The 115343-nt window shown below is 44.2% G+C and carries 104 protein-coding genes, 13 tRNA genes and 4 pseudogenes (1 of these 121 running past the window's edge); 78 read left to right on the top strand and 43 right to left on the bottom strand.

Annotated features, from left to right (window positions below):
- From KO531_RS15980 to KO531_RS15965, 4 genes are all read left to right on the top strand, one after another.
- Positions 1 to 204, top strand: partial view of a pyridoxal-phosphate dependent enzyme gene (locus KO531_RS15980; RefSeq protein ID WP_219251657.1) — the 3' end only. It extends 825 nt beyond the left edge of the window; the window shows 204 of its 1029 coding nt (coding positions 826-1029); the start codon falls outside the window, past its left edge; the stop codon is at positions 202 to 204.
- An 81-nt stretch (positions 205 to 285) separates the two neighbouring features.
- A complete protein-coding gene (locus tag KO531_RS15975; protein WP_131525016.1) occupies positions 286 to 999 on the top strand; it encodes an NUDIX domain-containing protein in 714 nt (237 codons plus the stop codon).
- Between the two features lie 357 nt (positions 1000 to 1356).
- Positions 1357 to 2244 (top strand): ribose-phosphate diphosphokinase, encoded by an 888-nt coding sequence (gene prs, locus KO531_RS15970; RefSeq protein ID WP_219251656.1) that lies wholly within the window; start codon positions 1357 to 1359, stop codon positions 2242 to 2244.
- Between the two features lie 10 nt (positions 2245 to 2254).
- The gene (locus KO531_RS15965) at positions 2255 to 3727 is read left to right on the top strand and encodes a nicotinate phosphoribosyltransferase (protein ID WP_219251655.1); all 1473 of its coding nucleotides are present in this window, start codon (positions 2255 to 2257) and stop codon (positions 3725 to 3727) included.
- A 157-nt stretch (positions 3728 to 3884) separates the two neighbouring features.
- Here KO531_RS15965 and KO531_RS15960 read toward each other — a convergent pair whose 3' ends face one another.
- From KO531_RS15960 to KO531_RS15940, 5 genes are all read right to left on the bottom strand, one after another.
- Positions 3885 to 4145 (bottom strand): hypothetical protein, encoded by a 261-nt coding sequence (locus KO531_RS15960; RefSeq protein WP_219251654.1) that lies wholly within the window; start codon positions 4143 to 4145, stop codon positions 3885 to 3887.
- Positions 4146 to 4445: 300 nt separating this feature from the next.
- Positions 4446 to 4619, bottom strand: a complete 174-nt coding sequence (locus tag KO531_RS15955; RefSeq protein ID WP_006082106.1) for a hypothetical protein — start codon at positions 4617 to 4619, stop codon at positions 4446 to 4448.
- Positions 4620 to 5346: 727 nt separating this feature from the next.
- Positions 5347 to 6069, bottom strand: a complete 723-nt coding sequence (locus KO531_RS15950; protein ID WP_219251653.1) for a ChrR family anti-sigma-E factor — start codon at positions 6067 to 6069, stop codon at positions 5347 to 5349.
- On the bottom strand, positions 6062 to 6724 hold the full coding sequence (locus KO531_RS15945) for a sigma-70 family RNA polymerase sigma factor (protein ID WP_219251652.1): 663 nt from the start codon (positions 6722 to 6724) through the stop codon (positions 6062 to 6064). Before KO531_RS15945 ends, KO531_RS15950 begins: the two co-directional genes overlap by 8 nt.
- Before the next feature lie 145 nt (positions 6725 to 6869).
- The gene (locus tag KO531_RS15940; protein WP_028759610.1) at positions 6870 to 7421 is read right to left on the bottom strand and encodes an LON peptidase substrate-binding domain-containing protein; all 552 of its coding nucleotides are present in this window, start codon (positions 7419 to 7421) and stop codon (positions 6870 to 6872) included.
- A gap of 101 nt (positions 7422 to 7522) precedes the next feature.
- On the opposite strand from KO531_RS15940, the gene KO531_RS15935 reads away from it, so the two are divergent.
- Positions 7523 to 8137, top strand: a complete 615-nt coding sequence (locus KO531_RS15935) for a class I SAM-dependent methyltransferase (RefSeq protein ID WP_131525012.1) — start codon at positions 7523 to 7525, stop codon at positions 8135 to 8137.
- Between the two features lie 289 nt (positions 8138 to 8426).
- Positions 8427 to 9371 carry a chemotaxis protein CheV gene (locus KO531_RS15930; RefSeq protein ID WP_105252200.1) on the top strand — a complete coding sequence of 315 codons (945 nt, stop codon included), beginning with the start codon at positions 8427 to 8429 and terminating at the stop codon, positions 9369 to 9371.
- A gap of 184 nt (positions 9372 to 9555) precedes the next feature.
- On the opposite strand, the gene KO531_RS15925 is transcribed toward KO531_RS15930, so the two are convergent.
- Both KO531_RS15925 and KO531_RS15920 read right to left on the bottom strand, forming a co-directional pair.
- Positions 9556 to 10197: a hypothetical protein gene (locus KO531_RS15925; RefSeq protein ID WP_131525011.1), complete on the bottom strand. Its 642-nt coding sequence runs from the start codon at positions 10195 to 10197 to the stop codon at positions 9556 to 9558.
- A 51-nt stretch (positions 10198 to 10248) separates the two neighbouring features.
- Positions 10249 to 10608, bottom strand: coding sequence for a DUF2750 domain-containing protein (locus KO531_RS15920; protein ID WP_028759614.1), 360 nt, complete (start codon positions 10606 to 10608; stop codon positions 10249 to 10251).
- Between the two features lie 430 nt (positions 10609 to 11038).
- Between KO531_RS15920 and KO531_RS15915 the strand changes: the two genes are divergently transcribed.
- Together KO531_RS15915 and KO531_RS15910 are read left to right on the top strand one after the other, a co-directional pair.
- A complete protein-coding gene (locus KO531_RS15915; RefSeq protein ID WP_168827435.1) occupies positions 11039 to 12337 on the top strand; it encodes a lytic murein transglycosylase in 1299 nt (432 codons plus the stop codon).
- 135 nt (positions 12338 to 12472) lie between these two features.
- Positions 12473 to 12961, top strand: coding sequence for a peptidylprolyl isomerase (locus KO531_RS15910; RefSeq protein ID WP_105252202.1), 489 nt, complete (start codon positions 12473 to 12475; stop codon positions 12959 to 12961).
- Positions 12962 to 13155: 194 nt separating this feature from the next.
- On the opposite strand, the gene KO531_RS15905 is transcribed toward KO531_RS15910, so the two are convergent.
- The gene (locus tag KO531_RS15905; RefSeq protein WP_219251651.1) at positions 13156 to 15099 is read right to left on the bottom strand and encodes a M1 family metallopeptidase; all 1944 of its coding nucleotides are present in this window, start codon (positions 15097 to 15099) and stop codon (positions 13156 to 13158) included.
- Between the two features lie 253 nt (positions 15100 to 15352).
- On the opposite strand from KO531_RS15905, the gene KO531_RS15900 reads away from it, so the two are divergent.
- The 4 genes from KO531_RS15900 to KO531_RS15885 all read left to right on the top strand — a co-directional run bounded on the left by KO531_RS15900 (position 15353) and on the right by KO531_RS15885 (position 21508).
- On the top strand, positions 15353 to 15580 hold the full coding sequence (locus KO531_RS15900) for a DUF3389 family protein (RefSeq protein WP_106651841.1): 228 nt from the start codon (positions 15353 to 15355) through the stop codon (positions 15578 to 15580).
- 92 nt (positions 15581 to 15672) lie between these two features.
- The gene (locus KO531_RS15895) at positions 15673 to 16344 is read left to right on the top strand and encodes a carboxylesterase (RefSeq protein WP_131525009.1); all 672 of its coding nucleotides are present in this window, start codon (positions 15673 to 15675) and stop codon (positions 16342 to 16344) included.
- Between the two features lie 363 nt (positions 16345 to 16707).
- Positions 16708 to 18426, top strand: coding sequence for a bifunctional UDP-sugar hydrolase/5'-nucleotidase UshA (gene ushA, locus KO531_RS15890; protein ID WP_131525008.1), 1719 nt, complete (start codon positions 16708 to 16710; stop codon positions 18424 to 18426).
- Between the two features lie 421 nt (positions 18427 to 18847).
- Positions 18848 to 21508, top strand: a complete 2661-nt coding sequence (locus tag KO531_RS15885) for a TonB-dependent receptor (protein WP_131525007.1) — start codon at positions 18848 to 18850, stop codon at positions 21506 to 21508.
- Positions 21509 to 21597: 89 nt separating this feature from the next.
- On the opposite strand, the gene KO531_RS15880 is transcribed toward KO531_RS15885, so the two are convergent.
- Together KO531_RS15880 and KO531_RS15875 are read right to left on the bottom strand one after the other, a co-directional pair.
- A complete protein-coding gene (locus KO531_RS15880) occupies positions 21598 to 21957 on the bottom strand; it encodes a TraR/DksA C4-type zinc finger protein (protein ID WP_105252207.1) in 360 nt (119 codons plus the stop codon).
- Between the two features lie 187 nt (positions 21958 to 22144).
- Positions 22145 to 23095: a tRNA-dihydrouridine synthase gene (locus tag KO531_RS15875; protein WP_219251650.1), complete on the bottom strand. Its 951-nt coding sequence runs from the start codon at positions 23093 to 23095 to the stop codon at positions 22145 to 22147.
- Between the two features lie 267 nt (positions 23096 to 23362).
- On the opposite strand from KO531_RS15875, the gene KO531_RS15870 reads away from it, so the two are divergent.
- From KO531_RS15870 to KO531_RS15825, 11 genes and pseudogenes are all read left to right on the top strand, one after another.
- A complete protein-coding gene (locus tag KO531_RS15870) occupies positions 23363 to 23791 on the top strand; it encodes a hypothetical protein (RefSeq protein WP_028759624.1) in 429 nt (142 codons plus the stop codon).
- A 116-nt stretch (positions 23792 to 23907) separates the two neighbouring features.
- Positions 23908 to 24777, top strand: a complete 870-nt coding sequence (locus KO531_RS15865; RefSeq protein ID WP_219251649.1) for a DUF692 domain-containing protein — start codon at positions 23908 to 23910, stop codon at positions 24775 to 24777.
- Positions 24777 to 25523: a putative DNA-binding domain-containing protein gene (locus KO531_RS15860; RefSeq protein WP_131525003.1), complete on the top strand. Its 747-nt coding sequence runs from the start codon at positions 24777 to 24779 to the stop codon at positions 25521 to 25523. Before KO531_RS15865 ends, KO531_RS15860 begins: the two co-directional genes overlap by 1 nt.
- 150 nt (positions 25524 to 25673) lie before the next feature.
- Complete coding sequence (locus tag KO531_RS22570; protein ID WP_006082086.1) at positions 25674 to 25796, top strand: hypothetical protein; 123 nt, start codon at positions 25674 to 25676, stop codon at positions 25794 to 25796.
- Positions 25797 to 25877: 81 nt separating this feature from the next.
- Entirely contained in the window at positions 25878 to 26246 is a 369-nt protein-coding gene (locus tag KO531_RS15855) for a YbaN family protein (RefSeq protein ID WP_131525002.1), read from the top strand.
- Between the two features lie 268 nt (positions 26247 to 26514).
- Positions 26515 to 27066, top strand: a complete 552-nt coding sequence (gene apt, locus KO531_RS15850; protein WP_105252212.1) for an adenine phosphoribosyltransferase — start codon at positions 26515 to 26517, stop codon at positions 27064 to 27066.
- A gap of 37 nt (positions 27067 to 27103) precedes the next feature.
- A complete protein-coding gene (gene dnaX / locus KO531_RS15845; protein ID WP_219251648.1) occupies positions 27104 to 30397 on the top strand; it encodes a DNA polymerase III subunit gamma/tau in 3294 nt (1097 codons plus the stop codon).
- Positions 30398 to 30620: 223 nt separating this feature from the next.
- Positions 30621 to 30950 (top strand): YbaB/EbfC family nucleoid-associated protein, encoded by a 330-nt coding sequence (locus KO531_RS15840; RefSeq protein ID WP_028759630.1) that lies wholly within the window; start codon positions 30621 to 30623, stop codon positions 30948 to 30950.
- Positions 30951 to 30962: 12 nt separating this feature from the next.
- The gene (recR, locus tag KO531_RS15835; RefSeq protein WP_131525000.1) at positions 30963 to 31562 is read left to right on the top strand and encodes a recombination mediator RecR; all 600 of its coding nucleotides are present in this window, start codon (positions 30963 to 30965) and stop codon (positions 31560 to 31562) included.
- A 439-nt stretch (positions 31563 to 32001) separates the two neighbouring features.
- Positions 32002 to 32427 (top strand): annotated as a pseudogene (locus KO531_RS15830) (GNAT family N-acetyltransferase); the annotation flags it as partial.
- 272 nt (positions 32428 to 32699) lie between these two features.
- Positions 32700 to 33113, top strand: coding sequence for a hypothetical protein (locus KO531_RS15825; RefSeq protein WP_131523277.1), 414 nt, complete (start codon positions 32700 to 32702; stop codon positions 33111 to 33113).
- Positions 33114 to 33317: 204 nt separating this feature from the next.
- On the opposite strand, the gene KO531_RS15820 is transcribed toward KO531_RS15825, so the two are convergent.
- The 5 genes from KO531_RS15820 to KO531_RS15800 all read right to left on the bottom strand — a co-directional run bounded on the left by KO531_RS15820 (position 33318) and on the right by KO531_RS15800 (position 34080).
- A tRNA-Met gene (locus tag KO531_RS15820) sits at positions 33318 to 33394 on the bottom strand.
- Between the two features lie 47 nt (positions 33395 to 33441).
- Positions 33442 to 33518, bottom strand: a tRNA-Met gene (locus KO531_RS15815).
- 145 nt (positions 33519 to 33663) lie between these two features.
- Positions 33664 to 33740: transfer RNA gene (locus KO531_RS15810), tRNA-Met, on the bottom strand.
- 145 nt (positions 33741 to 33885) lie between these two features.
- Positions 33886 to 33962, bottom strand: a tRNA-Met gene (locus tag KO531_RS15805).
- A gap of 41 nt (positions 33963 to 34003) precedes the next feature.
- Positions 34004 to 34080, bottom strand: a tRNA-Met gene (locus KO531_RS15800).
- A gap of 257 nt (positions 34081 to 34337) precedes the next feature.
- Between KO531_RS15800 and rlmKL the strand changes: the two genes are divergently transcribed.
- The 5 genes from rlmKL to rmf all read left to right on the top strand — a co-directional run bounded on the left by rlmKL (position 34338) and on the right by rmf (position 40872).
- The gene (gene rlmKL, locus KO531_RS15795; protein ID WP_219251647.1) at positions 34338 to 36467 is read left to right on the top strand and encodes a bifunctional 23S rRNA (guanine(2069)-N(7))-methyltransferase RlmK/23S rRNA (guanine(2445)-N(2))-methyltransferase RlmL; all 2130 of its coding nucleotides are present in this window, start codon (positions 34338 to 34340) and stop codon (positions 36465 to 36467) included.
- Positions 36460 to 36714, top strand: coding sequence for a glutaredoxin family protein (locus KO531_RS15790; protein WP_131523279.1), 255 nt, complete (start codon positions 36460 to 36462; stop codon positions 36712 to 36714). The genes rlmKL and KO531_RS15790 overlap by 8 nt, the downstream gene beginning before the upstream one ends.
- A 1-nt stretch (position 36715) precedes the next feature.
- Positions 36716 to 38641: an ABC transporter ATP-binding protein gene (locus KO531_RS15785; RefSeq protein ID WP_219251646.1), complete on the top strand. Its 1926-nt coding sequence runs from the start codon at positions 36716 to 36718 to the stop codon at positions 38639 to 38641.
- A gap of 28 nt (positions 38642 to 38669) precedes the next feature.
- Complete coding sequence (locus tag KO531_RS15780; RefSeq protein WP_219251645.1) at positions 38670 to 40508, top strand: DUF3466 family protein; 1839 nt, start codon at positions 38670 to 38672, stop codon at positions 40506 to 40508.
- Positions 40509 to 40695: 187 nt separating this feature from the next.
- On the top strand, positions 40696 to 40872 hold the full coding sequence (gene rmf, locus KO531_RS15775; RefSeq protein WP_006082074.1) for a ribosome modulation factor: 177 nt from the start codon (positions 40696 to 40698) through the stop codon (positions 40870 to 40872).
- A gap of 122 nt (positions 40873 to 40994) precedes the next feature.
- Here rmf and fabA read toward each other — a convergent pair whose 3' ends face one another.
- Together fabA and KO531_RS15765 are read right to left on the bottom strand one after the other, a co-directional pair.
- Positions 40995 to 41510 carry a bifunctional 3-hydroxydecanoyl-ACP dehydratase/trans-2-decenoyl-ACP isomerase gene (gene fabA / locus KO531_RS15770; RefSeq protein ID WP_028759638.1) on the bottom strand — a complete coding sequence of 172 codons (516 nt, stop codon included), beginning with the start codon at positions 41508 to 41510 and terminating at the stop codon, positions 40995 to 40997.
- 74 nt (positions 41511 to 41584) lie between these two features.
- The gene (locus tag KO531_RS15765; protein ID WP_219251644.1) at positions 41585 to 43318 is read right to left on the bottom strand and encodes an AAA family ATPase; all 1734 of its coding nucleotides are present in this window, start codon (positions 43316 to 43318) and stop codon (positions 41585 to 41587) included.
- A 220-nt stretch (positions 43319 to 43538) separates the two neighbouring features.
- On the opposite strand from KO531_RS15765, the gene KO531_RS15760 reads away from it, so the two are divergent.
- The 11 genes from KO531_RS15760 (at position 43539) to KO531_RS15710 (ending at position 51142) form a co-directional block, all read left to right on the top strand.
- Positions 43539 to 43629, top strand: a tRNA-Ser gene (locus KO531_RS15760).
- Positions 43630 to 43988: 359 nt separating this feature from the next.
- Positions 43989 to 45986 (top strand): methyl-accepting chemotaxis protein, encoded by a 1998-nt coding sequence (locus tag KO531_RS15755; RefSeq protein WP_219251643.1) that lies wholly within the window; start codon positions 43989 to 43991, stop codon positions 45984 to 45986.
- A gap of 178 nt (positions 45987 to 46164) precedes the next feature.
- Positions 46165 to 46255: transfer RNA gene (locus tag KO531_RS15750), tRNA-Ser, on the top strand.
- A gap of 376 nt (positions 46256 to 46631) precedes the next feature.
- Positions 46632 to 46722 (top strand) — tRNA-Ser (locus tag KO531_RS15745).
- A 478-nt stretch (positions 46723 to 47200) separates the two neighbouring features.
- Entirely contained in the window at positions 47201 to 47845 is a 645-nt protein-coding gene (gene uvrY / locus KO531_RS15740; protein ID WP_006082070.1) for a UvrY/SirA/GacA family response regulator transcription factor, read from the top strand.
- 103 nt (positions 47846 to 47948) lie between these two features.
- On the top strand, positions 47949 to 49778 hold the full coding sequence (gene uvrC, locus KO531_RS15735; RefSeq protein WP_219251642.1) for an excinuclease ABC subunit UvrC: 1830 nt from the start codon (positions 47949 to 47951) through the stop codon (positions 49776 to 49778).
- A 47-nt stretch (positions 49779 to 49825) separates the two neighbouring features.
- On the top strand, positions 49826 to 50374 hold the full coding sequence (pgsA, locus tag KO531_RS15730) for a CDP-diacylglycerol--glycerol-3-phosphate 3-phosphatidyltransferase (RefSeq protein ID WP_028759642.1): 549 nt from the start codon (positions 49826 to 49828) through the stop codon (positions 50372 to 50374).
- A gap of 214 nt (positions 50375 to 50588) precedes the next feature.
- Positions 50589 to 50664 (top strand) — tRNA-Gly (locus tag KO531_RS15725).
- 44 nt (positions 50665 to 50708) lie between these two features.
- Positions 50709 to 50782: transfer RNA gene (locus KO531_RS15720), tRNA-Cys, on the top strand.
- Between the two features lie 49 nt (positions 50783 to 50831).
- Positions 50832 to 50918 (top strand) — tRNA-Leu (locus KO531_RS15715).
- Positions 50919 to 51055: 137 nt separating this feature from the next.
- Positions 51056 to 51142: transfer RNA gene (locus KO531_RS15710), tRNA-Leu, on the top strand.
- Positions 51143 to 51607: 465 nt separating this feature from the next.
- Here KO531_RS15710 and KO531_RS15705 read toward each other — a convergent pair.
- Both KO531_RS15705 and pepE read right to left on the bottom strand, forming a co-directional pair.
- The gene (locus KO531_RS15705; protein ID WP_242068355.1) at positions 51608 to 53191 is read right to left on the bottom strand and encodes a glucan biosynthesis protein G; all 1584 of its coding nucleotides are present in this window, start codon (positions 53189 to 53191) and stop codon (positions 51608 to 51610) included.
- A 452-nt stretch (positions 53192 to 53643) separates the two neighbouring features.
- Positions 53644 to 54357 (bottom strand): dipeptidase PepE, encoded by a 714-nt coding sequence (gene pepE / locus KO531_RS15700; protein ID WP_219251641.1) that lies wholly within the window; start codon positions 54355 to 54357, stop codon positions 53644 to 53646.
- A 434-nt stretch (positions 54358 to 54791) separates the two neighbouring features.
- Between pepE and htpX the strand changes: the two genes are divergently transcribed.
- Positions 54792 to 55655, top strand: coding sequence for a protease HtpX (gene htpX / locus KO531_RS15695; RefSeq protein ID WP_006082065.1), 864 nt, complete (start codon positions 54792 to 54794; stop codon positions 55653 to 55655).
- Between the two features lie 109 nt (positions 55656 to 55764).
- Here htpX and KO531_RS15690 read toward each other — a convergent pair whose 3' ends face one another.
- Positions 55765 to 56700 (bottom strand): LysR family transcriptional regulator ArgP, encoded by a 936-nt coding sequence (locus tag KO531_RS15690; RefSeq protein WP_219251640.1) that lies wholly within the window; start codon positions 56698 to 56700, stop codon positions 55765 to 55767.
- Positions 56701 to 56825: 125 nt separating this feature from the next.
- Between KO531_RS15690 and KO531_RS15685 the strand changes: the two genes are divergently transcribed.
- On the top strand, positions 56826 to 57443 hold the full coding sequence (locus KO531_RS15685; protein WP_028759646.1) for a LysE/ArgO family amino acid transporter: 618 nt from the start codon (positions 56826 to 56828) through the stop codon (positions 57441 to 57443).
- Between the two features lie 244 nt (positions 57444 to 57687).
- On the opposite strand, the gene bcp is transcribed toward KO531_RS15685, so the two are convergent.
- Both bcp and KO531_RS15675 read right to left on the bottom strand, forming a co-directional pair.
- Positions 57688 to 58155 (bottom strand): thioredoxin-dependent thiol peroxidase, encoded by a 468-nt coding sequence (gene bcp / locus KO531_RS15680; RefSeq protein ID WP_113940881.1) that lies wholly within the window; start codon positions 58153 to 58155, stop codon positions 57688 to 57690.
- 3 nt (positions 58156 to 58158) lie between these two features.
- Complete coding sequence (locus KO531_RS15675) at positions 58159 to 58710, bottom strand: ACT domain-containing protein (RefSeq protein ID WP_028759648.1); 552 nt, start codon at positions 58708 to 58710, stop codon at positions 58159 to 58161.
- A 172-nt stretch (positions 58711 to 58882) separates the two neighbouring features.
- Between KO531_RS15675 and dapA the strand changes: the two genes are divergently transcribed.
- The 12 genes from dapA (at position 58883) to nadE (ending at position 73937) form a co-directional block, all read left to right on the top strand.
- Positions 58883 to 59767: a 4-hydroxy-tetrahydrodipicolinate synthase gene (dapA, locus tag KO531_RS15670; RefSeq protein ID WP_028759649.1), complete on the top strand. Its 885-nt coding sequence runs from the start codon at positions 58883 to 58885 to the stop codon at positions 59765 to 59767.
- 3 nt (positions 59768 to 59770) lie between these two features.
- The gene (gene bamC / locus KO531_RS15665; protein ID WP_198572357.1) at positions 59771 to 60868 is read left to right on the top strand and encodes an outer membrane protein assembly factor BamC; all 1098 of its coding nucleotides are present in this window, start codon (positions 59771 to 59773) and stop codon (positions 60866 to 60868) included.
- 368 nt (positions 60869 to 61236) lie between these two features.
- A complete protein-coding gene (locus KO531_RS15660; RefSeq protein ID WP_198572356.1) occupies positions 61237 to 62319 on the top strand; it encodes an efflux RND transporter periplasmic adaptor subunit in 1083 nt (360 codons plus the stop codon).
- Positions 62316 to 65411: an efflux RND transporter permease subunit gene (locus KO531_RS15655; protein WP_131523289.1), complete on the top strand. Its 3096-nt coding sequence runs from the start codon at positions 62316 to 62318 to the stop codon at positions 65409 to 65411. Before KO531_RS15660 ends, KO531_RS15655 begins: the two co-directional genes overlap by 4 nt.
- Positions 65412 to 65501: 90 nt before the next feature.
- On the top strand, positions 65502 to 65828 hold the full coding sequence (locus tag KO531_RS15650) for a DUF2834 domain-containing protein (protein WP_219251639.1): 327 nt from the start codon (positions 65502 to 65504) through the stop codon (positions 65826 to 65828).
- 70 nt (positions 65829 to 65898) lie between these two features.
- On the top strand, positions 65899 to 66351 hold the full coding sequence (locus tag KO531_RS15645; protein WP_219251638.1) for a hypothetical protein: 453 nt from the start codon (positions 65899 to 65901) through the stop codon (positions 66349 to 66351).
- Between the two features lie 221 nt (positions 66352 to 66572).
- Positions 66573 to 68486, top strand: coding sequence for a molecular chaperone HtpG (htpG, locus tag KO531_RS15640; protein ID WP_028759653.1), 1914 nt, complete (start codon positions 66573 to 66575; stop codon positions 68484 to 68486).
- Positions 68487 to 68670: 184 nt separating this feature from the next.
- Positions 68671 to 69534: a tetratricopeptide repeat protein gene (locus KO531_RS15635; protein WP_173497740.1), complete on the top strand. Its 864-nt coding sequence runs from the start codon at positions 68671 to 68673 to the stop codon at positions 69532 to 69534.
- Between the two features lie 140 nt (positions 69535 to 69674).
- Positions 69675 to 70319, top strand: a complete 645-nt coding sequence (adk, locus tag KO531_RS15630; RefSeq protein ID WP_028759655.1) for an adenylate kinase — start codon at positions 69675 to 69677, stop codon at positions 70317 to 70319.
- 112 nt (positions 70320 to 70431) lie between these two features.
- A complete protein-coding gene (hemH, locus tag KO531_RS15625) occupies positions 70432 to 71436 on the top strand; it encodes a ferrochelatase (protein ID WP_219251637.1) in 1005 nt (334 codons plus the stop codon).
- 164 nt (positions 71437 to 71600) lie between these two features.
- Complete coding sequence (locus KO531_RS15620; protein ID WP_028759658.1) at positions 71601 to 72905, top strand: inosine/guanosine kinase; 1305 nt, start codon at positions 71601 to 71603, stop codon at positions 72903 to 72905.
- A gap of 201 nt (positions 72906 to 73106) precedes the next feature.
- Complete coding sequence (gene nadE / locus KO531_RS15615; protein WP_219251636.1) at positions 73107 to 73937, top strand: ammonia-dependent NAD(+) synthetase; 831 nt, start codon at positions 73107 to 73109, stop codon at positions 73935 to 73937.
- A 117-nt stretch (positions 73938 to 74054) separates the two neighbouring features.
- Here the strand turns inward: nadE and KO531_RS15610 are convergent, their stop codons facing one another.
- Positions 74055 to 74555, bottom strand: coding sequence for a hypothetical protein (locus tag KO531_RS15610; protein WP_219251635.1), 501 nt, complete (start codon positions 74553 to 74555; stop codon positions 74055 to 74057).
- Positions 74556 to 74790: 235 nt separating this feature from the next.
- Here KO531_RS15610 and KO531_RS15605 point away from each other — a divergent pair, with 235 nt between their 5' ends.
- Complete coding sequence (locus tag KO531_RS15605) at positions 74791 to 76320, top strand: alpha/beta fold hydrolase (protein ID WP_219251634.1); 1530 nt, start codon at positions 74791 to 74793, stop codon at positions 76318 to 76320.
- Between the two features lie 310 nt (positions 76321 to 76630).
- Positions 76631 to 76707, top strand: a tRNA-Pro gene (locus KO531_RS15600).
- 160 nt (positions 76708 to 76867) lie between these two features.
- On the opposite strand, the gene KO531_RS15595 is transcribed toward KO531_RS15600, so the two are convergent.
- From KO531_RS15595 to KO531_RS15565, 7 genes and pseudogenes are all read right to left on the bottom strand, one after another.
- The gene (locus tag KO531_RS15595; protein ID WP_219251633.1) at positions 76868 to 78052 is read right to left on the bottom strand and encodes a recombinase; all 1185 of its coding nucleotides are present in this window, start codon (positions 78050 to 78052) and stop codon (positions 76868 to 76870) included.
- Between the two features lie 5 nt (positions 78053 to 78057).
- Positions 78058 to 78285 (bottom strand): hypothetical protein, encoded by a 228-nt coding sequence (locus tag KO531_RS15590; protein ID WP_219251632.1) that lies wholly within the window; start codon positions 78283 to 78285, stop codon positions 78058 to 78060.
- Between the two features lie 98 nt (positions 78286 to 78383).
- Positions 78384 to 78691: pseudogene (locus tag KO531_RS15585) on the bottom strand (hypothetical protein).
- Positions 78688 to 79296 (bottom strand): hypothetical protein, encoded by a 609-nt coding sequence (locus KO531_RS15580; RefSeq protein WP_219251631.1) that lies wholly within the window; start codon positions 79294 to 79296, stop codon positions 78688 to 78690. The pseudogene KO531_RS15585 and the gene KO531_RS15580 overlap by 4 nt, the downstream one beginning before the upstream one ends.
- Complete coding sequence (locus KO531_RS15575; RefSeq protein WP_219251630.1) at positions 79293 to 79523, bottom strand: hypothetical protein; 231 nt, start codon at positions 79521 to 79523, stop codon at positions 79293 to 79295. Before KO531_RS15575 ends, KO531_RS15580 begins: the two co-directional genes overlap by 4 nt.
- On the bottom strand, positions 79520 to 79798 hold the full coding sequence (locus KO531_RS15570) for a hypothetical protein (RefSeq protein ID WP_219251629.1): 279 nt from the start codon (positions 79796 to 79798) through the stop codon (positions 79520 to 79522). Before KO531_RS15570 ends, KO531_RS15575 begins: the two co-directional genes overlap by 4 nt.
- Complete coding sequence (locus tag KO531_RS15565) at positions 79799 to 80059, bottom strand: hypothetical protein (protein ID WP_346345251.1); 261 nt, start codon at positions 80057 to 80059, stop codon at positions 79799 to 79801.
- A 62-nt stretch (positions 80060 to 80121) separates the two neighbouring features.
- Between KO531_RS15565 and KO531_RS15560 the strand changes: the two genes are divergently transcribed.
- Both KO531_RS15560 and KO531_RS15555 read left to right on the top strand, forming a co-directional pair.
- A complete protein-coding gene (locus KO531_RS15560; RefSeq protein ID WP_012197023.1) occupies positions 80122 to 80337 on the top strand; it encodes a helix-turn-helix transcriptional regulator in 216 nt (71 codons plus the stop codon).
- Positions 80327 to 80686: a hypothetical protein gene (locus KO531_RS15555; protein WP_219251628.1), complete on the top strand. Its 360-nt coding sequence runs from the start codon at positions 80327 to 80329 to the stop codon at positions 80684 to 80686. Before KO531_RS15560 ends, KO531_RS15555 begins: the two co-directional genes overlap by 11 nt.
- Before the next feature lie 368 nt (positions 80687 to 81054).
- Here KO531_RS15555 and KO531_RS22565 read toward each other — a convergent pair.
- Positions 81055 to 82015, bottom strand: a pseudogene (locus tag KO531_RS22565) (integron integrase).
- A gap of 277 nt (positions 82016 to 82292) precedes the next feature.
- On the opposite strand from KO531_RS22565, the gene KO531_RS15545 reads away from it, so the two are divergent.
- From KO531_RS15545 to KO531_RS15470, 16 genes are all read left to right on the top strand, one after another.
- Positions 82293 to 82868, top strand: coding sequence for a hypothetical protein (locus tag KO531_RS15545; protein ID WP_219251627.1), 576 nt, complete (start codon positions 82293 to 82295; stop codon positions 82866 to 82868).
- Between the two features lie 110 nt (positions 82869 to 82978).
- On the top strand, positions 82979 to 83824 hold the full coding sequence (locus tag KO531_RS15540; protein ID WP_219251626.1) for a DUF5677 domain-containing protein: 846 nt from the start codon (positions 82979 to 82981) through the stop codon (positions 83822 to 83824).
- A 146-nt stretch (positions 83825 to 83970) separates the two neighbouring features.
- Positions 83971 to 84639, top strand: a complete 669-nt coding sequence (locus KO531_RS15535; RefSeq protein ID WP_219251625.1) for a Shedu anti-phage system protein SduA domain-containing protein — start codon at positions 83971 to 83973, stop codon at positions 84637 to 84639.
- A 147-nt stretch (positions 84640 to 84786) separates the two neighbouring features.
- Positions 84787 to 85050 (top strand): hypothetical protein, encoded by a 264-nt coding sequence (locus KO531_RS15530; RefSeq protein ID WP_219251624.1) that lies wholly within the window; start codon positions 84787 to 84789, stop codon positions 85048 to 85050.
- A gap of 128 nt (positions 85051 to 85178) precedes the next feature.
- Positions 85179 to 85640 (top strand): hypothetical protein, encoded by a 462-nt coding sequence (locus KO531_RS15525; RefSeq protein WP_219251623.1) that lies wholly within the window; start codon positions 85179 to 85181, stop codon positions 85638 to 85640.
- 96 nt (positions 85641 to 85736) lie between these two features.
- Positions 85737 to 86342, top strand: coding sequence for a hypothetical protein (locus KO531_RS15520; RefSeq protein ID WP_219251622.1), 606 nt, complete (start codon positions 85737 to 85739; stop codon positions 86340 to 86342).
- A 119-nt stretch (positions 86343 to 86461) separates the two neighbouring features.
- Positions 86462 to 86779 (top strand): hypothetical protein, encoded by a 318-nt coding sequence (locus KO531_RS15515; RefSeq protein ID WP_219251684.1) that lies wholly within the window; start codon positions 86462 to 86464, stop codon positions 86777 to 86779.
- Positions 86766 to 87056 carry a DUF3144 domain-containing protein gene (locus KO531_RS15510; protein ID WP_131526211.1) on the top strand — a complete coding sequence of 97 codons (291 nt, stop codon included), beginning with the start codon at positions 86766 to 86768 and terminating at the stop codon, positions 87054 to 87056. Before KO531_RS15515 ends, KO531_RS15510 begins: the two co-directional genes overlap by 14 nt.
- Before the next feature lie 94 nt (positions 87057 to 87150).
- On the top strand, positions 87151 to 87540 hold the full coding sequence (locus KO531_RS15505; RefSeq protein ID WP_173243083.1) for a hypothetical protein: 390 nt from the start codon (positions 87151 to 87153) through the stop codon (positions 87538 to 87540).
- A gap of 70 nt (positions 87541 to 87610) precedes the next feature.
- Positions 87611 to 88336: a hypothetical protein gene (locus KO531_RS15500; RefSeq protein WP_028761879.1), complete on the top strand. Its 726-nt coding sequence runs from the start codon at positions 87611 to 87613 to the stop codon at positions 88334 to 88336.
- A gap of 22 nt (positions 88337 to 88358) precedes the next feature.
- The gene (locus tag KO531_RS15495) at positions 88359 to 88745 is read left to right on the top strand and encodes a hypothetical protein (protein WP_219251621.1); all 387 of its coding nucleotides are present in this window, start codon (positions 88359 to 88361) and stop codon (positions 88743 to 88745) included.
- 87 nt (positions 88746 to 88832) lie between these two features.
- Positions 88833 to 89312 (top strand): hypothetical protein, encoded by a 480-nt coding sequence (locus KO531_RS15490; RefSeq protein ID WP_219251620.1) that lies wholly within the window; start codon positions 88833 to 88835, stop codon positions 89310 to 89312.
- A 99-nt stretch (positions 89313 to 89411) separates the two neighbouring features.
- Positions 89412 to 90758: a serine hydrolase domain-containing protein gene (locus KO531_RS15485; RefSeq protein WP_219251619.1), complete on the top strand. Its 1347-nt coding sequence runs from the start codon at positions 89412 to 89414 to the stop codon at positions 90756 to 90758.
- Between the two features lie 70 nt (positions 90759 to 90828).
- The gene (locus KO531_RS15480) at positions 90829 to 91272 is read left to right on the top strand and encodes a GNAT family N-acetyltransferase (protein WP_219251618.1); all 444 of its coding nucleotides are present in this window, start codon (positions 90829 to 90831) and stop codon (positions 91270 to 91272) included.
- A 65-nt stretch (positions 91273 to 91337) separates the two neighbouring features.
- Positions 91338 to 91673 carry a hypothetical protein gene (locus tag KO531_RS15475; RefSeq protein WP_219251617.1) on the top strand — a complete coding sequence of 112 codons (336 nt, stop codon included), beginning with the start codon at positions 91338 to 91340 and terminating at the stop codon, positions 91671 to 91673.
- A gap of 120 nt (positions 91674 to 91793) precedes the next feature.
- Positions 91794 to 92228 (top strand): hypothetical protein, encoded by a 435-nt coding sequence (locus tag KO531_RS15470; protein ID WP_219251616.1) that lies wholly within the window; start codon positions 91794 to 91796, stop codon positions 92226 to 92228.
- Positions 92229 to 94581: 2353 nt separating this feature from the next.
- Here the strand turns inward: KO531_RS15470 and KO531_RS15465 are convergent.
- From KO531_RS15465 to KO531_RS15445, 6 genes are all read right to left on the bottom strand, one after another.
- Positions 94582 to 95325: a cupin gene (locus KO531_RS15465; RefSeq protein WP_028759672.1), complete on the bottom strand. Its 744-nt coding sequence runs from the start codon at positions 95323 to 95325 to the stop codon at positions 94582 to 94584.
- A 174-nt stretch (positions 95326 to 95499) separates the two neighbouring features.
- A complete protein-coding gene (locus KO531_RS15460; protein WP_251068980.1) occupies positions 95500 to 96405 on the bottom strand; it encodes a hypothetical protein in 906 nt (301 codons plus the stop codon).
- Positions 96406 to 96420: 15 nt separating this feature from the next.
- Positions 96421 to 96615: a hypothetical protein gene (locus tag KO531_RS22445; RefSeq protein WP_251068979.1), complete on the bottom strand. Its 195-nt coding sequence runs from the start codon at positions 96613 to 96615 to the stop codon at positions 96421 to 96423.
- Between the two features lie 127 nt (positions 96616 to 96742).
- Complete coding sequence (locus KO531_RS15455; RefSeq protein ID WP_012089431.1) at positions 96743 to 97879, bottom strand: hypothetical protein; 1137 nt, start codon at positions 97877 to 97879, stop codon at positions 96743 to 96745.
- A 40-nt stretch (positions 97880 to 97919) separates the two neighbouring features.
- A complete protein-coding gene (locus KO531_RS15450; RefSeq protein ID WP_012089430.1) occupies positions 97920 to 98288 on the bottom strand; it encodes a cytochrome c3 family protein in 369 nt (122 codons plus the stop codon).
- A 5-nt stretch (positions 98289 to 98293) separates the two neighbouring features.
- Positions 98294 to 99814, bottom strand: coding sequence for a flavocytochrome c (locus KO531_RS15445; protein WP_219251615.1), 1521 nt, complete (start codon positions 99812 to 99814; stop codon positions 98294 to 98296).
- A gap of 346 nt (positions 99815 to 100160) precedes the next feature.
- On the opposite strand from KO531_RS15445, the gene KO531_RS15440 reads away from it, so the two are divergent.
- Positions 100161 to 100919, top strand: a complete 759-nt coding sequence (locus KO531_RS15440) for a TetR/AcrR family transcriptional regulator (RefSeq protein ID WP_219251614.1) — start codon at positions 100161 to 100163, stop codon at positions 100917 to 100919.
- Positions 100920 to 101771: 852 nt separating this feature from the next.
- Here KO531_RS15440 and KO531_RS15435 read toward each other — a convergent pair.
- The 3 genes from KO531_RS15435 to KO531_RS15425 form a co-directional block, all read right to left on the bottom strand.
- Positions 101772 to 102998 (bottom strand): DUF819 family protein, encoded by a 1227-nt coding sequence (locus KO531_RS15435; protein WP_219251613.1) that lies wholly within the window; start codon positions 102996 to 102998, stop codon positions 101772 to 101774.
- Positions 102999 to 103041: 43 nt separating this feature from the next.
- On the bottom strand, positions 103042 to 103923 hold the full coding sequence (locus KO531_RS15430) for a LysR family transcriptional regulator (RefSeq protein WP_105252710.1): 882 nt from the start codon (positions 103921 to 103923) through the stop codon (positions 103042 to 103044).
- A 123-nt stretch (positions 103924 to 104046) separates the two neighbouring features.
- Positions 104047 to 105075: a porin gene (locus KO531_RS15425; RefSeq protein WP_219251612.1), complete on the bottom strand. Its 1029-nt coding sequence runs from the start codon at positions 105073 to 105075 to the stop codon at positions 104047 to 104049.
- Positions 105076 to 105301: 226 nt separating this feature from the next.
- Between KO531_RS15425 and KO531_RS15420 the strand changes: the two genes are divergently transcribed.
- Positions 105302 to 107071, top strand: coding sequence for a flavocytochrome c (locus KO531_RS15420; protein ID WP_173496814.1), 1770 nt, complete (start codon positions 105302 to 105304; stop codon positions 107069 to 107071).
- Positions 107072 to 107540: 469 nt separating this feature from the next.
- Here KO531_RS15420 and KO531_RS15415 read toward each other — a convergent pair whose 3' ends face one another.
- Together KO531_RS15415 and KO531_RS15410 are read right to left on the bottom strand one after the other, a co-directional pair.
- Positions 107541 to 110660 carry a multidrug efflux RND transporter permease subunit gene (locus KO531_RS15415; RefSeq protein WP_219251611.1) on the bottom strand — a complete coding sequence of 1040 codons (3120 nt, stop codon included), beginning with the start codon at positions 110658 to 110660 and terminating at the stop codon, positions 107541 to 107543.
- 16 nt (positions 110661 to 110676) lie between these two features.
- Positions 110677 to 111834: an efflux RND transporter periplasmic adaptor subunit gene (locus KO531_RS15410; RefSeq protein ID WP_219251610.1), complete on the bottom strand. Its 1158-nt coding sequence runs from the start codon at positions 111832 to 111834 to the stop codon at positions 110677 to 110679.
- A gap of 165 nt (positions 111835 to 111999) precedes the next feature.
- Here KO531_RS15410 and KO531_RS15405 point away from each other — a divergent pair, with 165 nt between their 5' ends.
- The 3 genes from KO531_RS15405 (at position 112000) to trmY (ending at position 115052) form a co-directional block, all read left to right on the top strand.
- Positions 112000 to 112728 carry a response regulator gene (locus tag KO531_RS15405; RefSeq protein WP_219251609.1) on the top strand — a complete coding sequence of 243 codons (729 nt, stop codon included), beginning with the start codon at positions 112000 to 112002 and terminating at the stop codon, positions 112726 to 112728.
- A complete protein-coding gene (locus KO531_RS15400; protein ID WP_219251608.1) occupies positions 112725 to 113792 on the top strand; it encodes an ATP-binding protein in 1068 nt (355 codons plus the stop codon). Before KO531_RS15405 ends, KO531_RS15400 begins: the two co-directional genes overlap by 4 nt.
- A 663-nt stretch (positions 113793 to 114455) precedes the next feature.
- Positions 114456 to 115052, top strand: a complete 597-nt coding sequence (gene trmY, locus KO531_RS15395; protein WP_028759682.1) for a tRNA (pseudouridine(54)-N(1))-methyltransferase TrmY — start codon at positions 114456 to 114458, stop codon at positions 115050 to 115052.
- Positions 115053 to 115139: 87 nt separating this feature from the next.
- On the opposite strand, the pseudogene KO531_RS15390 reads toward trmY, so the two are convergent.
- A pseudogene (locus KO531_RS15390) lies at positions 115140 to 115343 on the bottom strand (IS4 family transposase); the annotation flags it as partial.

Below are 115343 nucleotides of genomic sequence, written 5' to 3'. Positions count from 1 at the left end.
CAGCGGGTCTGCGCCTCAGGCGTGCAGTTTGAATTACTCTACGATCCCTTAGGTTTTATTGTGCTTGAGGAATATTTACAAGGCGGAGGCTCTCGTCCAGTGATGTATATTCACCAAGGTGGCTTACTCGGGAACGAGACCATGTTGCCACGTTATCAGCGTAAATTTGGGCGAAGTGGCTCATCCTGCGCCTCTGATCATTGACTTAGTGACGCTAAGACATAATATGTTTGAAGCTGTGTAATGCTAAGTTAAGCTGATGATTTGGAACGATGGGGAATATCAATGACTGAAGCGGAATATCTCGCCAATTACGATCCTAAGGTTTTTAAGGCTCAGCTACTGACAGTGGATGCCGTATTGTTTACCTATCACGATCAGCAACTTAAAGTACTCTTAGTACAACGCTCAAATCATCCATTTTTAGGTTTATGGGGATTACCTGGAGGGTTTATCGATGAAAATTGCGACCAATCCCTTGAGCAAACTGTATTACGTAAACTGCATGAGAAAACCGCGGTAGTGCCACCTTATATTGAGCAGCTATGCACTGTGGGTAATCGTGGTCGCGATGTAAGAGGCTGGTCTGTGACTGTGTGTTATACCGCCTTGATGAGTTATCAAGCTTGCCAAATTCAGATTGATTCAGTGAGTGATGTTAAGTGGTGGCCATTAGCAGATGTGTTGCAGATGCCCTTGGCGTTTGATCATCTGCAGTTAATTGAGCAAGCGCGGGAACGCTTAACACAAAAAGCCTTATATTCTTTAGTGCCAGGATTTGCACTGTCTGAACCTTTTACCTTGCCAGAATTGCAGCATGTACATGAGGTTTTACTGGGCAAGCCTATCCAAGGTAAATCTTTTCGTCGGCGGGTTGAACAGGCTGATTTATTGATCGATACGGGATTAAAGCGCACCGAACGTGGTCGTCCTGCTAATTTATACCGCTTGAAACCCAATACCGCATCGTATCGCTTCTTAAGAAATTTAGAATGTTGATCACAGTGAATATGGATTTAAGCAAGATATTCGCCTTGCTCAATATGAGTAACGGCGACTGCTTATGCCTTATTCATGGTGACTTTGAATCAGTAAAGGCTGTTTAATTACTGATTTTGCCTTAATGTCTCCGGTTCTTGTATTACTCGATACCCATATTGTAGCTTCTTAGTTGTCTTCCCTACCAATAGTGTCTAAAAGACACTATGTGCCATTTAAGCATAACATTTTAGGTTGCGGCGTCTGAAATAGTCTAAAAATCAACTTTACATAATAATGTCTTTAAGACACTATTGTTCATGTAGACAACAAGGGCGTCGTCAATTTCGGCAATCTTGCCACAGACAGGAGGTTACTATGTCCCAACGTATTCAAACGTCTCAAGATGCTTCTCACGCTCAATGTTCGCAAGCCGATTTTTATCGGTTACCCGCAGCTAGCGATGAGACTCACTACCGTTTATTTCAATTTGGTGCGGGGGAAAACCATGTTCAACTACTGGTTCCTCCAGCGAAACGCGTCACAGTTTTCTTCGGTTATCGTGGCGATCATTCCATCATGCAGCTCTTGTTGTTAACTGATGCATTGCGTCGCAGTGGTGCAGAGCAAATTGATCTGTTACTGCCTTATATGCCGGGCGCTCGCCAAGATAGGGTGTGTAATGCCGGTGAGGCTTTGTCGGTAAAAGTCTATGCTAGCCTAATTAATCAGCAGCAATATGCTTCGGTCACTGTATTTGACCCTCACAGCGATGTCACCGCCGCATTGTTAGACCGAGTTCAGGTTATAGACAATCACAGCTTTGTCGCCGCTATCACTGCCCAATTATCGGGTGAGCTAGTGTTAGTCTCGCCCGATGCGGGGGCGAATAAAAAAGTATTCGGCTTAGCTAAAGCGTTACAGGGAATGCCGGTGATCAGGGCCGATAAACATCGTGATGTGGTCAATGGGCATATTATCGCTACCGAAGTGTTCTGTGATGACTTATCGGGTAAAACCTGCTTAATCGTTGACGACATTTGCGCGGGTGGCAGAACCTTTATTGAACTTGCCATCAAATTAAAGCAAAAGGGGGCCCAAAGCGTTATTTTGATCGTGTCACATTATGAAGATAAGGCCAGCGAGTTGGTACTGCGAGAGTCGGGCATAGACAGATTATTTTGTACCGATAGTTTAGGTGTCCCCACACATATTTCGAGCGAGTTCTGTCATTGCCATGCTGTTTTGAGTTATATGAATCATTAAGGAAAATATTATGTACTTGAATCCTGTTACCGCCATTGATGGCTACAAAGTCGACCACCGTCGTCAATATCCCGATAATACTCAGGTGATTTTTAGTAACCTGACTGCCCGTAAATCCCGTCGTGGTTACACTGACCAAATGGTGTTTTTTGGCTTGCAATATTTTATCAAGCATTTCTTGATTGACAGTTGGAACCGTGATTTCTTTCAACAACCCAAAGATCAGGTCATTCGTCAATTCTCCCGCCGTATCAATAACTATCTCGGGCCGAATAATGTTGGCACTCAGCATATTGAGGAGTTGCATGATTTAGGCTATTTACCAATTAAAATTATGGCATTACCTGAAGGCTCAGTGTATCCATTAAAAGTGCCTTGCTTGATTTTGTACAATACCGATGAGCGGTTCTTTTGGTTGACCAATTATCTCGAAACCATCCTTTCCGCTAATGTGTGGGGTATGTGTACCAGTGCCACTACCGTGCTGCAATACCGCAAAATATTTGAGGCTTATGCGTTAGAAACCGATGGTGACATCGCTTTTGTTGATTGGCAGGGTCACGATTTTAGTTTCCGTGGCATGTATGGTGCAGAGGCCGCTGTAATGAGCGGCGCCGCACATTTACTCAGTTTTACTGGGACTGATACCATACCCGCCATCGATTTTCTTGAGCAATATTACCTTGCCGATAGTGATAAAGAACTTGTCGGTGGCAGTGTGCCCGCAACGGAGCACAGCGTGATGTGCGCGGGTGGCATGGAGAATGAATTAGAGACGTTCCGCCGTTTGATTGAAGATATTTACCCAACGGGCATTGTCAGCATTGTTTCAGATTCTTGGGATTTTTGGCAAGTGATGACAGAATTCACCTTAGCGTTAAAAGACCGCATTCTTGCCCGCGATGGCAAAGTGGTGTTTAGGCCTGATACGGGTTGTCCGGTGAAAATCATTTGTGGCGATCCACAAGCACCAATCGGAAGTCCCGAATATAAAGGCGCTATTGAGTGTCTGTGGGACGTCTTTGGGGGCAGCACAACTGCCAAAGGTTACAAAGCGCTGAATAGCCATGTTGGACTGATTTATGGCGATTCAATCACCATTGAACGGGCTGAAGCCATTTGTGCTGGCTTAAAGGCTAAAGGTTTTGCGTCAACCAATATTGTGTTTGGGATTGGCAGTTTTACCTATCAACACGTGACACGAGATACTGACGGTTATGCCGTGAAAGCGACCTTTGCGAAAGTTGATGGTAAAGACAGAGAAATATTTAAAGATCCTAAAACAGATGATGGCACTAAAAAATCCGCTAAGGGTTTAGTGGCGGTATTTAAAGATGAGCAGGGTCAATTTTATCTTAAAGATCAAGCCAGCTGGCAAGATGTCAACAATTGCGAGTTTGTTCCCGTATTTGCCGATGGTGAACTATTAACGGAATATTCTTTGGCAGATATTCGTGCAAGGTTGGCAGGGTCTAGAAGTTGAGCTTATCGATTTGTGATTTTTAACGGCTATCGACAATAGCGAAGATAAAACTGGCAATGTGATTTCTATTAGGGTCATATTGTCAGTTAAGTTTTGAATTTATTTTACGTCGTGTAAGTAAAGCGCCCCATAAATAGTAAAATGCAAATACAAGCGATTAAGACAGTAACTGGTTCCGTTTAAGAATTTTATAGGTACGACGGCCAATGTTTTCGAGGTTTTTTAAATCTTTTAGGCTAGGCGTCACCTCACTAAATTGCCAATAACTGATTTCGGCATCTAACATTTCCAGCTTTTTCTTCGAACAACCTAAACATTGTCCCTGGCACAGTTGTGCTTCTTCTAAATTGAGTGGAATAGTCTCTTTGATCTGGTTTATCAAGGTTTGCATGGCAATTTGAGTATTGGGTTTTGGCATAGATGATGTGCTGAACAGTATTCATGTATATGAATATTAGCGGATGCTGCAATGGAAAGAGGTGATCTAACGCTGGATTTGACTCATTTGGTTCGGCAGGTATCTGTGTGAGAGAGATACAGCCTGAACCAAATGTGCTCGTCATAATGACGTAAAAAAGGATAGCGTGTTCGTGACATTCGGCTATCAGTCTACTTAAGTGCTCGGTACTGCGAAGATAATGGAAACCGATTAAATACACTTGAGTAAACGGGTACTGCGGTATTAATTTTTAACTTATCGTTTTACTTACTTTTTGACTTATTTGTTCGCGGACAATAACCATTTCATAAAGCTGATGGCTTCTGTACGTTTAGAAAAAGTCTGTCTGTTTTTACCTTGACGATCGGTAAAAGCAATTGAGGTTTTATTTACTGAGATTGAATCTACAGGGAAGTTCACTGTAATTTCATGTCCATTAATTTTGTATGACATATGCCACACTCCTTTTTGTTAATTCACCCATAGGTGAGATAGTTGTAACTATAAAATATCCTTAGCAATTGTGCGAAAGATTCGTTCTATTGAGTATCGAGGTTACCCCATCTTTGATTCATTAATCAAGAGATGCTTAATCGATAAATATTTCATGTTGTCGATTACGTCAATGGAATAACTCGATTCAACCAGTTGACCATAGCTTAATGACAATACTATGACAACAAGGAGAACGGTAAGTTCACAGACATAACCACATTATTTTAGTGATATCGAATGATTGAGCTTATGGGGTTTTGCTTGTAGTAGGCTTTCTTTATGAGGACCGAACTCTGATTGCTAAATATCAGGCAGGGTTAAAAAGGTAAACAACAAGGTGTATCTCAAAACGACGTGCAGTATATCAATAAAAATGGCTTATGCAAGTTTAATTTTTATTCGATGTCATTATTTATTTGCTAATGTTGAATTAAAGTATATTTTTCGTGGCTATTCACTTGATTTAAATAGGTATAGTTAGGTTTGTTTATGGGTTGGTTTTTATTTTTGTGGTAATTGACTAAGGTTAATATTGCCATTTTATAGGTAAATGTTATAAAAAATCCCACTAAAATAGGTCATTTTAATGGGATTAATCGTAGTCAGTTATGTAATGGAATTAGTAAACTGAATTTATAAATGAATCTATGCGTTTGCTCTTGTTTAAAAAGCTCAGTCAAAAGGTTTAATAAATCAGTTCACCTATGGGATTGAGTAGCTTACTCAGACCTTTGGTAAAATGCAGCGGTGCATCTAATACTGTGTAGCATAAGCAACCGTTAATGGTTTTCGGTGAGTGATGATGTTGGCTGTCGAGCACGATAAAATCACCTGGCACATAGTCACCATTTAGATCGGAAAACTCTCCGGCTAGTAATAGTGTTAGCTCATAACCTTTATGGGTATGTTGGGGGATTTCACCTTGGGCATCTATATGCAATAGGCTAGCGCGGGTGTTCGTTTCGTCGACATCAAAACGCATGCGACTGACTTTGCCTAATATTTGCCATGGACGGGCCAAATGCTGACGAAACACCGATGGCACAGTGTAATGCTGTTGCTTTATGTCGACATCGATAGGGGCGTTATTAGGCACATTTGTCGCTGCCGGTTGAGCCATGATTTGCGCCATCATAGCGTCAATGTCCAATGCCGATTCTTGATTGTCGCCTGAGTGTTGCACCTCAACATACTCTCTGTGCATCAACTCTTCGCCCGTATCATTTGCAGCATGACCGCCATCAGGATTTAATGCTAAATTTGCAGCTTGTTCTGTGAATAGAGCAAGCTGCTCACGACAAGCCTCACATAGGGCGCAGTGTGCGGATATTGCTATCGCCATTGATAAAGGTAAGTTCCCATTGGCATGGCTGACGAGTAATTCTTGTTGGGGATGATGCTTAATCATGGTGTGTCTCCAAGAAGCTTTTCAACTTTTCTAGCCCTAATCTTAAACGGGACTTTATGGTCCCTATCGGTACCTTTAGGGCATCGGCTAGCTCTTGTTGAGTGAGTTCTTGCATGTAAATGCCTTGCACAACTTGTCTTTGTGCTATGGGAAGGGCATCAAGATGTTGGAGTAATTTAGCCGTCAACTTGTGATCAGTGAGTGTGTCTTGAGCCATGGTCGCATCACACAGCGGCCAAATATCATCACCGAAAGTATCTTCTCTATTGTGTTGTACCCGTCTAAGCATATCGAAACATTGATTACGCATGATGGTAAACACCCAAGTTGTCACTGACCCTTTTTCTGCATTATATAGATGAGCCTTAGTCCAAACGCTGGTCATGGTTTCTTGTACTAAATCCATCGCCAATCCTTGTTGATTCAGTCTTTGTAAACCAAAGGCTCGGATCTTGGGCATGAAATGCTGAAATAAGTGACCAAAGGCGGCTCTGTCTCGGTTGTCTGCTACTTGTAGCATAAACGTGATTAAAGCATCCGCTTGAGGCTCGCAGGTTTGGGAAGCTGGAATTTCGTTATCCATAGCCGAATTAGTCAGAGACGTGATTGGGACATGATACCGAGTTTGCCTGCTTTGTGATTGAATATTTTCCATTATTTTCGCTCTTATCCCAGTCGTGAGTGCTGAGTGTGATATCAGTAACGACAAAATTGAGAAGTGTGTTGTACTTCTGAGCCCAGTTTTGCTGTCAAACTTTCAATCAATACGAAGTGGCTTAAATAAAGGATCATTCACAGTATTATTTAATGACGGCCCGCAATAGATCTCGGGTCATAATATGATCTAAGGCATTAATGCAGGTGTACTTTTCGGATGCTTGTACGGGTAATATTTCTAGCCAGCGCTGGCAGACCCAAGCGATATCATCGAACTGTTCTGTTTGGTAGTGCTTGAGATGTTGCGGATATTCCTTAAGAATGTTTTGTAACATTTGACTCAAGTAACGTTCATCGGTCGCAATACGTACAGCAGGCCAATTGTCGATTAAACTGACGTCTCCGCGCTTTAAACCATCAGCTTCGACACTGATTTTATCAAGTTTAAAGCGTTTTGAACCTTGAATACTGATCCCTAATAGTCCGTCTGGTAAGGTTTCAAAATCAATAATATGCACTAAGGTGCCTATGGGCTGAATGGTTTTACCATCCTCTTCAAGCATACATAAGCCAAAGCCTTGGCCTGACTTTAATGATTCGGCGACCAAGCGCTTATATCTAGGTTCAAATACCCGCAGTTGCGTGTAACCTTCGGGCAATAAACAAATAGGTAATGGAAAAAGAGGTAATTTCATCGTGGCCTCTGGTGAACTTATGTTCTTATCATTACGTACCATAATGGCAGTTCGATCAGTAAAATTATTCAACAGTAGTTTACCCATAGTGAGAGGATGGCATGAAATTAAATCCATTTGAGAAAAAGATCGTTCAGCATCCATTACGTTTTTGGCTACAAAATCATCTCGAAGCGCCTTTACTAACGTCTATGATGCCAAAACCTATGGCTTTGTGCGAACGCGCATTAGAAATAGGTTGTGGGTTTGGTAACGGCATTCAGTTGATCCGCGAACATTTTGGCGCGGGACATATCACGGCCGTGGATATCGATCCTGAAATGGTTGCCTCCGCACAATCCCGTTGGCAATCTCGGCCGCAAGGGTTAAAAGGGTTGAGTTTCTCGGTTGCTGATGCAACATGTTTACCCTTTGGCGATGGCGAGTTTGATATGGTGTTTGATTTTGCCGTATTCCACCATATTCCAGAGTGGCAAGCGGCCATTAAGGAAGTTGCAAGGGTGCTGAAACCGAACGGATACTTTGTGATAGAGGATTTATATCGTGCCGCAATTTGTAATCCATTGAGCCGGCGCTTATTTGAGCATCCACAGCAGAATCGCTTTAATCATAGTGAGTTGTTAACGGTATTGCGCCAGCTGGGATTTGAGATTGTCCGCGATAGAAATGCCTTTAATCTTGCGGGTATGGTGCTCGCCCAGAAAATATTGCGTTAGGCGTTAGAGTTGATGATTAACCTAAATTGAATCGTTAGGATTAAATGATCGCGTTAACACTAAGACCAAATATTAGCAATGCCGCGTATTATCTGAAGATATCAGCTTAGGGATATAGATATCTGCGATGCGCTAAACGAAGTTTATGGCCGAACTTTGCGAGAGTGGTTGTAATTTTTAGATAAAATAGACTCTCGGCATGGTTCTTCATGGGAGTTTACCGCTATAATTTGAGCTAATCCGTCGCATGTGGGGAAAGGATTTTCCTCAAGAGTAGAGAAGCAGCATTATGGCAAACGTACTTGCAACCGTAGATCAGCGTACCAAACTCGTTGGTGAGAACCGACTTGAGTTGTTGCTCTTTAGCATTAATTCCACGCAGTTATTTGCCATTAACGTCTTTAAAGTCAAAGAAGTCGTCAAGCTTCCTCCCTTGAATGCGATGCCGGGTAGTCATCCGCATATTTCTGGTGTTGCTAATATTCGTGGGATTTCTATCCCCGTGATTGATTTACGTTCGGCCATAGGGTTTAAGCCCGTGCCGCCTAACGAAGATGCCAATATGATCATCACAGAATATAACCGCAGTGTGCAGGGTTTCTTAGTCGGTAAGGTTGAACACATTATCAACATGACTTGGAGCGATATTATGCCGCCGCCGAAAACGGCTGGGCGTAATAATTATCTAACGGCAATTACTCGCATAGAGCATCAAGGTCAGTCGCAGTTAGTGTCTATTATCGACGTAGAAAAAGTCTTGGCGGAGATCATTCACTACGATATCCGTTTATCTGAAGGTGTACTCGACGAAACCTTAGTCCATGAAATGCCAGGTAGAAAAATCCTGATAGTGGATGATTCATCGACCGCCAGACGTCAAGTGCGTGAAACGTTAGGCCAACTGGGTATCGAAATTATTGAGGCATCTGATGGCCTACAAGCGCTGACGTTATTGCAGAAATGGCGTGATGAAGGTAAACAAGTTGCCAAAGAATTATTGATGATGATTACCGATGCCGAAATGCCCGAAATGGACGGTTACAAGCTCACTTCTGAAGTGCGTAGCGATAAAGCTATGTCGGATTTATTCATCACCTTAAATACTTCGTTGAGTGGCAGTTTTAACCATGCCATGGTTGAAAAAGTGGGCTGTGATAAGTTTATTTCTAAGTTCCAACCGGATTTGCTGGTGGAAGTGGTGCAAGAAAGATTAAGACAAGTGATCAATCACTGATCGCATTTTGAGATTCGAACTATCGGTGATTGACCTTGAGTCGATCATCGGTAGGTTTAGTGTTTTTAAGGAACGCTTTAATAACAGTTTTTAATACGGTCTTTGAATCACATTCTTTTAACTGCTACCTTTTCAACTGCTTTTCTGCAAACATCTGCCAACCCACTACCTATAACTCGCTCGATTATAACGCTAATTCGGCTGCTACATCGTCTAATACTTGGCGCTTCATTTCTTTGGCGGCGGCGATATGGATACGGGCGAGCCTTAAGGCATAGTTGAATCTTGCTCGACCGACGAGGCGCACAAGTTCGGCAAAAAACTGTGGATCTAAAGTGAATTGCGTCGAATAGTATTGGATAGCGGCATTGACTGAATTAAAAGTCACGCCATCGAATTCAAAACCTGCGCTATAACCTTGGTCGTCAATTTCTTCGCCCTCTAATACCAGTGGCCAACCGGGTGCATTGATACGGTCGCGGGCAATTTGGTACATCATCCAAGCACTTTTTTTAAAACCTTCAAACACTTTGCAGGAGAATTCGGACTCAGCAAGCTCTTCTTCGGTCCAATTAATCCCAATGGCGAGGTGTTTCGCATAAATACGCATCAGTGCATCTTTGACGGCCATACGACAATCCCAAATGGAGCTAAGAGTATGTTGTTTGGCTAATCGCAAACATTCGCTGCAGGCGGGCACAGCTAATGAAGAATGTGGTGTATGTGTGTGTGCAATATATTCGAAGTGTTGATGGCTCGGTTCGCCACAAAACCAGCAGGTATGGCGTTTGTCGAAGGGAATATCGATAAGCGGAATAGCAGACATCAAGGAATGAGCACCTCAGTCCTTGATATCATCAATGGCATACTGAAGCGATTAAACTTCTTCAACATCAACCAAATCTTTTGCTAAAACAATTGGATCAAGTTCAAGACAATCTTCATCGGTTTGCCAATCAACACCGATCAATACACCATCGTCGTTTAGATCTGAGACCCAATATTCTAGAAATTCTTCTAATGAAATAGAAACGGGTTGATAGTCGTGCCATTCGTCGCTGCAATGGGATTTTGCAGTAGCTTCATTTGACCATAATGGCATCACATCTGTGTCTTCAAATTCTGAAGAATCACAAACGACCCAGCCTTCGCCAGTTTCATCCATTAGACCCCAAAGCGTCTGATGTTGTTTTACATTTTTGATAAAGCCAGCCAAAGCCGCATTGATTTCAGTCATGATAGGTCTCTTTGATGTGTGCTGTTAACTTATCCATTATACGGTAACGTGCTGCGATACCAAGGGATTCTTTGTTAAGAATTTTTTTGTGTTGGATAACTGAGCAATAAGCCTATGCCGCAAGGTATTTATGGCGATAAGGATTGTGTTACGTGTCACTATGGGTCAGGATTATCGATAATGAGTCGCCTTGGTACAGGCTGTTTTACTGACTAAATGTGGCTTAGATAGGGGCTTTACGTAGCGGAGAAACGTGTCTTCTATGCTTTTGGCCGTTAAAGGTGTTTTGGATTCTAACCTTTAACTCGTTATGCCAAGGCGAATATCTCTCTAGGGCAATTCCCTCTTGAAGACGGAATATTGTCGTGTTTAGCCACAGCAGTGTGATTACTGTGTCATTGTTGTGAGATCAAATATTGGAGTTGTTGATTTGATTAAAATTAAAGGGTTAACTTATCTGTTTGCGAGTATTGCCGCCTGTGTCAGTCTGAGTGCCTGTTCAAGTGCGCCAACGGCGAGTGCTAATGCAACCAGCTCTAAAGCAAGTGGCATAGCTGCTGAAGTCAATCAAATGCCCGATATCAGTGTTAGTGTACAATCTAATGCTGAGGCGTTTCCAATGTGCTTGACTGGACTGCAAGCGCGGGCACGTGCAGAAGGCCTGTCAGAGGCGACGATAAACTCTACCATTGCGAACTTGAAATTTGTCCCTCGAGTGATTGAGCTGGACCAACAGCAACCCGAATTCAGCCAGACATTTGATAATTATTTCAGTAAGCGCGCGACCGAATGGCGGGTCAATGAAGGCCGCCGCTTATTGCAAAAGCACAGTGTTCTACTCAATCAATTAGCGCAAAAATACGGCGTTCCGCCGCAATATATCTTGTCTTTTTGGGGGCTGGAAACGAACTACGGTTCCTATAAAGGCAAAATGTCGGTATTGAATTCGCTGGCGACTTTGGCCTGTGAGCCACGCCGTAGCAATTATTTCACCATAGAGCTGATGCAAGCCTTAAAACTGAAAGAAAAGTATCAGTTCGATGATGACACTATGGTGGGATCATGGGCAGGTGCTATGGGACATACGCAATTTATGCCTTCTGCGTATGCCAAATATGCGGTCGATGGCGATGGCGATGGTAAGGCCGATTTATGGAATAGCACTACAGATGCGCTCACTTCTGCCGCGAATTTTTTGCAGCACTTAGGTTGGCAGCGTAATCAGCGTTGGGGGCGTGAAGTCTTGTTGCCAAAGGATTTTAGTTACAGTCATTTAGGTGCGAAACAGCCCTTGTCGTTATCTGAATGGGCTGCGCTCAATGTAACGCAGTCGAATGGGCAACCTTTGCCTGCCGTCGATATTCAAGCTGCGCTGTATTTGCCTGCGGGACACACAGGCCCAGCCTTTTTAGGTTATGAGAATTTTAATGTGATCATGCGTTGGAATCGCTCCGAATTTTATGCCATTACGGTAGGGCACTTGGCCGATCGTATTAATGGTGGACAACCCTTGACAGTCAGTCCGCCTGAGCAACCACGCCTAAGCCGCGAGCAAGTAAAGCAACTGCAAACAAAACTGAACGAGGCTGGATTTGATGTTGGTAAGCCTGATGGCGTGTTGGGACGTAACTCTATGGCAGGGTTGCAAGCCTTTCAACGTAGCAAACAGATGATTGCCGATGGCTTCCCAAGCCCAGAGGTGTTTACCGCTTTAGGACTATCACTGTAGTTACTGTCACTGTAGCCAAAGAGCGCTCGCTACGGGTTTTGAGTGCTTTGAGGCCGGATAAAAAAGTGGAGTGAAAAGCGCAGTTTTGTTAAGCTCGGCCCACAATTGAAATCGAAGAAAATCAAAGGATATTCGATGAGCATTAAAGACGATATGGTTGTGCAGTTTAACTACACACTGCGCGACGAGAAAGGTGAAGTGATCGAGACGAACGAAGGTCGCGATCCTATTGCCTATTTACACGGTCATGACAACATGATGCCTGGTGTAGAAAACGCGATAAACGGTAAAGCCATAGGTGAAAAGTTCACTGTAACCTTGCCTGCCGCTGAAACCTACGGTGAGCGTGTAGCTGATGCTGACGCACACCAACGTGTGTCAGTTAAGCATTTACTGGGTGCGACTGTGTGGAAACCAGGCATGACAGCTGTGGTTAATACCGACCAAGGTCAGCGCCAAGTGACTATCGTTAAAATGGGTAAGTTTATGGCGACTGTGGATGTAAACCATCCATTAGCCGGCCGCGAACTGACATTTGATATTGAAGTCGTAGGTGCCCGTGATGCGAGTGATGAAGAAATCGCCCACGGTCATGCCCATGGTGCAGGTGGTCATCACCACTAATCTTTAGGCTTCGGGCTCGGCTTCGAACTTGGCTTTTATCTGACTCAATGTGAGTGGAGTATAAGTTCAGTATGAGTTGAATGAATCGAGGCTAAAGATTAAATAGCAAAAGCCCAAACCTAGGTTTGGGCTTTTTGTTTTTATGGTGCTAATGGCTTAATGATTGTCGCAACCGCTAATGGCTCTTTATCTCGCTAATGGCTATGTTCATGCTCGAGTGGTTTGTCGGCAAACATCATATCTAGGCTTGCTTGGGTTTGGGGATGATAACCAGATCGAGCGTTGAGATAGATACTCTTGGCCCAGTCGTATTTATCTGAGCTTGCTAGCTTTTGATATAAAGGTACGATTAAGCGCATGCGGCCAATATGGGTTAAATGTTGTTTTAATGCGGGTAGTACTGCGTAATAGCCATTGTCTAGGGCCAGTGAATACCATGCGAAAGCGATTTCACTGTTGCCAGTGCCCGTAAAATGAAACGCCTTATCTAGCTCAGCAAGTTTGGCTTGGTCAAGATTGACTCTTGGCATTTCATTGATGAATCTTAACCACTGGTGGACTGTCCAAGTGCTGGTTTTCAACTCGCTTGCACTGAGTTTACCCTTGAGCCAAGTTTGTCTTTGAGCATCAATATCATCGAAGGCATGGGAATTGGGCGGCACAAGAAATGACGGTAAACCTTGACCTTCAATCCAAGTATCCACTTCGCCTTCACTGACAAGATGGGGATATTTGTTTAATAGATTCAAAGATAAATATTCACGGAATTGCGCCGTAGTAATACTCTGAAATGCAAAATGATTGAAGTAGCTTTTCACAAAAGTGTCGAAGCGTTCACGGCCAAATTTTTGCTCTAAAAATATTAAGAACAACTGGCCTTTTACATAAGGGACACCGCTGAAGGCTTCGTCGGGCGAACGTTTACCGAGATCGAGATGTAGCACTGAATCGGCAGGAGTAAGTTCTGCAAGCTCGGCAAGCAATTCAGAGTAGCCGATGGTTTGCTCCATCAGCGCTCGGTCACGACCATAGAGATCTTCCATGATGCGATTCTCAACATAGGTCGTAAAACCTTCATTAAGCCAGAGATCGCGCCAAGTGGCATTCGTCACTAAATTACCCGACCACGAGTGCGCAAGTTCGTGGGCGATGAGGCTCACTAAGCTTTTATCACCCGCGATCACCGTGGGTGTAATAAAAGACAAACGCGGGTTTTCCATGCCGCCAAAGGGGAAACTTGGTGGCAAGATAAGTAAGTCATAACGTCCCCAAGGGTAATCGCCATAACGTTTAGCCGCGATTTTGATCATTTCTGGCGTGTCGGCAAATTCTTTGCTCGCTTTGTCGAGGATCTCTGGCTCAGCCCAAATGCCCGAGATGTTATCTAAGGGAGCAAACTTTAAATGTCCTGCCGCAATAGCAATCAAATAAGCTGGAATAGCCTGCGGCATAGTGAATTGGGTTTGAGTGCTCGACAGGGTTTTACGATCGGCACTCATGACCACAGTTATGGCTTTATCGGCCGTAATCGTTGCGCTATAGGTTTGGCGAACGGCTGGCGTATCTTGCAGTGGGATCCAACTGCGGGCGTGAATAGCCTGACTTTGACTGAACATAAAAGGCAACTGTTTACCTTGGGTTTGCTCAGGAGTTAACCATTGAATACCAGACGGATTATTCGATGTGTGATAATTGATTTTGACCTTTTGACTATTTTCATCAGCAAGTTTGATGGTTAGCGCGGCGCCTTTTACAGCGTCCACTTTGGCTAACGTGAATGGCACGCTTTGCCATTCCCCAGCTGTATTTAAAGCTCTTACGCTGTTAATCGTCAGACCTCGGGTATCTAAGATGAGTTCTGTCCCCGCCTTATGCCAAGCTAAATCGAGGGTGGCTTCACCGGATAAGCGGTTTTGCTTAAAATCGACGGTAAGAGTTAGTTCCAAATGACTCACGCTGACTTCAGTGTAATTGGCGTAGGTCAGTGCATCTTGGTTCTGCTGCGTATCAGCTTGTACAACAGTTGCAGTAGGCTCAGTGGTTAAGGTATTTGGAGTGCTATTGGCATAAGCGCAGGGAAGTAGTTGCAGGGCAAAGACTAGGGTGCTGCAAAGGACTGTTCGGCGAAGTGAAAGCATTATTTATAGTAGCCTAATGATGAAGTATGTTAGTTCGAGTTTGGGGAGATAAGACCATCAATTCAGCTTGGTTTTCTGTTAACCCACTCTATTAGCGCAAAAGTTTACCTGATAATTCACTGGATTTGTTATCTCACTGTTAGCTCAAATGTAATCAAACTTTAATGGCTTGGATGCTGGTCAGGAAATGCCATCGGTAAAAGAGCACAAGTTTGCTATGATGACGGCGTTTTCACATAGGGCGGTTATCAAAATGGTGTTAGATTTTTCGCAGGGTAAGTTAATCGTTACTGAGTTCGAGGTTCAAGTGCGCCTCAACGTTGCCAGTATCGTACTGCAAGCGAGTGCTGAGGATATCGGCTTGAGACGTCAGCCTCCTATGCTGATCGCCGATGGTGGCGGTGTACGTTGGAGCTTAGTATTGGACTCAAATACTCAGTTACGTGCGATTCAAGATGTGCTGGGCATGGATGCTGAATAACCTGTGCCCGAGTGGTGATGAGTGTTTAACGTATAGATTTATCATCATTTTTTAGTTGATGAGTGTTTAATATCGAATTGGGAATTTTTAGTATGTCAGTTTCTCTTGAGCGTATTGTTGTCGAACCTAAGACTCCTGCTACGGCTGTGGTTATTTGGTTACATGGATTAGGGGATTCGGGGGCAGGATTTGCTCCCGTAGTGCCTGCATTAGGCTTACCTGTAGATCATGCTATTCGATTTATTTTTCCCCATGCACCAGAGCAAGCCGTGACCATTAATGGTGGCTACGTTATGCGCGCTTGGTACGATATTAAAAGCATGGATTTGCATGACAGAGCCGATATGCAAGGCGTGCTTGAGTCGGAGAAAATGGTTGCCGCATTAATTAATGAACAAATCGCGGCGGGTATTGCGAGCCAACGTATCGTATTAGCGGGATTCAGTCAGGGTGGAGTAATGAGTTTATTCTCTGGACTGCGTTTCCCTGAGCCACTTGCAGGGATTATGGCGTTGTCTTGCTATTTGCCGACGGGCGATGTGTTACCCGCTGAATTAAGTGCGGCGAATCGCAATACACCCATATTACAGCAACACGGTCTACAGGATGATGTTGTACCATTATCCGCTGGAATGTTAGCAAAAGAAGCCTTAACGGCGGGCGGCTATCATGTTACGTGGCAGACTTATCCAATGCCTCATTCTGTCATTCCTGAACAATTGAAAGCGATTTCTAATTGGTTATTACAGCGATTTGAAATGTAGATAAGTCTAATTGCTTATAAAAACAGCATGCGGTAAGTTGAAATTTACTCATGCTTGTTTTTTTAAAGGAACAATCGCGATGTTTTTTCATATTTCCTAAGTTATTTATAACAAACGATTAAAATCCATTTATTCCATTTTTATTTTGTATTCTCTAAATATATAAAAATCAGTCATTCAGCTTATTTTTTATATGAAACAAATCCTTCTTAAAATGCCCGCCAAATTTCATATAAATGTCAAGTTTTTAATAAAAATGACACAATTTATCTTTATTATTTGCTATTATCCGTGACGCTGAACTTGATGGAGTTCACGGCAATCTTTCTATGATAAAATAATTAAAATCAAGGGGTTGATGTAATGAGACATATGCTTATTAAAGGATTAGTTGCAACTGCTGTTCTCGCTGCACTTGCGGGTTGTAATAATAGTGATGACGATAAAGTTCCAACAACGTGTGCTGAAGCGGGAAGTGCTTGTAAAACCTTTACCGTTTTACATACCAATGACAACCATGGCCGTTTCTGGGAAAACAGTGATGGTGAATATGGTTTAGCCGCTCAGAAAACTCTGGTTGATCAAATTCGTGCAGAAGTGAGTAAGAATGGCAGTCAAACCTTATTATTATCTGGTGGTGATATTAATACGGGTGTACCAGAATCTGATCTTCAAGATGCCATACCAGACTTTACGGGCATGAATAAAATCGGTTATGACGCCATGGCTGTTGGTAACCATGAGTTTGACAATCCGTTATCAGTACTTGATATGCAGCGTCGCCTTGCTGAATTCCCTATGTTAGCGGCGAACATTTACCGTAAAAATGCCGAAGGCAAACCTGGCGAACGTTATTTTGATGCCTATAAAGTATTTGACATTAATGGTCTTAAAGTTGCTGTTATTGGTTTAACGACAGAAGACACTGCTAAGATTGGTAATCCAGAATACATTAGCGATCTAACATTCACCGATCCCAAGGTGGAAGTTGCTAAAGTGATTAAAGAAATTAAAGATGCCAAAGCAGCAGATATCATTTTCGCTACCACGCACATGGGTCATTACGCAGATGGTAAAAATGGTAGTAATGCCCCTGGCGATGTGGCTATGGCTCGCGCATTGAAAGAAGGGGATTTACAAGTTGTTATCGGTGGTCATTCACAGAATCCAGTGTGTATGGAACCGGGAACTGACAACAAAGCTTATGCAGCCTTTAAGCCTGGTGATGCATGTGCACCTGATAAACAAAATGGCACTTGGATCATGCAAGCCCATGAATGGGGTAAATATGTTGGCCGTGCAGATTTTGAATACTTTAACGGTGAACTCCATCTAGCGAGCTACAAGCTTGTCCCTGTGAATATGCGCAAACTGGATGATGCTGGTAAGAAAACTGCTGACTTAGCTGGCACTAAAATTGAACCGGATTCAGAGTTAAAAGAGCTGCTTTCTTACTATCAAGAGAAAGGTCAAGCTAAGTTAGACGAAGTCATTGCGACAACGGATGCCCTGTTAGATGGTGAGCGTGCAAACGTGCGTAATAAGCAAACTAACTTAGGCCGTATGTTAGCGATGGCACAAAGTGCTAAAGTGACTGCTGATTTTGGTGTAATGAACTCAGGCGGTGTACGTGCATCTATCCAACCAGGCAACATTAGTTACCGTGACGTGCTGACTGTTCAGCCATTTGGTAATATGGTTACCCTTAACGAAATGACGGGTACTGAAGTTGCGGCTTATTTAGGCGCAGTCGGCAGTCTTCAAGTTGGTTCTGGTGGTTATGCACAAATCACTGGTGTTAAAATGACCATTGACTGTGTGGCTAAAACAGCCAACATCAGCGACATCGGTGGCAAGGATTTTAGCCCAACAGCCACTTATAAGTTCACTGTACCTAGCTTTAATGCTGCGGGTGGTGACGGTTATCCTAAACTAACCAGCCCAATTCAAACGGGTTTTGTTGATGCTGATTTACTCTATTCTTTCTTGAAAGAGAAACAAGTGATTAAAGCTGCTGACTACAATCCTGTAGGCGATATTGTTTATGAGAACTCAAAAAGTGTTGAAGGTTGCCAACTTTAAGTAATCAATCATTACTCAGTGTTTCAATATTAATGCCACTCAAATGAGTGGCATTTTTTATGGTTAATTAATATTGAACTAAGTGTAAATTAATATTCAGCGTTTTATTTTAGATACACTTTGATTCATTTGTGGTGTGAGTTTCTCGGTATTCTTTTAGTTAACAATTAAGATTTATTGTATCAAATTAAATATTTAATATATTCAACAGGTCTGTATTGCTTAACCCCATGATGTATATCCGGATATCTTATATTCAAGTTGATTTATTTTGTGTCAATTTGTTTTAATTTGAGATTAATTGTTTTTAATGGTTGACTTAGATGTTGCGCATTAACATTATCCCTACAGCGAAATAGAGTTCGCTTGCCAAATATAAAAATAACAAACATAGGGTTTTATTTACCTCAAGGAGAGATTAATGCGCTATTTAAGTTTAACGGCCAAAGCCGTTCGTACTAGTTTAATTACAGTGGCGACAAGCAGTGTGGTTTTTTCTGGAATAGGCTTTTCTGCGGCGGTAAATGCAGCAGAAGAAAATGCGAAAGTTGAACGCATTGAAGTGACGGGTTCTCGTATTAAACAAGTTGATATGGAAACTGTTTCACCCGTGACTGTCATTAATGCTGCGGATATTGCCATGACGGGTGAAAAAACCGTTGCTGACGTATTGAATAACTCCGCGATAAACAGCTTTGGTTCTTGGCGTGGTATTTCTGGCTATGGATCAGGAGCAAGCTCAACCAGTGATGTCAATTTACGCGGTTTAGGATCGTCTGCGACATTAGTGTTATTAGATGGACGCCGTATGCCTGGCACGAGTTCAAGCTCTGGCTCTGTGGCCGATACATCTTCTATCCCTATGGCTATCGTGGAGCGTATTGAAATCCTGCGTGATGGCGCCTCGGCAGTATATGGTTCCGATGCGGTTGCGGGTGTGATAAACATTATCACTAAGAAAGAGTTTGAAGGGTTTCAGCTTGATTACAGTACTGAGCAACCAAGCGTAGAAGGAGGCGATGCCAACCGTTTATCACTTGCAACGGGCTTTAATACTGATAAAGGCAATATCACGCTAACCTATGAATATTATGATACTAAAGCTGTAATGGATCGTGATATTTGGCGAATGGACGATTCAAGTTATAACGCATATAGTGGATATAGCTCAGTACCAAACGGTAAATATGGACCTGGCAACGGTAGCTGGTATAGTAATTCAGATATATGTGAAAAAACGGAAAATACCATAGACTCAGGTGATGGTCGTTGTTTATATAATCATGGTAATGTCACTAAGTTATTTGGCGATCAAACTCGTAATTCGCTGTTATCTAATTTCTCCTATGAGATTTCTGAGAATATAAAATTCCGAGGTCGTGCTTCTGCTTCATTAGCAGAAACTGAAACCCGTTATGCGGGTACGCCAGTATCAACGAATACCCCTGTGATGAGTGCCGATAATAAGTTTAATCCAGTTGGCGAAGAATTAGTGATTTCTATGCGAGGCGCGCAACTTGGCGAGCGAGATACATTAACTGAAACCAACAACTTTGATATTCTAGGTGGCTTTGTTGGTACAATAGATTCAGGGAATGGTATCGACTGGGAATTAAATGCCCAGCACGCAACATCGACGACAAATAGTTTTAATTATAATTTACTGAACGACGATATTATTCAGCAAGAAATTGATTCAGAGCAATATGATATTTTCAATACCTCTGGCATGAGTTATGAGCAGTGGGATCAACAGATGACAGATCTGTATCGTAAAGCTGCGCATACTGGGGTTTATCAGGGCAAATTTGAAAGTACTCAATTGGATGGTCTTGCTTCGACCTTACTGCTCGATGACGGTGATCTTTCGGTCGCTATGGTCGGCGGTCTTGAATATGAAATGATCAAGTTTAAGCAAACCAGTGATCCAGAATCGGCCGCGGGTATTATCTCCGGCGGTTCGGGTGGTGATGATGTGGATGCCACGCGTGACCGTAGTGCCGCTTATTTGGAACTCCAAGTTGGCTTACCTGCCAATGTTGAGTTTTCTGCCGCAGTACGTTATGAGCGCTATGAGCAGGAAGGAACTCTCACAGGGCCTCAGGGGGAAGTTGTTAATTCATCGACCTTCGATGCCGTGGTGCCTAAGTTTGGTTTAAGCTGGCGTCCTATAGACACGTTATTACTGCGTGCTAGCTATGGTGACTCATTCCGTGCGCCGAATATGAGCGAAATGTTCTCGTCTCAATCCTTGAGTTTTGAGAAGGGTGTTGATTCTTTATGGTGTAATGAACCTGGTAACGTGGATGCCATATATTGCGCGACTAATAATCAACATAAAACCTGGTATGGAGGGAATCCTGATCTAGAGGCTGAAGAGGGTAACTCGTTAACCTTTGGCGGCGTTTGGAATGTCACTGACGCATGGAACTTGGAGTTATCTTATTACTCAATCACCTATGACAACAAAATTGAGTCAATTGATGTGGATGATATCCTGCGTGATGAAATCAAGAATGGTTCTTCTCCCTATGTGACGCGCGGTCCTGATGGCAAGATTGAATATATTGAAGCCGGAGTTCGTAACTTAGCTACAGTTGAGACCTCAGGTATCGATTTTGTTACGGCTTATAACTTAGAAACAGGCTTTGGGGATTTCAATTTCAAACTGGATTTAACTCATGTGCTTGATTTTAAAAAGCAGGATAACGCTGAAGCAGACATGATCGACTACGCAGGGTCGACTGACTCGCCCGATTGGCGCGGTAACTTTGCGACCAGTTGGAAATACGATGATTTCTCTGCCGCATGGACAGTTGTTTATATTGGTAATCAATCAGCAAGTTATTTCAACGAGTTAGAAGAAACCGACCGTTATGTTGATTACGATAATTACTTTAAACATAACATTCAGTTTGGTTATACCCATGCTTATAACGGCTCTATCACAGTAGGGGTGAATAATGTGTTTGATGCTGAAACACCAAACTATTACACCTATGCCGATTATCGCGATGTGAATGTGGGTTTATATGATGTGTTAGGTAGAACGTATTACCTGAGAATAAACCAGAAGTTTTAGGTTGTCCGCCCTCCCTGGATAACTCAAACCTCCGCTTGCGGAGGTTTTTTTGCTTATAAGGCAGTTTACTGGATGTCGAATGAGCGCTATCAATGCGTGAGGCGCAGTTCGTGGCGGTGTTCATGCTGATAATGCTCGGCGCAGGAGGTGCAGCGTTGTTCGGTGGGATCTTGGCTTAAGCGTTCGGTTTCAATTTCTGCCTCACAATCCGAGCAAAGACCGTAGAGACCTAAGTCGAGCTGGCAAAAGGCGGCATCAAGTTTATTTAATCGGCAAAATAGTGGGTGTTCAGCCAGTGGTGTCTGAGCCAATTTATCAATTAATTCTGCCAGACTCAGGCTAGCGTAATGCTCCCCTATGGCTTCGAGGAACAGAGGGAGCGCGCCTATTTCTTTCCTTAGATTAGCTTCAAGCTCTGACAATTCATGTCTGATATGGGTGGTGCTCACGTAAAATCGCCTATTTCATTTGACTCTAGGCGTCCAGTCTAATAGTTCCACTATCAACGACTATGATAAAGATCAAGTATCTGCCACATTTTCGGTTTTTTAGCCGTTAAAAATCGAAAAAGTACTTCATTCTTATCGCATTATATGTGCTACGGCAAAAGCCCTTTTATCATAAATATCGTCGCGATTATTCGTCGCATAAGTTCCGTTGCGCCGTTTCTAATACGCGGACAATTTCTTCCGTTGTTTTAAAGACTCTCAGTTCCCTAAACAAGGTATCGGCTTCGGGATATTGACGGCTGAGATAGGTGAACCACTGTTTGATCCGGGCTGGATAATAGTCACTCTTACGGCCATTGAGTTCCCTTTGGGTATAACTGAGCATGAGCCCTAAGGTTTGCGCCCAAGTATAAGGAGTAGCTCCTGTCTTGATAGTATCTGCCAAGTTCGGCAATGAAATTGCCCCGCGGCCGATCATGATACTGTCGCAGCCCGTGACCTCGATACAACGCTTAGCATCGTCACTGTTCCAAATTTCACCGTTGGCGATCACTGGGATCGGCAAACGTTTGCGCACTTCGGTGATGTATTCCCAGTAGGCTGGCGGTCTGTAACCGTCGACTTTGCTGCGCGCATGGATGGCAAGTTCAGTTGCACCGGCTTCATACACAGCAATGGCGTTTTCCATAAACAGTGACTTATCTTCATAGCCCAAACGTATTTTGGCCGTTACGGCATGCTCTTTTGGTACTGCTTGACGCATGGCTTTGACAATATCGTGCACACTCTCAGGATATTGCAATAATACGGCGCCACCTTTACTGCGGTTAACAATTTTTGCTGGACAGCCAAAGTTTGCATCAACACCGTGTGAGCCTAGCTCAATGGCACGCAGGGCATTTTCGCCCATACATTGGGGTTCTTGACCAAGCAATTGTACTCGTACTGGCGTACCTGAAGGGGTGTTGCCGTTGTTGAGCAGTTCAGGACACAGTTTGAGAAAGACCTTTTCAGGCAGCAGTTGGTCTACCACTCGCACAAATTCGGTGACGAGCAAATCGTAGGGATTGATGGTCGATAGGATGTCACGCATCAAAGCGTCTACTACACCTTCCATTGGAGCCAAAATCACACGCACTGCAGTAAACCCATATCTGTTGCAAAGGGCGAGCATTCTACCTTATCAGCCCTAAGTTACAAAGTGGCCTAGTGAAGGAGGATGAATAGGTACGCCAATAAATAAAATCCAAGCTAAACTGATTGTCCTAGCAGGATATTTTGACCATTTCTGTGACTTAGTGATATTTTTTGCAATAGAATCGAAATAAGGCAGGTCTTTTGTTATAAGCCAGCTACTTAAACTGTTGTTGGTCATTATTACTCAATAAACAAGAAGGGATTATTTATGAATTCAGTTAAAAAAACAGCAGTTGCAGTAGCGTTAGGTTCAGTTGTGATGAGTTCAGCTTTTGCTGTCAATGCACAAACTAACCCATTTGGTTTTGAAGCTATGGATGCGGGCTATCAAATTGTCGGTTCAGAAGGCAAATGTGGTGAAGCCAAATGCGGCGCAGACATGAAGAAAGCCGCCGCTGAAAAAGCCAAAGAAGGCAAGTGTGGTGAGGCTAAATGCGGTGCTGAGATGAAAAAAGCGGCTGCAGATAAAGCTCATGAGGGGAAATGTGGCGAAGCGAAATGCGGTGCTGACATGAAGAAAGCCGCTGATAAGGCCCATGAAGGTAAGTGTGGTGAAGCGAAATGTGGCGCTGATATGAAGAAAACCGCCGAAAAAGTGGATGCTAAAGTCGAAGCCGTTAAAAAAGAAGTGAAGTAAAGTGGGTTAGTTTTATCCCTGCAGTTATTGGGATAATTGAGCCTAAAGAGGCCAGCCAGCGCTGGTCTCTTGTGTTTTATTCTTAAGCGATTACAGGTTAGCGTTCGTGAGGTTCTATGAATGATCAAAAAAATACGGCACAGGTAGGGCTGGGATTAAGACGAGAAATGCTCAGTGAATTTTGTTTACAGGTGCCTGATGCTATTAATTTTTTTGAAGTGGCGCCTGAGAATTGGATGACCTTAGGTGGTAAATTTGGCCGCCAATTTCGTGAGTTGACTGAGCAACATACTTTCTACTGCCACGGTTTGAGTTTATCTATTGGTAGCCCTGAACCTTTAGATCTCGCGTTTGTAAAAAATATCAAAACCTTTATGGATTTACATCAAATCCAAGTCTATTCCGAACATTTAAGTTATTGCTCAGGGCAAGGTCACTTATATGATTTAATGCCTATCCCTTTTACCTACGCTGCGGTGAAGCATGTGGCGGCGCGGGTCAAGCAAGTAGAAGATATTCTAGAGCGGCCGCTTATTTTAGAAAATGTGTCTTTTTATGCCGCTCCAGGTGCGCAAATGACAGAACTTGAATTCGTTAATGCCGTGCTGCAAGAAGCCGATTGTAAACTGCTACTGGATGTGAACAACATCTATGTGAACTCGATAAACCATCAATACGATGCCGATGCCTTTTTACATGCCATGCCGACGCAGCGCATCGCTTATCTGCATATTGCTGGGCACTACAAACAAGCTGAAGATCTGCTCATTGATACCCATGGCGCAGCCATTAACGATCCCGTCTGGACATTATTGCAGCGCTGTTATGCCTTGCATGGGGTAAAGCCGACTTTGCTGGAGCGTGACTTTAATGTGCCGACAACTGCTGAATTGTTGCTCGAGCTAAATCAAATCCACGCTTATCAAGCGGCGGCGCCCAGCTCTCACATCCAAAATAGCGCTCATGCCGTAAAGAGTAGCGCCTAATGGATTTTAAGCAACTGCAGCAATCCTTTATCGATTATATCCGCGATCCCTCTTCGCCATTGCCCGTGGATACTGATTTCCGGCGTATGCAGGTTTACCGCGAGTTATTTTTTAATAATGTGCTGGGATTTGTGTCGAACGGCTTCCCCGTGCTGAAAAGTTTGTATTCTGAGGAGGATTGGCTGACTTTGGTGCAGCGTTTTTTCAGTCAACATGATTGTCAATCGCCCATCTTTATCGATATCGCGGGTGAGTTTTTAGATTTTTTACAGCAGGAATATCAGCCCACGGCAAATGATCCTGTTTTTATGCTCGAATTAGCGCACTATGAATGGCTAGAGTTGGCCGTTGCGGTCGCACAGGCGAGTGAGGATGAATCTCAACTTAGCCCAGCGCAAATGTCGACGCAGGCTTTATGTTTGTCGCAGACGGCGAGGGTAGCGCAGTATCACTTTGAAGTGCAGCACATTCGTCAGGATTATCGTCCGCAGCAACGACTCGATACGCCAGTGTTTTTTTGTCTCTATCAAGATGCCGATTGTGAAGTGTGCTTCTTACAGTTAAATCCCTTAAGCGCACAGGTGCTGGCATTTCTTCAAGCCCAAGGCCAAGCGGGTTTTAAAGAGATAGTTGATTGGTTAACAATTACATATCCTCAAATGGCGCCAGAGATTATTGAGCAAGGTTGTATGCAGTTACTCGAGCAATTAGCGGCCAAAGGGATAGTGCGCGGACGTCAGTCTTAAGGTTGGGATTATTGCCGAAATAAATGCAATAACCCTACATTTAGAGGGTTTTTATTAATTTGACAAACCGCTACAATGTCGGCCGTTTTGTGATCTCAATCACTGTACGATTCCTGCGCACTTATACTTGCACATACTAGAGGAGCTGTAATGAGTAGTCAGCCGTTCAAAGACCCATTTAATTTTTTGTATTTTATTGGTTTTATTTTAGTTTTACTGTTGCCGACTCTGCCAGCAAGTCTGTCTTGGTTAAAGCATTTAGGTTTAATTTAAGCGAGCGTTAATCTCTAGCGCGTAGCCTATTGGCCACTCTTCGAGTGGCTTTTGTTTTTCCGATAAAGGGCATTTAAACCTATGGTATTAAAGCGCGGATTATTTTTACTGTTAGGCTTAACCGCTTTAGTCTTAGGTTTAGTCGGTATCGTGCTACCGATATTGCCGACCGTGCCTTTTATCTTGCTTGCTGCCTTCTGCTTTGCCCGCTCGAGTGAACGTTTACACCATTGGTTGATGACACATCCCTGGTTTGCCGACGCCTTAACCCAGTGGCAAGAGCAGCGAGCAATGCGTAAGGGATTGAAACGCAAAGCCATGATAGTTAGCGCACTCAGTTTTAGTGTCAGCATTATTGTGGTCCCTATCCTTTGGGTAAAAGGTCTGCTGTTTGTCATGGCGTTGGTCTTACTTGGGTATCTTAAAGGTATACCTGAAATAGAGGGATGATTGAGTGATTGAATGGGCTCAGGCGCTGTGACTGAAAGTTTAGTCGTGTTCTTGTTGAGGATATTTAACACAGTGCCGACAGGGTTTGATCTAAGGCACAAATTGATAACCTTTCCATCACTTGTGCATTGTGATTGTTGCAACTAAAACTAAAGCGGCATAAGCTTTGTCCGACTTTCGACAATGCGTCCACCCAGTGTGGACGTTTTGTTTTATACCGCCACCGCTAGGTTGGTGAATTGATTAAGTAACTTATTAAGCAAATATGATGGCTATGAATACAGAAACCTTATCCTTGATAAAGCAAAGCATTAAAACGATTCCTAATTATCCTAAGGAAGGGATTTTATTTCGAGATGTCACCAGTTTGCTTGAGAATGCAGCAGCCTATAAAGCGACCATCGACTTGTTAGTTGAACATTATCGTGGTCAAGGCTTTACCAAAATTGTGGGTACTGAAGCCCGTGGTTTCTTATTTGGTGCACCGTTGGCTTTAGAATTGGGTATCGGTTTTGTACCTGTGCGTAAACCCGGCAAATTGCCGCGTGCAACCATCAGCCAAAGCTATGAACTGGAATACGGTCACGATAGCCTAGAAATTCATACTGATGCGATTAGCGCAAATGACAAAGTGCTCGTTGTTGACGATTTACTCGCCACTGGCGGTACTATCGAAGCAACCGTTAAACTCATTCGCCAACTCGGCGGTGAAGTTAAACATGCGGCCTTTGTGATCTCATTACCTGATTTAGGCGGTGAAGCCCGTTTAACCGCATTAGGGCTTGAGTTGGTTAAACTTTGTGAGTTTGAAGGCGAATAAATCTGCAGCTAAAGGCGCCTTGGGATAGTTTGATGGCATGTCAAATCATGGCATGTTATCTTTCAAAGTTCTCGGGGCGCATGCTCCCGCTTTTGTATCACATACTCTGGGGAGTTCCATGTCATATCAGGTGTTAGCCAGAAAATGGCGCCCTGCCACATTTGATCAAATGGTTGGCCAAAGCCATGTTTTGCATGCCTTGACCAATGCGTTAAGCCAGCAGCGCTTACACCATGCTTACCTGTTTACGGGAACGCGCGGTGTCGGTAAAACCAGCTTGGCGCGACTCTTTGCCAAAGGCTTAAATTGCGAACAAGGCGTGACAGCCACTCCCTGTGGTGTTTGCGGCAGTTGTGTGGAAATCGCCCAAGGCCGTTTTGTCGATTTGATTGAAGTCGATGCCGCATCTCGCACTAAGGTCGATGATACCCGTGAGCTGTTAGACAATGTGCAGTATCGTCCAACCCGTGGCCGCTTTAAGGTTTATCTCATCGACGAAGTGCATATGCTGTCGCGCAGCAGTTTTAACGCACTGCTAAAAACCTTAGAAGAACCCCCCGAGCACGTTAAATTTCTTCTGGCGACCACCGATCCGCAGAAACTGCCAGTGACTGTGTTATCTCGTTGTTTGCAGTTCAATTTAAAAAGCCTGACCCAAGCTGAAATTGGCACTCAGCTCAATCATATCTTGACCCAAGAGCAGTTTCCCTTTGATGTAGAAGCCCTAAAATTGCTGGCTAAAGCTGCCAATGGCAGTATGCGTGATGCCTTGAGTTTGACAGATCAAGCCATCGCCTTTGGTGGCGGTAATGTGATGCTTGGCCAAGTGCAAACCATGCTTGGCAGTATTGATGAGCAGCATGTAGTTGCCTTGCTTAATGCCTTAACCGATGCCGATATTGGTGTGTTAATGCATACCTGTGCCCAAGTGCTTGCGTACGGCGCAGATGCCCAAGAAGTGCTACGCAGTTTACTTGAGTTGTTACATCAAATTACCTTGACCCAATTTGCCCCCGCGTGCGCGCAGCAATCCTTGTATAGCGCACAGATTCGCGCCTTTGCCGAACAGCTTAAGCCGGAACAGGTGCAGCTTTATTATCAGATTTTATTAACAGGCCGCAAAGACTTACCCCATGCACCGGATCCTAAATCGGGTCTTGAGATGGCGCTATTACGCGCTGTGGCGTTTGTGCCGGAAAAGCCAGTAAAGCGCTGGCAGCCTGATGCGGTCGCTGAGATCAGTTTATCCGAAGGGCAAACGCCAGTTGCGACAGCGCAAGCTCATGATGTAAAAGAACAACAGTTTGCTGAGCCACATACTGCGGAACAACTGCCTGCTGAAAAAAAAACAGCATTAATTGAGCCTGCCGATACCGCAGAGCAGGCACTTGATGCTGAGCTCCAAGCGGATGCGGCATTAATTGCCGAACAGGCGGTGATTCTAAGTCAGGCGCAGAGTCAGGGATTTAACGCTGGCAGCTTAAACGTTGAGATAGTGAATGCTGAGGTCGAGCCACAAACTCAAACAGTATCAACCGTTCAAGCGTCTCTTATACACACTTCAGAATCCGTTACTGGTATCGAGGCATCGGTTGTTAGTATTGATACTCATAATATTCAAGGAATTGAATTAGTCACAACAGCTTCCGAGCTGAGTCTAGTGAATACGGCAGAGCCTGAAACTGCTGTCAATTCAACAGCTGTTGAGTGTGGTGACAGTGTAGATAAAGCTCTTTCTGATAAAGACCCTGCTGCAGAGAACATCTTCGATAACAACACTTTTGAGCTAGGGCATGATGCCAATAGTCTTGATGGAAATGAAGCTGAGCATTCATATCCAGCGATAGGGGATTATGCCCTAGAGTCAGCTCCGCTTGATTCCTATCAAGACGTTTATGCTGATTTCTCCTCTGGCGCTTATAATGATGATAACTTTAACCATGGCTTTGATTCGCAAGAGGCTATAAATTCTGTTGATGTTCAAAGTTCTGTAGGTGTTTCAAACGCTGCAGGCATGCAAGCTTCTGCTGATCGTCAGTTAGCACCTGTGGCTCAAGTCTTCACTCAATCACAGACCTCAGTATCAGATTCAATACAAGAGCAAGCGCTACAACAAGCCGCTTCTGTATCCTTAGCCGATGATGATATTCTCTCGGCGGTGTTGGCGGCTCGGGATTCACTGCTATCGGATCTTGACGCCTTAAGTGCTAAGGACGGTGATGAAAAAAAGTCGTCATTGGACTCAAAACTTAAGACGCCAAACACTAAATCACATGGTGTAACCTTACCTAAATCGGTTACTAAAATTGAAGCGAGTCAGCCAAGTGTGGCATTTTCTGTTGATCCAGCATCTGATTTAGACCCTGATTTAGCGATAGATTTTGATGATGACTTCGACTTAGATCTTGAGCCTATCGATCTGCACCAAGCAGTATCTTCAGTCGTCATTTCAACTGGAATTGTCTCTGAGAAGCCTGTCAAACCGTCAACTGCAGATGATCGTCCGCCTTGGGAGGCAGCGCCTGAAGCTGAATCTATCGAAGTGACGCAAGTCGATAGCAATAAGACTGACAGTGTTCAGCCTGTGAGCGCGCAAGCTACTGATATAAATAATGTTCAAACCAGTCATGCTCAAGAGCTTTTAGGCGAGAGTTACACACCTAATCATGCACAAGATGACACTCTATCCCTGAGTGACGGGCAGGTCGCAGCATCAAGTTTGAAGTCGGAAATACTTCAAAATCAGGCTGTACGTCAAGAAGAAATACCCGCCTCAGAGTTTGCTTTGGCTAGCACAACAGCACTGACAAATGCGTCAAATACAGTGGAACACACGCAGGAGACACAAGTCGCGCTCAGTTCGACTCAACCTATTAGCGGTCATCCATTAGATTTACATTGGTACAAGTTGATGGCGAGCTTAGAGATCGGCGGGCGAGTGCGGCAACTGGCGGTTAATTCTGTCTGCCAAACCTTGAGCGATCCTTTGCCGTTGCTGCTTAAACCAAACCAGAAGCATTTAGCGGCCGATGTTGCCATAGTGCAGCTTGAGCAAGCCTTAACTACCGCGCTCGGGAACCCAAGACGGGTACAAGTGGTCATAGGAATCGATGAACAGCGGGAAACGCCCTTAGAGTTACGTAAGCGTTTCCACCAAGAGTTGCTGCAACAAGCGCATCAATCATTGATTCATGATGACAATGTGCAATGGTTGATCCAACGTATGGGCGCCGAACTCGATGCCGATAGTCTAGTATATCCGCCAGAGTTGTTGAATTTACGCAGTCAGCAAATACAAGCGTTACCTGAGTTAACTGAGGCTGCGAGTTAGCCATTATTGGCGAGTCTTTGGGTAAAATTTTCATCGTTAATTTGTAACGCTGTGGTTTAAATTTAGGCTTCGAGTGCATATCTATAGTGATGCTGCTGAGAAACTCTGCATCGAGATCATAAGTTTATTAACAAGATAACGGCATTGATTGCCAATCCCATTTATTTAAGTAAGATTAGCCGCGTTAATGCTTGCGACTAACCCTAATAGAAGAGAAATGACTATGTTTGGAAAAGGCGGTATGGGCAATTTGATGAAACAGGCCCAGATGATGCAAGAAAAAATGGCCAAAATGCAGGAAGAAATCGCCCGTATGGAAATGGTGGGTGAATCTGGTGCAGGTTTGGTGAAAGTCACCATGACTGGCGCGCACACAGTGCGTAAAGTCGAAATCGACCCAAGCCTGATGGAAGACGACAAAGAAATGCTGGAAGATTTGATTGCTGCGGCTTGTAATGACGCAGCCCGTCGAATCGAAGAAAACCAAAAAACTAAAATGGCTGAAGTTACTGGTGGCATGCAATTACCACCAGGCATGAAAATGCCATTTTAATTGAGATAGCCGATGAAATTTAGTCCATTGTTAGATGAGTTAATTCAGTCCCTGCGTTGTTTACCTGGGGTTGGGCCTAAATCGGCGCAACGTATGGCGTTTCAGTTACTTGAACGCGACCGAAAAGCAGGGCTTAAGTTAGCCAGTGCGCTGTCCAGTGCGATGAGTGACGTCGGTCATTGTCAGTCTTGCCGAACCTACACTGAAGAAACCCTCTGTCCGATCTGTGCTAGCCATAAACGCGGAACCTCCTCCACCATTTGTGTGGTGGAAACGCCGGCTGATGTGTTAGCCATTGAAGCGGGTGGACATTTCACTGGCCGTTACTTTGTACTTTTAGGCCATTTATCGCCCCTCGATGGTGTGGGGCCAGAAGAGTTAGGCTTAGCGTTACTCGAGCGCCATTTGGCATCGGGTGATGTCAACGAACTGATTTTAGCGACAAATCCAACAGTAGAAGGTGAGGCTACAGCACATTTTATTGCCGATATGGCCAGACGTCACAAAGTGATGATAAGTCGCATTGCCCATGGCGTACCCGTAGGTGGCGAGTTGGAATACGTGGATAGCACTACGTTAGCGCTGTCCTTTAATGGTCGTTTACCACTCTAATTAAACAGTTTCTATTGGTCCATGCTATTGATTGTATTGGATTAATTTAAGATTGAAGTATTCAACTCAATTATCACTTTAGTGCCTGAATCTTATAAACCCGCCAAGATCCTATCTTGAGCGGGTTTTTATTTACCCAGAGTTTCAACCTAGGTGTTGAGGCTGGGTTATGGAGACAGGGCGGTGGTTGATTCAATTCCTATATTGATTGATATCTATCTATATAAAATCCATGTTTATCAATAGTTTTTTAAATTTCATACTTGTCTTATGCGAGCTTCATCCGTAAAGTAGGTTTGATAATAATCGGGTTGAGTTGCTTAATCACAGTGATCCACAGTATGTCTAGTCAATTCGTTGGGCTTAGATCTGTGTGCTTAGTTCTGTGTACGTTGAATTGGCCACGTCTTTTTTATTTGAAAACTAGGGAGGGGACTCATTGGGAAATATTACGATTAGGCATGCAGAGAAGTGTGACGCTGCAGCCATTCAAGCAGTATATGCCTGCCCAAATGCCTATGCCGGTACCTTGCAATTACCTTTGCCATCGACCGATAAATGGGAGGCGCGTCTTGCTGCAACATCGAATCATGTTCATCGTTATGTTGCAGAGATTGAAGGTGAAATTGTCGGTGAGTTGGGTTTTGAAGTGTATGAGCAACCTCGCCGTAGGCATGTTGCCTCCTTTGGTATGGGTGTAAAAGACAGTTGGCAAGGCCGCGGTATAGGCAGTGCCTTGATTAACGCGATGCTTGAGCTTACCGATAAATGGATGAATATAAAACGAATTGAATTAACGGTTTATACCGATAATTATGCCGCCATTGGTCTATATAAAAAGTTTGGCTTTGTAATGGAAGGTGAGTAGAAGGATTTTGCTTTTAGAAATGGTGAGTTTGTTAGTGTGTATCATATGGCGCGGTTAAATTAATGTGCTGATATCTATGCTATTTTAGCTGTTACTTAAGGCTCTCACTCTAAGCACTAACTTTAAGAATTTGCTCTAAGCGCTCAATTTAAGAACTTACATCAAGAGGTCACTTTACGAACCGAGGTATTGGAATAGCATTAAGCGCTCATTTTCAGAGCTCGCTTTAGGTGCTAAGTGTATGTCTATCCTAACTTTTAAGGATAAAAATGGGACTCATTTTATTGCCGCTGCTGATACTTTGGTTGGGTGTTGGTATTTATGCCATACGTATCGGCTATCAAGTATTGGCTGGGGCTTCTCAATTAAGCTATGCACTCAATGTTTGCACTCTCGCCTTAGTGGCATTACTGCTTTATCTCTATTTCGGTTTCGCTCAATTTAAGGAAAATAAAGAGTTGTGGGCATTCGAAATATCGATGTTTTTTGCTGCGAATAAGTTTGCTTTTGGCATCATGATGCTTGGTCTAATACTGCACTGGTTCGGTCAAGGTGTTCTCATTTCTGCTTATTTGAAACCTCTACCTTTCATAATGATTTTCACCGTTTCCTTTGGTGCTATGGCAGGAGTCATATTGTCCGACACTTTTATGGCGAAATTTGACATCCAAAAAATGCATTGATGTCAGCTGATCAGTTTAAATCTTATTTTGGACGCTGTTGTTGAAGATGATTTGAATTGATGGCTTTCATCGGTTGTTTATAGGTCGTTGAATCCGATGAGCTACCATGGTGATCTGGTTAGGATTTTACAGAGAGTTATTACGAATTTTAGATACAAAAAAACCAGCTTGTGCTGGTTATTTTTCTCTTTCATTAAAGAGAATTGGTTGCGGGAGCCGGATTTGAACCGACGACCTTCGGGTTATGAGCCCGACGAGCTACCATGCTGCTCCATCCCGCGTCCGATTGTTGCTGTTAATAACTGTTTTAATTCTGTCATCTGAGAATTGGTTGCGGGAGCCGGATTTGAACCGACGACCTTCGGGTTATGAGCCCGACGAGCTACCATGCTGCTCCATCCCGCGTCCGATTATTGCTGTTAATAACTGTTTTAATTCTGTCATCTAAGAATTGGTTGCAGTAGCCTGATTTGAACTGGCTACCTTCGCCTGTTGTTTATAAGGAGTTGAGCCCGATAAGCTGTTTCTCGTTATAAGCACATATATAAAGTGGTTGCGGGAGCCGGATTTGAACCGACGACCTTCGGGTTATGAGCCCGACGAGCTACCATGCTGCTCCATCCCGCGTCCGATTGTTGCTGTTAATAACTATTTTAATTCTGTCATCTAAGAATTGGTTGCTGGAGTCGTATTTTAACTGACTACCTTCGCCTGTTGTTTATAAGGAGTTGAGCCCGATAAGCTGTTTCTCGTTATAAACACATATAGAAAGTGGTTGCGGGAGCCGGATTTGAACCGACGACCTTCGGGTTATGAGCCCGACGAGCTACCATGCTGCTCCATCCCGCGTCCGATATCTATCTGTATTACTTTACTATTTTGCTTTTAAATGGTTGCGGGAGCAGGATTTGAACCTACGACCTTCGGGTTATGAGCCCGACGAGCTACCATGCTGCTCCATCCCGCGTCCGTCTTCAAAGCGGGGCAGACTATAACGGCAGCGCCTTGGCATTGCAAGGACGAAGATCGAAAAAGGTGGTGAACGCTTAAATATAAAGCGGAGTGGGGGGCTTTCATACAATTTAAACATAAGTTAGGGATTTTTCGTTGATTATCTTAGGTCGAGGATGAGACTAAATGGGGTTTCGACTAATAACTGTTTATCTTTTATGTATTCGAGCAGGTATAATGTCGCTTTGATTTTGACTGCGTACTGATTATCCCATGCTTAATTTTTTTGCCGCCGCCCCTAAGGGCTTTGAATATAGCTTAGCCCAAGAGCTGACAGAATTTGGTGCGACTGAAGTAAAAGAGAGTGTTGCTGGTGTGTATTTCACTGCCCCCTTAGCTTTAGCGTATCGGATTACTTTATGGACACGCTTAGCCAGCCGTATCGTGTTGGTTATCTATAAAGGCAGCTGCGAGTCGGCAGAGCAACTTTATAATGCCGCCTATTGTGTTGATTGGCCGGCGCATTTTTCCAATAAAAGCACTTTTAGTATCGATTTTCATGGTACGGGTGGTTTTATCAATAATACTCAGTTCGGCGCCCTCAAGATTAAAGACGCGGTTGTGGATAGATTCCGGGACGATGACGTTGAGCGCCCAAATGTGTCACGCGTCGATGCTGACTTTAAAGTTGATGCCCATTTTCGTAATGGCGTAATCACGATTGCGATGAACTTCTCTGGTCCATCATTGCATCAACGTGGCTATCGTTCTACTACTGGTGAAGCGCCACTGAAGGAAAACTTAGCCGCCAACATGTTAGTACGCAGTGGCTGGCAAGCGGCGCCTTCGACCTTGCTCGATCCTTTCTGTGGTAGCGGTACTGTGTTGATCGAAGCGGCTTTAATGGCGGCCGATATTGCGCCTGGTCTGCAGCGTAGCCGTTTTGGGTTTGAACATTGGCGTCGTCATGATAAAGCTGTGTGGCAAGAAATCGTTGAAGAAGCGAAAGCGCGTGCCTCATTAGGCGTGAAACGTTGTGAGATTAAATTCTACGGCTCAGATATCGATTCGCGCTTAGTCGCGTTAGCCAAACGTAACGCCGAAAATGCCGGTGTACTCGAGTTAATTGAGTTTCAAGTTGCAGATGCGTTGACGATAACGCCGCCTGCAGAAAGTGGCTATTTGATCACTAATCCACCTTATGGTGAACGTTTAGGCAATGTGTCTGAGTTATTGCAGCTTTACTATCAGCTAGGCGACAAGTTTAAGAAAGAGTTTGGCGGCTGGAAAGTGGCCATGCTGTGTAGTGATATCGAGCTGGTATCATCACTTAAGCTTAAAGCCGACAAACAGATGAAGATGTTCAACGGTGCCCTAGAATGTGCCTTTAACATTTATACCTTGCATGCGACCAGTACGCGTCGTGATACGCCAGTGCTGCCAGACGGCGTCGACATTGCCGATATCGCCCCTGCATTTGCTAACCGCATTAAGAAAAATGCCAAGTTATTAGAGAAATGGGCCAAGAAAGAAGGCATCGACAGCTATCGTATTTATGATGCCGACATTCCTGAATATAACGTCGCAGTAGATAAGTATTTAGATTACGTGATTATTCAAGAATATATGGCGCCAGCAACTATACCTGAAGCCGTAACCAAGCGTCGTTTAAGCGATGTTTTGTTAGCACTGCCGTCGGCCATTGGTATCAATCCGAACAAGATGATCATGAAGACGCGTGAGCGTCAAAAGGGTACGAGTCAATATCAAAAGTTGGATGAGCGTAAGTTAGAGCTTATCACCACTGAATATGGTGCTAAGTTCAAACTGAACTTAACTGGTTATTTGGATACAGGTTTATTCCTTGACCACAGATTGACACGCCGTTTAGTCGGTCAAAAATCTAAGGGACGCCGTGTACTTAACCTGTTCTCTTACACAGGTTCTGCTTCTGTGCATGCGGCGCTCGGTGGGGCTAAATCGGTGACAACGGTGGATATGTCCAATACCTATATTGCTTGGGCGAAGGACAACTTTGCACTCAATGGGCTTCAAGGTAAGCAGTATGAGTTTGTTCAATCTGACTGCATGCAGTGGATCCGGGATTGCCATGAACAGTACGATCTGATTTTTATCGATCCGCCAACCTTCTCAAATTCTAAGCGGATGGAGGATTCATTCGATGTGCAGAGAGACCATGTGAACTTACTGGCATCCTTAGTGAAACTGCTCAGCCCAACGGGCGAGCTAGTGTTCTCTAATAATAAACGTAAGTTTAAGATGGACATAGAGGCGCTGACGAAGATGAGCATTAATGTGAAGAACATTGATGACATGACTTTGCCTATGGACTACAAACGTAATCCACATATTCATAATACCTGGCTTATCACCCATGCCTGAGTTGACTCAAGCAGAATTAGATAATAGGCATTATCTGCTATATCACACAGAGGGATGTCATCTGTGTGAACTGGCCGCGGCCTTATTGGCAGCGGCTGACATTGGCTATCGGGCCATAGATATTTGTGACGATGAATACCTCGCGCAGCGTTATGGCGTATCGATCCCTGTGCTTAAAGCTTGGGATGATAGAGAATTACATTGGCCATTTAACGCAACGCAATTACAAGAGTTTACAGGAGCTTAGTTTGAGTCTGGTTCGTATCAATAGTGGCTCTTTAGCCTATGGTTACACTCCGTTATTACAAAAAGCGGATTTTACTATTCAACGCGGCGAGCGCGTGTGTATTGTTGGCCGTAATGGTGCCGGCAAGTCGAGTTTATTAAAAGTGTTATCTGGTGATGTACTGTTGGATGAAGGCGAATTCAACATCGCTGGTAATGTGACCGTTAGCCGTCTGCAACAAGATCCGCCAAAGGCTGAGCAAGGCACGGTATACGCTTATATTGCTGCGGGATTAAAGGAAGTGGGCGAGGCGCTTGAGCGTTATCATCAACTGTCCCACGATGTGGCCCATGCCGATCCAGAGCAAATGGATCGTATGCTGAATGAGATGCAAGGCCTGCAAGAAACCTTAGATCACTACAATGGATGGCAGCTAGATTCTCGTATCCAACAAAACTGCGAATTATTAGGACTCGATCCTGACAAATCCTTGAGCGAGTTATCGGGTGGTTGGCAGCGTAAAGTGGCGTTAGCCAGAGCACTGGTGAGCGAGCCAGATCTGTTGTTACTTGATGAACCGACCAACCATTTAGACATAGACACTATCGAGTGGCTTGAAAAGTTTTTACTCGATTATCAAGGCGCTATCGTCTTTATCAGCCACGATAGGGGCTTTATTGCCCGTATGGCGACGCGGATTGTCGATTTAGACCGTGGTGTGGTGACCTCATGGCCGGGCAACTATCAAATGTATCTTGATGGTAAGCAAGAATGGTTGCGCGTCGAAGCCGAGAAAAATGCCTTGTTTGACAAGCGTCTCGCCGATGAAGAAGTGTGGATCCGTCAAGGCGTTAAAGCCAGACGTACCCGTAACGAAGGTCGAGTTCGCGCACTGAAGGCGCTACGTGAAGAGCGAAGTGAACGTCTGAATCGTCAAGGCAATGCTAAAATGGCAGTATCGGATACTGAACGTTCTGGTAAGTTAGTCTTTGATGTGACCGATCTTAACTTCAATCTGCCCGATAAAAATCTGGTTAAAAACTTTAATACGACGGTTATCCGCGGTGACCGTATTGCGCTGATTGGGCCAAACGGTTGTGGTAAATCAACCTTGATCAAGCTGTTAATCGAGAAGCTGCAACCGCAATCGGGCGAAATTAAAGTCGGTACTAAGCTCGAAATCGCTTATTTCGACCAATATCGTGAAGCGTTAGATCCTGAGCAAACCGTTGAAGATAACGTTGGTGAAGGTAAAAAGACCATCACGATCAATGGTCAAGACCGCCACATTTTAAGTTATTTGCAGGACTTCTTGTTCTCGCCTATGCGTGCCAGAACGCCAGTGAAAGCGCTGTCGGGTGGTGAGAAGAACCGTTTGTTATTGGCTAAGTTATTAATTCGCCCTGCAAACTTAATCATTCTCGATGAGCCAACTAACGATCTTGATATTGAGACCTTAGAATTGCTAGAGTCGTTGCTCACTGAATACCAAGGTACGTTGTTGCTAGTGAGCCATGACAGGGCATTTATCGACAATACTGTGACCAGTAGCTGGTGGTATGCGGGTAATGGCCATTGGAGCGAGTATGTAGGTGGTTATCAAGATGCCGTGAACCAAGGGGCAAAGTTTTATTCTGAGGAACCTAGTTCACAAAAGGTGGTCGAAGTTCCTGCGGTTGAAACTAAACCCGTTGAAGTTAAAACTGCAGAACCTGTGAAAGCGGTAAAAAAACTGTCGTATAAGCTACAGCGTGAGTTAGAGTCACTACCTAATGTGATGGAGCAATTGGAGGCAGAAATTCTCGCATTGCAGACCACTATTGCACATTCAGACTTTTATAGTCAGGCGCAGGATAAAGTCAATCAGGTATTGAGTCAGTTGGCTGATAAAGAAAAGCAATTGGAAGTTTGCTTCGAGCGTTGGGAAGAGCTTGAGTCACTGAAGTAAACCAATAATAAAAATGGGAATAGAATTAATGAAGTCAAAGTTGGATAAAGCCCTTTCCTTGGTTGCCTTAGGTGTCCTTGGTATATTAAACAGTGCCCATGCAGCACCTGTCTATGAAATCGTTAATATCGAAAATTATGATCTGAAAGGTACGCTTGAAGGCACTCGTAACGGTTATGCTTTAGGTGTGAATGCCAATGATGAATTAGTCGGTATTTCAAAGGGTAAGAAAAAACTCAGCAGTTCAGATGTCGAAGGCGGCGTGATTGATGTTGCCGATGGTATCGCACCGGAAGAAACCATTACATATTCGATAGATAAAGCCATTATTGCCAATAACTTTGCCTTTATTGCTAAGGAAAATGATGATACATCTAACCCTTGGACCCCCAATTTTGACAGCATTAATGGGACTACACCACCCAATAATGCTGCTGTGATTAACTCAGTTGATAGCTTTTATTACGGTATTAACGATGCCGGTATTAAAGTGGGTAGCATGACTGCTCCTGAAAAGAAAGCTGAGAACACTGCAACTACTGATGTTACCGATGATTACTGGTATTACCGCGACTATGAGTTCCGCGGTGTGGTAAAAGTGGGCAGCACTGAAATTCCATTAGTTCCTCCCTACACGCAATTTGTTAATGCTGATAAGACTAAAACTGTAGAGTTAGGTGGATGGTCTGCAGCAACGGCGGTCAACAACAATAATTTAGTAACCGGTTATGCCAGTACTGCCATCAGTAAATATGGTAGTGATCGTGTTAATTCTTGTTTAAGTACCGATAATACTTTGCCGTTGGATGTATGCGTTCAACGTGAGCAATATCCGAATACAACGGGGACGCGTAATATTCAGTATCAGACCCGTGCTTATGTATGGCAAATTGACAATGATGTTGCTACTGGGACTGAGTTACCTTTGGGGCTGACTCCAGCGACTGATAATACCTTAACCTTTACTGCACAGGCCTTAGGATTGAATAATAACGGTGTCGTTGTTGGTCGTTCTCATGTTTATCGTTACGGTGATACAGATAATTTACGCCAAGATGCGGCTTATTGGTCTAAAGGTACTGAAGGACACTATCAATATCATTGGATCCCTGTTCGTGATAACGATGTTATTAGCGCTATTGCCTATGATGTTAATGATAATGGTATTGTTGTCGGTAGTTATCGTAGCTATATTCAAGGTTATTTACGCGATAAGTTCTTCTATTTCGATACGAATCAAGCTGATGCAACAATAGTAACCCCGAATGATTTTGCCGCTTCTACAACGGATCTTTCGAGTAAACCAAAGAGTATCAACAATAAAGGCCAAGTTGTTGGTTATATTGAAACGACTTACGACAAAGAAAAACCCCGTCCTAAAGCGGGTTTCCTGTATGAGAAGTCGACGGGTGAGTTTAGCAATATCAATAAATTGCTGACCTGCGAGTCTAAGGGTTATGAAAAATCAAACGACGGTAGCTGGGCACGTCATCAGGTCGAAGTTCAGGATGGCTCGGGTAAAACTCTTCAATATAACGCTGATATTTTAGTGGTTGAAGGCACGAGTATCAATGAAGATGGCACTATCGTAGGTACGGCTTTTATTCGTAAACCTTCTTATCAATTTGATAAAGATGGCAACATAGTTATTGGTGAAAATGGCTTACCGCTATTTGAGCTGAGTGGTAGTGGCGAGCCTGTAACGGCTTATGTTCCACGTATGGTTGTACTTAAACCGGCTACCAGTGGTGAAGCTTGTACTGTTGAAGATAGCACCGATACCGGTAATTTTGAGCGTTCTGGTGCGGCAACGTTAGCTTGGTTATTTGCCTTGCCATTGGTGTGGTTCCGTCGTCGAATTCGTTAAGTTTTAAGCTTCAATTCAGACTAAAAAAATCGAGGTGAAATGCCTCGATTTTTTTTCGCTAGGATCTCAATAGTTTAATAAATAGTCAGTATAATAGCCGATTTTTTGATTGATCTTGGCGTCAAAAAGCACTATTTCTATGGGTGAAGCTTTTGCTTCTATTTTATGTAGAACAGAGGACGCTTGCATGAAAAGACAAAAACGAGATCGTTTAGACAGAGCTTTTTCAAAAGGATTCCAAGCTGGGGTTGGTGGACGCTCTAAGGAGCTCTGTCCATATGCAAATCTTGATTCGCGATCGCAGTGGTTAGGCGGTTGGCGTGAAGGTGTGGATGGCCGAGTTAATGGGCTATTTAATAAATAATTGAGTTTTACTCATTAATTAAATAGCCCAGAACAAGCAAAGTAATGCAGCATATTGCCCTCAGATGAGGGCATTTTTATATCTGTAGTACTGATATCTTCAGTGTATTGGAGTAAGACTGTTCAGAATGTAGACGTATCGCTAAAGACACCGACTTTAAGATCGGTTGCACTGTAGATTTGACGGCCATCAACTTCAAGGATTGCATCGGCAATACCCATCACCAGTTTACGGTGAATAGTACGCTTGATATTGAGTTTATAAGTGACTTTCTTAGCACCTGGTAATACTTGACCCGTAAACTTCACTTCACCTACACCCAGAGCACGTCCTTTGCCTTCTGCGCCTTCCCAGCCTAAATAGAAGCCAACGAGTTGCCACATGGCATCAAGCCCTAAACAGCCAGGCATTACCGGGTCGGTAATAAAGTGGCAGTCAAAAAACCATAAGTCTGGATTAATATCGAGTTCAGCGACAATTTCACCTTTGCCAAACTCACCGCCATTATCATTGATAGTAACGATTCTATCTATCATCAGCATGTTATCGACAGGCAGACGAGGTGAGTTTGGACCAAATAATTTCCCATGGCCACAGGCGATGAGTTCTTCTTTATTGAAACTGTTTGCTTTGTTCATTGTTTTACTACTCCAGCAATAAGAGCCGCCAAGATTAGCGAACACGTGTAAGCTAAACAACTCCGATCAGCTAATTAGCGGCGAAAAAATCCCAATTTTGCGAGTAATCTCGTGATTATGCCGATTTCCTCCTCGCCATTTCCTGCGAGCTTGTCTAATCGTTCCTGCACAAGGCCGTATAATGAATCATGTGGAAAATCATTATCTTCATCGGCTACACCCGCAGGCATTTGCATTAATAGCTCAACAGCTTGGTCCATATGCTCGATTGCATAAAGGTGAAATAAGCCTTTGCCTACAGCTGTAATCACTTTGGGATTGAGGTTAAGCTGTAACACGTTCGACTTGGGCATAATAACGCCTTGTTCTCCCGTGAGACCACGACGTTCACACAGATTAAAAAAGCCTTCAATTTTCTCGTTGATGCCACCAATCGCTTGCACATTACCAAATTGATCCAATGCACCAGTTATTGCCAGTGACTGAATAATGGGTTGTTCGGCAATCGCTGACATCAAACAGCAGTATTCGGCGAGTGATGCGCTATCACCATCAATTTCTTGATAGGATTGCTCGAAAACGATATTGGCATTTAGGTGTAATGGTGCATCTCGCCCAAAGATACGGTACAAGCAGGCAGAAAGGATCATCATTCCTTTGGCATGTATATTGCCACCAAGTTCAGATTTTCTTTCGATATCGGCGACTTCACCATCACCATAGTGAACAGATGCCGTGATCCGCGCAGGCTCACCATAACTGTAATCGATGGCATCAATGACAGTTAAGCCATTGATCTGACCTACCATAGCACCCGAAGTTGGCAGATTTATGAAGTTGTCATCGAAGCTTTGACCTGAATACTCTTCCGAGCTGTTATGACGATAGTTAGCTTGGGCTAACGCGAGCTCAATACTGCTCGCATTGATACTCGGTTTACCACAATAGGCTTTAGCTTGTACCATCAGTTGGGCAAACTCGAGCATAGACAAACTGAGGCGGCGCTGATGTTCGGTTAACCGTGCACTATAACGAAAAAGTGGCGCTAGGCTTGATTGTTCTAGAGTGACCTCAACACTTTGTGCAACCGCTTGCAACCATGCGACGTATTGTGACTCTGTATAACGGACCAAGTCGATTTCGCTAGCGAGTTCTGCTAGTAGGGTAAAGTGACGTTGAAATTGCCAATCCTCAGTTCTGACTTGGCTATAAATCATTCCTGCACCGATAAGGACAATTTTACAATTGAGCGGGATAGGACTTAAGTTATTGCTAATCTGATACGCTTTATGGGTGAGGATTTGCATCACTAATTCCCATAAACCTTCACGTTTCCAAAGTGACTCGGCGCAAATAAATACATAATGACATTCGGCCAGAGCACCAGCTTGATACTGGCTTGTTGTTCCTGTTTGTGCCATACGGCCAATGAGGTCTACACGGCGAATATTGCCACTGAGGTAGCGATAGCGAGTCGTTTTTTCGGCAATACTGACCTGATTTTCCTGTGGTTTCCCTGATTGCCACTGAAATGTTGCCGCTTTGTCAGTCGGGCGTGTTGCCACTAAATAAGCTGGAGATAACGGCGCTAGGCTATCAATACAGGCTTGGAACATTAATTGGCGGTCAATGCTCGGGAAATCAGCCAGATACAAGTGCTGATCGACAATAGCTTGGTGGAGTTTAAACGCATCCACAGCACGCTCTTGTCCTAAGAGTAATGCGCTTAGATTGTCAGCCGTTTCGGGAAGGGTTGGCAGGCTAAATTCAGGTGCGAGTGAAGACGTGGGTATCAAGAGTGAATTCATATAAGCATTTACCGTGAAAAGTTGCAGTGATTTTACCATACCAAGACGACAAGTCTCTCACTGTATAGGTGTTTTTACCTCTGTTTACTCGATTATTCGTTGAAACTGGCCATGTATTTGTTGTAAAAAACATCGGGGTGAACATAAGTTGAGCATTTGACTCGATATTTAAAAATTGAGGTTTACAAGTTAGCGGTATACTTATATTATTTCGGCGTTCGGAGGGGTGGCAGAGTGGTTTAATGCACCGGTCTTGAAAACCGGCGTGGGTTTATAGCCCACCCAGGGTTCAAATCCCTGCTCCTCCGCCATATTTAGTCAAAAAGCCGCTAAGCAATTAGCGGCTTTTTGCATTTGTGCTATTTCCGCTCTTGGGTTTTGACCTTAAACGTGGCGTCAGTGCCATGCTTTAGGGAAAGACTATCTGTCATGATTGTTCATTGTGTTAACCTAGATTCTTCATTCTGATATCAGTGACGGCTACTGATTAATGGGCTTTTTTATCCGCGCTTCTCATTTATGGTCTACACTAAGTTTGTGGCCAAGTTAATGGTTTTTATGGCCTTTAAAATTTGCACTAGGATGGTGCGACGTATGATTCTCGACAGTCTTGGACCATACGGCCGAACAATTCTCCCATCTGGGTGACTTATTTTAAGTAGAGAAAGCTATGTTGTTACCTACACGTATTTCGCAGCGGCTCACAATGGGCAGCGTAGTGCTGCTTCTACTGACTGGGCTCGCGGTTTTTGGTGTGATGTCACTTCGAGGGCAGCCTCGAGTGGTGGCGGCGAGTCAAGAGTTAATTGAGCAAACGGGGAGCAGTATCGTAAGGCAACTCGCACTTAAGTTGGCAAGCATTGAGGGGATTACTTTAAGCCTTGCACACCTCGCAGAAGTGCTACCCCATGAGCAAGCTCTATATCTTAACTCCTTACCTAATTTGATTGATAACAATGGCGATCTCACTATCGCTGGGGGCGGGATCTGGCCTGAGCCAGATAAATTCGTCGCTGGGAGTATCCGCCACAGTTTTTTCTGGGCCCGTGGTAGCGATAATCTACTGGCATATTCGGATGACTATAATGCGCCATCCGGCCCTGGGTATCATAATGATCCTTGGTATACGGGCGCGCGGACTAGCTCAGTATCTCAATGTTTATGGTCAGAGGCTTATCAAGATCCGGTTACAAAGGTGGCTATGGTGACATGCAGTGTGCCATATCGTCTCACGGGGACATTTGCAGGGGTCGCAACGATAGATTTAAAACTTGATGATTTAGCCAAATTTTTAACAGAACATGGCAATGTAACTGACGGTTATGCTTTCGCTTTAGACCAAGCGGGTAATATCTTACATTTTCCTGAAACGAATAAGTCCGACACTATGTTACGTTTTACGGATCTCGTCGGGCAGTTACCTTGGCTCTCCCCCGTTGAAGCTGCACTTAAGCAAACCTCAATCAACAAAGTGGTGTCTGTAAGCTTAAATAAGGATGGAAGACTTAATCAGGCGAGTGAGGTGAGTCTTTTTGTGATGCCTGATACCGGATGGGTGATTGGCCTTGTGACGCCTAAAACGCGAGTCACAGGGCTTGCCCGTGAGCTAACATTTGATATTCTATTGTTTTTATTACCATTACTCGCCATTTTACTTTCACTGGCTTGGTTATCGGGTAAAAAACTGTTGGCGCAACTTGAGGAAACCACAGATCAAATTGCTTCCCTTGGGAGCGGTAGTTTGGGGGCGAATGTTGAGCTGCAAATTCAGCGAGATGATGAGATTGGCGCTTTGCGCCGGGCCGTAAACACCTATGCAGGGACGTTAAGGGCAATGTTAGATCTGATCACTCAAGAAGCGAAGAAAATTCAATTTGAGGCAACGCAATTAAGCGGACTTAGCCGTAAGTTAGCTCAGCGCGCAGAGCAACAGCGGCTGGAGAGTGCACAATTAGCCGCTGCGATAACGCAAATGTCTTCAAGCGCTATGGAAGTTGCGAATAATACCAATGATTGTGCTGCAACTGCGCAATCGTCTTTGATTGTAGTGAGAGAAGGGCAAACCCGTGTTGCAGCCAGCAATACTTCCATCGAGGCATTATCAGGAGAAATTGCCAACGCAACTAAGGTGATATCCCAATTGGCCCAAGACAGTCAAAAGGTGGGCGCTGTATTAGATGTGATTAAGGCGATTTCTGAGCAGACTAATTTGCTCGCTCTCAATGCGGCAATTGAGGCGGCTAGAGCGGGCGATCAGGGCCGCGGTTTTGCAGTCGTTGCTGATGAAGTTCGAACCCTTGCGGGGCGTACTCAAGATTCGGCCAACGAAATTAGTACCATGATTAACGCTTTGCAATCGGCTTCGCGGCTCGCTGTGCAAGCAATGCAAGCAGGGGAGTCCCGCACTGTCCATGCGGTTGCGGAGGCTGAGGGCGCTGCCAATTCTCTATCGAGTACCGTACAAAGTTTCGATGATATTTCACAGCGTGCCCAACAAATCGCGTTAGCTGCTCAGCAGCAAAGCCAAGTCACTCAAGAAATTAATGAGTTGGCGGTGCGAATAAATAGCATCAGTGAAGATAACTCTCTCGATGCAACGGCGCTTGATGTGTTAAGCCTTGAGATGCAGAAACTATCTGACCGTTTAATCAATATCAATCGAGCTTAGTCTTAATATAGTGTGAAGTGTGCCACCTTAAAATGGCGCTTCAACTGACAAGGGTGTCAAAGATAAGTTGAATAACGCGATATTTTTAAGCGGATTGGATGTAGATTGACCATGTAGATTGCTTCTTTAAATTAAGGGTTTACAGCAGAGTAGTTGATAGCTATTATCTCGCTCGTTCGGAGGGGTGGCAGAGTGGTTTAATGCACCGGTCTTGAAAACCGGCGTGGGTTTATAGCCCACCCAGGGTTCAAATCCCTGCTCCTCCGCCATATTCACGGAAAAGGCCATCAGTAATGATGGCCTTTTTTGTTTGTGCAATTTGAACCAAGGTTCCTCATTCTAAGTTCAGCTCCTCCGCCATATTTAGTCAAAATGCCGCTAAGCAATTAGCGGCATTTTGCATTCATACCGTTTGAGCCCTTAGGTTCCAGATTTGAAGCGCAGCTTCTGTGCCATATTTACGGGAAAGGCTATCAGCAATGATGGCCTTTTTTGTTTGTGCAATTTTTATTTCAGTTTTCTCATCCTAAGCACTTTGTTGTTCACGGCTTTCGATTTAAGTGAATATGAAATAGTCAATCAACACTATTAACCATAAATTTAAGTTTACAGTGGCGACAGAGATAGCTATTATCTCGCTCGTTCGGAGGGGTGGCAGAGTGGTTTAATGCACCGGTCTTGAAAACCGGCGTGGGTTTATAGCCCACCCAGGGTTCAAATCCCTGCTCCTCCGCCATATTTTACAAAAAAGGCCATGTTTATTCATGGCCTTTTTTGTGTGTGAAATTTGAACTAGGGTTCTCCATTCTAAGCGCAGCTCCTACGCCTTTTTGCATTTAAGCTATTTAAAAACCTTAGGTTCCTGATTCTAAGCGTATCTCTTCTGCTATTTTCACGTGAAAGGCTATCAGTAATGATGGCCTTTTGTTTTTCTTGAACTGAAAAATTGCCTATATTTGCTGGATATTTTGATATCGATTTAACAGGGATTTTAGGCTGGTCATTCTGGGGTTATTGCTTCGTTTTTAAACGCTTTTTATTGGTATGCTATTCTGGAATCCTTCCTTTAAATATCATCTAGTTAACAATGTTGAATTTATGCTTTGCGAAATGGGGTTGTTGGGCTAAATTAGCCCTATGAACTCGTTATCCGTTTGCCATGTTGCTTTGTTTAACACACGGATCGAGCTGTAAATTGTAAAAGGTGGGTTAAGTTGATTTCGATATATTTGGTTGACGATCATGAGCTTGTGAGAACTGGGATCCGCCGCATCTTGGAAGATGAACGTGGGATCAAAGTCGTGGGCGAAGCCCCTGATGGTGAGACTGCGGTGCAGTGGGCTCGCCAAAATGAAGCGGATGTGATCTTAATGGATATGAATATGCCTGGGATGGGCGGATTGGAAGCCACTCGAAAAATTTTACGATATCAACCCCATGCAAAAATTATTGTATTAACTGTACACACGGAAGATCCTTTCCCAAGTAAGGTGATGCAAGCTGGTGCTTCGGGCTATTTAACAAAAGGAGCGACGCCGCCGGAAGTACTGCAAGCGATACGTCAGGTCTCTCGCGGACAACGTTATTTGTCCCCAGAAATTGCCCAACAGATGGCGCTGAGTCAGTTTAATCCTGCCGATGAAAACCCGTTTAAGTCTTTGTCCGAGCGCGAGTTACAGATCATGTTGATGATCACCAATGGCGAGAAGGTTAACGATATTTCTGAGCAACTGAACTTAAGTCCTAAAACCGTTAACAGTTACCGTTATCGTTTATTTGCTAAGCTGGGGATCAGTGGTGATGTCGAACTAACGCGGTTAGCTATTCGCTATAAGATGTTGGATGCTGGCCATTTTTAATGGAAAGTGGATTGCGTTGGTCGATGACTTTAATCTAGCGAGTTCTTGGGTTATATGTTCCTATGTTGTTTGTGTTAAGTCTCCAAAACTGTGGGTGTGAATGATGTCTAATGAATTTAACGCCCAAAGTTTCTTACGTACTGTTTCATCCTCCGCTGGGGTTTATCGCATGTATGACGTCAAAAATGACGTCATTTATGTGGGTAAAGCCAAAGATCTTAAAAAACGGCTCAGCTCGTATTTTCGTAAAAACCTCGGTAATGTTAAGACCCAAGCCTTAGTTTCACATATTCACCATATTGATGTGACGCTGACCCACAGTGAAACAGATGCTCTGTTGCTTGAGAATGATTACATCAAGCAATACATGCCAAAATACAATGTGTTGTTGCGTGATGACAAATCTTACCCTTACATCTTATTAAGCCAGCATGAGCACCCAAGGCTTGCCTATCATCGTGGTCCGCAGCGGGAAAAAGGCCACTATTTTGGTCCTTATCCCAATGGCGGTGCTGTGCGTGAAAGCCTGCATTTGATGCAGAAGCTGTTTCCTATTCGTCAATGTGACGATCTTTACTACAAATCACGCTCACGCCCCTGTTTGCAATATCAACTGTCTCGCTGTAGCGCGCCCTGCGTGGGCAAAGTCAGTAACGCTGATTATGATGAGCAAGTAAAATTAGCTAGCCTGTTTTTAAAGGGGAAAGATCAGCAAGTGATCAGCGCCTTGGTTGATAAAATGGAACTTGCGGCCGAGCAGCAAGCCTATGAACAGGCTGCACGATTTCGCGATCAGATCATGGCACTGCGTAAAGTTGCCGAGCAACAGGAAGTCTCTAATAATAAAGGCGATATGGATGTTATTGGAGTGCATTATGCGTCGGGCATCGCCTGTTTCCACCTGCTATTTATCCGCGAAGGTAAAATTTTTGGCAGTCGTAGTTATTATCCTTCAGTGCCAGCCCAAACTGATATGGATGAAGTGCTGCGCTCCTTTATCCTACAGTTTTATTTAAATGCAGATATTCAACGCACTATTCCAAAAGAAGTGGTGATTAGCCATAATTTTGAAGAATTACATGAACTTGAAGCGGCGATTTCAGAGGCGCTAGATAAAAAGTTTTCGATTAAGACCAATGTTCGCGCCGACAGGGCGAGCTTCTTACGTTTAGCCGTGACCAATGCGACGAATGCAGTGGTTACGCGCCTATCCCATAAGAACACAGTCGAACAGCGTTTTGTGTTACTCGAAGAAATCTTAGAGTTGAGTGGGCCTATCCAGCGAATGGAATGTTTCGATATCAGTCATACCATGGGAGAGAGCACCGTTGCCTCCTGTGTGGTATTTAATCGAGAAGGGCCGCATAAAGGCGAGTATCGTCGTTATAATATTGATGGTATTACACCGGGTGATGATTATGCGGCAATGAAGCAAGCGGTAAGTCGCCGTTTCGATAAGATTGAGGCAGGCGGTAAAATCCCTGACATTCTGTTTATCGATGGTGGACTCGGGCAGTTGCGTATTGCCCAAAAGATAGTGGATGAAAAGTTTGTCCATTTAGATAAAGCGCCGCAGCTTATTGGGGTGGCGAAAGGTGAGGGCCGTAAACCTGGGCTTGAAACCTTGATCTTAGGGGATACTGAAACCAGCTTTTCCCTCGAAGGGGATTCGCCAGCACTGCACCTTATCCAGCATATTCGTGATGAATCCCATCGATTTGCAATCACTGGCCACCGTAACCGTCGCCAGAAAACCCGTAATACTTCAACACTGGAATCGATCCCTGGTATTGGTCCTAAACGTCGTAAAGCTTTGTTACAGCATTTAGGAGGCTTGCAGGAAGTGAAAGGGGCAAGTGTGGCGGAATTAGTCAAAGTACCAGGGATCAGCATAGAAATGGCACAAACCATTCATGATGCATTGCGAGGGTGATAAAATTAAGGCAAGATTGGCGCTGCTTTTGACTAACTGGTTTGATCATGCCGTTTAACTTACCTATAGCATTAACTCTTTTCAGGCTTTTTTTACTGCCCATTTTTGTGGTGCTGTTTTATTTACCCTATGACTGGACCCCTTTTGTTGCCGCATTTACCTTTTGGCTTGCGGCGTTAACGGATGCATTAGATGGTTATGCTGCCCGTAAATTGAAACAATTAACTCGTTTTGGCGCTTTTCTTGACCCAGTCGCTGATAAGTTGATGGTGATTACAGCTTTAGTTTTGTTGGTCGATCAATACGCGAATATCTGGCTGACGTTGCCCGCCCTGTTTATGATAGGTCGCGAGATTGTCATTTCAGCGTTGAGGGAATGGATGGCTGAAATTGGTAAACGTGGTACTGTCGCCGTGTCTTGGATTGGTAAATATAAGACGGCTGCGCAAATGGTGGCAATTATTGGGCTGATTTGGCAATACAATCCTTTAATGACTAATGCCGCATTTGTACTGTTATATATCGCCGCTGTATTAACGTTTTGGTCAATGATGAGTTACATTTTAGCCGCTTGGAAAGATCTTACCGCTGAATAGTGCAATAAAAAATCAAAGAGATTATTTAGTGTGCAAGCAGTAAGTTATCGGTAAAACAGCGGTTGACACTGGGTGGTAAATCGGTAGAATGCCACCCCGTAGACAAGAGGCAATGTGCAAACAAAGTCTTAACGTTGCCTAATATTGATGTTTGATATTAGCTAGGTAATAAAGTGAAATGCTTTGTTTATCTGAGTGAATAGTAAAACAAGATGCGACATTAGCTCAGTTGGTAGAGCGATACCTTGCCAAGGTATAGGTCATCGGTTCGAACCCGATATGTCGCTCCAATATTTTTAAAGTCTAATTCTACTCAACATGAGTTAGCAACTATGGCGCGATGGCAGAATGGCTATGCTGCGGATTGCAAATCCGTCGATCTCGGTTCGACTCCGGGTCGCGCCTCCATAGATTAAAGTATTAATGACACGATTCCCGTCGTTAATATCAAGAGTTTGCCCGAGTGGTGGAATCGGTAGACACAAGGGATTTAAAATCCCTCGCTGGTAACAGCGTGCCAGTTCAAGTCTGGCCTCGGGTACCATTATTTTGATAGTGATGGTAAAAATAAAGTCCGAATCTTCAATAGGCTTTATTAAATAGATTTATTAGTGTTAAGCGTTAATGATTTAGAGTTAATAATATTTTTGACATGATTCCCGTCATTAATATTCAGCGTTTGCCCGAGTGGTGGAATCGGTAGACACAAGGGATTTAAAATCCCTCGCTGGTAACAGCGTGCCAGTTCAAGTCTGGCCTCGGGTACCAAAAAAGAAAAAGCCTCGATATTTATATCGAGGCTTTTTTGCATTTAGATTTCTACTTTTAGTCGGCATTCTTCGTGAGGGGTTTAAGGTCAAATTTGACTGACACACTTAACGTACTGCTTACTTTAGTTCGCAGAGGTCCTTGCGGCGACGCACATCAGGAGAGGCTAATAACCCTAAAATCACACAATAGTGCTACGTTTTAAGTGATAGTGTCATTTTGAATTAAGCCTGTAGTTATGCTGGCAGAGAAGTCGAGCAATAAGGTATGGGATTATGTTTGCTGAAAAGCAGGTCGTGAGTTTTTAGCCTTGGCTTGTTCTATTTATGCTAGAGATAAAACCTATAAATAGTAAGCCTATAAATAAAATCCTAGGTATAAAAAAGCGCCAGTAAAAACTGGCGCTTTTATTCACTTACACGGTCAGTTTATGTTTGTTAGACAATGATACTAGTGAATATCAGTTTATTGCCAATCATCGCTATTCCAGCGGTACAGCCAAGTCGCAGCAAGTGGTTTATCGTCTTTCTTAAGCTGTATTCTCAGTTCGGCTACATTGGTACTTTCTGGTTCGAAGCTGATAAATACTCGAGCGCCATTGATGTCCGGGTGGGCGACAATCCGAGACGAGAGGATTTTACCTTTGCTGATGCTGGCATCGATGATAATTTTATCAATATCTTGCGGCTTGATGTTACTGAAATCGATAAGTAATTCTTTGCCTTTTGCTAAGACTTGCCCCTTAGTACTGCGGACAACACGTGCTTTTGACGCCGTAGAAGGGCTGTCGTTTGAGGCTGTTATGCGATAGGAGTATTTATAGGGCTGATCCTTTTTTAGTCCGCCTTGCGGCTCCCAATAGGCAACTATGTTGTCGTTGGTTTCAGCATTAGAGGGAATTTCAAGCAACACCAGTTGGCCTTTGCCCCAATCATTGAGGGGTTCAATCCATGCTGAAGGTCGAAGTTGATAGTTTGCACTCAGATCTTGATAGTCTTCAAATTTACGATGGCGCTGTATAAGACCAAATCCCTTTATATCTTCATCGCCAAAAGCACTGATCTGCAGTTTGTTAGGATTATTTAATGGACGCCATAGGCGCTCGCCATTACCACGATCGATTTGTAGGCCGTCGGAGTTATGTACTTGTGGGCGGTAATCGGGTTTATCTGAGTTATCGAGTCCGCCAAAGAGGAACATAGAGGTCAGCGGTGCAAGACCCACATGCTGGATATCTTTGCGTGGGAATAAGGTTACATCCACTTCGACACGTGATGGTGAACCGGGATAAATACCAAAACGATAGGCGCCAGTGACACTTTGGCTATCTAGCAGAGCATGAACCACAATTGCCGTCTGATATTTAGATGGACGCTCGACCCAGAAACGCTTAAACAGGGGATATTCTTCACCTTTTGGCTGAGCGACATCAATCGCTAAACCACGATTAGACAAGCCATAGGTTTGCCCTTTAGAGAGCACGCGAAAATAGCTCGCACCTTGAAACATGATGAATTCATCTTTTATTTCATCATCATTGATAGGGTAATGTAAACGCACACCCGCATATTGGCCCACTTGAGTGATGAGTTTTTCAATGGTGTCGTTAGGGACATCGAATGAAGCTTCTGTTAGCTCAATTGGAATAGCTTTGCTGTTTTCAACCACGTCGATATCGACAAGGTTTTTATAGAGAAAGCCTGGAGCAAAAAGTTGTACCGAAAATTTGGTCGGTGTTCCGCCCCAAATCGCGGCATTTTCTTGGTAATTGATTTTGCCATAGGTCGCGAAATCGAGATCAACCAGTTCTTTAGGTGCTTTTTTCGCTTCTTTAAATGGTTTTTGCGACAGTTGTTGAGCGAGTTCAATGACTGTGTCTTGGGAGAATTTTTTAGATTTCTTCTCTGGTGCAGGCGTTGGTGTTGTCTCTGCCGCTGCGGCATTGACGTTGTTTATGCCGACGACATAGACGATGGCGGTCAAGATGACAAAAGGTAGTTTTTTGAGTAATGCCGGATAACCGGTAGGGTAATTCATCATAAGATTCATTCGCAAAATGGAAACTCCTTACTAAAATGACGCTGATTCATAGGCACAATGTATGCTTCAGTCTATCTAATCCCTAAATATTAATAACTTGTCTGCTATAAAATCCTCAGTCGTGGGATTCGAGTAGCTGAGGTAAGGGATAATTTTACCTGCGTAGCTAGAGATTTGTAACATAAATTATGCTTGGCGCTATTTTAGGTGCCGTTCTCAATACTTTGCGGTGTGATTTTACGATAAGTAATAGCAATTGGTACTGCAGTAAAAACTGTCTTGGCTGAGCTAACACTGTTCTCATTGAATTCAGTGGCGTTTTTACACAAAATTGGTGCAGTTGAATCGATAGTGTTAATTAAAAGCTTACAATATCAAATAGTTAATCTTAATTATTGCTAATGAGTGATTCAGGCTCACGGTATTAACTGTGAGCCCATTTAGATATGCTAACGTGGATATTATGACTTGAGTAAGTGCGATAGGTCACTGCCCACAGGAATTAGGATCTCTTGCTGCTCACCACAGAATAAATACGCAGGTTTGTCACCTAAGAGTGATAGTGTGTCTCCTTGTCGCCACAAAGCTGAGCCTTCAACTATGCCTATCACTGGGGTTAATGGGTCGACTTTAGTGAATTCTAATAGTCGCTGGGCACGGGTTTCACCATTGTGGCCCGGTGCTTGGTAATTGGAATAGTGTGGATTGAGCTGGAACGGCACTAAGTTTAATGCGTTGAACGACGGCGGTTCGATGATCGGCATATCATTAGTGGTGCGAATACTCAGTCCCGATACGTTTGAACCCGCGCTCCAGCCGATATAAGGCTTACCAAGGGCGACTTGCTCACGAATAAGCGTGACCAGATCATAATGATATAGTTGGTGTAACAGGTGAAAGGTGTTACCCCCACCGATTAAAATTCCATCGGCATCTTTTATTGCTTGTTTAGGGTCTGGATGCTGATGAATACCACTGATATCGAGTTCAAGCTCAGCTAGCCCAGTCACGACAGACGCTAAATAAGTGTCATAACTCATGCTAACCCCTGCATAGGGAATAAAAATCCATTTTTGTGCGTTGGCGGTGAGCGGTTTAATAAAAGGGAGCGCGTGGGCAAGATAAGGCGTATCACCGACACGAGAGCTGCTCAGTAGTAGGGCGTTGATTGTCATTTTGTATCCTGAAATCTCGGAGTGTATTGGTATGTTAACAAAGATTAATTCCGATAAACATAGAGAGTTAAAGCAGAATTGCGCTCTAGCACGGCTAGCAGCGGTGTTTTTCAAGATAGTGATCCCCACCAAGATAGAGCGTTCAGGGCATTCTACTTCTGTATTGCATCAATGCAAAAGTCAGTGATTGATGCGCCTTGAATTAAAGCTCTCAGAACGCGATGAAACTCGTATCTTGAGGTTGCTTGGGCATAAGTTTAAGTTTCGATTAATATACTGTCCCTAGACTCTCGGCCATGAAAGGCAGTGTCTATATACGAGAAAGATACCTATTTTAAAAACTCTTTTCTTTTACCACTTGAATTTCGATGATTTGGACATATTATGTCTTTGAACAAAGTTAAATGGCCTATTCTTGCCCTAAAGGAGCTGAAATGAAGCGTATATTTCTATTGATTGCGACTAACCTAGCTGTGTTGCTAGTAGCCTCAATTGTGATGTCTATTCTAGGCGTGAACACGTCTACTATGGGTGGACTGCTGGTGTTCGCTGCCATTTTTGGATTCGGTGGGGCCTTTATCAGCTTAGCCATTTCAAAATGGATGGCGAAAAAGACCATGGGTTGTGAAGTCATCACCACCCCACGTGACAGTACCGAACGTTGGTTAGTGGAGACGGTTGCCCGTCAAGCTAAGCAAGCGGGGATTAAAATGCCAGAAGTGGCTATTTATCAATCACCTGACATGAATGCGTTCGCTACTGGTCCAAGTAAAGATAATTCATTAGTGGCTGTGAGTACGGGTCTGTTATATGGCATGAGCCAAGATGAAATTGAAGGCGTATTAGCCCACGAAGTGAGCCACGTTGCTAACGGTGACATGGTGACCTTGACACTGATCCAAGGTGTGGTTAACACGTTCGTGATCTTCGCGGCCCGTGTGGTTGCTGGTATTATCAACAACTTCGTGTCGAGTAATGATGAAGAAGGCGAAGGTTTAGGTATGTTCGCGTACATGGCCGTTGTTTTCGTACTAGATATGCTATTCGGTATCTTGGCTTCAATTATCGTCGCTTACTTCTCACGTATTCGTGAGTACAAAGCCGATGAGGGCGCGGCTCGTTTAGCGGGTAAAGGCAAGATGATTGCTGCGCTTGAGCGTTTACGCCAAGGCCCTGAAAGCACGGCAATGCCTGCACAAATGTCTGCCTTTGGTATTAACGGCAAACGTTCAATGGCGGAGATGATGATGAGTCATCCTCCATTAGAGAAACGTATTGCAGCGTTAAGAGCAAGCTAATAAAGAGTGAGTTAACTCTTAAATGTCAAATCTGAGTGCTTAAGACTCACTTGATATTAGATTTAAGACTTTTAACATCGGGCTCAAACTTTGGTTTGAGCCCGATTTTTTATGCCTGCAGCAAATTATGCTGCGCGGTTGCCGCAAGGGCACGGTAAACCAGTGTCGTTTGTTTTGCTTTGATATTCCAATGCTGCCAAAACAGCGGCACGCGCATGCGCCGTTCTGGGGTGATCTCAATCAGTATCCCTTTATCGATTAATGGTTTAGCTTGTAAATGCCCAACGAGCCCATAACCTAAACTCAAGTTAATCGCTTCTAAAAAGCTCTCGGAAGAGGGGATAGTATGTTGCCACCATTGCCCTAGGGTCATATTGAAATACTGGGCGAGAAACTTCTCATGCAACTTATCTTTGGTGGAGAACACTACTGCTGGCGCCTTTGCTAACTGAACTTGGTTGATGGCGTTGAATGACGAGGTGTCACTAAATGATGGAGTATCGCTCAGATCGCTAAAATAGCGTGCGGCAAATTCGGGCGTGGCCACACACAAATATTCCATGGTGCCTAAAAATTCACTGCTGCAACCCGCCATCGGCACTTCGGTTGTGGTGACACATCCGACCGCTTCACCATTTTTCAATAGATGATGGGTGTAGGACTCATCATCGACAATTAATTCCAATAACCAAGCGTGGCGACTGAACATGCCTGCTAGCGCAGGTAAAAACCACGTGGCCAAACTGTCGGCATTCACAGCGATGCGCACTGTGGTTGGATGGTTGGGATCGTCGGCGTCCATCTCGGCTCTTAATTCACTCTCTAGTAATTGTACCTGTGAATAGTGGCGCAACAGGCGCTTACCTGTGGGCGTTGCGACCACAGGATTGGAGCGAATAAGCAGTGACTGACCGACTTTTTCTTCAAGTTGTCGAATGCGCTGTGATACCGCCGACTGGGTGATGTGCAGCACTTTGGCGGCGCGGTCGAAGCCGCCTTCCGAGACCACAACGGCGAGCGCTTTGAGATTCGCGTATTCCAGCATAGTCATCCTCAAATGAGTGTGTTTGGACGGTTATTAATTTTACTTATGATACATAAAAAACATTAGTTATATTAATTTTGTTGTTTTGACTATGCTAGCGCCTTCTTTGAACATGAGAGGTGGTTATGCAAGCGGCATTTATACAGGGTATGGGGATTGGTGGGAGTTTGATTATTGCTGTGGGCGCACAAAATGCCTTTGTGCTCAAGCAAGGCATCAAGCGCTCATACCCGTTACCGATTGCCTTGCTCTGCTCAATCATTGATGCGCTGATGATCACTGCGGGTGTAGCGGGGCTAGGACATATTATTGAGTCGTTTCCCACTATTAAGCATGTGGCGAGTTTCGGTGGCGCCGCGTTTCTACTCTGGTATGGTGCGAATGCACTAAAGGCGTCGTTTGTGGCTAAGGGTATTGAGATGGATCAAGCCGATAATGCGGACACATTTAAGAAAGCCGTACTGACGACGCTTGGGATCAGTTTACTTAATCCGCATTTGTATCTTGATACTGTGGTGTTACTCGGCAGCATTAGCACTCAATTTGATGATTTCGATCGGCCTTGGTTTGGCGCGGGTGCCGTACTGGCATCATTTATTTGGTTTTTTGGCTTAAGTTTTGGTGCGCGTTTGTTAGCGCCCATTTTTACTCGCCCAGCTGCATGGCGTTACCTTGACCGTTTTATTTGGTTAACCATGTGGAGCATTGCCGCTGCGATTATTTGGCCCTATGTGGCAGGATAACCGGTGTTGGGATGCCATAGAATACGGGCATAGCTGAATACTTTTGCGGTTTTTTTGCTCGGTTAGAACGTATCTTGTGATATGAAAGTGAAAATTTTTCATGAAAAAGGTCCTGATTTCAGGACCTTTTCGTTATCGATTGCCGATTATTTATTCAGGCTACCAAGATCAACTGACAACGTTTACACTTTTGTGCCGATTAAAGCAGCAGCTTGAAGCCTTGTATTCGTCGTCATATTAGTCATTAACCCGCGATTTGCGCGAGTACGACTTCATGGTGATCTTTGGTTTTAAACTTATCGAATACGTGGGCGATGGTGCCGTCGGTATTGATAAGGAAGCTTAATCTGTGGATGCCATCATAGGTTTTTCCCATGAATTTCTTTTCACCCCAGACCCCAAAAGCGTCGGCGACACTGTGGTCTTCATCGCTCAGCAAAGTGAAGTTGAGTGCTTGTTTCTCTGCAAATTTAGCCAGTTTAGCCACAGGATCTGGGCTAATGCCAAATACAGTGACATTATGACTATCGAGCTCGGCTTTACTGTCACGTAGACCGCAGGCTTGAACTGTGCAACCCGGCGTTGATGCTTTCGGGTAAAAATACACTAAAACAGGGCCTTGCTTAAGGCTGTCAGCCAGCGATACTGAGTTGCCATGTTGATCTTGCAGTGTAAAGTGAGGCGCTTTTGCCCCAGCCGTTAAGGTATTCATCTATTATCCTCTGTCCTCTAAGATGGCAGTGCCTTCCATACGACGAATAGTACAATCTAAGGTCATATCTTGGGCGAGCTGATAGATACTCTGTTCGAGCTTTTCTAGTTCAACTTTTTCAGGAATATTAATGGTTAGCGACACATTTTGCGTTTGTTCACCACCGGGGAGTTCCTCAGAAAATGAACGTACTGCGGCAAGATCTAATGACCTGTCAGCAAGGAACTGGGTAATACGTTTAATGGTGCCGCGTTGGTCTTTACCCGTAAAGCGTACTTCGAGGCGAGAAAGGTAGTTTTGTGGTGTGTGTTTAGAGGTGCGTTTCATCACCGTCAGCAGTTCTAACTCAACGCTGAGACTGGGGAACATACTTTCAATTTTCGTTATTGATGCCCACGAGCCAGACAACATCATAATCAGGGTAAATTCGTTACCAAATAATGCCATACGGCTGTCGACGATATCGCAGTCACAGTCACTGGCAAGTCGAGCTAGTTTACTTACAAGTCCAGGACGGTCGAGACCCATCGCTGTTACGACCAGGAAATTGGTCATGAATTTTCCTCACTTTTTCGATATCATAGAGCGAAAACTCAGGGTTAAAGCTGAGTTTTTGTGCGGGATGTAATGCTACCATAACTAATTCAATTTGAGAGCCCCGTTAATGCTTGTCATTAGTGGTTGGCATCAGTACCATAGCGAATCCTGAAATCTTGGGGAAAGTCAGATGATAAACGGAAGCATCGTAGCCTTAATCACGCCAATGAACAGTGATGGCTCAGTAGATTTTGCAAGTCTTGAAAGGTTAGTCGAATTCCATATTGACCAAGGCACAGATGCCATTGTGGCCGTTGGTACTACTGGCGAGTCAGCGACTCTGCCTATGCCTGAGCATGTAGCGGTCGTTTCACAAACCGTTAAATTTGCTGCGGGACGTGTTCCTGTCATTGGTGGCAATGGCGCCAATGCCACATCTGAAGCCGTTGAGCTCACCAAGTCCTTATCTAAGGTGGGTGTTGCCGCTATGCTTGGTGTAACGCCATATTATAATAAGCCAACGCCTAAGGGATTGATTGCGCATTATAAAGCCGTGGCCGCTAGCACAGATATTCCACAAATTCTTTATAATGTTCCAGGCCGTACTGCCGTTGATATGCTGCCAGAAACTGTTGCCGAGCTTGTTAGCGTGAGCAACATTATTGGTGTAAAAGAGGCGACCGGTGACTTATCCCGTGTAAAACGTCTGCGCGAACTGTGCGGCGACGATTTCCTCTTGTATAGCGGTGATGATGCCACTGCCAGAGAGTTTTTACTCTTAGGTGGAAATGGCGTAATTTCTGTGGCTAACAACATAGTACCAAAGGCTTTTAAAGCTATGTGTGATGCGGCGCTCGCTGGCAATGCCGAGTTGGCTCAGAGCATAGATACCCCGCTGCGCGGTTTGTATAGCACACTGTTTTGTGAAGCCAACCCTATCCCAGTAAAATGGGCTGCCCATCGTATGGGTTTGATTGAATGTGGCCATATTCGTTTACCTTTGACTGAACTTTCTGAGCAATGTCATGGTCTGTTGATAGAAGCAATGACTCGTGCCCAGATAGAGGTTAAATAATTAATGTTAAAGAAAGTCACTCCACTGATCTTAGTTGCTGCTGTTGCAGCCTGTAGTTCGCCACTTGATCGCCGCCAAGCGAACGGTAACGACGACTATGTTCAGGCCGAGCAAGCACCTTTGCTTAAGATCCCCGCGGGATTAAAAACGCCACCCTACAATAAAGAATTCGATGTACCAGCACTGGGTTCTAAAGTGAATGCTTCGCTGTATGGCAAAAACTTAGATATCCGTCCGCCACTGCAAGTACTGCCAATGGCGGAAGGTACTCATGTGGAAGAGGGCAGTGACAACATTAAAATCGTGGTTGAATCCATCGACAATGCTGTGGATTTGAAACAAGAAATCTTCACAAACTTAGATGGTTTCTTTGCTCAAAAAGGTATTGCTGTTCGTAGCCGTGATTTTGACAAAGGCAACGTAGAAACCGATTGGATTGAAAGCCGTGAAGTGATTGAATCGAGCATGTGGGGTGCGGATAAAGTTTATCTGTTGCGCCAACGCTATCGTTTTGATGTGGAAACGCGCCCACATGGTCGTACTGCCAATATCGTTATTCACTTAGTTGAACACGAAGAGTTCTACGACGATAAAGCGCAACAAGTTTTATTAAGCGGTGAAGATAAGCAAAGATACACTATTGATATGCTGAACAGCGCCATTGCGTATATCAGCGTTAAGCGCGACCAAGCGATCCAATCGAATCGTTTGAAGCAAACCTTAGGTATTAATGTTGATCTCGTGACGCCTGAAGAAGGTAAAGCTTACTGGTCTGCTAAAGCCTCTTACAAGCAAGTGTGGGATCGTCTACGCATAGTGCTACCAGAAATGGGCTTTGAAATTGCCGATATGGATAGTGCTAAAGGATTGTACTTTATCAAGTTTGACGATAACTCTGGTTTCTGGAGTTCATTGTGGGGCGAAGATAAGTTAGCACTGAAAGAAGGTAGCTACCGTTTACTGCTTGAAGATGGTGATACTCCAGAAGAAACGAAAATCTTCCTTCGCGATAACGAAGATCAGCCATTAAGCGATGAAGTGGTTAGCAATGTGTACCAGTCACTGTCAAACCTGATGAAAGAAGAACGTCAAATACGTTAATTTCAGCAGTTGGCTAGAAAAGGGCGAATTATCGCCCTTTTTTATTGGCTGCGATTTGAGTTTTAAGCAGGGGGTTGTCGATTATCTAGACGATCTGTGTTTCAGGATTTAATTATCTATATACCAATTTTTTTCAAATGGTTTTAGTGATAAATGTTGATTTAGTGGAAATAAGTAAAATTAATCACTTAACAACCTTGTTATCGTACTGCATTCTGGCAACTCAACCATTGATATTGCCAAAGACACTTAATCATACATATTTTGCGCTATCAGCGTAATTTGTAAGAAAAAGTAAAACGTATTGATGCGATGATGTGAGTGAGTAAACTAGCCGTCATTAATGCGAGTCATTCCTTGGAAGCCCGATGAAAAAAATTATTCTAATAATCGCCATATTGGCCGCGGCATGGTTTGGATACCAAGCCATGCAACCGCAAGAGATTGCTGCAGCCCAGATTAAACTCATACCTAATGTGGTGATTGCCACTGCCGCTATGGCGCCCATTCGCGATGAAGTTGAAGCTATTGGTAGCAATAAAGCCGCAGAATCTGTAACGATAACGCCTAAAGTCACCGACATGGTGATAGCGCTTAAATTTGACGACGGCGATATCGTTAAAAAGGGTGAGTTATTAGTCCAACTGCAAAATGCTGAGCAGATCGCTAAGGTTAAAGCCGCGCAAGTCAAAGTCAGTGATAATCAACGTGAATTAGCTCGGATCAGTTCGTTGGTGACTAGCCGCACTGTGGCCGAGTTAGAACGCGATAGATTACAAACCCTTATTGATACCACCCGTGCCGAGCTCGAACAGGCACAATCATCACTCAATGATCGCAGTATTCTGGCGCCTTTTAATGGCCGTTTAGGTTTACGTCAAATCAGTGTGGGCAGCTTAGTGTCGCCCGGCACTGTGATTACGACATTGGATGATATTTCTACCATTAAGCTCGATTTTTCAGTGCCAGAGCGCTTTATTCAAGATTTAGAGCCAGGTAAAAAGGTGGAAGCCAAAGCGGTCGCTTTCCCTGATGTGACTTTCAAAGGTGTGGTGACATCGATTGATAGCCGCGTGAATCCAACCACGCGCACAGTGATCGTTCGCGCCGAAATCCCAAATCCTGAGCTGCGTTTATTACCGGGCATGTTGATGAAGGTTAAACTCATCAAGCGTAGCCGCGAGGCCTTGATGTTACCTGAATCTGCCATTATCCCGATCCAAAACAGCCATTATGTTTACAGCGTCAATGCTGACAAGGTGATTGAACGTAAACAAGTCACTATTGGTATTCGCACCCGTGGCTGGGTGGAGATCTTAGACGGTTTAGCCTTGGGCGAAAACGTGGTGATCCGCGGCTTACTGAAAGTTCATCCTGGGGATAAAGTGCAAACTGAGTTCGCGGAAAAGTTTAGTTATCTTGCCGATACGAACGCGGAGCCAAGTGTATGATCCTTACTGATCTCTCGGTCAAACGTCCCGTATTTGCCTCAGTGATCAGCTTGCTGCTGGTCGCTTTCGGGCTTGTCTCCTTTGATAAATTGCCCCTGCGCGAATACCCAAACATAGATCCGCCAGTGGTATCTATCGACACGAATTACCGCGGTGCCAGTGCTGCCGTGGTGGAAAGCCGCATTACCCAATTGATTGAAGACAGGATCAGTGGCGTCGAAGGCATTCGTCACGTGAGTTCATCGAGCAGTGATGGCCGCTCATCGGTTACCTTAGAGTTTGATATTAGTCGTAATATTGAAGATGCAGCTAACGATGTGCGCGACAGGATCTCAGGTTTACTCGACAATTTACCCGATGAAGCAGATCCCCCAGAAGTACAAAAGGCCAATGGCAGTGATGAAGTGATCATGTGGCTCAATCTCGTGTCAGATCAAATGACGACCCTAGAATTGACCGATTACACCAACCGTTATTTGTCGGACCGCTTTTCGGTGGTCGATGGTGTGGCGCGGATGCGTATTGGTGGCGGTAAGGTTTACGCCATGCGCGTTTGGCTTGACAGACAAGCCTTGGCCTCTCGCAGTTTAACGGTTGCCGATGTTGAGGCCGCGCTCAGAGCTGAGAACGTCGAGTTACCTGCAGGTTCGATAGAGTCGAAGGAGCGGCACTTTACAGTGCGACTGGAGCGGGGTTATCGCACTGCCGAAGATTTCGCAAACTTAGTGATCACCCAAGGGGAAGACGGTTATTTAGTCAAACTGAGCGATGTCGCGCGGGTGGAAATTGGCTCTGATGAAGAGCGGATTATGTTCCGTGGCAACAAAGAGGCAATGATAGGTTTAGGCGTGTCTAAACAGTCGACCGCCAATACGTTAGAAGTGGCGCGCGCAGTGAACGCGCTGGTTGACAAAATCAACCCGACTTTGCCAGCGGGGATGTCGATTAAACGCAGTTACGATAGCTCAGTGTTTATCGAAGCCTCGATTAAAGAAGTGTATCAAACCCTGTTCACTGCGATGATTTTAGTGATTATCGTGATTTATCTGTTCCTTGGCAGCGTGCGCGCTATGTTGATCCCCGCGATCACTGTGCCAGTGTCTCTGCTCGGCACCTTTATTGTGCTGTATGCGCTAGGTTATACCATTAACCTATTGACCTTATTGGCAATGATCCTCGCCATCGGTATGGTGGTGGATGATGCGATTGTGATGCTGGAAAACATCCATAGACGTATCGAAGAAGGAGATTCACCACTCAAAGCTGCTTTTCTCGGTGCGCGTGAAGTGGCTTTTGCTGTTATCGCGACCACACTCGTATTGGTCGCGGTATTTATGCCAATCACTTTCCTTGAGGGTGACTTAGGTAAACTCTTTAAAGAGTTTGCCGTGACCATGAGTGCGGCTGTGCTGTTCTCTAGCCTAGTGGCGCTCACACTCACGCCCATGATGTGCTCTAAGTTGCTTAAGCCGAGCTCGCAGGATTCTTGGTTGGTGCGTAAGGTCGACGGCATAATGACAAAAGTGTCAAACCGGTATCAATTGTCCTTAAAATCCGCCATGGCTCACCCGATATTGGTGTCGATTCTGGTGTTAGTCGCATTAGGCTCTAGTGTCTATTTAGTCCAAAAAGTACCGCAAGAATTTGCGCCACAGGAAGACCGTGGTTCGTTATTCTTGATGGTCAACGGGCCACAGGGCGCGAGTTACGAATACATAGAATCCTATATGAATGAAGTGGAAAACCGCTTGATGCCATTGGTCGAAACGGGTGATATCAAACGTCTGCTCATTCGTGCCCCCCGTGGCTTTGGCCGCGCGGCGGATTTCTCTAACGGTATGGCAATCATAGTACTGGAAGATTGGGGCAAACGTCGCCCAGTAAAGGAAGTTATCGTCGACATTAATAAACGTCTTGCCAATCTCGCCGGAGTGCAAGCGTTCCCTGTGATGCGCCAAGCCTTTGGTCGCGGCGTAGGTAAACCTGTGCAATTTGTGATTGGTGGACCTAGCTACGAAGAGCTTGCCCGCTGGCGCGATATCATGATGCAAAAGGCGGCACAGAATCCCAAATTATTAGGATTAGATCACGATTATAAAGAGACTAAGCCTCAACTTCGTGTCGTCATCGACAGAGACAGAGCTGCGAGCCTTGGAGTATCGATTTCAAACATTGGCCGTACGTTGGAATCCATGTTGGGCTCACGCTTAGTGACGACGTTTATGCGTGACGGTGAAGAATACGATGTGATCGTTGAAGGCGAGCGCGATAATCAAAATACCGCGGCGGATCTGCAAAATATCTATGTTCGTTCCGAGCGCAGTCAGGAGCTTATTCCGCTGTCTAACTTAGTGACTGTGGAGGAGTTTGCCGACGCCAGTTCGCTGAATCGTTACAACCGTATGCGCGCGATCACCATAGAAGCCAGTTTAGAAGATGGTTATAGTCTAGGTGAAGCCCTTGATTATATGAATCAATTGGCGCGTACCTATTTGCCAGCGGAAGCGGTGATTAGCTACAAGGGCCAATCCCTCGATTATCAAGAGTCGGGTAGCTCTATGTACTTCGTATTCATCCTCGCACTGGGGATTGTATTCCTCGTGCTCGCGGCGCAGTTTGAGAGTTATATCCACCCTGTGGTGATCATGCTTACTGTGCCGCTGGCTACCGTCGGAGCCTTAATTGGTTTGTGGCTTACGGGGCAGAGTCTTAATATTTACAGTCAGATAGGCATTATTATGCTGGTCGGGTTAGCCGCGAAAAATGGCATCTTGATTGTCGAGTTTGCTAATCAATTGCGGGATAAAGGCGTTGATTTTGATAAGGCCATTATTCAAGCGTCAGCGCAGCGGTTACGACCTATCTTAATGACAGGGATCACCACTGCTGCTGGCGCCGTGCCATTGGTATTGGCGGTAGGCGCGGGTGCTGAAACTCGTTTTGTGATTGGTGTAGTGGTGTTGTCGGGGATTTTACTGGCAACCTTATTCACTATCTTCGTGATCCCCGCCGCTTATGGACTCTTTGCCCGCAACAGCGGATCGCCCGAAGCTATCGCCCAACAGTTAGAAAAAGAATTAGCCCAAGACTAACGCCTCGTGCAGGTTGATGTTGAAAGCATACATATAGGCGCTTGGTATTCATCAAGCGCCTTATTTTTAATTTTAAATCAGGTAGGTGGTATGAAACGGATTTTATTCCCTGTGGTTGCACTAGTGACATTAGTTTTATTTGCGGGCTACACGGCTTACAGCATGTCTCAGGCTGAACAATCACTGCTGCAATTTGGCATGCAATTGATGTCACGTTTAGATACTGCACAAGTCGTGATTGATCTGTATATCATGGCGGTTTTGGCCTGTATTTGGATGGTAAAAGATACCCAAGCTCGGCAAAAGACTGTGCTCTCTGTCATGCCCTATATTGGGTTGACCTTAGTGTTCGTCTCAATTGGGCCTTTGTTTTATCTTGTTGTTCGTTACTATCAAAATGAGAACGATGATAAATAACTCGATACCAAAAGTGAGTGCGTAATCATCTTTTGTAGATAAATGAATACCTTTAACGATTGTGGATAAGATGGATAAACGACATCAAAAGCGGATTGAACGTTACTGGACCAAAATGGAGCATAAGGCGACTGAGATATTTTCGAATATTGATGTCGATGAGTGGTTTGATTATTGGCATACTCACCTCGATTGGGAAGGTAAAGGTAATGCAAGGCCTGAAAATAGGGCGCGAGCCTTGACGTTAACCTATCAATTTTTAAAGCTGGCGGAGGGGCTCACTCAGCATAGAAATAATGAGGTTCAATGTTTTGCTATCGTCAAACCCAATACAGGTGACAATGCCGTTTATCTTCATTCTGCAAACCCCAATGGCACGCCGTTTCCTCATCCATATCTTGATGTTCAGTGGGGCGTAACTAACGCAGCGTTTATTGATGTGATTGACTTTACCACTCATGAAGTCGGTGTGTTTGGCAACGCTTCGGAACACACTTACTTTGTGAGAAAACGTGTGGTTTAAGTAAAATCTGCACAATAGGCGCGGTGTTATTTTTATGCTGCGCTCGCTAATAAAAGTTTTAGATAAGCCAGAACTACCCGTAATTCTTTCAATGCCTGTCCTATTTTTCGCCATTCGAACCTCGTTTTAGCCCTTGCCCTTGAAAAGCAAATTTGGAGCCCCATTTAGTAAACACTAAGCGTTACTTTTACCAAATTGCGTAACAAATAAAGGAAAATTTCATGTCACAACAAGAAACTCATGGTTTTCAAACAGAAGTCAAACAGCTGTTGCATTTGATGATCCATTCTTTGTATTCCAACAAAGAAATTTTCTTGCGTGAACTGGTCTCCAACGCTGCGGATGCGGCGGACAAGCTGCGTTATCTGGCGTTGACCAATGACGCACTCTATGAAGGCGACGGTGAACTGCGAGTCCGTATCAGTGCCGATAAAGAAAAAGGCACTGTGACCATCGAAGACAACGGTGTGGGTATGACCCGCGACGGCGTGATTGAGCATTTAGGCACAATCGCAAAATCAGGCACCGCTGATTTCTTTAAGAATCTATCGGGCGAATCCTCAAAGGATTCACAGTTAATCGGTCAGTTCGGTGTCGGTTTCTATTCGGCTTTTATCGTGGCTAAAAAAGTCACTGTTCGCACTCGCGCTGCCGGTCATAAGGCCGATGAAGCCGTATTGTGGGAATCAGAAGGCGAGGGTAACTTCACCGTTGATACCATCACTAAGGCGAGCCGTGGTACTGAAATCACGCTGCACCTACGTGATGAAGAAAAAGAATTTGCCGATGATTGGCGCCTGCGTTCGATCATCACTAAATACTCAGATCATATCTCTGTGCCAGTCGAAATGTGGCAAGAAGGCTCGCCAGAGCGTGATGGTCCTGATGGCGAAAAAATTCCTGCGACCGAAGGTCAATGGAAAGTCATGAACAAAGCCACGGCTTTGTGGATGCGCAATAAAGCTGACATCAGTGATGAAGAGTATCAAGAGTTTTACAAACACATTTCCCACGATTACACCGACGCACTACTGTGGAGTCATAATCGGGTAGAAGGTAAGCAAGAATACACTAACCTATTGTATATTCCTGCAAAAGCGCCTTGGGATATGTGGAATCGCGACCGTAAACACGGCCTAAAACTGTTTGTGCAACGTGTGTTCATCATGGATGACGCCGAGCAATTTATGCCATCTTATCTGCGCTTCGTGCAGGGCTTAATTGACTCAAACGATCTGCCGCTGAACGTATCCCGCGAAATTCTGCAAGATAACCACGTGACCAAAGCGATGCGTACTGGTATCACCAAACGTGTGCTTGGCATGCTGGAAAAACTGGCGAAAGACGATGCGGAAAAATATCAACAGTTCTGGGCTGAATTTGGTCAAGTGCTGAAAGAAGGGCCTGCGGAAGATTTCGCCAACCGTGAACGTATCGCGGGCTTATTGCGTTTTGCCTCGACCCACACGGGCAGTGCTGCGCCGACTGTGTCACTCGATGACTACATCAGCCGCATGAAAGAAGGTCAAACTAAGATTTATTACATTGTTGCCGACAGCCATGAAGCCGCTGCTAACAGCCCACATTTAGAGTTGTTACGTAAGAAAGGCATTGAAGTCTTACTGATGTCAGAGCGTATCGACGAGTGGCTAATCAACCACTTAACTGAGTACAAAGAGAAACAACTGCACTCAGTGACCCGTGGTGATTTAGAACTTGGCGAGCTGGAAGATGCATCTGAAAAAGAAGCGCAAGAAAAGCTTGAGCAAGAATCGGTAGCTTTAGTTGAACGCATTAAAGCGGCATTAGGCTCAACCGTTGCGGATGTGAAAGTCACGTCACGCTTAACCGATACCCCAGCCTGTGTGGTGGCGGGTGAAGGCGAAATGTCGACTCAGATGATCAAGCTGATGCAAGCTGCGGGTCAACCTGTGCCAGAAGTGAAGCCGACATTTGAGATCAACCCAGCGCACCCATTAGTATCGCGCTTAAATGATCTTCAAGATGAAGCCGCCTTCGCGGATTGGTCAAATCTGCTGCTGCAACAGGCGCAATTATCTGAAAAAGGTAGCCTTGCGGACCCATCGGCCTTTATCAAGCTGATGAACCAAATGTTACTGGCTAACATGAAGTAAATGACTATCGGGGCCCTTCTTTGAACGGCCCCGATATTGTTTCTAGTGCAGGAAGAGTGGTTTGCGCCTAGCCTGTCACTCAATCCGTTAGCGGTAAGACTCGATTTTAAGACTTGGTTCTAACGCTTAGTTTTAAAAGAATAAGGCCTCCCATGATAGAGGCCTTAAATGTTAAGGGAATACTATGGATAATATCCTCAGTCTGACTAAAGACAATATTCAGCAAGTGGTTGACGCCTCGATGCAACAGATCGTGGTGTTAGCATTTTGGGCACAGCCGCAGGAACAAAGTGTGGCTATGCTGCACACCTTAGAGAAAATTGCCGCGCAAAATGCGGGTCGATTCGTGCTCGCAAAAGTTGACTGTGAAGCCGAATTAGAAATTGCCAATTACTTTCGCATTCAAAGTCTACCGACCACGTTAGTATTGGATAAAGGTCAGCCTGTAGATGGTTTTGCTGGCCTGCAAGATGCGGCGCAAGTCACGGCTATGCTGGATAAATATTTACCGCCTATGTGGCAGTTACAGTTAGCACAGGCCAAAGCATTGCTCGCCTTGAGTCAAGTCAGTGCAGAGGATCTTGCTACTGCGGCTGTGTTGCTTAAAGAAGCACATACAGGGTCAAATCAAGCGGGTGAGGTGAGTCTAGTGCTTGCCGATGTGTATCTGATGCAGGGCGAATTAGTGTTAGCACAAGCCATGCTTGAGAAGGTAGGGCTTGCTGACCAAGATGGTTACTACCAGAGTTTAAAAGCTAAGCTCGCACTTGCCTTAGATGCGGCGGATACCCCTGAAATTCGCGATTTGCAGCGAAAGTTTGAGCAAAATCCAACAGATTTAGTGTTATTACTCGAGCTGAGTAAGGCATTGCATGCTGCCCACCGCGATGATGAATCATTAGAACTGTTATTCGGTGTGCTAAGTAAAGATTTAGGTGCTGAAAATGGCACAGTAAAACAAGTATTTATGGAAGTATTAACGGCACTTGGCCAAGGTAATCCCATAGCCAATCAATACCGCCGTAAGCTCTATACTTTGCTCTATTAATGAAAAAAATCGCTTAGTAACCGCAGTTTATTTGCGGTTTCTGAGGCTAAAGTCGAAGCTAAAACCCTTCTCAATGGCGGCCAGATGTGCGAAGATCGCCGCCCTAAGAAGAATATCAATGCGAAAAGAGGACTCTTGAGATGCGCATTATCCTATTGGGCGCCCCAGGTGCCGGTAAAGGTACCCAGGCCCAGTTCATTATGGAACAGTATGGTATCCCACAAATTTCCACTGGTGATATGTTACGTGCCGCGGTAAAAGCGGGTACTCCACTGGGTTTGGAAGCGAAAAAAGTGATGGATGCTGGTCAACTGGTTTCTGATGATCTGATCATCGGTCTGGTTAAAGAGCGTATCGCACAGGAAGACTGTGTTAAAGGTTTCTTGTTAGACGGTTTCCCACGTACCATCCCACAGGCGGATGCGATGGCGGCAAACGGTATTAGCATTGATCACGTGATTGAAATCGACGTGCCAGACGAAGAAATCGTTAAGCGCATGAGCGGTCGCCGTGTTCACCCAGGTTCTGGCCGTGTTTACCATGTGGTTTTCAATCCACCTAAGGTGGAAGGTAAAGACGACGTGACGGGCGAAGATTTAGCTATTCGTCCAGATGATGAAGAAAGCACTGTGCGTAAACGCCTCGCGATTTATCACGAGCAAACTAAGCCGCTGGTTGAATACTACGGTAAAGTGGCTGCCGCTGGCCAAACTCAATACAACAAGTTTGACGGTACTCAATCGGTTGCGGCCGTGAGTGAGCAGTTAGCTAGGGTGTTGAAATAACCGAATAAAGGTTAATTTACGAGAACAAGTTCTCATATTAAGAAAAAGCCTGCCGATGCAGGCTTTTTTTATGGGTATCGCAATGTTAGCCTCCAAGTGAACTTCATTAACCATGAGCCTAACGTTGAATCCTTCCCCTGCTTTTGGTGTGTTATTGGTTAACCTCGGCACGCCTGATCAACCTAGTCCTAAGGCCGTTAAACGCTTTTTAAGGCAGTTTTTAAGTGATCCGCGTGTCGTCGATTTATCGCCGTGGATTTGGCAACCGCTGCTGAACGGTATTATCCTCAACACCCGTCCGGCTAAAGTCGCGAAACTTTACCAAAGCGTGTGGACGCCAGAAGGTTCGCCCTTGATGGTGATAAGTGAGCGCCAAGCACAAAAACTGGCGGTGGACTTAAGTGCAACCTTTAACCAGACCATCCCGGTTGAACTGGGTATGAGTTACGGCAATCCCTCCATCGATGCGGGATTTGAACGCCTGAAAGACCAAGGGGCAGAGCGCATTATTGTGCTGCCTTTGTATCCCCAATATTCCTGCTCGACGGTGGCAAGTGTGTTCGATGCCGTTGCCCGTTATCTTAAAACTGTGCGTGACATGCCGCAGGTTCGCTTTAATAAAGACTATTTTGACCATAGCGCTTATATTGCTGCGCTGGCACACAGTGTGACGCGCCACTGGAACACCCATGGGCAGGCCGACAAGTTGCTCTTGTCATTTCACGGTATTCCACTGCGTTATGTGAAAGAGGGCGATCCTTACCGCGAGCAGTGTTTTGTCACGGCTAAACTGTTGGCGCAAAAACTTGAGCTGAGCGAGTCGCAATGGCAAGTGTGCTTCCAATCGCGCTTTGGCCGCGAAGAATGGTTAACGCCCTACGCCGATAAATTACTGGCCGAGTTACCTGCGCAAGGGATCAAAAGTGTCGATGTGATTTGCCCTGCGTTTGCGACCGATTGCCTCGAAACCTTAGAAGAAATCTCCATTGGCGCTAAGGAAACCTTTTTACATGCGGGTGGCAGCGACTATCGGTTTATCCCTTGTTTGAACGACGATGAGTTACACATTGAATTATTACGGCAATTAATCCAAGAACAAGCGGTATCTTGGGTATAGGAGCACTGGCTTCGAACTGATTTTGTGATAGAATCTGCGCCCTTCCGGCTAAGGGGGTGGTTTTTTTGTCTCGCTAGCCTAGACTCAATATTTTTAGGATGCTGCTTGGCTTGACCGCCTCGGCAGACGCCAATTAGCATGGATGCCAGGAAAAGAGAGCCACTATGAAGTTTCCCGGTCAGCGTAAATCTAAACATTATTTTCCGGTTAAAACCCGAGATCCGCTGCTTGAACAGCTGACTCAACAGCCTCAGCCGTTTGCGACCTATATCAGCGGTATTGATCAAACCTTAGTGGATATCGAAGCGAAAGTGGAAGACGAATTGCTGAGCCGTTATGGCTTGCCCAAAGGCAATTCTACCTTGATCAATGATGAACAGGCCCACAGACTCTACACTGAGTTAAAAATTCATGGTTTGATTAGCGATGAATTTGCTGGTGGCACTATTGGTAACACAGTGCACAACTATTCTATTCTGGCCGATGACCGTTCAGTGCTGTTTGGAGTAATGAGTCAAAATATCGAAGTGGGCAGTTACGCCTACCGCTATTTATGTAATACCTCTTCTAAAGTCGACCTTAACTTTCTACAACCTGTAGATGGTCCTATCGGTCGCTGTTTTACCCTGATTTCTGAGTGCGGCGAGCGAACATTTGCGATCAGCAAAGGCGCTATGGATAAACTCACACCTGAATTTATCGATAAAGACGTGGTGCAGGGCAGTTCAGCCTTAGTGTTGACCGCGTATTTGATGCGCGCCAGTGATGGCGACCGTATTACCGATGCGGCCATGTGCGCTATCGAATATGCAAAAGCCGCCGAAGTTCCCGTGGTATTAACCTTAGGCACGCGTTTCTTGATTGAAGAAGATCCACAATGGTGGCAAAACTTCATCAAAGAACATGTCACCATTTTGGCGATGAATGAAGACGAAGGTGAAGCCTTAACGGGTTCACGGGATCCTCTGCTTGCCAGTGAAAAAGCCTTGGAATGGTGCGACATGGTATTAACCACAGCGGGTCCAATCGGGCTTTATACTGCGGGTTATACCGAGGACTCAGAAAAACGCGAAACGACTCACACGCTGTTGCCGGGTGCTATCCCTGAATTTAATCGTTATGAATTCTCCCGTCCAAAGCTTAAAAGTGACTGTGAAACACCAATCAAAGTCTTTGCCCACATTTCACCTTACATGGGCGGCCCTGAAAAAATCGGTAACACTAATGGCGCTGGCGATGGCGCATTATCGGCGTTATTGCACGATCTGGCGGCCAATACTTTCCACAAGACTAACGTGCCAGGCTCAAGTAAACATAAGCGCGATGGCCTGTGTTATTCTTCGTTCTCTCAAGTGTGTAAGTATGCTAACCGCGTCGCCTATGAAGTCTTAGCTCAGCATAGCCCGCGTTTATCCCGCGGTTTACCTGAGCGCGAAGACAGCTTAGAAGAATCTTACTGGGAAAGATAAGTCGGTAGCTGTATTGGTATTAAGCTGACTGATTTACGTTAGGGCAATAACGGCAAACCGTTGTTGCCCTTATTTTTATGGCGTTTATCAATAATCAATTAACTAAGCATTAATTTTAACTACAGGCAGTTGCGAATAAATGTTAACGTTAGTCGGGTTCAGGTAGTCCAAATACAGCGATAATTTAAGGTGGAATTTTCGGTGAAAGCGCAAATCTTAAGAGAAATGAAGGTACTCACGGCCATAGAGCCAGAGTTCGAAGTGCAACGTCGTGTCGCGTTTATTAAAACCAAACTAAAAGAAGCACGCAGCAAGGCATTGGTATTAGGGATCAGCGGTGGGGTGGATTCTTCTACCGCTGGGCGTTTGTGTCAGTTAGCGGTGGACAGTTTAAATAAAGAAAATAGCCAAGGCGGTTATCAGTTTATCGCTGTGCGGTTACCTTATCAGATCCAAAAAGATGAGCATGAGGCGCAATTAGCCTGTCAGTTTATTCAGCCCTCTAAGTTGGTCACAGTGAATGTGCATCAAGGGGTTGATGGTGTGCACAGCGCTACCGTTGCTGCGTTAGCCGAAGCCGGATTGCCTTTGCCCGATGTGGCGAAGGTTGATTTTGTGAAGGGTAACGTCAAAGCCCGTATGCGGATGATAGCGCAATACGAACTCGCCGGACTCGTGGGCGGGCTTGTGGTGGGGACAGATCACAGTGCCGAAAATATCACAGGTTTTTATACCAAGTGGGGTGATGGTGCCTGCGATTTAGCGCCATTATTTGGTCTTAACAAACGCCAAGTTCGCCAACTCGCCGCGTATCTTGGCGCGCCAGAATCGTTAGTCTATAAAGCGCCGACCGCGGATTTAGAAGACAATAAACCGTTACTCGAAGATGAAGTCGTGCTTGGCCTAACCTATGCGCAAATCGATGATTTCCTTGAGGGTAAAGACGTCGGCAAGGCGGTTGAAGACAAGTTAATTGGTATTTATAAGGCGACGCAGCATAAACGTCAGCCTATTCCAACCATTTACGACTAACCCTGAATCGTCCTTGAATATGCACTCGTTTGAACTCTGTTCACGAGTGCTTTTTTATGCCTTTGTTATTTGGTGACTAATGCTGTGGTGACAGCCGTTACCACAATCATAATGGAATTATTCACTGTGTTGGGGCTCTGGCGTTGCTAAGTGTTGGCGTGTCAGGGCGATCAGTTGGTTTGGGTATTGGCGATAATCCAAATAGGGCGTAAGTAAAAAATGCTGTCCTAGCGAAGATGGCAGCTTAAGTACGGTTATGGATTTATTTTGGGCAGTTAAATGCTGCGCACCGGAATCGTTCACGGACATGGTGAGCCCTAAAGCATTTGCGGCCACTTGCCCCGCAATGAGATGAATCTTAGCGTTTGCCATCAGCTCTATAGCGCCTATGCAGATCATTTCATTTTGCTTGAGTAACACTTGGTCACGATAGCTGCGCCAGTCATCTCCAACCGTACTTATTTTGGCCATAATAGTGAAGATCTTACGCCAATGATTGCCATTGAGAGCTATAAGAGTCGCGACAGCGTCTGGCTGAGTGTAATGCCAGTTCTCAGGTACCAGCGGCGCGGTAGGAAGATAGTAGGCGAACCTAGCGTGTGGATTACCGATTATCATCGAGAGTGTATAAGTTTCGTTGGAATAAGACTATTTTCGATCCTAACCCGATTAAGGCCTATGCGGCTAATAAAATTGCGAGATGAGTAAATTGGGGTGACTAAATTGAAGTGACTAAATTGGAGTGATTAAATTGTACTGCTTAAGTGGTTTTTATCGCGGTAAAACGTTTGAAGGATGTTTTTATCTACCCGTATAATCTAGTTGCACATTTTATCTTCATGTAGGAACAGCGATGAAGGCTATCATCATAGGTTCGACAAAACACCTATTTTTAGCTGCAGTGTATGCAAGTACTGGCATAGTGGTGGCGTTACTCGCGACAGGGATCTATTTTCTTAATGCGCGCCCTGAGCTGTCACTTTGGCATACGGTCGAGCTAAAAAATGAGTTCCATTACAATACCAAACTTGCCAATTTTAATGAGTACTTAGCGCTAGAAGACCGCTTATTCGCCGAAGTTGAGCGTAAAGTTGTCAAAAAGATTCCCGCCAATGAATTTTCTCCAGTGAACCGCTATGTCAAAAATAGCTTATCTGATCCTGCCCATTGGCCACAAAACTGGAATCGCAGTTATGAATGGCCTGTGGCTAATGCCGAATTTGGAGTATTACTGCTCCACGGTATGTCGGATTCGCCCTATGCTCTATCCAATGTGGCAGTGCACTTTAAAGGTAAAGCCCATGTGCTCGGTTTAAGACTGCCAGGACATGGCACGATTCCAAGTGGATTGACTGAGCTTTATTGGCAAGATCTGGCCGCAGCGGTGAATTTAGCCACAGCGCATATGCGGCAAACTCTGAAAGATAAACCATTATTTGTGGTGGCTTTTTCGACGGGTGCCGCCGTCGCGCTGAACCATGAGTTAGAACGTATAAGCCATGATAAAGCCCCTGATTATGATGGAATGATTTTTATCTCTCCCGCGATAGGGCTAGCGCCATCTGCGGCGGCAGCACGCTGGCAGAGTTGGATAGGACGATTGTTGGAGCTGGATAAACTGCAATGGAACAGTATTCAAGTAGAGTACGATCCCTTTAAATACACCTCTTTTGCGGTTAATGCGGGCGATGTAGTTTATCAATTAGCCCTGCGTAACCAAGGTTTATTGGCAGGATTAACGCCGCAGCAACGGGCGCAAGTTCCGTCGATACTCACCTTTCAGTCGGTAGTGGATGCAACCGTTTCAACCGCGGCGGTGGTGAATAATCTGTATCAAACATTGCCAGAAAAAGGTCATGAGCTAGTGCTGTTTGATATGAACCGACTCGATGTGAATGCCAAGATGGTATCCAATGATCCGCTTGCGGGCTTGTTGGCGAACATTAATAATCCTGAGTTACATTATCGTGGCACTGTGGTGGAAAATATCAGTAATGAAACCACGCAGGTTCAGGCGCGATACTTTGGTTTAGATGAACTGGGTTTAGATGAACAGAATTTAGATACACAGGATATAGACGCACAGGGTAAAGTGCTCACTCAGGTCAGTGAAAACGTGCGGATATTAGATTTATATTGGCCTGCAGGCGTGTATTCTTTATCCCATGTTGCGCTACCTTTTGGCATAGATGATGGGCTTTATGGCGCCGTGATCCAGCCTGATTTACATAGGATCCAAATCGGAGCCTCAGCTTCGCGGGGAGAGCGCGGCTTGTATAGCGTGTCAGCGTCTGAAATGTTACGACAGAAATGGAATCCCTTTTTCCCGTATCTACTCGAGCGCATGGATGAGTACCGACTCGCCCATATGCACTCGCATTGAATGATGATTTAGTAAACGGGTGTCATTATGTCTGTTCTGCAGCTAAATCCTGTTTGAGTATGGACGTAATCAGTATCGAGCAATCATTATCGACGAAAATTGTGTCATTCAGAACATAAACTAAGCAGTTGTTCAAAGAGATGTAATGAAGCCCTTGCGCAGTTGCGAGGCAATTGCTACAGTTCTGGCTCGCTTAAGATAAACCCCATAAACAGTATCTTAAGTGATAAGTAATTGAGCAAAGCCGTAAAGATTATCGCTAAACTGTATTTAGCTAAGTCAGAACAGGTATGCAATATACTTAAAAATTCGGTATGTAGCGCAGCCCGGTAGCGCACTGTCATGGGGTGTCAGGGGTCGGAGGTTCGAATCCTCTCATACCGACCAAATTCATAAACAAAAAAGCCTGCAATCTTAATCAGTTGCGGGCTTTTTTGTGTCTATAATTTGGCTTTTTACTGCTTAGAGGTGGTGAAACTGTGGTGAAATGGGGGTGAAACGGGTTTCAGAATTACAGTGGTCAAGTGCGCTGGTTGCATTAGTTTTATTAATGGCTGAATTTAATTTCAGCGTGAGGTACTTCGGTCCATTGCAGGTGGTCCCGTACATAGATTTTGGTGGACTTAGCATCGGTGTGAGCCATTCGGCCTTGAGGATCAACACCCATATCAGAAAACAATCTGGCGGAAAGCGCACGGATCTCGTGGAAGGTAGGCCGCTGGCTCATTTCTAAATGATTGAATAACGCTAACTCATCCCTTAATGCCGAAAACGCTCTGCTGAGATAATTAGGATCGAGCTGATAGCGGTGATCAGTCGCTTCACTTTGCTTATTGTGTTTGTCTGGTCGGCGATGAACCACATAAGGGCAAAGCACTCCATCACGACTTTTATCAATAACGGCCTTTAATACCTCACCGATAGGGATTGCCACATGGCTGGCTTCTTGCTCTTCCACTTTTTGACGATGAATAAATAACGTGCCGTAAATGCCATCGACAGGTTCATCAAACCATAGGCAACCACATTGGCCTTCCTTAGGTTTTTTAATGCTGTATTTTATCCGCGATACTTCAAGGCGTGCTTGGGTTGATTGCAAAGCAAGATCCATCGCCGTTTGTAACCACAGTGGTGCCGCAGCATGGATTCGTTGATACACTTCAAAGCTTAGGCGTTGGCGTTCTTTACCTTTAGTTTTGCGCTTTTTCATCTTTCGAGAGGCCGGATTATCTAACATGATGGACTGGTCGATCGCGTAGCTAATCAGTTTCTCCAAAAATCCAAGTTTGCGGTTATGCACATTGGGGCTGGCATCAGGATGGTATTGGTTTAGAAAGCCGTTGATGTGCTCAAGGCTAATATCTTGGCTGCTAACCTCAGCAAAATAGGTTTTAACCCGTTCGGCATCGTTGCGCATAGTGCTGGCCAGTTGCTTACTTGGTGTTTCCTCTTTAAATATCAACTCTAAAAGGCGGTCCACATGGCTGGCAAAGGACAGTCCATCAGCTTGAGGTGAGGCGCATGAGGCTTCAATCAACTGATCCACAGTTAACCCAACGGTAGGTCGCATAATGCGGTTATACTCAACCGCAATTTGAATCGCCTGCACTTTATCTTTACCTAATGTTTTACGAACACCATTTACCAGCGTAAAGCGGTAAGTGCCCTTGGAGCTATCAAACATTAGATGCTGAGGCAGATTTTTATTATGCGACTTTTTTGGGCGTACCATGTTAATTACCTCGAGGCTGCAATTAAATCAGACACCGCGCTGCTCACGGCGGGCGCCACACCAAAGTGCTGGTCTTCGTATACATAGACCTTGTTATCTACAATGAGCCCGCGAATCACTCCACGTAAAATCCAACCTTTAATGGTGCGATTTTGAGGCGCGGAATTGGCAGCAAACTCACGTTCAGACCACTCACTGGCCCTCATTAGTTTGGAAGGTTTTTTATAGGACATTTTAGACTCCTAGTATTTCAAATCGAGCTATAACGGCTTGTTCTCAGCTTTCAGTTGACGATAAATCGAACTTTGGGCGCTGGTTGAAAATTACTGCTTCATGCCGCTTCCTTGTCCTTCGGGGCGAAGAACAGTGCGACGGGGCCATCTTCGGTGTCGTGAATACTCAGCAGGAATGAGCCGGCCTTGTCGCAAACGGGGTTCCAATCGCTGATATCGTTATCGCCCTCGTCAAAGTAGCGCTCGATGAGGTTTTCAGGTGCATTGAGTTCAAACCAAATCGCCACAAACTCGCCGCCCATGCTTCACACTCCACACGGGTCACACCTTCATCCCACTCGGGCAAATCTGGATGGGTCCAATAACCTTCTTCACGTTCTACAGTTGCTGCTTGTATCGACTTCATGCTGCTTCTCCTTGGCGCTGGGCTTGGTATGTTTGCCATGCGGGCAAATCAGTGTTTGATACTCGCCAATCAAGCTCGCCAGCCTTGTCATAGGCCACTGAGCCGCCATATTGAGCACCCTCAAAAGTAAATGTCGCAGTGCAATACAGTTGTGGATATGCACCGTTAAACGCCGTGAAGGTCAGCTCAGGGCGCAGTGATAACAGTTGTTGCTTAAAGGCTTCGGCCTTAGCATTGTGCAGCACAACGTCAGCTTGCTTTTGTGAATGGCACGCCGCGTTGCAATAAAACACCTCGCCGATGCAGATCACCGCTTCAATGTCCGTCGCATTGCCTTCATCGTCTTCGGCACTAATTAGGTTGCCGCACTGGTAACAGGTAAAACACCAACCATCGGCCAGTAACACTTGATAAGGCACGTTGCCTTGCTCAGCGTATTGGTCATATTCAGGGCAGCGAGTAACTGACATATCATCTTCAAAGGTCAGATTGAGTTCGCCCGCACCTATGCGGTGAGCGGCGGCAGCATGTTGATGAAACACAATGCATGCGGCGCCCTCGCAATGTTCTTGTACTTGAAACGCTTTTATCTTGGGTGTGCTCATGCTGCTTCTCCTTTTATCCTGAGTTTTGATTCTGCATTGAGTGCGAATACTTCGGCGTCGGTTTGGCCGAAGTCGCTGCACTCGATGGCGTTAAAAGACTTACAAATGCCCCAGTCGTGGTAATTGTTTGGGGTGTACTTCACTTCGATTTGTTGCTGATCGCACATCAAGGTGGAGTAGGGCTTAGATAGCGTGACCACGCCCGCTTTAGTGCTGAACGTATTCATGCCGCCTCCTTGTTTTGGCTGTCGCTTGTTTGGCTGACTGGTGGATGGCAGGGCAGTCGCATTGGGTGATATCGGTACGAATACACTATGGTGCGGCTAATGCCCTTGGCTAAGTTGGTTAAGCCGTTGCCCAATGCTTGCCAATACAGGCAATCTAGCGCGCCCAGTGCCAGCGCGATTTTGATGCTGTCGCCCGTTTTGGCCTTGAGTAACAGGCTTAACTTATGGCTGCGATAATGATTTAGCAGATGGCGAAACGCCGCTGATTGAGTCATTTAGGCCACCTTATTTGCTAGCAAAGGGGTTGTTAGCAAAGGGTTTGATTGCAGCTTGACCCAGTCGATGGCTTTAATGGCTTCTACCGTGGCGGCGATTTGCTCTAACTTCTTTTGCCCGCGCATAAAGTTCGACAGTTCAATCCCGTGGCGAGCCGCCGCGCGTTCAGCGGGTAGGGCGCTGGTGTAATGCAGCGTTAATGCGCCAATCGACCACTGAAACGAGTGAGCCGGACGAGCCAATGTTAGTGGGGTGGTTATGACGATAACAATGACAATAACAATTAGCACAACTGGGTTATGGACTTCACGCAGGAGGATTTATGGCTAATCGCGCCGCGGATGTATTGAAAGTAGGGCGCCGTTTACGGGGCATGACCCAAGACGAAGTGGCTGAGATTTACGGCATTAGCCGCAACACTTACCAACGTTGGGAAAATGGCCGTACTACTGCGCCCTATGACGATGTGACATCGATATGCATTGATGTGTTTAAGCTTTCGATTGAGAAGATAAATGAGGTGGCCAATGGGCTTTAGCGATGAACCCGAGCAGAGGATGAACATTAAGGCGTTGCGGTTAGGGTTGTATCGCTGGGGCCGTTATTGGGTGCACCAAGAATTGGGCAAGGGTTTTTCGAACCGCAGCGCCTGCGACCGTTTAGGCGAAGCCTTGGGCGGCGGCAACTTAAAGCACGAACTTAACGTGCCTGTCCACGTCGCCCATTTTGACCAGCTCGTTGAGCAGTTATCCATAAACTGCAAACGTGCCATTCGCGCCCATTATCTGTGCAAAGAGCAGTGGGCCTTAATGGGATTTGACAGCAAAAAGTCTTACATCTTCTGGCTAAGAAAAGCCGAAATGGCACTGCTAGATAGGATGAATTAGAAGGAACGCCCTCTTACGAGGGCTGGCGGGTTAGAGGTTGTCCACCAAGACTGCTAACCCGTTGACTGGATTTTATCAAAGGTTCGGACAGATACCTATGCAAACTCATTCGCGATTAAATGATGCACTGAGCTTAGGTGTGAGCTCTATATTGACCACAATGAAACTATGCTTTTACAAATGATTGTTTTGTGGATTTATCGTTTTGGTGCTCTTGTCGCAATACGCCTTTATGCATTTGCTTGGGTAAACGCCAGTTACCCCCAAGTGTTTTACGGGGCAACCCAAACACTCTGTAAGTTAAGTGTTAGTTGACCTAAATTAGTAACACTACTAGAGGCAATCGAGATTGCTTTATTACTTAGAATTTATAACTTATCTAATGGACTCGTTGTCCCTGCGTAATGTTGGCCAAGCACATGGGTATAGATTTGTGTTGTACTAACGTCATTATGGCCAAGTAGCTCCTGAACACTTCTGATATCACTGCCCGATTGAAGTAGATGGGTTGCAAAGCTATGTCGAAATGTATGACAGGTAACACGCTTAGTTATTTTGATATTACGTACCGCATTCCCGAGCGCTTTACGAATAACACTTTGATGGAGATGATGTCTGCAAAGTGTACCTGTATAAGGATGAATATAGGTTGTGGTTGAAGGGAAAATGAACATCCATCCGTGTTGCTTAAAGGCATTAGGATACTTACGCTCTAACGCATTGGGTAGGGAAGGACCGATCCCTTGTTGGTTGTCACGATGTTGAATCTCCATGGCCTTATTTATATATACTGTGAGTTTAATGGCACATTTACGGCTAAGGATTGTTTGTCTATCTTTATGACCTTTACCATCCCTAACCGTCAACGAAGCTTATTCAATATCAATATCTTAGATACCGTAACCTGAGGCATTCTGAAACTCTCAGTCCACTACCATAAAGTAGTTCTATTATTAGCCTATCGCGGCCATCAAGTTCATTTAGTATTAGTGAGATTTCTGATGGGGATAACACAGTAGGTAAATAACGCTGTTTTGTGGCATAGCAAAAACCTAAATTTCCAAGCTCATGATGTAAATGTTTTTGGTACAAATTGGCTAACGCGTTTAGTGCACTTTTTTGAGTGTTGATAGCCACATTCCGTTGATTGGCAAGGAAGGTTAAGAATTGCGTGACCTCCTCTGTTCCCATCGTTTCAGGATGACGCTTGTGGTGAAAGTTAATGAACGCCTTGATCCAATACAGGTAGAATTTTTCTGTTCTGATACTGTAACCACGCATGCGCATTTCTTCTTGAACACCGCTTAAAAAACGGCTTTTCATACTCATGATAGCAATTCTCTCAATACTGTTTATATGCGAGTATTATTTAAAAATCGCTTAGATCAAGGAATACCGTAAATATTTTTTGCGCATTTACACTTATGAATTTTTATATATTGTGTTAATTATCAATAAGTTATTTTTTAACGGTTCGAGTTAATAGGTTTGGGAGACGCGCATGCGCGTTTTTCTGGATGGAGTATTTGATTAAAAGCTGATAAGTTCTTTGCAATACAAATAGTTAACTGTTCGCGTTTTCACTGTTCTCATGAGGTAAACGCGCATGCGCACTAATAAAATGTTAGCCACTAAGATGCATACAAACAGAAAGCTCTTCGACTTAGCTACTAAGAACTCTCAACGACTAGCTGCTAATGGGCTTCTGTCATCGTTACCTAGCCAACTCAAGTCAGAGTTTGAGAAGGCCGAGGCAATCTATCATCCAGAGTTATCAGCGTTGTTCTCGCCGGTAATCCACAAGTCTATAGAACTACATAAGAACAGCCACCTGCTGATGGCTGGCTCAAATGTTTTGCTAACGGCCTTCAAAGAAAAGGCGTTAGAGAGCTTCTTCCGCTGGGCCTCAAGGCAACCCGAAGGTGAATATGTCTTGGTCTTGGATGGCGGCAATGGGGTTGCCTTTAATGACGCTGGGTCATGGGTCTCCAGACTTCCGGGCTACGTTTTCACCCGCTCGGCAGCCATTGATGCATTTAGGGTCATGTCATTACGCGGTATCGATCAGGCGGCCATTGCTTCAAAAAACGGGCATCATGCAGCTATCCTTGAAACTAGCAGCGGTTTCCTTCCAGATGAGCCGTCTGCTAGTGAAGTGATCTATGAAGTTACTTCGTGGTGAGGCGCGACTAACAATAGGTTCAAACCATTCGCTTCGCTCACTGGGACGGGCTAAAGCCCGCCCCTTAACCAAACGTTAGCTCCACACGGTTACATTAAGCATCTAGGAACATGGAAAAAACAATTCAACAAATGACCAAAGCAGCTGAAGTGAAAGAATCACACGCAGGTCATACTAAAATAATTAAAGAAGTCTACGAAGAACTTGAAGATATTTACTCAAAGTTAGATATTGAAGAGGGTGAAGGGATAAAGTATCGAATTCAAAGAAGCCAAATTAGAGTTATTCTTGATGCTTTAACTAAAATGGTTTCTTCTGTAATTACACTACTAGATTCAAAACTGTATGAAGGTGTAGATCCGCTTGCTAGAGTTGTAATGGAGCACGCGGTAAATGTAATGTATATAGCTGAAAGTAAAGAAAATGAGAGACCAAAGCAACTAATTAAGCATTATATTGAGACAACTATAGATAAATCTGAACACTGGCATAACTCTGCAAAAAGTAGAGGAGATACAGTAGCTAGTGACATATCTCTAAAAAAGTTAAACGTTCTTAAAGAGCTAAAAAAAGGTCATTCAGGACTATATGAACGCTCTGTTGGTAAATGGCCTAATCCATTTAGAAGATTTGAAGCTTTAGGCCTAGAAGATGAGTATGCGACCCTATACTCAATGAACTCTGACTCTATACACAGTCTTTCAGAAGATGTATATAACTTTTGTACTATAGAAAACTATCCTGATGAGTTGAAACCACATGTATTTAGAAACTTTAAGGCTTTGAATCTTTCTATGTCAGTGTACCTAGGGATGAAATCTGTGGCTTTCTATGCTTTAGCACTTGATAAAGTCATTACGTTATTAAAAGGTAAGTATGATGTTTTTCAAATACTAACAAAGCTAAATGAAGTTGCTTTAGAGCACGAAGGTGAAAATCTTGAAAGGTGGAGCTAACAAGCCGCTGTAATCGTTCGCTGACGCTCACTGGGCCAAAAATACGCAGGCTTCCAGTCGCTCCGCTCCTAATGTTAGCTTGCGTATTTTTGCCCCTAAGCGGGGCGTTAGCCACTTAGTCCGTGTGAAATTTGAGAAATGTCTAAATGTTAGAAATTGAATCAACTAGCAAATTTAAGTATCCAGATCACTTTCCACCAAAAGACTTTTGGATTCAGCCTGGAACAGTGAATGATGGACTGGCAGAGTTTACTGAATTGGTAGATGCACGTAGTGGTGAGAAAGCAATTGATGAATATCTACAAGAATATCGCGGTTTATTAGCTAAATTTATGAACTTTACTCAGTTTGGTCACCATGGGACATGGGTAATTCCTCAACAACAAGTGCGTCCGCCTTTAACAAGTGAACAACGCGGGCTTAAACCCGACTATATAGTTGGTGGAAAGGGATCTGATGGATATAAATGGTTTGTCGTTGAATTAAAAGGAGCGGACCAAAATATCTTTACTGAAAGAAATGGCAATGTTGTTTTCAGCAATGCAGTTAACGATGGTATTTGCCAACTATTAAATTATGTGGATTATTGCTCATCAGCACAAAGCTATCTACGAGATACTTTGCGTTTGAATGATTTCCGGGAGCCTGAAGGGTGTCTTATAGTCGGGCGCGAAAGTGAACTATTAGAAGACCCTAGAAAACAAAGTCTTAAGGCGGCTTGGAATAGATTGAGTGGTGGTCGCTTGCAAATCAGAACGTATGATGCATTTATTCGTTCAACAGGAAGCTCATGGTCAGTAGAAAAAAATGGCTAACAAGCAGCAGCAACGGACTGTCAAACCTGTCACTCAAATTGCTGCGCAATTACGTGCCAGCTTTGCCAGCCGATGTGCTGGGCGTTATAAGGCACTGAACTCCTGATGCATTTATCGCGTATTTATATTTTTCTAATGTGCTTAATAGTGGCTTTTCCATCAGGGGCAGATCAATCAGAGTCTATAGAAATAGCTAAAGAATACTTGATGGATGTTAAAGGCTGGAAGTGTGGCGAGTTTATCGTTCATATTGATCACTATGAACTCATGGAGCCATCTAATGAATATGTTTCCATTCGTGCTACTCATAAAGATGACTTGCTAAATAGCACTCCTGGTGGAGGTAAGTCGGTACAACTTAGAGTTAGCATTGATAAACAAAAAGTAATAAGAGAACTTGGTTACCAATGATTGTGGATAAGCCTTATAACAAGTCTCTAAATTAAGATTCACCAAGGCTGTCATGCCATTTGCTGAGCAAATCGCCCGCCAGCACTTGGTTCACTTATTAGCAAGGCGTTATACATAATTGAGGTTACATGGATATCTGGAACACGGACGTCATCGCTACAAAGTTAGCTAAAGACGAAATTGATCAAAAACAGAAAACGATGTACTACGTAGCATGCTTCTACTTGCAGGTTATTGGTACTGTAATGCCAATGTTTTTATTAGGGTATTCTTATTCGATTAACTTGTTTACGTTCGCGTCTTATGTGCTCACTGTGTCTGTATTTCATCTTGGTGCGCTCAAAGTTTATAGGACTTGTGCAGACCATAAAAAGGCTAGTGTGTTAGATACATTAGTCGTTCTCGGATTGCCAATAAGCATAAAAATCCAAATAGGATACTGGCTTACGTATTTTCTCATAACATACATTTTGAATGTAATGCAGGCTTCGCCCTATGCATGGGTTGTCTATGGCTTTATAGCCATGCCAATCATGGTTTGGTTGCAATTTCAGCTAATTAAGCGTGCGGTGAATAAAAATTATGTATAACAAGTTGCTTAATTTCGTTCCGGCCACAAACAGCGTGGCCTCCACTGGACTGCCTACGCTACGCTGCGGCAGCCAATTAGCAAAGCGTTAGAGTTTATGAAGAAGTTACTGCTGTCACTTTTACTTTTATCCAATTTAGCATGGTCCTATACACCAATGAAAACAGATACATACGGAAATCCGATACTTGATCAGTACAGCGAAGAGGGATTTGTTGACTGCGTTCTAAGAATTGTTGAACGGTCAGAGAGCGCCAATAGCTTCAGGCTCCAGTTACGGGCAACATATTCTGGTGAAGTCGTTGGTATGGATGTTGAAGTTGTCAAAAACATCCAGAGCGGATTTGATTCAGAAATGAAACTCAAGAAAGAAAATGTCTATCGACAAGGCGTGGTATTCATCCGAACTGGACCAGAAAGCGACAGATTGATCAATGCTCTTGCCAAGCTATATGGCGAGAAAGATACAAAGCGTCAAATGAGGCTTGAGGAGATTTTCACTGCAATAGCGCTGCATCAAGGACCGCTTGAAATGGAGCAAGAGCCAGTCAAGATTAAGATTTTTGGTCGCGATGGCGAACCCTTTGATGAACATGCTTATTACGAGTCGTTCTTCAATCTTGATTTGAAAGAGGGCTTCGTGTTTTGGAATGAGAAGGATCCTGAATACCGAAAGCCCCTCATTCGAGGGCTTGCTCAATGAACTCTAACAAGGCGCGCCACTTTGCGGCCTGCGGCCGCAGCGACGCTCACCAAGGTTCGCGCGCGTGCGCTTATAGTTAGTCGTAAATGAGCATAGAATCTAAATTAAAAGGAAGTGTAATGAAAAAAGGTATTTTGTATTATTTTGCAGCAGCTTTTATCATGCTTTTAGGGTTGGCCTATAACGTTATAGAGCAAGACTTTTTTGGTTCAGGTATATTTTTAGTTTCTTCAATAGTATTTCTGGCTTTAGGTATACTAAAAAACGTTCGCCTTCAAAATCAAACAACGTTGCATAATATGCTACTAACAAGTTGCCTAAGTTCGCCGCTAAAAAGCCCGGCTTGGACAAATACTCACAGGGCTTCGCCCAACATCGTTCGCATTTGCCCCTTGGCAAAGCGTTATGCATTAAGGAGCATCCGTGCAGGAATTTGATGATGAGTTTTATGAACGTGCTGATGCACACATTCATTTGTCGAACGATCAGATAAGTGAACAGGCAACGCGCGGAAAAGTTAGTGCTTCAAATATGTACGCTACAGCTCGGTTTAATGCTTGGGTTAGCGCATGTGGCTGGAACAATGGACAAGAGATGGCTGCATCGAAACAGGATACATTGGAATACTTCGTAGCAGAATATCGGAAAATGCTGGAAGCAAACCTAGATGACTACATCGAAAACTTCGATTCTTACATGAGGCCGGGCGAGTAATGCATAACAAACCGCTCAAAAACGTTCCGGCCACAAACAACGTGGCCTCCACCGGACTCGCTAACGCTCGCCGCTTAGCGGGGCGTTATGAGCTATGACCACTGATAGAGAAAGTGCTGAATACTGGTACGGTGAGTTAATCGAAGGGCTTCGCCTGATATCTAGCGAATTTGAGGTTCAAGAAAGACGTTTGCCTGAATTTGTGCACCTTCCTGATGAAGTTCTTAATGCAGTATCGTTGGATACTTTAGGGTTGGTTGTTAGTGCTGGTTTATTGTCGAAAGAACAATATTCTAAAGTACAAGTTCTAGACGAGGCATTAGAGAACATTGAATTGCCATCGGATTACGAAGAAATGATTGAGCAAATGAAATCCGGCGATGATTTTAAGGCACTAAGGTTGCATGCTCGAGATTTACTAACCTGTCTAAATCAACCATACATGGAGCCTAATATAAGTGCTATTTACGTTAAAGGCTCATAACAAGGTGCTCAAGAGCCGACGCGCGAAAAGCGCGCGCGTCTTAGCACGGCGTTAGCCTTTAAGGAGAATCATGACCACTTGCTACATGTGTGATGAAGAATCAACTTCTTCAGAGCATGTTCCTCCAAAATGCCTTTTTCCTGAGCAAAAGGATCTCCCTGCGGGAGTCGATCTTAGGAAAGATCTGATCACAGTGCCTTCATGTGATTTGCACAACTCAAAAAAATCGAATGACGATGAATATTTACTCTATTGCCTCGTGATGAGTATTCCTTCAAACGAAATAGGCAACAACCATTTCCTTACTAAAATCATGAGGGCAATAGAGCGTAATCCCAGTCTCATTAAAAAGTATCTCCAGAACCATCAGAATGTTGCTGTAGAAAATATGGAAACTGGCGAGTGGTCCCGAAGCATTAGCTGCCAAATTGATGATGATCGATTTGATAAAAGCTTAGAACAGCTTTCGAGGGCACTTTATTTTCACCACTTTGGTGTCAAAGCTGAAGGGGAAATTGGAATATATCCTAATTTCTTGTTGTCGATGAACGAAGGTTTTAAAGAAACCAACGCTTCTATAGCAAAAATGGACTCAATGTCAGAGCAACTATTCTCGAAAGAGACTGCTCACGGTGAAAATCCAGAAGTTTTTAAATATTGCGCCGTAGACCTTGGTGAAGGTGAGGAAAAAATACTTCGCCTATATTTCTACGAGGGAAACAGGGTTACGGTAATATTCAAAGGCAAGGCTAACAAGTCAAAGCACTCGGACGCGTTATCGCGCGCCGGTGTTTGAGGCGTTATGTTTTGAGGTGTAGATGATTAGTCTGCTGCTACTTTTACTCAATATTGAATTTGGAGTTGAAAGATCATGCTCAGATTCAACCATCGAAGTGTTGGAAGAGTTTGTTTTTACTATTGAGCAAGTAACACCTGGCCCGAAGATTTTTGAGGATGGCTCAATCAAAGCAAGATCATCACTTTCCCCTGCGTGCTCATTGGTTAATGCCAAAGGCGTAATTCAGTTCGATGTTACTGAATCAGGCGAAATTGCTAATTACAAAATTGTTTTGATGGAGCCAGCTAGAGTTCACTCGCGTACGATCATTAAGGCTATTTTAAATGGTAAGGTTTTACCGTCTGCGTACGGTACTACGAACAATCAGGTACTAGTACAGTATGTGCAGTATAAAATCAAAACATAACAAGGCGCATCACTCGTGGCCTGCGGCTACTGGGACGTCAAACGCTAACGCGTTTTTCCGCCCGTGTGCTTTGCGTTAGGAAGAGTAATGAAGTTATCAGTCGCCCTTGTATTGGTTATGCTTAGTACATCTGCTCAGGCAGTTAATGTTTGCCATCAAATTTCCGAAGGAGTGGATCAAGAAGAAAACTGGGTAAAAATAGATATCCCGTTTAATTTCCCTGGACCAAGAGAGACACAAACATTTTTGTCGATAGATATTGATAATGATGGTGATTTAGAAAAAGTTGCTAGATTTGCTGGTGGAACACAACAAGTTCCATATTTAGAAGTATTGAACGGAGATAAAGAGGAGTATTTCGGTTCTGATCGTTGCGGAGGCGGTTCACCTAGTTCTATGAATATAGTTTCAATAAATAATAAAAATTATATACATGTCTCAATTATTGAAGGAATACAAAAACAATGTGGTATTTCTGGCTATTTAACAGAGTATATATCTGGAGATCTCTTCGGAAAAGAGTTGTGCACAATACCTCTTCCTAACAATTCACTTAAGCGGGACTAAAAACAGTTGGCTACTTTCGCTCCGCTTCGCATTATAGCCAACTATTAATTAGCCCCTTAGTGGGGCGTTATATTTTTTTGCAAGGGAGTGTTTATTTCAATGGTAAAAAAGTTACTGTTTAGCTCGATATTTTTTGTTAGCTGTGTTGATGCACAAGAACATGATTTTTCAGCAATGTTATCTTGCCATGCATCATTGGATAAGCCGGGACTTGCAGTAAGTATCGAACAAGCTGGAAAGCATGTTTTCAAAGGCGTGCTTGGTGTTGCAGACATAAGCACTCGCGAACCACTAAAAGTTGATGACACTTTTCAAATCGGATCAATTACAAAGCAGTTTACTGCTGCAGCCATCCTTCAACTTGCTGAAAATAAAAAGTTATCCTTAAAAAGTACCTTGGGTGATTTTATTAAAGATATTCCCGTCGAGTACACAAGGCTGACGATTGAAAGTGTGCTAAGCCATACTTCTGGGCTGCCAAATTACAACTTGGATGCAGGGATCAGGCAGCGGTGGGACAAATACGCCACCATTGATGAAGTGATCAATCAGGTGAGTAAAATGCCTGTGCTTAGAAAGCCTGGTGTTGATTATGCGTATTCAAATACCGGATATATTTTGTTGGGAAAGGTGATTGAAGTCGCTTCTGGTCTGACATATAGCGAGTATTTACAGCGAAATATTTTTTCTCCTTTAGGTATGAAGAATTCGTTTGTTGTGACTAATGGGGCAAGTTCAAAGCAAATCGTTAAAGGTTATACCACAAATAGAGATGCGCCTAATCTGTATTTGGCTCCCGAAACCGTTGACCGCAGTTGGATTTATGCGGCAGGTGCAATTGCATCTACTCTTGATGACATGAGCCTGTGGCATCGTGGTTTAAGTTCTGGGAAGGTAATTTCGGCTGAAAATTATCAGTTGATGGTAAGTAGAGCTAAATTAAACAACGGTGAATCAGTCAATTATGGTTTTGGTACCGATGTATATCCTATAAGTGGCCTACCGTCGTACAGTCATCAAGGGCAGGTGCCAGGTTTTATGGCATGGTCAATCTATTTTCCTTCACATGATTTACTTGGCACAGTATTCGGCAATAATGACTCTGTTCACCCTGGCCCAGCTTTGTTAAATATGATTGCAAGGCAACTTAACCTTTCACCAACGCCAATTGTTGATAAAAACATCACAGAGCAGGCAAAGATTCTGATTGGTCAATACAAAGGTGCAGACGATACGGTTATGACTGTTACATTCGATGATGGTCAACTCAGTGCAAAAACTGGCAATGGCGTTATCCGAAAATTAGTGCTTCGGGAAAATAACGCATTTTCGTATGAATGCACCGAAGATTATTATCAACTTCGAGAGCAGGATGATAAGCGTTTACTTGTTCCTGTCAGTATTTACATGGGTGAGCGAGCGCCTTTAGTTCGATCGGAAATATAACAATCGCCATCAAAAACGACTCGCAACAAGTTGCTCGCGTTTGTTGTGGGCTTTAGAGCTAAGGAAAGTCATGAGCATCACATTGGAAGAAATTACCAGTTCAAATTATGAAGACGTATGTGACTTAGATGTCACGGTTGAGCAACAGGAATATGTTGCGAGCAATATGTGGTCTTTGGTTGAATCACATTACTGCCAAGGACATACCTGCAGAGCTATCTATCAGAACGATAAGCCTGTCGGTTTTTTCATGTGGGTATCTAAAACGCCTGAAAAAGTTTCTATCTGGCGCTTTATGGTGGATCAACGCTATCAACAATCTGGTATTGGCAGAGTTGCACTAAATTTGGCGCTCAATGAAATCAAAGCCAGTGACAAAGTAAAAGAAATAGAAATTTGCTATGACCCTGAAAACCCAGTGGCCAAAGATTTTTATTCAAGTTTTGGCTTTCAGGAAGTGGGTTTGGATGAAGATGGTGAAGATATGTTGGCAGTCATCAAGCTGTGTCTCTAACATTAAACATCGCGGCCTGCGGCCGCTTGACTCGCAACAAGTTGCTCGCCGTTTAGGCGAGCGTTATGTGCCAAGGAGAGGTTCAAGTTTTGCGTAATTATCACATCGTTTTATTCTTTATCGTTTCTTTATTCGGATGTGAACAAAAAGCTGAATCAACTTCGAAACAGGTTGAGGCCAATATTGTTCAAGCCTTGAAGGTTGGAGATGATGCTAAAGCTATTGAGAATTATCTTAACTCCCAAAAAATTCAATTCAGTTATGACAAATACACCAATAGATTTCAGGGCATAATTCGAGATCAAAACTCAAACTTACATGCTATTACTATTTCAATTGTATTGGATAATCAGCAGAGGTATGTCAACGTTGAAGTTAATGATAGTTACATCAGCTTGTAAGACACATAACAAGTTGCCCAAAATCGCCGCAAACGACGCGGCTGGGACAAATACTCACTGGGCTTCGCCCAACAACGTTCGCATTTGCCCATTGGCAAAGCTTTATGTTTCAGGACAGTCATGAGTGAATATTTGGAATTTGAGCAATTATCCGAAATAGATGATCTGCTGAAACTAAGAGTGAAAGGCGAAAGTAGCGGATTTGCCGGTATAGCCGATTGCTACGTTAACGAAGACCAATTTCAAGAGTTTTGCACTCAACTAAGTGGCTTTCCCAAGAAACGAGAGGATAGCGTTCGGTTTTACTCTGGTGAGAGTGATCAGTTGTCTCATTTCGATATTGTGTTCTCTTGCGCCGATAATTCTGGGCGCATACTGGCGGCCATACAAATTGTATCCAGAGATACCCGTTATCCCCGAGAAAAGGTATGTTTTGTAGCTTCATTCTCATTTAAGGTGGAGCCAGCCGCATTTGATCGTTTTGTAGGTGGCTTATCTCGGGTATCGGTAATTAATAATGTGGGTTCAAAAGCGGCCCTAGTAAATGAAACATAATAATAGGTATCACTTGCGGCCTGCGGCCGCTGGGATGCCAACCCGCTGCACCTCATCGCCTGTGTTGTGCGTTAGGACCCTTTGCTATATGTCACTGATAAGAATCAATTTACTGTTACTGTTCAGCTTGTTGGTAACAATAGTATTACTGGTTGCTGCTTTTTTTTCTTACGATTTAGCGCATGGAAATTTATGGCGTTTTTTATCATGGCCTGCTCATAAGGCTCGCCTCTGGAATGGCGGCATCGTGCTCCAATCAATAACTGACTTCATATTCACAAAGCACAGCCAAGGCAATGTACATATCGCAGAAGCCTTGATATTAATTTTTACGTGGTGGCCAGTAACATTTGCAGCCATGTTCTTTACATTCCGAACCAAGCGTACAGGCCCCGCCCCTTAACCTAATGTTAGGTTTCGAAACATGATCGCACATCGACTGTTTTTGTTTCTATCCTGACGGTCTATATTGCTGGTTGTGCGGGTGTCATGGGTAGTTCGCACTAACTCATAATGGGGCAGAAGTGAGCTAAAGCAACCTGTCGGATCTTATTGCATCGTGATTTGAATATTGACAGGTTAAGTCACTAATCCAGTTCAATCGTGTGTTCAGTTTGACCTGTTCTTAGACCACTATTTTCACCTTCATACGTGTCACCTGATAACATTACGCTTCATGCCCTGTCGTCAGCTTTAACCAATCCCAATACACATAATGAGCCGTGGGCAGTAGTGCACTAATGCCGGTGATCGATGATGGCCGGTACCTAAGCGTGTTGTTCCGCTTGGTCCTATGAAGCTGTCGCGTGTTTACCTGCTGCTGTGTCCGCTAATCTCATGCTGGCTTTGTTTGGATAAGGAGATGGGTAGGCCTGATACCCAGCATCAAAGTGTATGCTTCCGTTCGTTAGCTTCTTAATACCTGCATCGTCCAGGTATTCGCTAATGTCTGTGGGTGAAGCCGGCATAAATAGGGCTGATATAGGCGTGTTGCTCGACGATGACGAGTGAGAATAGCGCACGTTTTCCTAGCATTAGTTATTGCTGGTTTGTTATGTGGCGATAGAGATATTACAGCATTAGAGAGCAACAGAGCTTCGATGCGGCCTAGATAATCCCTAGATCCCCTCAAAAAGTTGGGAGCACTCAAACCCATGCAGCAGTAGGGCTACAGGCGAGTCGTTGCATCAACCCTAGAGGAGGATGCAACGGCTCGCTTTTGTTGCTTTTGTGTTAAGGCTTGAAGGGCGTAAAGGGTAGGGCAAAAGGTGAGTTTTTGGTAGTTCTGGGTGAATTGATGGCGCCTAAATGGATCCTTCTATTCGGCTCACTGTTTCGGTCGCGGCCTCATCCTGCGAAGGCGTTATCCACTCCCCGTTTTTAGTCATCGAAAGCAGGTGAACTGGGATGATCTGCACACTGTTTTTGGGTGATTGAACGCGTTTTTAGGCCCATGCTGCCTTAATCTGAATTGTTAGTGATATGTTTCTATTCAATAGGTGTTGTTCAGTGTCTTGCACCAATATGGTTCAACCGTTTTTTGATGCGGCCTAGATAATCCCTAGATCGCCTCAAAAAGTTGGGAGCACTCTAGCCCATGCAGCAGTAGGGCTACAGACGAGTCATTGCATCAACCCTAAGGAAGGATGCAATAGCGTGAATTTGTTGATTTGGTGTTAAATGTTGGCAATGGGGTGAAGAGGGTCAAAGCCAAGGTTTTAAACGGTTTTAGACGGTTTTAGGTGAATTGCTTCTGTCTAGGACTAGGCTCATTTTAACCGAGTGCCAGACTCGTTATCTTTACCTATATTAGTCATCCTGCATGGATAGGAATGGAGCGATGATCATGTGCAATTATGAGGAATTTTGATTTTTAGATGGGCGGATTTTGTGCCTCGCCGATGCTCACGGTTTGATTGAAGCAGAACGCGACACCTTATGGTGATGAGAATCACTCGCAACTCGATGTGGATGCGAACCATTATCATCACGGGTCCTTCCGGCTCGGTTGATTGCGGGGGCGGCGACACGCAGTGCTTCACTACATATGAGGATTTTAGAGGGCTTGGTTGTTGTTTTATTAGAGGGCTTTTAGGGGGCGTTCATAATTTTGAACGCTATCTATGGTGTTGATTGTAATTGATTATTTTCCTTGCTTTCTCTGAATCTCAAAAAATAGGTGTGCTCGGATATACCAACTTCAATAGATCGATTTTGTGATCCTTTGATCTTTGCTTTATGCGCCAATGTTATATCTCCATTTTTTTACTTCGGAGGATGAGGTAGTGGCGATATAAGCGGAGCAAAGAGGGCTAAACCACCTTCTTAGGAAGGTGGTTTATTTCAATTTGGCTTATTTTTTAAAGAATGCTTCGTTTGTACCGTATGGGCCTAGGTTAAGATCACGTTTACGAATGGCATCAACACGATCAAAGGCTTCTTCAGCCACTCTCAAGTTTTTCACATCTTTGCGCCAATAGTATTTAAAACCATCAAAATGAGCATTATTCGGATACCAGTAGAACACGCCTAAACCCTCTTTGTTTAAAATTGGCGTGTTGTGGATATGAGCCCCAGGTATGTAGAAGTATTGACCTTTAGCTAGGGTTTCAAATTTATTGTTTGCTAATGTTTTACTTGTGCCATTTACGACGTAATAACACTCTGGTTGGCCATGAAAGTGCGGCTCATGATCTGACTTGCCACCATTAGTAATACCGATAACAACTGGGCTGTCAGACAATTCTTTCCAAATATAGCCAACGGGAGAGTTTTTAGGGTCGCAGTTTTTTGCTTCTAGGACATTGCCATTATCATCCAAGGTTTTACAAAAACGTTGATCCGCGGCGATGCTGTCGTTGGGTTTAATGGTATTAAAATCGATTTTGCCTGCTTCCCAATCAGTAATATAAGCTTCAATTTCTGGGTTACGACATTGCTCTGGCATAGTATCTTGTGGGACATAAGGAGTACTGTCCGCTGGCACCGGTGTCATTTGTTGATATGGAAGTTGTGCATGGTTACATTGTGGGCCTTGCGCCATAGCTGCCGTTGATGCCAATGCGGCGATTCCAAAAAGCATTTTTAATTTCATCATTATCTATCCTATTGTCTTAATTTTTAAAATGGCGGTATTGTGTTGGTATTATTGTTCTGTCACTAACAATAAAGAGATTGGTCTACCGCAAAGGTGAAATGGATCACGTCATGTTTTCAGTGGCAAACTTATTCGTGACTCTGCTCGCGAATAATCTTATCTGCGACCCTAGCATTAGAAATAGAATTGCAGACTGACTTGTGCATAGTTGGAGGCTCCCTGAGTTGCCCTGGGCTGGGATTCTGTGGGCACAAGAGAAGTGATATTGTCTTGCATTTGATAACGACCTATTTCAGCGCCTAAAGTGAGTGATTGGGTTAAATTGGTGAATAAGTTAACCCCAGAATGACTACGATCTGTTTGTTCTACTTTTGTGGATGTGTGCCCATAAAAGATACTTGAACGTGTGTGTTGGGTCCAAAAGTGCCTATAGGCGAACATGACGGATAAAGAATTTTCTAATTGCCCATCTGTGATATCTCTAGCTGCATCGGTTCCTACATAGCGCCCTAAATGACCATAGTGCAATTGAATACGAAGATCATCTTTCCCTATGGAATGTATTTTTGCCGCTATTGATGTACCACCACCCCATTGGGCTGTATCGGCGGAGTCTAAATATCTTAGTAAACCTGATATCGACACATTACCCCAGTCACCCGATTGGTTGTAACGAACGATCATGTCTGGCAGATAATCATGGTTGGTATCAATCCATAGCGGTTCTGTTGACGTGAGTGCTGTGGCGAATTTAGTTTGTGCACTTGCTTGTTCTGGTGATTGAGTTCCGTAGGTGTAGGGGTTTTCTAGGGCAAACTGCCAATGGGCTGTGTCATAGCGTACCAGCGCTTGTCTTATCATGGCTTGACCAACTAATGGCCCGCCTAAATCGGCTGTTTCAGCAAAGGTGCTGGTATTGACTAAGGTGGACCAAGTTTGCCCAGCCGTTACGCCTTGGTAGGATATAAATGCGTGCCTTAGGCGGGGGCTGTAGGAATTGGAAATGATCGGATTCCCCTGCGCCGAGCCAACAAAGTCGATTTCAGCAAAGGCTTGAACTTCATTTGAGGTGATGGTCATATTTACGCGACTTTCTTACGAACTGAATTGAGTACGTTTAGTGTTATCCGCGAAAGAACCTCCACCTGTCCAACTGTCTTGAAACTTCAGATTACCTTCAACATAACGTGCGTTTGCCTTAATAAATCCCCCCATTTGTAACTCTGTTCCATAGAGTGGTGAAAACGGAATAAAAAATAGGGATAAGGCGAGTAAAGTGTGTTGCTTCATGGTTGGCTAAATCACATTGAAAAATAAAAAATGCCCTAATAAATAGGGCATAAAAAGAAGGGTCGATCAAAACCGCAGGAACGTTCCGATCGACTTGATTATTACAAACAAGATTTAGAATGGAGAGTTAGAAATAATAGCCAAAGTTGATGTTAATGCGTTTATCCCAATCATTACCGACTTCCGGTAATCCAACATGGTCGTTATTGGCGGTAGAGAAGGTCATATTTTTACCCATAACAAAGTCGATCATTGTGTAGGTAGGACCTGCAGAAATCGCCATACCAGTGACGTTTTGCATACTGTTATCGTAGCTATCATCATCAACATCTGGCGTCATTAAACCAAAGTCGTTGTAGAACTTAATGCTACCCCAATCTGTGTTCACGGTTTTGGCAATGTTGATGTTATAGGCTTGGCCCTTAGAAGCAATTTCATACTGCCAGCTCACTACTGACACGCCAATTTTATTGGAGTCGATAGCATCTGCAGCATCATATTCATATTGCATGGCTTGCATTTGTAAATTCCAGCCTTTGTAGCTGCTATCTAAATGCAATGCTACGGCATAGCGATCGCCATTGTTGCCCGTCTCACTGTTGTAGATTTGGCCATACTGCACAGAGCCACCAAAGGTAGTCGAGCCGCCTTCGTATTCTGTTGTATAAGTTTGGCGCACGTTTAACTGGTTAGTTTCTTCATTGTGATACTCAGTGCCATTGATGGTACCGGTATACAAATCGGTCGAATAACGCTTATTCTCGGTCGCACCATATTCAGCATTTTTGTAAAAGGCTAAATCAGTATGCCAACCATTTTTTTCGTAGGTGGCTTTAAGACCGATATCATGATCATCCTCAAAACCTAAGTAGTAAGGTAGACCAAACCACCAACTGTTAGAAATAAACTCGCGATTACCAAAGGGTACCTTGTTGATACCAAATTGCAGTTGCCAGTCTGGATCAATGTTGTAGTAACCATAACCGTACTTGATATAGTTAGTGCCTGAAGTAAAACGGTATTCTGCGGCTAAACCGAAGTCGCCTTTTTTACCATCAAATTTAATTGCGGCCATATCAAAATTAAAATCGCCGCCTTTGTCTTTTGAGGCTTTGTCATAATCTTTATAACCATAGTTAACACGCACTGCACCGCCAACGTTAATACCATCTTCTTGTTGTTCTGCAGCAAAAGCGGCTGAACTCGACATGGCCATTGCAGTTGCAACCATGGACAGCATAAACCGAGTGGATTGTTTCATCATCGTTACCTTTTATTTTAGTATTTGAATTTTAATAATTAATTTACATTTCTTTGAACCAAGTACGGTGGCATTCAGCACAAACTGGGGCCTTTTTTTCGTGTTCAGCGTGGCAGGCTAAGCAGCTTGCACCTTCGTTGTAGTGCAACGATTTGTGCGGATGAGCTTCTGGGATCGGTAGCTTTTTCTCGTCAACGGGGATACTGGTTATGTCACCGTGACATTCAACGCACGCTGCGTCGGTAGCATTTTGCTTACCTGAACCTTGGTGACAGCTTTTACAGCCTTCTTGATAGAGAGACTCATGATTTACTCGGCCTTGAGTACTGCCTTTCATTTTTACCAGCTCTCCGGCGTTTACATTGCCAGCAAATACGAATCCAATAAGGAGTGTGAGTAGTAATTTATTCATAATATTTAAGCCTGCATGTCAGATTTGATGGTTTCAGATACGATAATTCCCATCGTCAAGCACTCTAGGCATGCCGTTGAACTTAAACGTGTTCCACCATGTGTACCACCGGTCGCTTCGCCAACTGCATACAGTTTCTTAATTGTCGTTAACGATTGGCTGTGCATAACACGGGCACCTAAATCGGTTTTTAATCCTCCCATGCAGTAATGCACTTTTGGCCAGATCCGCGAGACAATAAAGGGAGGTTTTAGCTGTACAGCCGTATCCATCATGCGGCCAAAGAGTGGATCAACACCTTTAGGTACTTGTTGGTTGTACTCAGTAACGGTTTGTTTTAACTCATTTAGTGGGATATTAAACTGCTTAGCTAATTGCTCTAGGCTATCGACTTTCCAGGCAATTTGGTCACGCACGGCACGGGTGACGCGTTCATCGCCAACATGGTCATCATGATTAAAAAACACGACAGGATAAGCGGGGGAACCATCTGCATTACGGTTTTTCATTATGGCGTCAGAGCAGGTTTTTCTGTCGGCACGTTCATTCATAAACCGTTTACCATCAAGAACATTGACGGAAATGCCCTTATGGAAACCAATCGACAGTAACGCATTTGACCAACCGAAGCCGCCTTCATCAGGCGAACCCCAGTGGCCAGTTTGAATAAAGCTCATATGTATAGGCAGTGCACCGTGTGCCATGGCTGTAAGGGTGACTTCTCCAGTCGCTCCTAGCGCATTGGTGCAATCAAGTGTCTTATCAAGCGATGGATCAACCAGCTCACGCAGTTTTAAATTTCGAGAAAAACCACCGTGGGCAAGGATAACGGCCTTGTTAGCTTTGATATAGATTGTTTTGCCAGTTTTGAGATCGGGGAAACGATAATTTTGGCGAACTTTGAGGCCGATAATTTCCTGACCATCCATTATGAAATCTTCAACATAGTGTTGCAGACGATATTCAACTCCTTCTTTTTTACCCACTTCATAAAGTTTAGTGGTGATATCGCCGCCCACACCGTGTTGGGTACGAATCGCTCGTGCTTTATTATGTCCACCCACTTGCTGGTTAAATCCTTCGCGAAACTTTACCCCTGCATTAATACACAGGTCATAGGCATCCAGTGCGCGATTAGCCATTTGGCGCAACATGTCAGTATTTTGCATACCGCGGCCAGAAATGATCTGATCTTTAACCAGTTCCTCTGGCGAATCATCTTGAATGCCTTGGGCTAATTGGATTGGATTTTTGGGAATGGCTAGCCAACCGCCATTAATCGCAGAGTTACCGCCAATGACTTGCATTTTTTCCAATACAAGTACGGAACCAAGACCTTGGCGTTTAGAATTGAGTGAAGCAGATAAACCCGCGAAACCTGAACCCACGACGATAACATCGCGTGTTTCATCCCATTTTATGTTTGATGCGCACTCGTTAGCTGATGCTGCACTTGGCAGTGCGGCTGCAATACCGCCAATAGCTGCACCTGCCCCCAGTTTTAAAAAGTTTCTTCTATTATGCATGTTGTTCACCCTCTACTTCAGTATGCAAGCAAGATAGAGGCTATGGGGCAGGCTAAAGGTGAACTAAGTCACGGCTTTTTTGGAGTGGCAAACTTATTCGTGAGTTATGTCTAGAATAATCTTTTTTGAAAATGAAAGTTTTTTGCAACAAAAATGTAAGTGAAGGGATTTTAATCTTTGAAAAAAACTTGTTGTTGCAATGTATGCTTGAGGTAACTCACAAAGAACATAAATAAAATGCTCACTTGCGTGAGCTTTATCCCGATTAGTCATCCTTACCCTATAACAGGCATAAGTTAACAACGCATAATTCACGCTTACTTAGCGTTTTATTCGGGTTTAGTGCATGAAATGTCCTTCTGACACACTATCTATTTTAAGGTGCAATCAAATACTGGATGCAGCTGAGCTGTTGATTGAGTCGCAAGGTATCGTCTCTTTTAAGTTTTCTCAACTGGCCAAAGAAGTCGGTTGTTCTACTGGTACCTTGTACAAATTTTTTGAACGTAAAGAAGACGTTTTAGTTTGTCTGTTCCTAAGAAGTGCAACCTCTAATCACTTGCCAATTTTTTTTAATAAAAATCCTGAATTAACGGCTAAAGAACGAGTATTGTTGCCAATTCTATTTACCTTTGAAACGATAAAACGCAGCAAAAGCTTTGCAACGTTACGTTCTGTTTCTGTTAATACCATGGTATGGCAACTTGCTAGTGATGAAAAAGTCGAACGCTTTAAAAAGCGCATTAATGCGTTCTGGGGCTGGTTTACTGACTCGCTCAATCTAGCAGTAGAAAAAGGGGAATTAGAGGCGACACCATTACAGGTAAAGGAGTTAGTACAGGGTATCACCTTTTATTTAACCGGGGCGTTAACTCAATTTGAGAGTCAGCTTATCGCGCCAGAATACCTTTCTAATCGTCGAGAAACCTGTTACCGACATTTGGCTAAATTGATGGGGCAATATAAGTGGAAAATGCCCTTAACCCCAGAATTATATGATTCTTTAGAGGCCAGAACGATTAAGTTCTTCGACCAACATTATCGTGATCATATGAGTTGCGCTGCATGTAGTGCGCTGTCTTGTACAAATGGTGTTGGGGGGTAACGGTGATTGAAATCAACAAAGCTCTGTTTCAGTAGGTTTTATACTAGTGCCCAAATTCAACTCAGAAGAATGGTTTCTTTTACGGATAATTTATCAAACTAGTGTGTTGCGGCTCTTCATAGCAATCTAATTTTTGATCAAACTTTATTATGCTCTTAGATAAAGTTGGTGAGAGGTTGGCCTGAATAAAGTTATCAGGCTAGGTATGCTTGCAAATAATTCGTTCGCTGTTCATATTTCCAGCATGAAATATTCATTTAAAAAACAGATTAGATTTACTAGTGCTAAAAATAGTGCAAATTATACGGTCAAATACAGTGTAAGCTATTGAATACACAGGCTGCACATTTCGCATTTGCATGTAAATGCACATAAATTATTAGGGTAATTAAAACGTGGAAAATCACATAATTTATGTTTAAAATCAGTTGGTTATGATTAAGTGATTCACTGTCATGGGGTGTCAGGGGTCGGAGGTTCGAATCCTCTCATACCGACCAAATTCCTCTTTTTATAAGAGTTAAAAAGCCTGCAAACTTAATTGTTTGCAGGCTTTTTTATTTTATGCGATTTTAAAGTTCTTTTTAAGCATGCCAAAAGACTGAGGTATATGTATGGTAAAGTGTCTCCAGTTTGAATCATGAAAAAACATAACAAATATGGGCAGGCTGCGCGTAGCTGCGACTTTATCACAGTGTTGAATCACCCCGAGGTTTGATTGATAGGGGGGGTAATGTATAAGTTGTATTGTTAAATAGAAATTTTCTGAAAGCTTTGGGTAGTGCTTTGAAGATTCAGGAGTGGCATTTATTGGGAGAAAAAAATTAGTTAGACACACTTTTTGTTCCCATCTTATGGTTGAATAAACTGCATTAAAAAACCAAAATACCACGCCAACAAAGACGCCCAAGTATAACCCCAAACTGCCATCAATAAAGCAGCGGAAGCCAGCCTTGGGTGAAAAGCACTGGCGATAACTGGTGCAGAAGCAGCACCACCAATATTGCACTGACTCGCGATCGCGAAGTACATGATAGGTAATCGGAAAAAAACAGTAAAAATAAATAAGATAATAATGTGTATAGAGAACCAAATAAGAGCGATACAAACGTAATAGGGCGCGGCGCTCAATGCGCTAATATCAAAGTTCAACCCCATCAACATTATCATGATATAGATTAAAAAAAGAGCTATCTGCTGAGTTTCCTTGACTAACACATGTCTTGCATTTGTTAATGAAAATAATAATCCTAAAAAAGTTGTAATTAATACTGACCAAAAAAATTCAGAAGTAAGATTGTATTTAAATAAGTGTGGGAAACTATTAACGATTCTTGTTGCAAGGAAGGATGATAATCTTTCACTAAAGAGAATTACAATGAAAAAAGTCAAGCTCAATATCAGAATCCAATAATAGCCTGTTTGTTTTCCTATCACTTTACGTTTGATGTCAGTGCAAAATATCGGTCTATAGCTTTTATCAGCTTTCAGGAAATCATCGATTTTATCTTGGCGTTCTGCAATGAAAAGTAATATAACCATCCATATACCGGAAAAAAGAATATTAATAGCCATCATTACCGCAAATACGGCATCACCGACACTGTGGATTTCTTTTACAGCCAATTGATTGGCGGTTCCGCCAAGCCAGTTTGCCATTAGTGTTGACATGCCTTTCCAAGCAGCATTATCTCCCTGCCAGACGAGTTCATTCGGAAAAAATATAGAGCCTAACCATAGGCTTAATGGACCACCAATACAGATGCTCACAGCACCTAGTACGTACATACCGAGAAGTTTTTTTCCCACTAAACTGAGAGCAAAGAAATCGGTACCTAAAATCAGCAAAAATAAACAACCGGGCATTAAGTGTGTTTTTGCCATTTCGCTAAGTTGACTATTACTTGCATCAATAATATTTAGCGAGCTAAAGATGGCAGGTAAGGCGTAGCACATTAACATCAGTGGAAAAATACGATAAATTTGCTTAAAAAGTGTAATAGAGGATGTGTGTGTATAAAATAAACTACATAGTAAAAAGACTAAAAAAAATCCTATTCCAAGATCTGATGATATCAATTTAATTCACCTAGTAAGAATAGCTGGTATACATTGTTATATTTTACAGTAGCTTACTAAAGGCTAGGAAACTCATGCTTAATGCAGATAATTCTTCTCCTTCACGCTGAATTGACCAATAAGTTCGTTTATAATCCCATCCATCCACAGGTAATAAAATAAGGTCTTTTCTTGCTAATTCAGCGTCAATCGCTAATAGGGGTAATACACTCAAACCTATACCTGTTCCAATTGCCCTTTTAATAGAGCCAATGGTTGACATGCAGATTTCATCACGAACGTGGATATTTAAGCTTTTTAATAACTGAATTGCACGAATTCGAGAGAACGATGATTCATGGTCGAATATCCACAATTGTTCACTAAGCCAAGATTTTGTATTTAAACCATTTGCAGCAGGATGAGTTACACCACTCACAATGCAAAGATTATCTTGTAACCAATGCTCACAAATGAGATTTTTACTCGCGGGTTTAGCATCAATAAAGCCTAAGTCTAGTTCTTTTTCTGAAACCATTTTTTCAATAACTAAACTATTATCAATGACTAGTTTTATTTTTACATCGGGATATTGGTTCTTAAATAATGGAATTTTTCTAGATAATACATAGTTACCAGCAGTCTTACTGCTCCCAATGGTTAACGTCCCCTTAATGCCATGTTCAGGGAATGAAAATATATTTTCTAACTCTTTTCCCTTGGATAGCATTTCATTAGCATAAGGTAATATTATTTCTCCATGCGCATTTACAACCAAACCTCCCGCTACTCGCTCAAATAATCTACAGCCTAAAGACCCTTCTAATTCTTTAAGTGCCATACTTACAGCTGGCGTTGACATATGAAGCACTTTTGCCGCTTTTGAGATCTGCCTCTCAGAATGTATGGCTTTAAAGATCATCAATTGTCTTAATGTTATCCGCATCTTGTGCTCCGCGAGGGAAAAATCAGTTATACTAGCAGTATAATAGTTTAAAATGATAAATAATTAACATGATAAATATCTGATTTTTATAAAGCGGCTATTTAGCCGCTTTATCTATAGAGGTTAAAATAGATATCTTGTAGATACAAAAATGAGAGTGTCATCAAACTCAGTATGTCCTTTGGCATCAGTATAATCACCATCAAAATAGGAAATACCTACCCCAAAAGTCAAATCCTTTTGAGCCTTAAAATCAACGCCTACAGAATATTGACTTGCATCACTCTCTTTTAGTGTTTTTAGATCTGCTCCGGCATTTTTTGTCACTTTACCCAGCCCAGCATCATCTTTTAAATATTGAAATTTTATATCATATTTATTAATAGGAACAACCATACTTAACAGGTAGGAGTTACCTTTAATATTATCATAAATACTTGACTCAGAGCGCTGGTACATAGCCCCCAATTTTACGGATGAAATAGCAACACCACCCACCAGTCTTGTTGCCTCTAACTGGTTCAATCCATCAGCATAGGCTATTGAAATATAGTGACTATTCTTTTTAAGGGCTGCATCGCCTAGGGAAAAACTAATTGCATAATTGTTTTGTTTATCAGAAAGTTCTGGATTTTTTTGATTAAAATCCTCATCAAAAACATAACTAATACCCATAGTAACACCTGCGACCTTAGCGCTATTTAATGTTACCGAATCGCCTAATCTATCGTTACCTGCAATGATCATATTCATATCGCTTGAGGTAATATTAAATAAATCCACTTTACCTTCAGCACTTTTAAAAACGGTATCATTTCTTCCGAAAACAGCTGAACCATAGTTAGTTTTAAAACCTAAGTAAGAGTTCCTCGGTTTGAAAATATTAGAATCATCGTTATCAAAGCTTTCTATCCCTGCTTCAAATTTATATAACAAGCTAAAATTATCATATACACTATACTCACCTTTAACGCCTAAATATGATGCATAATTTTCAAGGGAAAATCCATCAACTTTTTCGTTACCAGAAAGACCATTACTTGAGTTGGCCACACCAAGCCACAGTCTTCCATAAAAATCTAGTGGCTCAGATAAAGCTGGAGTTGAACAAATTAAAATAAAACTAAAACCAATATATTTAGTGTTTTTCATCGACATCACCTTTTTAGAATGTAAAAGCAATGCCATATTAGAGATTTAAGCAAACACATCTCCGCTTTAGATCACATCTAATCAACAAAAATATCGAGTTAAGCATAACTTAAAGTGTGTTAAGTTATATTTAACAATTTCAATTTATTGCTCAATGTCACTATTTAAAAAAATTAAGAAACTATCATCACGCCAAATCTTACCAAAATAAAAACTGGAGAATTGCATGAAGATAAAATACTTGAGTATTATTGTCTGTTCGATTTTAACGGCGTCATCATGGGCTGCTGATAATAAAAATGATTTAGCATCATTCCATAAAGATGTTAATGGTTGTAAAACCTGCCATACAGCACCCAATAAAGTGAGCGATAGCGAGACATTTGAAAATAAACAATGTAAATCCTGTCATGGTGATTATGGAAAACTAGCAAATCCCAAACTAGAAATTGACCCACATTCTTCACACTTAGGTGATATTAATTGTACGTCTTGTCATAAAGGACATGAACAACCAAAATTATATTGTAATGAATGTCATTCATTTAAAGGGCTCGACATGCCTTTTAATAAAGCAAAATCCAAAGAACCGTGGGACAAAGGTTGGGATAATGAAGCAATAAATAAAGCGATAGCTGCAGGTCCTAAAGAAACAACGGATGTGATTGTTGTTGGAGCCGGTAGTGCTGGGTTTAATGCTGCGATTGCAGCTAAAAAGGCTGGGGCTAACGTTATATTGCTTGATAAAGCACCATTTAGTGGTGGTAACTCTATGCTCGCCGCAGGCGGGTATAATGCTGTGGGTACAGTTCAGCAAAAAGATCATAAAGTCGATGATAAAATCGAATGGTATGTCGAAGATACAATGAAAGGCGGTCGATATGCTAACGACCCTAAATTGGTACAAATATTAGCGGAGCAATCGGCTGATGGCATTAAATGGTTAGAATCTTTGGGCGCCAATATGGATGATTTAAAACGCTCTGGCGGCGCTAGAGTCGATAGAACACATCGTCCATCTGGTGGTTTAAGTGTTGGTCCACATATTATTGATGTACTAAGAAAAGCATCGGATAAAGAAGGGGTTGATACAAGACTCAACTCAAAAGTAGTTAAACTGGTTGTTGATGATGAACAAAAAATTGTGGGTGTTGTCATCCACGGTAAACACTCTGGTCACTATATGGTTGCAGCTAAGTCGGTTGTTTTAGCCACAGGTGGTTATGGGTTTAACAAAGAAATGATTGCTTTTTATCGCCCTACATTTAAAGGCATGACAAGTTCAAATAATATTACTTCAACTGGGGATGGTATTGAACTTGCTAAAGCAGTCGGTGCAAGTATGACTGATATTGATTGGATCCAGACACATCCAACAGTAGGAAAAGATAGCCGTATATTAATTTCAGAAACGGTTCGAGGTGTCGGGGCCATAATGGTTAATAAAGAAGGCAATCGCTTTATCAATGAATTAACGACTCGAGATAAAGCCTCTGATGCCATTCTAAAACAACCTGAACAATATGCTTGGCTAGTATTTGATAATGAATTATATAAAAAAGCTAAAATGGTTCAGGGGTATGATCATTTAGAAATGCTTGAAAAGGCCAATACTGTTGCAGAGCTTGCAAAAATAACAGGAATGACTCCAAGTGTTTTAGACAAAACTATCACAAACTACAACCATTATTTCAAACAGGGTAAAGATGAGGCATTTAACCGTGAGCAGATGCCACTATCAATAGAAAAATCTCCTTATTATGCCGTAAAAGTTGCTCCTGGCATCCATCATACTATGGGGGGAGTTGCCATTGACACTAAAGCTGAAGTACTCGATATACAAAGCCAACCGCTCAAAGGTTTATTTGCGGCGGGAGAGGTGACTGGTGGTGTTCATGGGTATAATCGACTGGGTGGTAACGCTGTCGCTGATACTGTGATTTTCGGTAAAATCGCAGGGACAAATGCTGCCAAACATGCTCTAAATACAAAGTAACGCTAAATCAGTGAGAGACTCGTTATTGTCTCTCACAACATCTCAAGTTTTATTCATCGTAAATATTAGCAATAAAATTATTGCTTGAGTTAAAGTACTCCCCTGCTATTTTTTGAGAGGCTAATGTAGCCTCTCTTTTTTATTTTTCGGCAGAATTAGATATCAGGATTTTGCTAACTCTTCGATCGTCTTCATCTTCTTTATATCGCGCGGTATATGGGTTAAAAGTACTCATTTTTCCATAAAGCTAATCATGCCCTGTGGGCGAGTTCGGCATTACATTACTATTTGATTGGAGTGTTCACAGACTTGATTAAGTGCCTCATAAGCTGAAACTATTGTTATTACTGAACCTATATTTCCAGCTTTTTAAATGATGACAGATATATTGACTAACGCTAGTGCTCTGTTGGCTCGTGTCACGAAACTCCTACAGAGCATTAGCGAGGCGTCAGCTCATTTCCTGAGACTATTTGGCAGTATTATGCCGCGCAAGCCAGGCACTCAAGCGCTCTTGTGTGCCGATGACAAAGACAAAAAACGCCGGTACGAAGAATATTGCCAGCAAAGTGCCACTGAGCATGCCACCGAATACGCCAGTACCGATAGCATGCTGAGTTTCTGCGCTGGCGCCGCTCGCAAGCATTAAGGGCACCACTCCGAGAGTAAATGCCAATGAGGTCATCAGAATTGGCCGTAGACGCAGGCGTGCTGCGGTCACTGCAGCATCTATCAGCGTATGGCCCTCGGCGTGCAGTTGGCGGGCGAACTCGATGATGAGGATAGCATTTTTTGCCGATAGACCGATGATGGTGATCATTCCCACCTTGAAGAACACATCGTTAGGCATATCACGCAACATTACTGCTGCTACCGCGCCCAACAGACCTAGCGGTACGACCAACATCACCGACAGTGGGATAGACCAGCTTTCGTACAACGCAGCGAGTACCAGAAATACTACCAGAGCGGACAGCAACATCAGTAATGGTGCCTGCGCCGCCGATTGGCGCTCTTGCAATGATGCCCCCGTCCACGCTACCGCGAACCCTTGTGGCAACTGCGCCACTAAGCGTTCCATCTCGGTCATTGCTGCGCCGCTGGAAACGCCTGCTGCAGCCCCCCCGGAAATACGCATAGCAGGGAAGCCCTGAAAGCGCATCATTTGCTGCGGCGACTCTTTCCATTCAGCCGTCACTACTTCCCGTAGAGGCACCATGCCCCCGCTAGCATTGCGCACGCGCAGGCCGAGCATGTCATCCAATTGCATTCGCGCCGAGGCATCAGCCTGCAGTATGACTTGCTGCATACGGCCGGCATTAGGGAAATCGTTAACGTACAGTGAGCCCATGGCAGCCGACAGAGTATTGCTTATAGTGGCAAAGGACAGACCCATAGCCTCGGCTTTTGACCGATTGATATTCAGGCTAATGCTCTCACCGGGCGGTAGGCCGTCTGGGTAGACATCGCTGACCACCTCGCTCTGCGCAGCCAGTGCCAGTAATTGTGCCTGTGCAGCTTGCAATGCAGCCTCGCCACGGTTAGCTCTATCCTGCAGGAACAGAGTGAAACCCGAGGAGGTGCCCAGCTCGTCAATGGCTGGCGGCATCATGGTCATCACTGTGCCTTCGACGTTATCAGCCATAGCTTGTTGCGCCTGTGCCGCTTCTTCGGCAGCTGTGGCGCCATTTCGTTGATCCCAGTCCTTGAGCATAGTGAAAGCCATGGCGGCATTGGGGCCGGAGCCTGCAAAGCTAAAGCCCTGGACTACCATGTTGGCATCCAGCGCAGGGCGTGAGGCGACGTGTGTCTCATAGGCTTTGACCACATCCAGCGTGCGCTCGCTGGTAGCGCCTGTGGGTAATTGGATGGAGGTCATGAAATAGCCTTGATCCTCTTCTGGCAGGAAGGATGACGGCAATTGCCCTGCAGCGATGACTAGCACCATGCAGAGTACGGCGAATGCCGCCATCATACGTCCACTGCGTCCAACCAATCGTGCTACGCGTTCACTGTAGCCTGCGGTGAGTTGTTCAAATCCACGGTTGAAGGCGCCGAAGAAACCGCCTTTTTGATGGTGATCAGCACTAACTGGGCGCAGTAGCGTGGCGCATAGTGCTGGCGTTAGGGTCAGTGCGAGGAAGGCCGAAAACAGAATAGACACCGCCATCGACAAAGTGAATTGTTGATAGATCACTCCCACTGAGCCGCTACCGAAGGCCATGGGGATGAATACGGCGGTCAGCACTAGCGTGATACCGATCACCGCGCCGGTAATTTCCTTCATCGCCTGTGAGGTTGCCTCTCGCGGCGACAGTCCTTGGGTAGCCATCAGTCGCTCAACGTTTTCCACCACCACAATAGCATCGTCAACAATAATGCCAATGGCCAGCACCATGCCGAACATGGTCAGCGAGTTGATTGAGAAGCCTGCCAGTAACATCACCGCGAAGGTACCGAGTAGCGCTATGGGCGCGACGATAGCTGGTATAAGTGTGTAGCGCAGGTTCTGCAGGAACAGGAACATCACCATAAATACCAGCGCCATAGCTTCAAACAGGGTATAGATTACTTTTTCGATAGACACTTTGACGAAGGGAGCTGTATCGAATGGCACTGAGTAGTTCATGCCAGCTGGCATCATCGGCGCCAGTTCGGCTAGGCGTTCACGTACCGCAGAAGCTGTGCGTACAGCGTTGGCTCCTGGCGAGAGCTGGATAGCAGCACTGGTCGCCGCCACACCATTCTCACGGTTAGAAAAACCATAGGACTGAGCGCCAAGCTCGACCCGAGCAACATCTGCGAGCACCAATTTTGCACCATCGGCACCGGCACGTAGGACGATAGCAGCGAACTCCTCGGGCGTGCTGAGTTGTCCTTGCACTGTTAGGGGGACCGTCAGTCGTTGTCCCTGTAAGACAGGTTCATCACCGAGTCGCCCTGGGGCTATTTGTGCGTTTTGCTGCTCAATAGCGATAGCAAGGTCGTTCATTGTCAGGCCATAGGCGGTGAGTTTATTTGGGTCTACCCAGACGCGCATGGCTTGCTCGGCACCGAATAATTGCACGCGACCAACACCGTCGATTCGGCGCAACTCCTCGACAATATTGCGCGCCAAATAGTCGTTTAGCGCGATTTCGTCGAATTGGCCGTTAGGTGAGGTCATACCAATCATCATCAAAAAGCTTGAAGCGGCCGATTCAACCTGCAGACCGCTCTGCCGTACAACTTGAGGTAGGCGTGGTTCGACAGCCTTAATGCGGTTTTGCACGTCCACTTGGGCCATTTCAGCATTCGTGCCCGGTTTAAAGGTAGCTGTGATCTGTGCACTGCCCGAGCTGTCAACTGATGATTCGAAGTAGAGTAAGTTCTTCACTCCTGACAATTCGCGCTCGACTAGACTTACCACTGAGTCATTAAGTGTCTGTGGCGTGGCTCCTGGATAAGCGGCATAAATGCTCACCGACACGGGTGCCACTGATGGGTAGCGGGAGATGGGTAACTGTGGAATGGCGATGACGCCAATCAGTACGATAAATAAGGCTATCACCCAAGCAAATACTGGGCGGTTGATGAAAAACTGCGGCATGGCGACTTCTCCAAATTTAGCGTACGACAGCGCTAAGTTGCTGATTAGCAATAGTAGGTTGCCAAGGGCGCGCGACGACCTGCGCAGTTGGGCTTAGGCGTTCGATGCCTTCAACAACTATCTGCTGACCAGCGCTTAGGCCGGATACTACGTGATAGTGACCTGCCACCAATTCATCGACCTTAACGGCCACAGGTTGCACTTTAGCTTGCCCATCAAGCACCCACACTTGGGGTTGGCCAGCTTTGCGAGTCACAGCCTGCTGAGGCACGTTCAGAGCCGTAGGATAGTAAGTTTGTGGAATGCGAGCTTTTACGTAAAGACCGGGTAACAGACGATGCTGCGGGTTATCTACCAGTACGCGCAGCAGTACATCGCCAGTACCTGCATCTACTTGAATGCCGGAAAATAAGATATGCCCCTGCATGCCAAGAGGCGTACCACTACTGCTAAGGATCTCAACAGCCAACTCCGGGGCTCCAGAGTTGCCCTGCTGACGCATCGCCTCCAACATTGATGCTGGCAAACGTACATCAACGTACACTTGGTCTATTTGTTGGATCCTCGCCATGGGTGTGGTATCGGTCGGTGAGACCAATGCACCTTCACTCACTAATGCTTCATCTATACGTCCGGAGATTGGTGCCTCTACGTTGGCAAACTGTAGATCTAACTGACGCCGTGCCAGCGTCGCTTTGGTTTGGGCTACATCTGCGGCAGCCTGATCACGCTGGGAAATCGCATCGTCATGCATTTGTTGGCTGACGGCCTTGGTTTGTATCAAAGAGGCCAAGCGATCGGCTTCTTGACGAGCCCGAACCCATACCGCTTCGGCACGTTGTAACGCTGCCGCAGCAATATCGACATCGGCTTTAAATGGCGCTGGATTTATTTGGAACAGCACAGTGCCAGATGTTATCTCGGCGCCTTGTTCGAAGAGACGACCTTGCACTATGCCGCTAATTTGCGCGCGGATCTCAGCGCTGCGAACCGCAGAGACACGACCGGGCAGATCTTTAGTCACCAATAGTGCTTCATTTTCTAATGTCATCACTGACACTTGAACCGGAGCAATTGTCTCTTCATCCTGTACCGCTGAATCACAACCTACCAATCCCAACACGGCAATTCCTACAACTAACACAAAGCTTAAGTGCCGCTGTTTGATGTACATAATCTACTCTCCTCAATGTACAGCGATCTCACTAATGGCGTTTTATCAAACGCTAGAGAACTAATGCTGAATTATGACGAGTCAGTATTGCGAATTATTCGAGACATTGTGGAGAATGTATGGAGGGGATGATAAAGTTCAGCAATTTTAACGTTGGGGCAATCCATGGCTAATCTCAATGCGTCCGTAAGTTCTATGACTTCGGCACTGGTGTTAATTGCAGAGGATGAAGCAGAGATTGCCGATATCCTTATCGCTTATTTGCAGCGTAGTGGGCTGCGAACTCAACACGCTATCGATGGTATCCAAGCGCTAGCTATGCACCAAATATTTAAGCCCGATCTATTACTGCTCGATGTACAGATGCCGAATCTCGATGGCTGGAATGTACTGAATGAAATTCGCTCCCGTGGTGACACGCCGGTGATCATGCTCACTGCGCTTGATCAGGATATCGATAAATTAATGGGGTTACGCCTTGGTGCTGACGACTACGTGGTTAAACCATTCAATCCCGCCGAGGTGGTGGCTAGGGTGCAGGCGGTACTGCGACGCGCCCGCACTAACACGCCTATAAATACCCAAATGTTGCGCGTCGGCCAGTTCCAAATCGACTTAGACAGCCACGAGGCTAGCGTAATCTGTAACGGTCAGCAGCAGGCTCTGGATCTGACCTTGACCGAGTTCAAACTGCTCGCTTGCTTGATGCGTACACCGAAACGTGCTTTTAGCCGTGAGGAGCTGTTAATTAATTGCTTGCCTGAGGGCGATACTCAGGAACGCACTGTAGACAGCCATATCAGTAAGCTACGTAAAAAGCTTGAAGCCCTCGATATTCAAGGCGTGCCGCTCAGTATCTGGGGGGTTGGCTATCGCTTTGGTGGTGAAGTATGAGGCAAACACCGGGTTTGCGCAGGCAAATTATCCAGTCCCTAGCGGTAATGACGTTAGGCATCATTTTCCTGTCAGTGTTTGGCTCCTATGTATTCTATGCCATTGCAGTGGCCTACCTGCCAGGCAGTATATCCGAAACCTGGATGCCTTCTCAGATGGAGATGCTATGGATAGTTTGCACTATCATAGCCGCGTTGGGGATGGCGCTATTTGTTGCCATTCGCCTGTCACGGCGCATTCTTACACCACTGAACTCTGTGGCATATAGCCTACGCGAAGTCGCCCAAGGCAAGCTCAACGCGCGTGCGCGAATGGACCAACATGCGATGGGGGAGACGGCGCAACTGGTGAGTGACTTTAATGCTATGGCCGAGCGCCTAGAGTATATGACTCGCGAACGGGAGTTTTGGAACGCAGCAATCGCTCACGAACTCCGTACCCCAGTCACTATTCTGCGTGGTCGGTTGCAGGGCTTAGCGGAAGGTGTTTTTAGCCCCAGCAGTGAGTTGTTCGAGGGACTGTTACGGCAGGTTGAAGGCCTCAATCACCTGATCGAAGATTTACGAGTGCTGAGCCTCAATGACAGTGGACATCTAGAGTTACAGCGGGATGAGGTCTGTTTAGCCGAGGAACTTAGTGCGGTGATTGAGACTTTCGCGGCGGTGTTAGACGCTAAGGGACTCATACTGAAGCAGGAACTTGATACAAGACTTAAAGTTTACTGTGATGCTATACGAATACGGCAGGCGCTGATGGCGCTGCTGGAAAATGCACGCCAGCATGCTGATCCTGGCACTTTGACTGTACGATTTTACCGCTCGGGGGCAAGCTGTTATCTCAGCGTCGAAGATGAAGGCCCTGGTATCCCTGATGAGGCAGCAAGCTACGTATTCGAAGCATTTCGCCGAGTAGATCCGTCTCGCTCTCGAAAAAGTGGTGGCAGTGGACTCGGTCTCGCAGTGGTTAAAACAATTGCTGAAGCTCACGGCGGCCACGTGGCCTGCCAGCCATCGGGTCGTGGAGGAACAATATTCGTCCTTTCTTGGCCTGTTAAGGCAAGTTAAGGCTCCCCTTAACTATGTCCTGATACTGGAATTATCTATATGAACGGTGACGTGCTGAGTGATTCCTGCACGTATGGCCACCGCGTCAGAGCACATTGCTGAATCGGGAAAATGCAGGGATTGTAGGTATTCCCTAGCTCCCATTGGTTGTTATCCGATATTGATTACAACTAATGGGATGTTATTTTGTTTGAATACGCTCAATTTGTTGTACTTGTAGCCTTGATATCGCATTTTCGTGTAATTGTACATAAATTGTTGAGGTAATTTAAACGTGCAAAATTACATTATTTATGTTTAAATTTAGCAGGTTATGATTAAGCGGTTCACTGTTATAGAGTATCAGGGAGTGGAGGTTCGAATCTTCTCATACCGATCAAATTAGATACTTTTTGTTAGTTTGTTTTAATCATTAAAATAACCAGCAGTTAAGTAAAACAAAACCCCGTGTTAGCATTGCTATACGGGTTTTGTTTTTTATACCTTTTCGCTGCCGATATGATTAACGCTGCTTGCGACTAAGGTTCAAGTTCGAGTGATTAGGCTGGCTTTGGCACAGCAAAAGGCAAAAGGCAAAAATTTCCAAGGCGAAATCGTCAATTTCACAAATTATATGCATCTGCCATTTAGCATTTAAGACATTATTGAGTAGGACATTTACCTATGCGCGCGTTTGTTTTACGAGCAAGATCAGCACCTACTGACAGTCAGTTGTTTTTGGCTTCTGTCGGCCAAGAGGCGCATACCGAGATTTTAGCTCATACCCTGATGAACACTATCTTTGTGGCTCAGTCCCATCGAAACGATGTTGTCGTTTATTTGGTGCTAGAAAGTACCCATGATTTTTCCCGCACTATTTGCTTCGATACTCGAAATATTTGCCATATTGGTGGTTTTCACGAGCAAGCTTTGCTCACTAAAATTGCCAAAGCCTTAGATATTTCTCGGGGCATGACGAAGGAGCAAACCCGTGTTGTTGACGAGGGCATCAGTGTTAGCACTATCAGTTTTGAAAAGCTGGTACAGGACCTCGCGGTGGATTATCAATTGTTTATGATGGATAAGAAGGGCACTTCAATCCGTGAGCAAGAATTTGTGGGTAATCCGTGCTTTTTGCTGACCGATCATATTCCTATGCCGAAGAAAAGTTTTAATACCTTGAAACGACTCGGCGCGCAAAAGATTAGCTTAGGGCCAAAGATGCTGTTTGCTTCCCAGTGCGTGGTATTGATCCATAATGAATTGGATATCAATCAATAGCCTCTGAGTCTTATGTATCCGTTGCTAACGCTGACTATTCCTGTGTGGCAACCTGTGTCGAACCCCATTTTTTAATCTGTCTCTTGATCACATCTTTTGCTCAAGAGACAAGGCTAGCTGGTAACCTTCAAGGATGGTTTGCAGTTTAAACCATCCTTGCCATAACCTTTCCCAGCCCATAATTCCGCTTCGTTTGCTGTCATTCCAGCCCGCGAGTTTTCCTAATCTTAGATAAGCCCAATGCACACTGGGGACTTGTTCGGGCGGTTGGCTTTTTTCCGTCTTTAGCCA

The organism is Shewanella sp. NKUCC06_TVS (assembly GCF_019345515.1).
In the GTDB taxonomy this organism is placed as follows: Bacteria; Pseudomonadota; Gammaproteobacteria; order Enterobacterales; family Shewanellaceae; genus Shewanella; species Shewanella oncorhynchi.
Note: the sequence above shows the minus strand (reverse complement) of the source record. Positions and strands in the feature narration are given on the sequence as shown.

Bases quoted from the DNA above. Each gene is read 5' to 3' on its own strand.
- KO531_RS15975 (WP_131525016.1), top strand. From the start codon at position 286: ATGACTGAAGCGGAATATCTCGCCAATTACGATCCTAAGGTTTTTAAG.
- prs (WP_219251656.1), top strand. From the start codon at position 1,357: ATGTCCCAACGTATTCAAACGTCTCAAGATGCTTCTCACGCTCAATGT.
- KO531_RS15965 (WP_219251655.1), top strand. From the start codon at position 2,255: ATGTACTTGAATCCTGTTACCGCCATTGATGGCTACAAAGTCGACCAC.
- KO531_RS15960 (WP_219251654.1), bottom strand. From the start codon at position 4,145: ATGCCAAAACCCAATACTCAAATTGCCATGCAAACCTTGATAAACCAG.
- KO531_RS15955 (WP_006082106.1), bottom strand. From the start codon at position 4,619: ATGTCATACAAAATTAATGGACATGAAATTACAGTGAACTTCCCTGTA.
- KO531_RS15950 (WP_219251653.1), bottom strand. From the start codon at position 6,069: ATGATTAAGCATCATCCCCAACAAGAATTACTCGTCAGCCATGCCAAT.
- KO531_RS15945 (WP_219251652.1), bottom strand. From the start codon at position 6,724: ATGGAAAATATTCAATCACAAAGCAGGCAAACTCGGTATCATGTCCCA.
- KO531_RS15940 (WP_028759610.1), bottom strand. From the start codon at position 7,421: ATGAAATTACCTCTTTTTCCATTACCTATTTGTTTATTGCCCGAAGGT.
- KO531_RS15935 (WP_131525012.1), top strand. From the start codon at position 7,523: ATGAAATTAAATCCATTTGAGAAAAAGATCGTTCAGCATCCATTACGT.
- KO531_RS15930 (WP_105252200.1), top strand. From the start codon at position 8,427: ATGGCAAACGTACTTGCAACCGTAGATCAGCGTACCAAACTCGTTGGT.
- KO531_RS15925 (WP_131525011.1), bottom strand. From the start codon at position 10,197: ATGTCTGCTATTCCGCTTATCGATATTCCCTTCGACAAACGCCATACC.
- KO531_RS15920 (WP_028759614.1), bottom strand. From the start codon at position 10,608: ATGACTGAAATCAATGCGGCTTTGGCTGGCTTTATCAAAAATGTAAAA.
- KO531_RS15910 (WP_105252202.1), top strand. From the start codon at position 12,473: ATGAGCATTAAAGACGATATGGTTGTGCAGTTTAACTACACACTGCGC.
- KO531_RS15905 (WP_219251651.1), bottom strand. From the start codon at position 15,099: ATGCTTTCACTTCGCCGAACAGTCCTTTGCAGCACCCTAGTCTTTGCC.
- KO531_RS15900 (WP_106651841.1), top strand. From the start codon at position 15,353: ATGGTGTTAGATTTTTCGCAGGGTAAGTTAATCGTTACTGAGTTCGAG.
- KO531_RS15895 (WP_131525009.1), top strand. From the start codon at position 15,673: ATGTCAGTTTCTCTTGAGCGTATTGTTGTCGAACCTAAGACTCCTGCT.
- ushA (WP_131525008.1), top strand. From the start codon at position 16,708: ATGAGACATATGCTTATTAAAGGATTAGTTGCAACTGCTGTTCTCGCT.
- KO531_RS15885 (WP_131525007.1), top strand. From the start codon at position 18,848: ATGCGCTATTTAAGTTTAACGGCCAAAGCCGTTCGTACTAGTTTAATT.
- KO531_RS15870 (WP_028759624.1), top strand. From the start codon at position 23,363: ATGAATTCAGTTAAAAAAACAGCAGTTGCAGTAGCGTTAGGTTCAGTT.
- KO531_RS15865 (WP_219251649.1), top strand. From the start codon at position 23,908: ATGAATGATCAAAAAAATACGGCACAGGTAGGGCTGGGATTAAGACGA.
- KO531_RS15860 (WP_131525003.1), top strand. From the start codon at position 24,777: ATGGATTTTAAGCAACTGCAGCAATCCTTTATCGATTATATCCGCGAT.
- KO531_RS22570 (WP_006082086.1), top strand. From the start codon at position 25,674: ATGAGTAGTCAGCCGTTCAAAGACCCATTTAATTTTTTGTATTTTATT.
- KO531_RS15855 (WP_131525002.1), top strand. From the start codon at position 25,878: ATGGTATTAAAGCGCGGATTATTTTTACTGTTAGGCTTAACCGCTTTA.
- apt (WP_105252212.1), top strand. From the start codon at position 26,515: ATGGCTATGAATACAGAAACCTTATCCTTGATAAAGCAAAGCATTAAA.
- dnaX (WP_219251648.1), top strand. From the start codon at position 27,104: ATGTCAAATCATGGCATGTTATCTTTCAAAGTTCTCGGGGCGCATGCT.
- KO531_RS15840 (WP_028759630.1), top strand. From the start codon at position 30,621: ATGTTTGGAAAAGGCGGTATGGGCAATTTGATGAAACAGGCCCAGATG.
- recR (WP_131525000.1), top strand. From the start codon at position 30,963: ATGAAATTTAGTCCATTGTTAGATGAGTTAATTCAGTCCCTGCGTTGT.
- KO531_RS15825 (WP_131523277.1), top strand. From the start codon at position 32,700: ATGGGACTCATTTTATTGCCGCTGCTGATACTTTGGTTGGGTGTTGGT.
- rlmKL (WP_219251647.1), top strand. From the start codon at position 34,338: ATGCTTAATTTTTTTGCCGCCGCCCCTAAGGGCTTTGAATATAGCTTA.
- KO531_RS15790 (WP_131523279.1), top strand. From the start codon at position 36,460: ATGCCTGAGTTGACTCAAGCAGAATTAGATAATAGGCATTATCTGCTA.
- KO531_RS15780 (WP_219251645.1), top strand. From the start codon at position 38,670: ATGAAGTCAAAGTTGGATAAAGCCCTTTCCTTGGTTGCCTTAGGTGTC.
- rmf (WP_006082074.1), top strand. From the start codon at position 40,696: ATGAAAAGACAAAAACGAGATCGTTTAGACAGAGCTTTTTCAAAAGGA.
- fabA (WP_028759638.1), bottom strand. From the start codon at position 41,510: ATGAACAAAGCAAACAGTTTCAATAAAGAAGAACTCATCGCCTGTGGC.
- KO531_RS15765 (WP_219251644.1), bottom strand. From the start codon at position 43,318: ATGAATTCACTCTTGATACCCACGTCTTCACTCGCACCTGAATTTAGC.
- KO531_RS15755 (WP_219251643.1), top strand. From the start codon at position 43,989: ATGTTGTTACCTACACGTATTTCGCAGCGGCTCACAATGGGCAGCGTA.
- uvrC (WP_219251642.1), top strand. From the start codon at position 47,949: ATGTCTAATGAATTTAACGCCCAAAGTTTCTTACGTACTGTTTCATCC.
- pgsA (WP_028759642.1), top strand. From the start codon at position 49,826: ATGCCGTTTAACTTACCTATAGCATTAACTCTTTTCAGGCTTTTTTTA.
- KO531_RS15705 (WP_242068355.1), bottom strand. From the start codon at position 53,191: ATGAATCTTATGATGAATTACCCTACCGGTTATCCGGCATTACTCAAA.
- pepE (WP_219251641.1), bottom strand. From the start codon at position 54,357: ATGACAATCAACGCCCTACTACTGAGCAGCTCTCGTGTCGGTGATACG.
- htpX (WP_006082065.1), top strand. From the start codon at position 54,792: ATGAAGCGTATATTTCTATTGATTGCGACTAACCTAGCTGTGTTGCTA.
- KO531_RS15690 (WP_219251640.1), bottom strand. From the start codon at position 56,700: ATGCTGGAATACGCGAATCTCAAAGCGCTCGCCGTTGTGGTCTCGGAA.
- KO531_RS15685 (WP_028759646.1), top strand. From the start codon at position 56,826: ATGCAAGCGGCATTTATACAGGGTATGGGGATTGGTGGGAGTTTGATT.
- bcp (WP_113940881.1), bottom strand. From the start codon at position 58,155: ATGAATACCTTAACGGCTGGGGCAAAAGCGCCTCACTTTACACTGCAA.
- KO531_RS15675 (WP_028759648.1), bottom strand. From the start codon at position 58,710: ATGACCAATTTCCTGGTCGTAACAGCGATGGGTCTCGACCGTCCTGGA.
- dapA (WP_028759649.1), top strand. From the start codon at position 58,883: ATGATAAACGGAAGCATCGTAGCCTTAATCACGCCAATGAACAGTGAT.
- bamC (WP_198572357.1), top strand. From the start codon at position 59,771: ATGTTAAAGAAAGTCACTCCACTGATCTTAGTTGCTGCTGTTGCAGCC.
- KO531_RS15660 (WP_198572356.1), top strand. From the start codon at position 61,237: ATGAAAAAAATTATTCTAATAATCGCCATATTGGCCGCGGCATGGTTT.
- KO531_RS15655 (WP_131523289.1), top strand. From the start codon at position 62,316: ATGATCCTTACTGATCTCTCGGTCAAACGTCCCGTATTTGCCTCAGTG.
- KO531_RS15650 (WP_219251639.1), top strand. From the start codon at position 65,502: ATGAAACGGATTTTATTCCCTGTGGTTGCACTAGTGACATTAGTTTTA.
- KO531_RS15645 (WP_219251638.1), top strand. From the start codon at position 65,899: ATGGATAAACGACATCAAAAGCGGATTGAACGTTACTGGACCAAAATG.
- htpG (WP_028759653.1), top strand. From the start codon at position 66,573: ATGTCACAACAAGAAACTCATGGTTTTCAAACAGAAGTCAAACAGCTG.
- KO531_RS15635 (WP_173497740.1), top strand. From the start codon at position 68,671: ATGGATAATATCCTCAGTCTGACTAAAGACAATATTCAGCAAGTGGTT.
- adk (WP_028759655.1), top strand. From the start codon at position 69,675: ATGCGCATTATCCTATTGGGCGCCCCAGGTGCCGGTAAAGGTACCCAG.
- hemH (WP_219251637.1), top strand. From the start codon at position 70,432: ATGAGCCTAACGTTGAATCCTTCCCCTGCTTTTGGTGTGTTATTGGTT.
- KO531_RS15620 (WP_028759658.1), top strand. From the start codon at position 71,601: ATGAAGTTTCCCGGTCAGCGTAAATCTAAACATTATTTTCCGGTTAAA.
- KO531_RS15610 (WP_219251635.1), bottom strand. From the start codon at position 74,555: ATGATAATCGGTAATCCACACGCTAGGTTCGCCTACTATCTTCCTACC.
- KO531_RS15605 (WP_219251634.1), top strand. From the start codon at position 74,791: ATGAAGGCTATCATCATAGGTTCGACAAAACACCTATTTTTAGCTGCA.
- KO531_RS15595 (WP_219251633.1), bottom strand. From the start codon at position 78,052: ATGGTACGCCCAAAAAAGTCGCATAATAAAAATCTGCCTCAGCATCTA.
- KO531_RS15590 (WP_219251632.1), bottom strand. From the start codon at position 78,285: ATGTCCTATAAAAAACCTTCCAAACTAATGAGGGCCAGTGAGTGGTCT.
- KO531_RS15580 (WP_219251631.1), bottom strand. From the start codon at position 79,296: ATGAGCACACCCAAGATAAAAGCGTTTCAAGTACAAGAACATTGCGAG.
- KO531_RS15575 (WP_219251630.1), bottom strand. From the start codon at position 79,523: ATGAATACGTTCAGCACTAAAGCGGGCGTGGTCACGCTATCTAAGCCC.
- KO531_RS15570 (WP_219251629.1), bottom strand. From the start codon at position 79,798: ATGACTCAATCAGCGGCGTTTCGCCATCTGCTAAATCATTATCGCAGC.
- KO531_RS15560 (WP_012197023.1), top strand. From the start codon at position 80,122: ATGGCTAATCGCGCCGCGGATGTATTGAAAGTAGGGCGCCGTTTACGG.
- KO531_RS15555 (WP_219251628.1), top strand. From the start codon at position 80,327: ATGGGCTTTAGCGATGAACCCGAGCAGAGGATGAACATTAAGGCGTTG.
- KO531_RS15545 (WP_219251627.1), top strand. From the start codon at position 82,293: ATGCGCACTAATAAAATGTTAGCCACTAAGATGCATACAAACAGAAAG.
- KO531_RS15540 (WP_219251626.1), top strand. From the start codon at position 82,979: ATGGAAAAAACAATTCAACAAATGACCAAAGCAGCTGAAGTGAAAGAA.
- KO531_RS15535 (WP_219251625.1), top strand. From the start codon at position 83,971: ATGTTAGAAATTGAATCAACTAGCAAATTTAAGTATCCAGATCACTTT.
- KO531_RS15525 (WP_219251623.1), top strand. From the start codon at position 85,179: ATGGATATCTGGAACACGGACGTCATCGCTACAAAGTTAGCTAAAGAC.
- KO531_RS15520 (WP_219251622.1), top strand. From the start codon at position 85,737: ATGAAGAAGTTACTGCTGTCACTTTTACTTTTATCCAATTTAGCATGG.
- KO531_RS15515 (WP_219251684.1), top strand. From the start codon at position 86,462: ATGAAAAAAGGTATTTTGTATTATTTTGCAGCAGCTTTTATCATGCTT.
- KO531_RS15505 (WP_173243083.1), top strand. From the start codon at position 87,151: ATGACCACTGATAGAGAAAGTGCTGAATACTGGTACGGTGAGTTAATC.
- KO531_RS15500 (WP_028761879.1), top strand. From the start codon at position 87,611: ATGACCACTTGCTACATGTGTGATGAAGAATCAACTTCTTCAGAGCAT.
- KO531_RS15495 (WP_219251621.1), top strand. From the start codon at position 88,359: ATGATTAGTCTGCTGCTACTTTTACTCAATATTGAATTTGGAGTTGAA.
- KO531_RS15490 (WP_219251620.1), top strand. From the start codon at position 88,833: ATGAAGTTATCAGTCGCCCTTGTATTGGTTATGCTTAGTACATCTGCT.
- KO531_RS15485 (WP_219251619.1), top strand. From the start codon at position 89,412: ATGGTAAAAAAGTTACTGTTTAGCTCGATATTTTTTGTTAGCTGTGTT.
- KO531_RS15480 (WP_219251618.1), top strand. From the start codon at position 90,829: ATGAGCATCACATTGGAAGAAATTACCAGTTCAAATTATGAAGACGTA.
- KO531_RS15475 (WP_219251617.1), top strand. From the start codon at position 91,338: ATGTGCCAAGGAGAGGTTCAAGTTTTGCGTAATTATCACATCGTTTTA.
- KO531_RS15470 (WP_219251616.1), top strand. From the start codon at position 91,794: ATGAGTGAATATTTGGAATTTGAGCAATTATCCGAAATAGATGATCTG.
- KO531_RS15465 (WP_028759672.1), bottom strand. From the start codon at position 95,325: ATGATGAAATTAAAAATGCTTTTTGGAATCGCCGCATTGGCATCAACG.
- KO531_RS15460 (WP_251068980.1), bottom strand. From the start codon at position 96,405: ATGACCATCACCTCAAATGAAGTTCAAGCCTTTGCTGAAATCGACTTT.
- KO531_RS22445 (WP_251068979.1), bottom strand. From the start codon at position 96,615: ATGAAGCAACACACTTTACTCGCCTTATCCCTATTTTTTATTCCGTTT.
- KO531_RS15455 (WP_012089431.1), bottom strand. From the start codon at position 97,879: ATGATGAAACAATCCACTCGGTTTATGCTGTCCATGGTTGCAACTGCA.
- KO531_RS15450 (WP_012089430.1), bottom strand. From the start codon at position 98,288: ATGAATAAATTACTACTCACACTCCTTATTGGATTCGTATTTGCTGGC.
- KO531_RS15445 (WP_219251615.1), bottom strand. From the start codon at position 99,814: ATGCATAATAGAAGAAACTTTTTAAAACTGGGGGCAGGTGCAGCTATT.
- KO531_RS15440 (WP_219251614.1), top strand. From the start codon at position 100,161: ATGAAATGTCCTTCTGACACACTATCTATTTTAAGGTGCAATCAAATA.
- KO531_RS15430 (WP_105252710.1), bottom strand. From the start codon at position 103,923: ATGCGGATAACATTAAGACAATTGATGATCTTTAAAGCCATACATTCT.
- KO531_RS15425 (WP_219251612.1), bottom strand. From the start codon at position 105,075: ATGAAAAACACTAAATATATTGGTTTTAGTTTTATTTTAATTTGTTCA.
- KO531_RS15420 (WP_173496814.1), top strand. From the start codon at position 105,302: ATGAAGATAAAATACTTGAGTATTATTGTCTGTTCGATTTTAACGGCG.
- KO531_RS15415 (WP_219251611.1), bottom strand. From the start codon at position 110,660: ATGCCGCAGTTTTTCATCAACCGCCCAGTATTTGCTTGGGTGATAGCC.
- KO531_RS15410 (WP_219251610.1), bottom strand. From the start codon at position 111,834: ATGTACATCAAACAGCGGCACTTAAGCTTTGTGTTAGTTGTAGGAATT.
- KO531_RS15405 (WP_219251609.1), top strand. From the start codon at position 112,000: ATGGCTAATCTCAATGCGTCCGTAAGTTCTATGACTTCGGCACTGGTG.
- KO531_RS15400 (WP_219251608.1), top strand. From the start codon at position 112,725: ATGAGGCAAACACCGGGTTTGCGCAGGCAAATTATCCAGTCCCTAGCG.
- trmY (WP_028759682.1), top strand. From the start codon at position 114,456: ATGCGCGCGTTTGTTTTACGAGCAAGATCAGCACCTACTGACAGTCAG.